This is a genomic window from Amycolatopsis eburnea (assembly GCF_003937945.1).
GTDB classification, from domain to species: domain Bacteria; phylum Actinomycetota; class Actinomycetes; order Mycobacteriales; family Pseudonocardiaceae; genus Amycolatopsis; species Amycolatopsis eburnea.
Genome location: NZ_RSEC01000007.1, coordinates 1 through 96,829, shown reverse-complemented (window position 1 = coordinate 96,829; position 96,829 = coordinate 1). Strand labels below are relative to the sequence as shown.

The following is a 96,829-nucleotide window of genomic DNA, read 5'->3' as shown; positions in this document are numbered from 1 at the left end:
TGGTCGCCAGTGTGCGGGCCGCGGCCCGGCCCAGGCTCAGCGGTGCTTGCTCGGATTCCACCGGGTCGGTGACGGTCACAGCGAAAACCACCCATCATTCGCGTCGGAGCCGAATTCGCGCGGTCAAGCGAACTCGCGAAATCAACATAGCAACGGCGTGCCACCGCACAATGCCACGATCGGGTCACCGGGGTCGATTGACGGCGTCCGCTGCGCCATTCCGGACGCCCGGTGGCGGAGGCTCGGTCACCCGGGGTGCGCGGCCGTCACCCGGTCGGGAAATGCCCTGCTCATAAGGGGAACGTCCGGTTGCCGCGCGGAGCGACGACGACGGTCCGGGACCCGCTAACTGGGCCGAACCGGCGAAATTGACGGCCGGGGTGCGGCCACCCGGATGAATCGAACAATGTACGGTTGTCCGGCCCGAAACACGTGACTAACTTGGGCGATCCCGGTGGTGGAAAACCCCGGTGGGGAAAGGACGTGGATGAACATCTTCGTGGCCGGTGCGCTGTGGGTGGCCGGCGCGGCCGTGGTCGGGGGCCTGATCGCCTACCTGGTCCGCCGGTTCGGCTGGGACGAAGGGCGGCCCGACAACAACGACGCGGCGGGCCAGGTGTTCACCATCGTCGGCGGGCTGCACGCGGTGCTGGTCGCGTTCGTGCTCATCTCGCTGTTCGACTCGGTCGGCTCGGCGAGCCAGGACGCGCAGACCGAGGCCGACAGCCTGGTCGCGGCCACCTGGGCGGCCGACGCGCTGCCCGGCGACACGAAGGACCGGGTGCACCAGCTCGCCGTCGCCTACGCGCGCACGGTCGAGGAGCAGGAGTGGCCGCGGCTGGCCGACGGCGGCGCGATCCCGGCGACCGGCTGGACGCAGCTCGACCAGATGCGCCAGGCGGTCGCGGCCGCCGACGTCGACGGTGACTGGGAAATCGACCGCAAGACCGAGGCCAGCAACCAGCTCTGGTCGGTCTACCAGGCCCGCCAGCAGCGGCTCGCCAACTCCGGCGGTGGCGGCGTCGGCGCGGTCGTCTGGTTCGCGCTCATCCTCGGCAGCCTGATCACCGCGATCCTGCTGCCCAACCTGTTCGGCGGCACCCGGCTGGCCGCGCACGTCATCATCGTGTCCACCCTGGCCGGCACGATCACGTTGCTGCTCTTCGCCATCCACGAACTGCAGAACCCGTTCAGCGGCGGGGCGAAAGTGCCGCCGGAGGCGTTCACGACGGCGCTGGACCGGCTGGCTTGACCGGCGCGCGAGCCCGCTGGGCGGCGATGCTCGGCGTCGCCACGGCGGTCTCGGCGCTGCTGGCGGCGACGGGCTGGCTCGCGCCGTCCCGGCAGCCGGCGGCCCAGGCGCCGGACCGCTGCACGATCCTGCAGGCGGAAAACGAACGCGCCGGCGCCCCGACGACATTGCGGTTGCTGGAACTGCCCGGTGGCGCCACGAAACGCCTGACCCAGGCGGGGTACTGGATCAACGCGATGGGCTACTCCGCCGCGCAGGGCGTCGTCTACGGCGTCGCCGACGGCACCCGCCGCGGCCGGTACGACCACGGCGCGCACGCGGTCCGGATCGACGGCCAGGGCACCGTCACGGACCTGGGCGTGATCGGCCGGGCGGGCGCGACGCGTCCGGTGTGGAGCCTGGTCACCGGCGCCACCGCCGGCGCGATCGCCGGCAACCGCTGGTACGTCCGGCAGGACAGCGATCTGTACACAGTGGACATCAGCCCGGCGACCCAGGACTACCTGCGGGTGGTGCACCGGACGCCGCTGCGGCCGGTGTCGCTGGCCGTCGGCGTCGACGACTTCGCCTACGACCCGGCGGACGGGCTGCTCCACGGCGTCTCGACGACGTCGCGCGGGGACAACTCGGTCGTCACGCTCGACCCGGCCACCGGCAAGGTCGTGCCGGTCCCGGGCCTGCGGTTCCCGCCGGGCGGTGCGTACGGATCGGTCGTGCTCGGTCCCGGCGCGATCTACGCCACGGCGAACCGCGACGGGCAGCGCAGCGTCACCTACCGGCTGCCGCGCGACGGCTCGGGCCCGGCGGTGGAGGTCGCGACCGGGCCGGTGCTGGTGAGCGGCGACGCGGCCGGCTGCCTGGACGAAGCGCCGCCCCCACCGCCCACGACGTCGTCCCCGGAACCACCACCGCCACCGCCGCCGACGTCCACGACACCCGAGCCGCCGCCGACGACGACCCCATCCACTCCGGCGCCGGAACCCCCACCGCCGCCCCAGCCACCACCAGTGGAGCAGCCCGCCGCCCCGACACCGGCTCCGACCCCCGCGCCGGCACCGGTGGTCCGGCCCAGGACGTCGACGACGGCGCCGGAACCGCCCCCGCCGACGACGTCGTCACGGCACGCGCGGCCGACCGGGAAACCGCAGCCCGTGGTCGAGGACACCGCGCGGCGGACCCAGGAGAAACGGCGCTGGGGACTCACCGCGCTGATCCTGGTGCTCGGCGGCGGAGCGGCGGCCGCGCACGGCCGGCGCCACCGTTAACGCCACGGCCTTCTCGAAGACGGGCATTGTCCACTTCGGCCGCTCAGACTCCTCCTCCGGCGCGATCCTCGCGCCGGAGGAGGAGAAACCGGATGAAGCGGGTACGAATCGCCCTGGTGGCCGGGTTCCTGGCGCTGCCGCTGGTGGCGGCGGGACCGGCCGCGGCCCACGACCACGGCCCGCGGGCGAAGGACGACCACTACCGCGTCCGCGCGGGGCAGACCCTGCGCGGCGCGGTGCTCGGCAACGACCGGTCCGCGACGGCGGTGGTGCGGCACACGCCTGCCGCGCACGGCACGGTGTCGATCGGCGCCGACGGGACCTTCCGCTACACCCCGGCGCCCGGCTTCACCGGCCGCGATTCCTTCACCTACACCGTTTCCGACGCGGTGAAGCTCTACCCGACGGCCTTGCCGCCGCTGGCGACGATCGGCGGTGTCGAGATCAAGGGCGGCGCCTACGGTTCGGCGCTGACCCCAGTACCCGGCTCCCGGGACGAGTTCTACGGCCTCACCGACCGCGGCCCCAACGTCGACGCGCCCGGCGGCGGCAAGATCGAGCCGCTGCCCGCGTTCACGCCCGCGATCGGGAAGTTCCGGCTGCGGGGCGGGAAAGCCGTGCTGGAGAAGACGATCCCGCTGCGCGCGGCCGACGGCACGCCGTACAACGGCCAGGTCAGCCCGCTCGCCGACACCGGCGAGACCATTGTGGACCTCGACGGGAACGTCCTGCCGAAGTCGGCGAACGGCTACGACTCCGAAGGCCTGGTCGCGCAGCGCGACGGCACGTTCTGGGTGTCCGACGAGTACGGCCCGTTCCTCACGCACTTCGGCCGCGACGGCCGCGCGCTCGAACGCCTTTCGCCGTACGACGGTTCGCTGCCCGGCGAGCTGAAGTACCGCGTCCCGAACAAGGGCATGGAAGGCCTCGCGCTCACCCCGGACGGCGGCACGCTGGTCGGCGTCATGCAGTCGGCGCTGCAGCAGCCGGACCTGACGAAGAAGCCCGGCAACGTGACCACGCTGCGGATCGTCACCGTCGACCTGCGCACCCGCGCCACGCACGAATACCTCTACCTGCTCGACGACCCGGACACGACGAGCACGGCGGTCAGCGAGATCACCGCGCTGTCGGCGACGCGGTTCCTGGTGGACGAGCGCGACGGCAAGCCGGAGCCGGGCGCGTTCAAGAAGCTGTACGAGATCGACCTGGCCGGCGCCACCGACGTCGGCCCGCGGGCGGCGGGCTACGACGCCGTCAAGGGCGGGGTGCTGGTCGGCGGCAAGAGCATCGACGCCTACGTCGGCAAGGACACCACGGCGCAGGCGACCGCGGACCTGGCCGCCGCGGGCATCAAGCCGGTCTCGAAGAAGCTGTACCTGGACCTCGGCGCCCTGGTGACCGGCCTGGACCCCAGCGGCGGCTTCTTCGGCCACGACAAGGTCGAAGGCGTCGCGACGACGGACGGCGGCCGCACGCTCGTGATCAGCAACGACAACGACTTCGGCGTCGACGGCGTGACCACCGCGGCGCCGCCGTACGCGCTGCACCCGAAGACGCTGCCGGACGGCCGCCAGGACGACGGCGAGTACCTGGCCGTCGACACGACCCGGCTCCCGGCGGCCACGAGCACCGCGACGGTCACCCTCGACGTGCGCTAGTACTTGAACTGGTCGACGTTGTCGGCGGTGATGAGCAGCGGATCACCCAGCAGGACGGTCTTCGACGGGGCGTCGAACCGCACCGCCGGCAACTCGAGGCTCACCTTGTTGACCGGCTGCAGCGGCTTGCCGTCGGCGATCTGCTTGGCAGTCCACGCGGTGAGGTAGCCGAGCGACTCGACGTTCCACAGCACCGACTGCGAGCAGGAACCGTCGAGCAGGAACGGCTTGATCGCCTGCGGCGTCCCGACGCCGACGGTGAACACCTGGCCGATCTTCTCCGCGTCCCGCACGGCCTTCGCGACCCCCGGCGCCGACGTGGTGCACTCGCCGATCAGCCCGGTCAGGCCGGGGTGGCGGGCCATCAGCTCCTTGGCGAGGTTCGCCGCGGTGTCCTGGTCCTCGCCCGCGTAGACGGTCTCGACCAGCTGGGCCTTCGGGTACTGCGTGGCCGCGTAGTCCTTCTGGACGGTGATCCAGGCGTTGAGGTTCGCCGCGGCCGGGCCGCAGGAGACGATCGCGTACTGGCCGGCGCCGCCGGTCTTCTTCATCAGCGCGTCGACGAGCGCGGTGCCGATGCCCTTGGCGGTCGCCTGGTTGACGAACACCTCACGCCGGGTGGCCGGCGCGTCGGTGTCGGAGGTCAGCACGTGGATGCCCTTGGCCCTGGCCTCGCCGATGACCTCGGCCAGCGCGGCGGGGTCGTTGGGCGCCACGGCGATGACGTCGACCTTCTTCGCGATCAGTTCCCGCAGGATGCTCACCTGCGCGGCCGGGTCGACGCTGGCCGGCGCGCTCGTGGACCACGTCATGCCCAGTTGCTTGGCAGCTTCCTGCCCGCCGGTGTCCATCGCCTCGAAGTAGGGGATGCCGCCGATCTTCGGGACGAAGGCGATGCGGGTCGGCGCCGGCGCGGGTGCGCTGTTCAGCTGGTCCGAACAGCCCCCGAGCGCGAGCCCGGCACCCAGCACCAGCGTCGCGACCAGCCGGAAGGTCTTCGTCGGCCCTCGCATCCCACCCATTCCTCGATACTTTCGACGGTCTGCGCACCGTGGAGACCAAGGGCGAACGGTAGGGCCCCGCGTAACGGAGGTCAACGGGATGTGCGCAAAGGGTTACGGAAGTGAGTTCTGCCCCGGGGTGAACGAGGAGAAGATCCCCTGGTCGGCGGTGTCGGCCACGGTGGGTGACGACGACTCGTCACACCGCGCACGCCCGCTGGTCCAAGCGCCCCAATGTGGCGTTCGGTGCGTCCAGCGCACCCAATGTGGCGTTCGGTGCGTCTGACGCAACCAACGCCACATTGGGGTTTTCTCGGTAGCCGCGCTGGTTGCCACGTTGAGGTCCGGTCAGGCACGCGAGCGCAGCCGGCCACCCGGCACGCCCGTGCTCACCCAGCTGCTACCGAGAAAACCTCATTGGGGCGGACGGGTGTGACGCGGAGAACATGCGCCAGGTACCCCCCAGGGGTATAGTTACCGGCATGAACGAACAGTACGGGGCTTCGTGGGCGACGGCGATCCAAGCGACTCTGCACTGCCTCACCGGTTGCGCCATCGGTGAGGTGCTCGGCATGGTGCTGGGCACGGCGTTCGGCCTGCACAACGCGGCGACCGTGGTCCTCTCGATCGTGCTGGCCTTCGTCTTCGGCTACGGCCTGACCATGCGGGGCGTCCTGAAGTCGGGGATGGACCTGCGGGCCGCGTTCAAGGTCGCGCTGGCCGCGGACACCGTGTCGATCGCCGTCATGGAACTGATCGACAACACCGTCGTCGTGGCGATTCCCGGGGCGATGGACGCCGGGCTGGCCAGTCTCCTGTTCTGGCTGGCCTTGGCGCTGTCGCTGGCGGTCGCGTTCGTCGTCACGGTGCCGGTGAACAAGTGGATGATCGGGCGCGGGCTCGGCCACGCCAAGGTGCACGCGCACCACCACCACTGAAACCGCGTCCGGGGAGGTGGCGGCCTCCCCGGACGTCGTCACACGCTCGAAAGGTCGATCGCGCGGTCGACCCCGCGCCGGTCGAGCACCCGCAGGATGCCTTCCAGCAGGTAGTAGTCGGCGTAGGGGAGGGACACCTCGACGCCGTCCTCGGCCGGGCGGTTGCGGGTGCAGCGGGCGACACTCGCTTCGGCGCGCGTGGACTTGGTCGTCAGGCACGTCCGCGACACGGCGGTCAGGATCCGCAGCGCACTGTCCCGGTACTGCGGGCGGTGCGTGAGCTCCGCCAGGTCCAGCAGGCCGCACGCCATGATCACGCCGGCGGATGCGTCCTTGACGTCGTCGGGGGCCTGCGGCGCCAGGTAGTCCCACACCGGCACGTGGTCGGCGGTCAGCCGGGACAGCGCGAAGTCCGCGAGGCGGCGGGCCGTGGCCAGGAACTCCGGGTCGCCGGTGCGGCGGTGGATCGTGGTGAAGCCGTAGACGCCCCACGCCTGCCCGCGCGACCAGCACGACGCCGGGCTGTAGCCCTGCACGGTGTTCGGCCCGACCGGCGCGCCGGTGACCGGGTCGAAGTCGAAGACGTGCGGCGTCGACCCGTCGGGGCGCGGGAAGTGCTGCTGCGCGGTCCTGGCGTGTGCGACGGCGATGTCGAGGTACTTCGGGTCCCCGGTCTGCGCGCTCGCGAACGCCAGCAGGTCCAGGTTCATCATCGTGTCCATGATGACGCGGCCCGCGTTGTTCGGGTCGGTGAGCGCGCCCCAGGCGCGGATGAACTTCCCGGCCGGGTTGTAGCGCTTGATGAGCGACGACGCGGCCTGGATCGCGCCCGCGCGCCACTTCTCCTCGCCGGTGAGCCGCCACGCGGTCACCCAGGAGGGGTAGAAGAGGAATCCGAGGTCGTGCGTTCCGGTGTCGTTCTGGCGCGGCGCGAGTTTTTCCGCGGACGCCAGCGCGAGGGTCTTGAATTGTTCCTCTCCACTGTACAGCCAGGCCAGCCACAACTGACCGGGCCAGAATCCGCCGACCCAGTCGCCGTTCTGCGAATAGGTCCATTTCTCGAACTTCGTGCCGACCGGGAACGCGGTGACGCCGGGGGCCACCGCGCGCAGCTTGGCCACCGCGTAATCGGCCGCCTGGCGGAGCGTCCGGTGCACCGTGGCCTGGTCGGAAACTTCGGGCGTGGCCGCGAAAGCAGGGGTCGAAGTGCTCGCGGCGACCGCGGCGCCGGCCGCCGTCGTCAGCAGGGTTCTCCGGGAAACGCTCACAGGGGACCGCCATTCCGTGTGGGGAAAGTGCCCGGAATTTTCGCACGCACACCCGGGCGTTGTACACCTGGCGGATCGCCATTCAAGGTTGTGAATTGGTGTCCCGGTGAGCGGAATGGCGGGAAAAGGGCGAAGGCCCGGTGGGGGACACCGGGCCTTCGCTGTTATCGCGGGGGTGAGGGCAGTCAACCACGCGATGATCGAGGCTCGCTCGAGCCGCGGTCAGTGCTTCAGCACTTGGGCGCGACCGGGAGGTCGGAGCCGGTCTGCAGGTAGGTGTCCGACACGTAGTGGCCGGGGCCGATGCGGTCCCAGATGTTGCTGGTGCCGAACTTGCCGGTGACGGTGTCGCCCTCGACGTAGCACTCGATGTTCACCTTGGCGTAGTTCGCCGCGAGGCCCTTGATCGCGGCGGAGGTGCTCGCGCTGGCCCGGACGTTCATCGGGTCGCCCGCGGTGCTGACGACGCCGGTCGGGCCCGAGCCGGTCCACAGGTAGGTGACGTTCACGTTGCCGTTGTCGGACATGCCGAGCCCGTCCCAGAAGACGCCGTCGGCGAGGTCGATGCCCGCCGGGTTCGCGACCTTGTAGCCGAGGCCGCTCTTACCGCCGTTGTACCCGTTGTAGTAGGCGGCGTACGCCTCGGGCTGGCCCTGCGGCAGGTCCTTGAACTTGGTCCGGACCGACGCCGGGTTCCAGTAGTCGTCCTGCTCGTTCCACGGGCCGATGTCCCACACCGGCGCGTACTCGCACCTGCTGCCGTCGGTGCGGCAGACGCGCACCGAGTAGGTGCCGGATCCCTTGCTGGACAAGCCCTTCCCGGACGGCAGCGCGACGAAGTGGTCGCGGCTGGTGATGACGTGGCCGTTGGCGGTCGTGCCGCCGATCAGGCCCTCGCGGGTGCCGTAGATCTTGTACGTCAGCCCGGCGGCCTCGGCCAGCGCGTTTACCTGCGGGGCGTTGTCGGCGTTGAGCTTGACGCTCTTCACCGACGGCCGCACGCCATCGGTGGTGCTGTGCAGGCTGATGCGCACCTGCACGGAGCTGACGGCGCTCTTGAGCGTGGTGCCCGCGGGCGTCCACTCGGTCCAGTCGTTCACCCCGGTCCGGCCGCGGACGTCGACGTCGATCGACGTGCCCTTCGGCGTGTCGGCGCTCAGCTCCGCGCTGACGCGGTTGGCGGCCGAGCCGAGCGCGTGCTCGGCGGTGGTGAGACTGCCTTCGCTGCCGGCGAAGACGCGCGCGGTTCTGTGCCACGCGGCGTCGGCCAGGGTCAGCGTTCCCCCGGCCGCGGCGACGTTGACGTCATCGGCGTCCACAGTGGACACATCGGCGGTCCAGCTCGCACCGCCGGCCTTCGTCGCGGCCTGGGCGGGGGCTCCGGCCAGCGCCGTCACCGCCCCCGCGGCCAGAACCGCCGCGGTCACGCGGCCGGCCTTCCTGATCCGGATCATCCCCGGTTCTCCCTTCGCACCTGTTCACTCGAACGTGGCGAAAGACTGGCCGGGCGGCGTACATGATCCGTACAAGCAGGGCCGCGGGCTTGTGCGCCCCAAGGCGGCCTTGGTTGCGTCTGACGCACCGAAGGCCGCCTTGGGTGCGTCAGACGCACCGAAGGCCACATTGGGGCGCTTGGGGCCGGGGCGTCAGGCGGAAACGATGTGCGGCGGCTCAGCGGTAGCCGCCGGAGCCGCCGGGCGGGCCGAGGACAGCTCGCGCCAGATCGCCAGCGCGCGCTCCGAGTAGTCCCGGGACCGCTCCGGCTGGGAAAGCGCCCGGTGCAGCTCCCCGAGCAGCTGCGAAACCTCCGCCTCCGACCGCCGGTCCCCGTTCCTCCGGTGCACCGAAAGCGAGTTCACCAGCAACAGCTGCGCGTGCGCGAAATCGCCGCTGTGCAGGCACAGCTCGCCCAGGTTCTGGTTCGCGTAGCCGATGCAGTGGTCGTCGCCGAGGTCGGTGAAGATCGCGATCGCGCGGTCGACGTGCTCGCGGGCCGCCGCCAGGTTGCCCTGGTGCTGGAACAGCAGGCCCAGGCGCTTGAACGCGTGGGCCTCGCGGTGCCGGTCGCCGATCGACGCCGACAGCTCCAGCGCGTCCGTGAACCAGCGCTTCGCCGCCGCGTAGCAGCCTCGGGACATCCAGACCGCGCCCGCGGCGATGCGCGCCACCGCTTCGCCGTGCGGGTCTTCCGCCTCCGCGAACAGCTTCAGGGCTTCGTGGCAGTGGTCGAGCGCGCGGTCGTCCTCACCCGAGATGCGCAGGATCGTGGCGAGCCCGGTCAGCGCGATGCCGACGCCTTGCGCGTCGCCGACCCGTTCGAACAGCGCCCGGGACTCCTCGAACGCCACCCGCGAACCGGCGTATTCGTCCTGGTAGAGCAGGTACTGCCCGAGGTTGCGCTGGACGATCGCCTCCGCGCGCGGCGAGCCCGTCCGGCGGGCCGAGGCCAGGGCGATGAGGTGCGTGCTGTGCCAGTCGTCCTGGTGGCCGCGCAGGTCGAAGTACGGCGTGAGGGCCGACGCCAGCTGCCACGCGAGGTCGTGGAAGCCGTTCGACGCGGCCAGGGACACCGCCGCGACGCTGGTGTGGCGTTCGGCCGCGAACCACGCCGCCGGGTCGTCGGGCAGGACGTCGGCGGGCACCTCCGGGCGCGGCAGCTCTTCGTCGCGGTACATGCCGAAGAAGTGCAACGGCATCCGGCGCGCGGCTTCCAGCGCCAGCGCCAGGTAGCCGGTGAGGACCCGGTGCAGCGACGCGCGCGTCTTGGCCGCGTCGCTCTGCTCGGCCAGCTCGACGGCGTACACGCGCAGCAGGTCGTGGAGCCGGTAGCGCGGCTGCCCGGCCGAATCGGAGCCGACCAGCTCGACGAGGTGGCCGTCCACCAGCACGTCGAGCACGTCTTCGGCGTCACGGCGGCCCAGCACGGCCGCGACCGCCCAGGGCGGGAACTGGACCGGCCCGAGCAGCCCGAGCCCGCGGAACGCCGTCGCCGCCGACATCGGCAGCAGGTCGTAGGACAGCGTCACGCTCGCCCGGACGGCGAGGTCGCCGACGCGCAGCTCGTCGAGCCGCCGGTGCTCGTCGCGCAGCCGGTCGGCCAGCAGCCGCAACGTCCAGCCCGGCCGGTGCGTGAGCTTCGCTCCGGCCACCCGGATCGCCAGCGGCAGGTGCCCGCACTGGCGCAGGATCGCCGCTGCGCTTTCCGGCTCGGCGGCCACCCGCTCGGCGCCGACGATGCCCTGCAGCAGCCGCGCGGCCTCGGCCTCGGGCAGCAGGTCGACGTCGACCGCCTTCGCCCCGTCCAGCCCGGGCAGCCGGATCCGGCTGGTCACCAGCACCGCGCACGCGCCCGCCCCGGGCAGCAGCGGCCGCACCTGGGCGGCGCTCCCGGCGTCGTCGAGCACGATGCACATCCGCCGCCCGGCCAGCCGCGACCGCAGCAGCGCCGACCGCTCCGCAGGCTCCCGCGGCAGGCCCGCGTCCGGGACGCCGAGCGCGTGCAGCAGCTCGGCGAGCACACCCATCGGCGCGCGCGGAGACGACGACGTGCCGGCCAGGTCGACGTGCAGCTGGCCGTCGGCGAAGTCCTCGCGGACCGCGTGCGCGACCCGGACGGCGACCGCGGACTTCCCGACCCCGGGCGCGCCCGACAGCACGATCACGGCGGGGGCGCCGGACTCGGCCCGTTCGCGCATCAGGGCGGTGACTTCGCCGATCACGTCGTCGCGGCCGGTGAAGTCGGGCAGGTCGAGCGGCAGCTGGCAGACCGGGACGAACTCCGCCGCGCGCACGGCGGGCGCGGTTTCCGGCACCAGCGTCGCGCGCAGCTCGCGCAGCCGCGCGCCCGGTTCGGCGCCGAGCTCTTCGCGCAGGACGCGCTCGGCCGACTCGTACGCCTCGATCGCGTCCGCGGTCCGGCCCGCCGCGCGCAACGCGACGATCAGCTGCGCCCACAGCTCTTCGCGCAGCGGGTGCTCGGTGACCAGCCCCCGCAGCTCGGCGACGGCCTCGCCGCAGCGGCCGAGGCCGATCCGCGCGCGCAGGCGCTGTTCCTGCACCGAAAGCCGGAGCTCGGCGAGCCGGGCGACGGTCGCGCCCCAGCTGTGGTCGTGCGGGAGTCCTTCGAGGACTTCGCCGCGCCACAGCGCGTCGGCGCGGTCCAGAAGCTTGAGAGCGCTCTCGGCACGGTCGCCGTCGAGCTCTTCCTGCGCTTCGCCGGCCAACGCGGCGAAGGCGAGGTGGTCCAGTTCGGCCGGGGACGCGGTCAGCAGGTAGCCGGACGCGCGGCTGCTGATCCGCTCGCCGAGGCCGGGGTCGATTTCGGCGAAGCGCCTTCGCAGCGAGTGGACGTACGTGCGGATGTTCGCCGCCGCCGACCGGGGTGCCGAATCCGGCCACAGCACCTCGACCAGCACGTCGGTGGACACGACGACGTTCGGCTGCAGGGCCAGCGCGGCCAGCAGCAGCCGGGGCTTCGGCCCGCCCAGCGCGACGACCTGCCCGGCGGCGGTGACTTCCAGCGGGCCGAGGACGCGGATGGTCAGCGAGGTGGTCTCAACCTGCCCGATGAGTTCCCCCATGACCGGATGCTATGACCGCTCCGACCTCGGGCGATAGATCCATTCGGAGTGTCTGTGCGCGCGCGTGCGCGCGAGGACCGGCTTTGTACGAGACGTGTACGGGGCGCGGTCACGCTCCCGCCATGAAGCGTTTGAACCTCCGGCGTATGGCCGGACTCGGGGTGATCGTGGCGGCGGTCGGCTCGCTCGCGGTCGGCGGCGCGCTCGAGGCGTCCGCCGCGGCGAGCGGCACCGTGAAGACCGCGGGGGACCCGCTCAACGTCCGCCGGGCGCCGACCGCGAGCGCCACGGCCGTCAAGACCGTCGCGAACGGCGCGACCGTCGCCATCGACTGCCAGGTCAACGGGTCCTCGGTGACCGGCACCTACGGCACCAGCACGCTCTGGGACTACGTGCCCGCGCTCGGCGGGTACATCTCGGACACCTACGTCTACACCGGTTCGGACACGCGGATCGCGCCGGACTGCGGGGTCGGCACGGGCAGCGCCCAGTGCGCCGACGCCTGCGCCGGCGAGGGGCAGTACCGCTCGTCCGACTCGCACTTCCTGGTCTACGACACGAACGCCGACGGCTACTCGGCCGTCGTCGCCTACTGGCTCAAGGGCGGCGCCGGGCCGTTCTACGTCTGGAACTCCGGTGGCGAGGGCACGAAGGTCGACAAGGCCGTCTCCGTCCCGCACGGCGGCTGGGTCTTCTACAAGGTCTGCGTCGCCAACTACACCACCGGGAAGCCGGACCTGAAGTCCTGCTCCGACGGCCTCACCGACTTCGCGGCCTGACCGCGTCCACCCGAGAAGAAAGGGCTTTCCACCATGGGTCAGGTCAACCGGCGCAAGGTGCTCCTCGGCGGGCTCGCCGCGGTCACCGCCACCGCGGCTTCGGCGGCGCTGCCGTCGTGGGCGAACGCCCGCACCACGGTCGCCGCCCCCACCATCCACGACCCCTTCCAGCTCGGCGTCGCCTCCGGCGATCCGCTCCCCGACAGCGTGGTGCTGTGGACGAGACTCGCACCGGCGCCGCTCAACCCGGACGGCTTCGGCGGCATGCCGGACGCCACCTACGCGGTGGACTGGGAGATCGCGAACGACGAGGCGTTCACCTCGATCGTGCAGACCGGCCAGGCGAGCGCGGTCCGCTCGGCGGCGCACAGCGTCCACATCGAACCGACCGGGCTGCAGCCCGCGCGCGAGTACTTCTACCGCTTCAAGACCGGCGGCTACATCTCGCCGGTCGGCCGCACGCGCACCGCCCCCGCCGCCGGTGCCGCGGTCAACCAGCTCAAGTACTGCTTCAGTTCCTGCCAGCACTGGGAGGAGGGCTACTACCACGCGTACAAGGGGATCGTGGCCGACGACCCGGACCTGGTGCTGTTCCTCGGCGACTACATCTACGAGAAGAAGTCGGGCCGCGCCGCCGCGGAACGCAACCCGCGCAGCCTGGCCTTCACCGAGGAAGTGACGACGCTCGCGCAGTACCGCGCCCGCCACGCCCAGCACAAGACCGACGCCGACCTGCAGGCCGCGCACGCGATCGCGCCGTGGATCGTGGTGTTCGACGACCACGAAGTGATGAACAACTGGAACGGAACCACTTCGCCGGCGTCGGCCGCGCGCAAGGCCGCCGGGTTCCAGGCCTTCTACGAGAACACCCCGATCCGCTCGACGGCCAAGCCGAACGGCTCGTCGATCCAGTTGTACCGCCAGTTCCTCTGGGGCAACCTGGCCCGGTTCCACATGCTCGACACGCGCCAGTACCGCAACGCCCAGGTCGCCGACCCCTCCGGCGACGCGGGCCCGTCCTGCACGGACATGCGCAGCACCTCGCGCAGCATCCTCGGCAGCACCGAGGAAGCGTGGCTGCTCAAGCAGTTCGAGTCGCACCCGGCGACGTGGGACTTCCTCGGCCAGCAGGTCTTCTTCGCCACGCGGGACGGCGACGGCAACAAGGCCACCTGCGAAAGCCCCGACTCCTGGCAGGGCTACGAGGCCTCCCGCAACCGGATCCAGCAGGGCTGGGTCGACCGGAAGGTCGCGAACCCGATCGTGCTCACCGGCGACGTCCACCGGCACTGGGCCGCCGACCTGCGGCTGGACTACTTCGACCACAGCGACCCGGTCATCGGCTCGGAGCTGGTCACGACGTCGGTGACGAGCAACAGCGACACCGCGACCGCGCCCAGCTCGACCTGGTACGCGAACAACCCGCACGTCAAGTACTGCAAGGGCGAGCGCGGCTACGTCCGCGTCACGACGACGCCGTCGCAAACGCGAGCGGATTTCATGACCACGTCCGACACCAGCGTGTACGACCCGGCGTCGGTCGTGATCAAGAACGACCGCAGCTACGTAGTGCAAGCGGGCAAGCCCGGCCTCCAGCAGGTGTGAGCACCGGAGCGCTACGCTGCGTGACGTGACCGATGAACCAGGCCTCCGGGAGCGCAAGAAGCTCCGCACGCGGACGGCGATCTCGACGGCGGCGATCCGGCTCTTCCTGGAGCGCGGGTTCGACGCCGTCGGGGTCGCCGAAGTGGCGAGCGCGGCCGAGGTGTCCAAGCGGACGCTCTTCGCCTACTTCCCGACCAAAGAGGACCTGGTGCTGCACCGGTTCGCCGACCACGAGACCGACGCGGCGGACGTCGTCCGCGCGCGCCGGCCCGGCCAGGGCCCGCTCGAAGCGCTGCGGGAGGCGTTCCTGCGTGGGCTGGACGACCGCGAACCGGTGACCGGGTTGTGCGACGAACCCGGCGTGCTCGCGGTCTTCCGGCTGGTCACCGGCACCCCCGCGCTGGTGGCCCGGCTGGCCGGGTTCACCTCCGCGGGGGAGGCGGCGCTGGCCGCCGCGCTCGGCGAGGCGGGTGTCCCGGTCCTCGACGCGGGTCTCGCCGCCGCGCAGATCTCGGCGGTCCGCCGCACCCTGGCCACGGCCAACATGGACGCGGTCGCGGCCGGAGTCCCGGCGCGGCAGCGCTTTCCGGCGGCCGTCGCCGCCGCCGAACGGGCGTTCTCCCTGCTGGCGTCCGGAGTAGGGTTCGCCTGACCGCCGCGCGCGCATGCGGGATTCCCGGTGCGACCGTGAAAAACGCACGGTTTCGCCGGGCTCGGCGAAGGTAGACTTCGAATCCCGAAAGGACTCCGGGGGACCCGCGTCCGACTGGGGGTGGCGCGGGTCCCCCGGGCCCGCCGATCTTGACAGTCCGTTCGCGTCACTCGTAACCTGGGTTTTCCGCCGTCATGCCGAATTTCCCGATTCCATGACAAGGCGGTCTCACGGTGAAAAGATCTTTGCTGATCAGCTTGGCGGTGGCCGGGCTGGTGGTGGCCGGTACCGGGATCTCCACGGCCGCACCCGGCGGCGTGTACGACGTGAAGGACTACGGCGCCAAGGGCAACGGTTCCGCCGACGATTCTTCCGCCGTCACCAAGGCGATCACGGCGGCCAACGCCGTCGGCGGCGGCACCGTCCGGTTCACCTCCGGCACCTACAAGTCGGCGCACACGGTGCACCTCAAGAGCAACGTGACGATCCAGCTCGACGCCGGCGCGACGATCACCGGGTCCGGTGCGGACACCTACGACAAACCGGAAGCCAACCCCTGGGACGCCTACCAGGACTACGGCCACAGCCACTTCCACAACGCGATGTTCACCGGCGACAAGCTGACGAACATCGGCTTCACCGGCGCGGGCACCATCGACGGCGGCGGCAACCTGATCACCGGCAACCCGAAGTCCGGTGAGGCGGACAAGATCCTGTCGCTCACCCGGTGCGACGGGCTGACGTTGTCCGGCATCAAGCTGCGCCGCGGCGGGCACTTCGCGGCGCTGATCAACGGCTGCAAGAACGTCGTCTCCGACCACCTGACCATCGACACGGCGAGCGACCGCGACGGCTGGAACATCATCAGCACCACGAACGTCACCATCACCAACGCCAGCATCGCCGCGAACGACGACGCGCTCGTGTTCAAGAGCGACTACGCGCTCGGCGCGAAACTACCGAACGGGAACGTCACGGTCACCGGCGCGAAACTGTCGGCGGTGTGCTGCAACGCGCTGATGTTCGGGTCCGAGACCTGCGGTGACTTCACCGGCTACCACTTCTCGGACATCGCGATCACCGGCGCGCACAAGTCGGGGATCGGGATCGTTTCGATGGACGGCGCGAAGATCTCCGACGTGCACTACCGGAACATCACGATGTCCGGGACGTATTCGCCGGTCATGATGAAGATCGGCACGCGGAAGCGGTGCGGGAACAACCCCGGCGTCGGGTCGATCAGCGGCATCACGTTCGACAACGTCACCGGTACGCACACCGGCAGCAATTTCAGCCCGACGATCTGGGGCGCGGACAGCGGTCACCGCGTCTCCGACGTCACCTTCACCGGCGTCAAGCTGAACGTGCCGGGCGGCAACGGAACCATGTCGACCGGCGTCCCGAGCAACAACGCGACGGACTACAACCCGAAGAGCATCGGCACCCGCCCGTCCTACGGCTGGTACCTGCACTACGCGGCCGGCATCCGGTTCGTGGACAGCTCGGTGGAGTTCGGCAAGGACGACGGGCGCCCGGCGAGCATCGTCAACAACAGCTCGGACATCACTTTCGACCACTTCACCGCGGAGAGGGGCAGCGAGAGCCCGTACGACCTCGGCTTCCAGTCGGTGGCGGGCTACTGCGTCAAGAACTCGGCGCTGCGCGTGAACGCGACGGGGTCCACTTCGGACTGCTGACGACAGAGGGGCCCCGGCCGGGTGGCCGGGGCCCCTCCTGCGGCGCGCCTCGTGGTCAGTGGTGGAACTGCTCGTTCATGATCAGGAACGCGCCGAGGCCGTGGAAGTCGTTGGTCCGGCGGGCCCGGGCGTAGTAGTAGGACAGGTCCCCGACGTTGGTGCCCTCGCAGATGTCGGTGATGTTCGTGAGGCCGTCGGCGCCGAGGGAGATCTTCTTCAGCACGCCGGCGTAGCCCTTGTCCGCGACCGCCTGGTACTCCGGCGGCAGGTAGCCGCGCTCGACGCCGCGGGCGAGCGTGAAGGCGTACATCGACGACGCCGACGTCTCCAGCCAGTTCTTCGGGTCGCCGCCGCGGTCGACGACCTGGTACCAGCGGCCGGTGGCCGGGTCCTGGTACCGCTGGTAGCCCGCGGCGAGGAACCGCACGACGTCGATCAGCGCGGCCCGCCGCGGGTGGTTCGGCGGCAGCACCTCGAGGATGTCGACGGCGGCCATGCCGAACCAGCCGATCGCGCGCGCCCAGTGGTACTTCGAGTGGTGCCCGGTGCCGCTCGCCCACGATTCGGAGCCGTCTTCGTCGTAGGCGTGGTAGAGCAGGCCCTTCGCGGGTTCGCGCAGGTGGCTGAAGTACACGGAGATGTTCTTCGCCGCTTCTTCGAAGCAATAGGTGCCGTCGTTGAACGCGGCGCCGTAGAGCGCGAGGAACGGCTGGGCCATGTACACGCCGTCGCCCCACAGCTGGCCGACCTTGCTCGTGGCGTGGAACATGCCGCCGTCGGACGTGCGGGGGTAGCCCGGGAACCGCTTGCGCAACTGGTCGGCGGCCGTCTTGTACTTCTTGCGGCCGGTTTCGGCGTGCAGCAGCGGCAGCATCTGGCACGAGCGCATGGCGTCGAGGTTGGTGAAGCTGTTGGAGATCCCGCTGTCGGTGATGAACCGGTCGTACCAGGCGACGATGTAGTCGAGGTACTTCCGCTCGCCGGTGCGCTTGTAGAAGAGGTACTGGCCGTAGAGGTACAGGCCGAGGGTGTAGCCCCAGCCGCCGATCTTGTCCGGGGTGTAGCGGGTCATCGTCGAGTCGATGACCGCCCGCGACCAGTCCGGCGGCGGCGCGGCCCCGCCGATCGGGGGCAGCCGGTCGGCCGCCCGCGCGACGGGGCCCGCCGCGGCGAGGGCGCCGAGCGCGCCGAGGGAGCCGGCCAGGACCGCGCGCCGGGTCGGGCGAAGGGGGTGCTCGGACATGCTTCGTCCCTTTCGTGCACTGGCCCCCGCGACGCGGGTGGTGCGAAAGAGGTGGCCGGGATGCCGATCCGCCGTCCGTCGGCATCCCGGCCGGCTCTTGGGGCGCGGCGTGCTACCCGTTTCGCCGGAGCGGTGGTCGGGGAGCGAAAGCGCTTCCCAGGGAGAACATCTACTCGTCCGGCGGGCCGGCGGTCAAGAGAGATCCGATCTCTCGTGTCATATATCAGATATTTAACCCGGATGGCGGGTGTTCCGGTGTACCGGTGACTGAAACGTGTGCCAGAGGTCGGATCTGCACCTTGACCGTCCCGCACGGCAGGAGTACCACTCCGGGTGGACCAGACCACTGGAGGTCGTCGATGTTCCTGCGTCGTTGTGGTGTCGTGTTCGCTTCGCTGCTGGCGGCCGCCGGGCTCGCCGCCGCGCCCGCGTCGGCCGATCTGCAGAAACCGTCCCAGCAGTGGCTGCGCGACAGCCAGGCGGGCCTGTTCCTGCACTGGGGCATGCGCACCTCGCCCGGTTACACCAGTTGCACCGCCTGGGAGAAGGCGATCACCGACGGCGGGTGGAGTCCCGGCTACTGGGTCACCGAAGCGAAGAAGCTGCACGCGTCGTACCTGGTGCTGGCCTCCTTCCACAGCCGCCTCGGCTACTCGCGGGCCTGGCCGTCGAAGATCCCGGGCAGCTGCAGCACCAAGCGCGACTTCCTCGGCGAGCTGGTCGCCGCGGCGAAGGCGGAAGGGCTCAAGGTCATCCTCTACATGACCAACGACGCCCAGTGGCACGACGAGGGCGGCCACGAGTGGCTCGACTCGGCCGGCTACTCGAAGTACAAGGGCAAGACGGTGAACCTCGACAGCCAGGACGGCTTCGGCCAGTTCAGCTACGACAACTTCTTCGAAGTCATGAAGAACTACCCCGACCTCGGTGGTTTCTGGATCGACAACGACAACGCCTACTGGGAATCCCACGACCTGTACCGGCAGATCTACCAGCAGCGCCCGGACTACCTGCTGAGCAACAACAACGAAGACACTCCGATCATGGACACGATCAGCAACGAGCAGAAGACCGGCATGACCCCGGCGTACGACTACCCGCAGGCCACGTACACGGCGATGCCGCGGCTCACGGAGGCGTGCTTCAAGCTGCCCGACACCGGATCCTGGTGGTACGGCGGCTCGAACCCGCCGGTCACCAAGGCGCTCAACCTCGGCAGGCTGCTGACGAACGCGGGCTCGTCGATCAAGTCCCTGATGGCCGAGACGGCGATGGTGAACGGCAGGTTCCCGGCGAACCAGGAAGCGTTCAACAACTTCGCGGCGGGCTACCTCGACGCGATCCGGGAATCCCTCGACGGCACCGAGGGCGCCGGGTACATGTACGGCGGCATGCAGCCGGGCTTCTGGAACGACGGCGCGCACGGCGTCATCACCATCCGCGGGGCGGCGCAGTACGTGCACGTGCTGACCAAGCCGTCCGGGAGCACGCTGAAGATCCGCGACAACGGCTACCGCGTCTCCCGCGTCACGAACCTCCGCACCGGCGCCGCCGTCTCCTTCGGCCAGGGGAACGGCAGCCTCACGCTGACCGGCCTGGCGGGCTGGGACCCCTACGACACGGTGTTCAAGGTCGAAACGACCGGCCGCACGGGGATCTACGACCCGCGTACCGTGACCCTGAAGGCGAGCACGTCGGCCAGCGGCCACAGTGGACAGTCCGCGAGCGACGGCGACTACCTGACGTACTTCGACAACGGCAAGAAGCTCCCGGTCGACCTCGACTACGACCTCGGGTCGGCGACACCGGTCCAGTACATCGGCGTCAACCAGCGCGAGGACTCGGTGAGCTACGCCCGGTCGGACACCGAGCAGTCGGCGCGGATCAAGGGCTACCAGGTGTTCGTCTCGGCCGACGGCCGGAACTGGGGCAGCGCGGTGAAGTCCGGCACGCTCCCGAGCCACCGCGGCGTCCAGTTCGCGGACCTGCCCGCGGTGACCACGAGGTACGTCCGCCTCCGCATCACGAGCACGTACGCGGCATCGAGCGACACCACGCGCTACAAGCGGCTGCGCATCGACGAAACCTGGCTGGGCTCGGCCTACGCGAGTTAGAGGACCCGTTCCAGGACTTCGGGCCGGGTCGCGCGAGCGATGGCGGCGTCGAGCGTCCGGTGCAGGTCCCCGGAGTCGGGAGTCGCGAAGTAGTGCGGCATGTCGGCCCGGTCGAGCGCCGCCGCGGCCGGCCCGATGCCGAGCAGGTAGGGCGAGTAGAGAATCAAGGAGTGCGGCCCGGGATCGGCGCAGAGCGCGGCCATCCCGGGGAACTCGGCCGCTTGGTGCACCTCGAAACGCTCGGTGTCGGCGGCGTGGCGCTCCTTGAACTTCTTGAACCTCGCCAGCGACTCCTTGATCTTCGGGGCGAGTTGTTCGCCCCGAAGCCTGGAGAAGATCGCCGTCGCCTCGCTGGCCGGGTCGAGGAGGACGCAGCGGTAGGTGCCTCCGCGCCGGAGGAAGTCGAGCACCGCGTCCCGGTAGACCGCCGGACGGTCGGTCGTGATCAGCCGGTTGGAGCAGGAGTTGAGCGTCGTCCCCAGGTCCAGCAGGTGCTCCGACGCGGTGCTGACCAGGTGGGCCTTGTCCTGCTGGCTGGGACGGCGGGGGTAGCCGTACACCCGCACGCCGCCGGGCAGACCGGTCGACCGCAGCCACGTCCGCCGGCCTGCCTCCCCCTCGCCGGCGGTCCGCATGAGGTAGACCTGCTGTTCTTCGAAGACGCCGACCCACTCGAACTCGCCGGTGAAGGGGCCGGCCACCCGGTGCACGGCATCGGAGACCGCCAGCCTGTCGGGCGGGACCGCCTCTTCGAGGTGGGCGGCGAAGTTGATGTGCGGAGAATGGATCGAAGCGAGCCGGTCGGCGGGCAGCCGGATCGGGCCCTTGTGCACGGCCAGCCGGAGTCGCAGTTCGCCGGCGAACTCCGCCGCCTCGAGCTCTTCCCGCAACCGCGGGACGTCCTCGGTGAGGATCGTCCGCCCGGCGATGAGCGTGACGTCCCGCGTCACGCTCTCGTTGTCGTCGTGCAGGATGAAGAAACCGCCGTCGCCGCGCCAGCTCCACAGCTCGGCGCGGGCGCACCCGAGGTCACGCGCCACCTTCTCGATTCTGGCGATCAGTCGCAGCCGCAACAGGTCGAAGGCGTGCGCGGCCCGGTCCCGGGGGTTGCGCTGCACGATGCTGGAGTAACCCGACGCGTCGAGGAACAAGACGTACACGTCGTCGTAGGTCACGTCGGCTTTGAACTGATCCGCGTCCATCCACCCAGCACACCACACCCCGCACGGTCGTGTCTTGCGATCGGCGCGTCAACCGGCCTTCACGGCTCGTCGTCCCCCTGGCCCGGAATGGCGAAGACGGGCGGGATGTAGACGCTCTCCAAGAACTCCAGCACGGTGTGCACGGCCAGCAGGGTCGCGAGGTATTGGTACGAGGAGTCCTTCTCCGCGTCGCCGAAGTCGGCCACTCCCCGCGCGATGATCCAGTCCACGTCCCGGCAGGCGAACGCGAAGCCGTAGGACTCCTGATCGCCGAGTACGATCCGCTGGTTGCTTTCGTGCAGGTTGAGCAGGTGCTCGCCGTCGCGGAGCAGCTTGTCCCCGGAGGCGACGGCGTCGGACAGGACCGACACCCGTGGTTCGAAGTCCGCGGGCAGGTCGGCGGGACGGTGGCGGCCGGGCAGCTCGGCGATGGCCGACGCGAGCCGGTCGTGGAGCTTGGCGCCGGTGGGATCGAAACGCATGAGCTGCAAGTTCATCGGACCGCGGTTGGCGACTTCGGGCCGCGGCTCGAAGCGGTCCGCGGTGAGCCGGCCCGGCTCGTACCACCAGACGGTCTTCGGCAGGTGGACGTCACCTTTCCTGGTGTGACCGGGGAGACCGGCCGCCATGCCGGCGAGGATCCACACGTTCGCCCGGTAGAAGGTGGCGATTTCGTCGACGGCGTGCTGGGCGTGGAGACCGTACGCTTCGCCGATCGCCGTCACCGCGACGGTGAGCTCCGCCGGGGGAACAGCCAGCCCGGCCGCGGTGCAGGCGAGTTTCTCGTGGTAGTACGGGCGGTCGCGACGTATCGCGTCAGGTCCGCCGTCGATGCCCAGCGCGGCCAGCGTCGCCTGGAGCTCGATGGGCTGGACGGTGAGGATGAAGACGTCGACGTCCTGGACTTCCTCGGCTGGCGCGGGATGCCGTCGTGGCGGGGCGCTGCCGGGCATCGGCGGGAGGAAGGACTCGATCACGGCGATGTCCAGTCCCGCGCGTTCGCGGGCCGGGAGCGTGGCCGCGCGGCTCGCGTAGTCGCGCATCATGAGGATGCGCTGGATCCCTTCCGGATCGCGGAGGAGGAAGTGGGCGATCGACGCCATCGACTCCTCGGCGCGCTCTCGCCGCCGGCGCGGCCGCGTCACGACCACACCCGGCGCGGGCTGGGAATCTCGTAGAGCGAATGGATCTGCACGCCGTCGAGCTGGTCCGCCGGTACGAAGTTGAAGATGGGTGTGTAGGCGTGCGGCTGGATCTGGAACGCCTTGAGGACCCGCAGCATCTGCTGGGCTGTCGCGTTGGAAGCGTTGATCTCGTCGAGCAGGACCACACTCGCTTGGTGGTGCGACAGGTGTTCCAGCTGCCGCCCCCACCCGGTGCCGTCCGCGAGGTGCCGGATCTCGGCGATGGTGCGCCCCTCGGCTCCGGTCAACGCGCCCCGGGGAAGCGGGACCGCGACCATCCGGTCGTCCGCCCAGTGCTGCATCCGGCGGATCAGCAGCTGGACGGCCGGTTCCTCCGGACAGACGATCACCACGCCGGGAGGTGCCACGTCCTGCATGACCTTTTCCAGCTTGTAGGCCAGGCAGTCGCCGAACCGGGCGAAGATCGTCGCGAACGGGGGGAAGTGGAGCAGCCGCTGCGCTTCGGGCGGCCCGTACACCTCGGGCTTCCACTCGACGCTCGTGAGGATGTACCACGCGTCGTACGACCGCAGCCCGGCGAAGTCGTTCCGCTGCTTGTCGGTGTGCGGCAGCCTCAGCGCGCATTGGTCGCACTGCTCCCGGCTGACCCGCTCGGCGACGACCGCCTTGACGTGCTGGACCGCGGGGAGGCCGTTGCCCTCCGTGTGGAAGTCCGAGGACTTGAAGGCGGCGATCGAGTACCGGTGCAGCTTGTAGTCCGCGTCGACCGCTTCCTGGACGACCCGCGTGTAGGTGGCTCCCGTGTTGATGAAGTCGAGGAGGAACATGTAGGTCGTCCCCGGAGTCGGCTTGGGGATGTTCGCCGGGTCCTCGGGCCATTTGCTCCAGGGGACGTTGAGCCGGTTGGCCGCGGCGGTGACGGCCCCTTCCATCCAGGCGTCGGTCTTCGCCGGGACGATCAACGCCGTCCGACCGGTCCGCTTGCCCGTCACGTCGACGATCGTGTCGTGGAGGACTTCGGCCAGTTCCGTGACGGCGCGGGAGCCGTCGAAGAAGAAGTGGCTGCAGTACTGTTCGCTGATCTCGAAGTGCCCGATGCGCCGGATCACCTTGTCTTCGAAGTCCTGCCGGGGCGCTCCGTTGATGCCACGGTACTTGGCCTGGAAGCTCTCGGGATCGGGGGAGGACAGGGGCAGGGGGTGGCCGTGCGGCTCCAGCTGCCCGGCCTTGTTCACGACGACTACAGTGCCGGCCTCCGCCGGCATGTCCAGGATCGGCGTCCAGAACGGGCTGAACGTGTTGTGCGGGAAGTTCGGGAGCAGCACGACGCTGAGCTGCTCCGGCCTGGTCGCGAACTTCGCCGCGCACAGCGCGACCCAGTGCAGGAAGTTCTCTCCCATGTCGCCGTAGCGGTTGCCGGAACAGTCGATGATCTTCACTTCGCGATCCGTGTCGGAGGTGGTGAAGCCCAGGATCTCCGTCGACGGCAGGACGGAGTTCCGGATGTCGTCCGCCGGGATGTAGCGCGTGAAGCTCGCCGGGCGGTGGACCGCCACCGGTGTGACCAGTCGTCGCGCCAGCCACTCGTGGAACTTGCGGCGGGACTCCTCGACCGGTTCGGAGGCCAGGGCGCCGACCCGCAGAACCTCGGTCTCCAGCTGCCAGGGACGCCGTGGGCTACCGGGCATGGCGCAGGGGCAGACGCACGGTGAGCAGGTTCCCGTGGAACGGCCGACCGGCGACGTGAGCGAGGCGCGCCCGGTAGCGGCGGGGCCCGCGGCGCCGCTGGCCGGGCGCGCTGGCGAGGTTCAGCTGCTGGTTGCCCGTGCGGATCTCGAGCGAACCGCCGAAGAGGTCGATCGCGCACCGGTACAGAGCGTGGAGGCCGTACTCCTGCGGAAGCTCGCGCGTGCGCGTGATCGAGTGCGACGGCGCCGTGGTCGTCCGGTGGGAGATCCCGGGGAAGACCGAGGCGAGCAGCAGCTCTTCGTCGGTGGCGGCCGCCCCGGGGGTCCACCGGGCCGTGTACTCCGCCGAACGCGGGTGCCAACCCAGGGGCTCGACGGCGAACGCGTCGTCGACCGCCGCCTCCGCGACCCTGATCGGCTGGTTCGCCGACAGGCTGGTGCGGAGCGTCCGCACCATGCTGTCACCGTTGTCCCACAACGAGATCACCAGTTGTTCCGGGGCGCCGGATTCGGTTTCCGTGACCCAGGAACCGACGGTCAGCAGATCGCCGCCCGGGTGCAGCACCGCGTTCGTCAGCAATTCGTAGATCAGCACCCGCGCGACTTCGGCTCCGCGGTGGCTGAGTGCGGTGTCGAGGAAGCTGAGAACGACCGGGCCGCGCCACCGTGACCATTCGGTCGCGACGATCGAGGCGATCTGGGGCTCGGCTTGGAAGGAATAGGTCAAGAATCCGAAGAAACGTTCGTCCCCGAGGCGTTCGTACGCGGTACCGGAGGGCCGGTTCGGCACGGGGCGCAGAAGTCTGACCTGGTCGCGGATCGGCAAGGCGCCGTCCGCCCAGTGGAGTGTGCCGAACTGCGAGCGGGAGACCATGGCGGCGGCCGAAGCGAACGAGCACTCCAGGAGGAAGTCGGTCATCGCCGGGTTCCGGGGCAAGGAGATCAAGGTCTCCTGCCGGGCCGCGCTGCGTTCGTCGAGCACGGAAAGCAGGACCATCAAGCCGGTGATGTCGACGGTGGTGGCGTCGGCGAGGTCGAGATCCAGGGGCGCGTCGTGCCCGGCGGCCGCCAGTCGCGCCAAGGTGGCTGAAACCGAGGCGGTGTCGATCTCCTCGGGTAGCCGGACCCGAAGCCATTCACCGGCGTTGGCTTCGACCGACATCGGCGTACCCCTTCGGTTGCGGCTGGCTCCGGAGTTTCAAATGCTCCCCGGAGCTTAAGTCGTCAACAACCACCCGAATGAGTGACGAGAATCGATTTGGCGGTTTTGGGTGTTAATTGTCCAGAATCTGTCAACTTGATCGCCGTGAATGAATCACGAAGCCAGCAGGTCCACGGCCAGCGCCGCCGTCCAGCTGAACTCGCGGGTGCCGTGGCCGGCGCCGGTCAGCGGGTCGCAGTACTCCGCGAAATCCGTGGTGGCCGCCGTGGTCAGCAGGTCTTCGCGCAGCTGGGTGGCGAGGACGGGTTCGCCGTGGGCGAGGAGGGCGCGGTGGAGGAGCCAGCCGATGTTGGTCCACGACGGGCCGCGCCAGTAGCGGGCCGGGTCGAAGTCCGGGGCGGTCAGGTCGTAGCTCGGGACGCCGTGGACGCGGCCGAGGCCGAAGCGGGGGCCGGTCGCCGTGGCGAGGAGGGCCGGCGCGACCGCCAGGTCCGGGAGGAGCAGCGGGAGCAGGCCCGCGCACGTGTGCTGCGGGGTCAGCGCGCCGGTGCGGACGTCGCGGGCGAAGAAGAAGCCGTTGTCCCACAGGGTTTCCTGCAACGCCTTCGCCACGCGCGCCGCCGATTCGCGGTGGGTGGCGGCGGCCGCCGGGAGGGCGAGCTCGTCCGCGATCGCGGCCAGCGCCAGTTCGGCGTCGGCCAGCAGCGCGTTGAAACCCGGGTCTTCCACGGCGAACTCGCCGAAGTCCCGGTAGCCGCTGTCCCGGTAGTCCGCGGCGAGCCGGACGTACCGGCCGTAGTCCTCGTCGCTCGGCCGGTCGGCGGCCTCGCCGTGCGTCAGGTCGCGACGGATGAACCCGGTCGACGGCGTGACGCGCGCCAGCGGGCCGTCCCACGCCGGGCTGTTGTCCATTCCGGACTCCCACGGGTGCACGATCGCCGCGAGCCCGCGCCCGCCCGCGTCGCGCGCACCCAGCAGGTATTCGTGCCAGGCCCGGAGTTTCGGGTACAGCGTGGCGAGGAATTCGCGGTCGGGCGCGGCTTCGTGCACCGCGAGCACCGCGCGCGCGTGCACCGGCGGCTGGATCAGCCCGGACGTCCGGCCGGCGCGCCAGAAACCGGGGCCGGGGAAGTAGGCCTCGGGCGGGGTGTCCGGGTTGAAGAGGATGTGCGGGACGCGGCCGTCGCGCCACTGCGCGGAGAACAGTGTCAGCAACTCGCGCCGCGCGCGCTCGGGCGCCAGGTGGCGCAGGCCGATCGCGATGAACGCGGAGTCCCAGCTCCACTGGTGGGGGTACAGCCCGCGCGAGGGCACGGTCGACGAGCCGAGCCAGTTGCCCGACAGTACGGCCGCGGCTCGTGTTACATCCATATGTCCAAGTTATCTCCAACTTGTGTATTGTCAATAGACAAAAGAGGGGAGACGCCGGATGCCGACCAGTGCCGGAGAACTGTTCCAGCTGGTCAAGACGGGGGAAGCGACCACGCGGAAGGCCCTGCTGACCCGCAGTGGACTGTCCCGCTCGACCCTCACCGCGCGCCTCGACCGGCTCCAGGCGGCCGGCCTGCTCACCGAAGGCGACCAGGAGGAGTCCACCGGCGGCCGCCCGGCGCGGCACCTGCGCTTCGACGAGCGGCACGCCGTCGTCCTCGCCGCGAGCATCGACACCACGCACGCCGAGGCCGCGGTCACCGACCTGGCCGGACGGCGGCTGGCCCACCGCGGCGGCGAGCTGCGCGTCGCCGACGGCCCGGAACCGGTGCTCGACGCGATCGCGGGCTGGTTCGACGCGATGCTGGCGGAGGTCCGGCTGCCCGTCTGCGGCGTCGGCGTTTCCGTGCCGGGCCCGGTCGAACCCGGCCGCGGCCGCGTGACGCAGCCGCCGATCATGCCGGGCTGGGACGGCTACCCGATCGACGCCCACCTCGGCGCCCGCTTCGCCGCGCCGGTGCTGGTCGAGAACGACGCGAACCTGATGGCGCTGGGCGAACACCGCGCCCGCTACCCGGATTCGGCCTCGCTCGTGGTCGTCAAGGTGTCCACCGGGATCGGCGCCGGCATCGTCATCGGCGGCGAGGTCTACCGCGGCGTCGACGGCGGCGCGGGCGACATCGGCCACGTCCGCCTGCCCGGCCGCCCGGACGCCCGCTGCCTGTGCGGCTCACTCGGCTGCCTGGCGGCCGTGGCCGGCGGCGGCGCGCTCGCCGCGCGGCTGACCGAGCTGGGCCTGCCGACGACGTCGGGCTCGGGCGTCCGCGACCGCCTCGTGGCGGGCGACCCGGAAGCGGTCCGGCTCGCCGAAATCGCCGGCCGCCAGGTGGGGGAGGTCCTCGCGACGCTCGTGTGCGTGGTCAACCCGGGCGTGCTCGTGGTCGCCGGCGACCTCGCCGAACCGCATTTCGTCGCCGGGGTCCGCGAAGAGCTCTACCGCCGGGCCCTCCCGCGGGCGACGCGGAACCTGCGCGTGGAGATCGGCGGCCGCGGCGACGCGCTCGGCGGCGCGGTGGCGCTGGTCGTGGAAACGGTGTTCTCCGTGGCCGAAGTGGACCGCAAGCTCGCCCGTTGACCACGGCCGAAGTGCCGTCACGGCGCGGACTGTCCCGAGTGGACGGACCACCCGACTTTAGTAGGTGGCGCGTCCCCTTCGGACGTGGTCCGCGAAACCGGACTTACCGCGCACAAGAGAGCATTCCTCGCGTTTTCTCTCCGACAAATCGGATTTCCGCACCACGCCCATCGGGACGTGAATTCGCGCCGAGATAACGGTTCCGCAAGCACTTCCCCGCGAGCGGAACACCGATCTAGTCTCACCCGGTGTTCCAGGCCCGTTTTCTGGGGCCGCTTTCGAAGAGGGAGATTTCTGTGCGAAGAAGCTCCACCCTGCTCCTTTCGCTCGCGGTGGTGGGTGGCCTGACCGGCGCCCTGCCGGCGACGGCGTCCGCGCAGGGGCGTCAGGACATTCCGCAGTCGCACCCGTTGTGGGCGAACGCGCAGGCGAAGGTCGCCGACACGGCGCCCGCGTCGAAGCTGAGCTTCCGGGTCTACCTGAACCAGCGCGACAACGCGGGTGCCGAGGCGCTGGCCCAGGCCGTGTCCGATCCGGACAGCGCGACCTACCGCCAGTACCTCAGCCCGGACCAGGTGCGTGACCGCTTCGCCGCCAGTGACGCGACGGTCAACGCCGTCAAGGCGTGGCTGACCGGCAACGGCTTCAGCATCGGCGAGGTGCCGTCGAACCGCGCCTACGTCGAGGCCACCGGCACCGCCGGCCAGACGCAGGACGCGTTCGGCGTCAAGCTGGGCAAGTACAAGGTCAAGGGCCAGACCCTCCGCGCCGCCGACAAGAACCTGTCGGTGCCCGCGAACCTGGCGGACGACGTCCTCGGCGTCGTCGGCGTGGACCAGGCGACCAACCTGTTCAAGCCCGACCACGCCACCGGTGCCGGCACGCCGTCCGACGTCGCCCCCGGCCCCGGTTTCCGCAACGCGCGGCCGTGCAGCGCCTACTACGGCGAGAAGATCGACACCACCGATCCCGCCTACAACGGCCAGCACCTGCCGTACGCCCCCTGCGGCTACACCCCGGCGCAGCTGCGGTCGGCCTACGGCGTCGACAAGGTCGGCGCGGACGGCAAGGGCACCACGATCGCCATCGTGGACGCGTTCGCCTCGCCGACCATCTACGCCGACGCCAGCACGTACGCCCGGAAGAACGACCCGGCGCACCCGCTGAAGCAGAGCCAGTTCAAGCAGCACGTCTTCCCGGCGAACCCGGTCCTCGAGCCGCCGGACCAGTGCGACGCGGCGGGCTGGTACGGCGAGGAGACCCTCGACGTCGAGGCCGCCCACGGTCTCGCGCCGGGCGCCGACATCCTGTACGTCGGCGGCGAGTCCTGCGAGGACAACGCCCTCGACGTGGCGCTGAACTACGTGATCGCCGGCCACAAGGCCGACATCGTGTCGAACTCCTACGGCGACACCGGCGAGGACATCCCGGCCGACGAGGTCAAGGTGTTCAACCAGATCTCGCTGCAGGCGGTGCTCGAGGGCATCGGCGTCTACTTCTCCTCGGGTGACAACGGCGACGAGGTCGCGCGCCTCGGCACGCCGTCGCCGGACTTCTCCGCCTCGGCGCCGTGGATCACCGCGGTCGGTGGCACGTCCATCGCGATCGGCAAGGACGGCAAGCGGATCTTCGAGACCGGCTGGGAGACCAGCAAGTCCTCGCTGACCAACGGCGTCTACGGCCCGGCCAACTACACCAGCGGTTCCGGCGGCGGCACCAGCCGCCTGTTCGAGCAGCCCTTCTACCAGAAGGGCGTCGTGCCGGACGCGCTGTCGACGAAGAACCAGACCGGTCACAAGAAGGGCCGGGTCGTCCCGGACATCTCCGCGATCGGCGACCCGAACACCGGCTTCCTGGTCGGCCAGACGCAGACCTTCCCGGACGGCGCCTACTACGACCAGTACCGGATCGGCGGCACGAGCCTCGCGTCGCCGGTGTTCGCCGGCATCATGGCGGTGGCCGACAGCGTCGACCACTTCCACCACGGCTTCATCAACCCCGTGATCTACAAGCTGACTTCGCGCACCTCGGCGATCAGCGACGTGAAGCACGTGGACGCCGCGGTGGAGCGCGTCGACTACGCGAACTCGGTCGACGCTTCGGGCGGGCTGCTCACCTCGGTGCGCACGCTCGACTACCAGGGCCTGACCATCCACACCACCCCCGGCTACGACGACGTGACGGGTCTCGGCACGCCGAACGGCCTGCTCTTCCTGCTCCTCGTCTAGTCCCAGTCCGTGAAGGCCTCCTTACCGGCTTTTTCGCCCGGTAAGGAGGCCTTCACGGCTTTTCGGCGACCAGGGGGATGACCGCGCTGACGGCCGTGCCGCCGGGGCCGCTGGCGACGTCGAGTTCGCCGCCCAGCGCCTCGACGCGGTCGCGCAGGCCCGCCAGCCCGGTCCCGCCGTCCAGGGACGCGCCGCCGGCGCCGTGGTCGGTCACCGCGACCCGCAGTTCCGCGCCCTCGACCGCGATCCGGACGCCGACGCGGTCGGTCTGCGCGTGCTTCAACGCGTTCGTCAGCGCTTCCGACGTCACGAAGTACGCCGTCGCCTCCACCGCCGCGTCGAGGCGCGGCACCGTGCCGACCGACAGGGCCACGTCCATCGGGCTGCGGTCGGCCAGCGACCGGACCGCCGCGACCAGGCCCGCTTCGGTGAGGATCGCCGGCCGGATGCCGCGGGCCAGCTCCCGCAGCTCGGTGATCGCCGTCTGCAGCTCGTCGACCGAGCCGCTGAGCAGGGCGCGCACCTCCGGCGGCAGATCGTCGCCGTAGCGGCGGCCGGTCATCCGCAGCAGGAGCACGACGCTCACCAGCCGCTGCTGGGCGCCGTCGTGCAGGTCGCGTTCCAGGCGGCGGCGTTCCTCGTCGCCGGCCTCGACCAGCCGCGCCCGCGACGCGCGCACTTCGGCCAGCCGGTGCTCCAGCTCCGCCGTGAGCCGCTGGTTGTCGAGCACCAGCCCGGCCGCGGCGTTGAGCGCGTCGATCGACCGGCTGTCCTTCCAGACCTCGTCGTCCTGCACCAGCGCGGCCAGCCCGGTGCCGTCGCGCTCCAGCAGCAGCCGGATCATCTCGGCGTTGCCGACGCGGGCGCGCAGCACCCCGGCCAGGAACGCCAGCGGCCACAGGCAGAACAGGATCCGGTACGCCTGCAGGAGCGGGTGCGACAGCGGGTGCCCGTCGCCGAGCGCCGTGCCCGCCCCCGACGTGAGCGCGCCCAGCAACGCGATGGTGATCACCGGCGAGAGCAGGCGCCGCTGCGGCAGCCGCCCGGTCAGCCAGCGGTAGAGCAGCACGACGACCACGCCGGCGCTGATCGCGGTGGCGGCGAGCTCGAGCGCGCGGTCGGCGAACGCGCCGCCGTCCGAGCCCGGCCGGATCGCCAGCAGGTCGCGCGGGTCGTCGTCGGCCAGGAGCCCGACCACGCCCGAACCGAGCACCACCAGGTACGCCGCGGTCACCAGCAGCCGCTCCCACCGCGACCGCAGCCTGCCGTGGGGGAACGCGAGCACGAGGTGCGCGATGACCGGGCTGGACGCGGCGCGCAGCGGCACGGCGATCGTGTACAGCACCGGGTTCCGCGCGAACTGGAGGTCTTCGAGGAACAGCGCGACGCCGGCGAACGCGATGAGCACGCCGATCGGGTTGGCCGGGCGCCGGACGTGCGCGACCGCGCCGGCGAGCAGGAAGAGGAAGCCGGTCGCGGTGCTGAGCGCGGTGTCGAGCGCGGAATGACCGCCGTCGGCCGCCTTCAGCGTCAGCGCGGTGACCCCGAGGGCCAGGCCGGCGACGAGCAGGCCGGTCATCACGAGCGTCCGCGGGTGCTGCGCCACGCCCACCCCTCCCGGTGTGCTCCCGGACACGCAAACCGTCATTCGCCCGTTCGGGCTCTCGCGTTACACCGGGCGGCGGCGCTTTAGGGTGAACCCCGGGGCGAACGGGAGGCAGGGAATGAGCGGACGTGGTCTGGACGCCGAGGTCTTCGGCGGGCGGATGCCCACCGGCGGCGGCGACCTGGCGATCGAAACCCACGGTATCGCGCCGGTCCCGGAGGGCAACCGGTTCGGCAGGCCGTGGCGGCTGTTCAGCGTGTGGTTCGCGCCCAACCTGACGATGACGGCGGTGTTCACCGGCACCCTCGCCGCGTCGCTCGGCCTGGGGTTCTGGACCGGGCTGGCCGCGATGCTCGCCGGCACCGTGCTCGGGTCGCTGCCGGTCGCCTACCTCTCCACCTGGGGCCCGCGCACCGGTACCGGCCAGCTGCCGCTGGCCCGGCTGCCGTTCGGCGGCGGCGTCGTCCTGCCCGGCCTGGTGCAGTGGCTCGGTTCGATCGCGTGGGACGCGCTGGTCGGGCTGTTCGGCGGCGAAGCGCTGGCCGAGCTGACCGGGCTGCCGTTCTGGGCGGCGGTGCTGATCGTGCTGGTGCTGCAGTGCGCGCTCGGCGTGTTCGGCTACGCGCTGATCCACCGCGTCCAGGCGGTGATGAGCGTGCTGCTGGTGCTCGCGTTCGCCGCGCTCGCCGTGAAGGTCCTTTCCGGACACCCGATCGCTGCGGCGGACACGGCTTCGGGCGCCGACCTGGCGGGCGGCGTCGTCCTGTTCACGACGATCACGTTGTCGCTGGCGATCTCCTGGGCGCCGTACGCGTCGGACTTCAGCCGCTACCTGCCCGCGTCGACGTCGTCGCGCAGCGTCTTCTGGGCCACCCTCTTCGGCCTCGTCGTGTCGTACGCGATCGGCGAGGGCCTCGGGCTCGCGCTGGGGTCGTCGCTGGGTGACCAGACGGCGTCCGGTGTCGCGAAGCTGCTCGGCGGCGGGTTCCTGGGCGCGCTGGCGCTGGCGGTGATCGCGCTGGCGGCGGTGTCGTCGAACGCGATGAACGACTACAGCGGATCACTGGCCCTGCAGACCGTCGGCGTCCGGCTGCGGCGCCCGGTGTCGGCGGTGGTCGTGACGGTGCTGGCGTTCGCGCTGATCCTCTGGATGCACAGCGGCGACCTGTCCGCGAAGTTCGAGAACGTGCTGCTGTTCGTCAGCTACTGGATCCCGCCGTTCCTCGGCGTGGTCGTCCCGGACTGGCTCGCGCGCACCCGCGGCGGGCGGCGCGTCGACGTCCTGGGTTCGGTGTCCGTGCGGCCGTGGGCGGCGGTGGTGGCGTTCGTGCTCGGCTTCGGCGCGGCGGTGCCGTTCATGAACACGTCCCTCTACACCGGACCGGTCGCGGCGGCGCTGCACGGCGCGGATCTCGCCTACTACGTCGGGTTCGTCGTTTCGCTGGCAGCGTACTTCCCGCTGTGCCGCCGGGTTGACCTCAAGTAATGTAGAGGTTTCACGATGGTGTGGTAGCCCTCGGAGGAGGAACCATGCCAACCGCACTCGTGACCGGCGCGTCCGCCGGTCTGGGCCGCGCCCTCGCGGCGGCCCTGGTGAGTCGCCAGTGGACGGTCGTCGGCGACGGCCGCGACGCGGCCGCGCTTTCGGCCGCTGCCGAGGAGATCGGCTTCACCGCGATTCCCGGCGACGTCGCCGACCCCCGCCACCGCGCGTCACTGGCCGGCGCGTGCCCGTCGCTCGACCTGCTCGTCAACAACGCCAGTTCCCTGGGTGTCAGCCCGCTGCCTTTGTTGGGCAGCTACCCCTTGGCGGAACTGGAGAACGTCTACCGCGTCAACGTTTTCGCCCCGCTGGCGCTGACGCAGCTGCTCCTGCCCGCGCTGACGGCGTCGCGCGGAACGCTCATCGACATCAGCTCGGACGCGGCCGTCGAGCCCTACGAAGGCTGGGGCGGGTACGGCTCGGCGAAGGCCGCGCTCGACCAGCTCACGGCGGTGCTCGGCGCGGAGAACCCGGACCTGGCGGTGTACGCGGTCGATCCGGGCGACCTGCGCACGGCGATGCACCAGCGCGCGTTCCCGGGCGAGGACATCTCGGACCGGCCACTGCCGTCGTCGGTCGTCCCGGGGTTCTTGCGGCTGCTCGACGAGCGCCCGCCGAGCGGCCGCTACCGCGCGGCAGACCTCCTGGTGACCGCATGAACATCCGCTTCGACCTTCCCGCGGAGTTGTCCGCTTCGGCGCCACCGGAGGCCCGAGGTCTGGCACGCGACGAGGTCCGCCTGCTGGTCGCTTCGCCGTCAGGTGTGCACCACACGGTGTTCTCCGCACTGGGCGCGCACTTGCGGCCCGGTGACCTATTGGTGGTCAACACGTCGGGAACATTGCCGGCAGCGGTCGACGCGGTCCGCTCCGGCCGCCCGGTGGTCGTCCACTTCGCGTCACCCCTGGACGACGGCGGCTGGGTCGTGGAGCTGCGCGCCCCCGGCGGCCCGCTGCTCGACGGCCGCCCCGGCGAGGTCCTGGAACTGCCCGGCGGCGCGTCCCTGACGTTGCGCTCCCCGGTGACCGAGCGGCTGTGGCGGGCTTCGGTGGCGGTGGAGGGCCCGGTCCCGGGCTTCCTGGCCACGGCCGGCCGCCCGATCCGCTACGGGTACGTGCCGCGCGCGTGGCCGCTGTCGGACTACCAGACGGTCTTCGCCCGCGAGCCGGGCAGCGCGGAGATGCCCTCGGCGGCCCGCCCGTTCACGACGGAGCTGGTGACGCGCCTGGTGACCGACGGCGTGCTGTTCGCGCCGCTGCTGCTGCACACGGGGGTGTCGTCGCCGGAGGCGGACGAGCCGCCCCAGCCGGAACGCTTCCGCGTCCCGGCCACGACGGCGGCACTGGTCTCGTGGGTCCGCTCCCGCGGCGGCCGCGTGATCGCGGTCGGCACGACGGCGGCCCGCGCCCTGGAATCGGCGTTCGCGGGGGGAGAGGTTCGTGCGGCCGAGGGGTGGACGGACCTGGTGCTCGGCCCGGACCACCCGGCCCGCGTGGTGGACGGCATCGTGACGGGACTGCACGCCCCGGAGGCGTCCCACCTGCTGCTCCTGGAGGCGGTGGCGGGCCGCGACCGCGTCCAGCGCGCTTACGACGCGGCGGTGGAGCGCCGGTACCTGTGGCACGAGTTCGGGGACGTGTCCCTGCTGCTGCGCCGCTGACCCGGTCTCAGGCGCTGGAGGCCTGCCGTCGCGAGCGCAGCAGGCCTGCCACCGCCACCACCGCGATGCCCAGCCCGATCCCGCTCACGATCGACGCCACCAGGCTCGCCGTCGCCGTGGCCAGGCCGAACGCGCCGCCGATGTAGACCGGGATGCAGACCGCGACCGGTCCCCACACGCGCAGTGAGAAGGCGCGGTCCGAAGCCAGCCACAGCACCAGCGCGACGGCCGCGCCCGTCGCGACCGGGATCGCCCAGACGACCAGGCTCGTCACCGCGTCCATGCCGAGTGACCGGAGCCACTCGAAGGACGCCTGGCCCAGCCCGATGAACAGCACGACCAGCGCCACTCGGACGCCGGCGACCCCGTGGCCCCGTCGGTGTGCGGTGCTCGTCATCTCATCCCTCCCGGATCGGTCGTCATCGATACCACGTCCGGGTGACGCGGGCGGTTGCCCGCGTTACGGGATTTCTCCGAAAGGGCCTTTCCTCCCGGATCCCGGGAACTTCGCGCGGGCCCTCGCGTCCGGCCGGTCGACGCCGCATGCTCTTGCGGCACCACGCTCCACCTGGTCGAACGGTCCCCAGTAGGGGCATGCGCCACCGATGTCAAGGAATCTCACAAGATTTCCCGGGATGCGGATGGCTATGCGCCCCAGTGGGTGACCGTGCGAACCTCGCCCCGAACACCGATCCCGAAAGGCGACACCGACGTGCGCACCCACCGCAGAACCCGCTTCCTGGCCTCGGCGCTGGCCGCCCTGACCGTCGTGGGCGTGCTCGCCGGCTGCTCACGCGCGGACAGCGGTACCGCGCCGGCCGCCAACCAGGGCGCCGCCGGGGAGGTCCGGGTCGGGTTCTTCCCGAACGTCACCCACGCGCCCGCGCTGATCGGCGCCAAGAAGGACTTCTTCAAGAACGAACTCGGCTCGACCAAGCTCACCACCCAGACGTTCAACGCGGGCCCCGAAGAGGTCAACGCCCTGCTCGGCGGCTCCCTCGACGTCGCGTTCCTCGGCTCCGGCCCGGCGATCAACGCCTTCACCAAGTCCAAGGGCGCCATCCAGCTGATCTCCGGCGCCGTCTCGGGCGGCGCGCAGCTGGTCGTCAAGCCGGACATCACCAGCGTGGACCAGCTCAAGGGCAAGAACATCGCCACGCCGCAGCTGGCCAACACCCAGGACGTCGCGCTCAAGAAGTTCCTGGCCGAGAAGAAGCTGACCGACCAGGTCAAGATCACCAACCTCGACAACCCGAAGACGCTGGACGCCTTCAAGAAGGGCGAGGTCGACGGCGGCTGGCTGCCGGAGCCGTGGGCGTCCCGGCTGGTCCTCGACGCCGGCGCGAAGGTGCTCGTCGACGAGAAGACGCTGTGGCCCGGCGGCCGGTTCCCGACCACTGTGGTGATCGTGCGCAGCGAGTTCCTGCAGCAGCACCCGGACACCGTCCGCGCGCTCCTCAAGGGCGAGCTGGCCGCGATCGACTGGGCCAAGGCCAACCCGGCGGAGGCGAAGACGGTGGTCAACGGCGCCCTCAAGGAGCTGGCCGGCAGTACCCTGAGCGCGGCGGTCCTGGACCGCGCGTTCTCCGGCATCGAGCTGACCACCGACCCCGTCGCCGCCGAATTCCCGCAGCTCGCGCAGGACTCGGTGACGGCAGGCGTGGTGAAGACGGCGGTGTCGCTCAAGGGCTTCGCCGACTTCGGCCCGCTGAACGAGGTGCTGAAGGCCAAGAACCTGCCCGCCGTCGAAGCTTCCGAACTGACCAAGTGACCATCCGGAGAGGCAGCCACCGATGACCACGACCCTCCCCAGCGGCCGGGCCCGGTTCACCGGCACGACCGCGGTGCGTCTCGACGGCGTGCGCAAGACGTTCGGCCCGGCCGGCCGCGCGGTCGTCGCGCTCGACGGCGTCGACCTGACGGTCGCGCCCGGCGAGTTCGTCTGCCTGCTGGGCGCGTCCGGGTGCGGCAAGAGCACGCTGCTGAACCTCGTCGCGGGCCTGGACGCGCCGTCGGCCGGGGAGATCACGCTGAACACGTCGCGGCCCGCGGTCATGTTCCAGGAAGCCGCGCTGATGCCGTGGCTGACCGCGACCCGCAACGTGGAGCTGCCGCTGCGGCTGGCCGGGTTCGGCCGGGTCGAGCGCCGCGAAAAGGCCGCCGAGCTGCTGGAACTGGTCCGGCTGACCGACGCGGCGAACAAGCGGCCGCACGAGCTGTCCGGCGGCATGCGCCAGCGCGTCGCACTGGCCCGCGCGCTGGCGGCGACCCTGCGCGTCGGCGGCGACCCGGAGCAGTCGCTGCTGCTGATGGACGAGCCGTTCGCCGCGCTCGACGCCATCACCCGCGACTGCCTCCAGAGCGAGCTGCTCCGCGTGTACCGCAGCACCAGCACGTCGGTGCTGTTCGTGACGCACGACGTGCGCGAAGCGGTCCGGCTCGGGCAGCGGGTCGTGCTCCTGTCGTCGCGGCCCGGCCGGGTCGTGCGCGAGTGGACGGACGTCCCGCTGGCCGACGCCGAGGAGCTGACCGAGGAGATCACGGGCCACCTGCGCGAGGTGATCAGCACCCATGCCGCAGCTCGACCGGTCGGAGGTCGAGGACCTCGAAGCCGTCGGCTCCGGCCTCGACGCCCTCGACGCCCCGGTGGGGGAGCGCCGTCCGAGCTTCTGGAAGCGCTTCGCCTGGGGGTTCCTGCCGCCACTGGGCGCGCTGGTGCTGCTGGTCGTCGTCTGGCAGGTCCTCTGGGCCGCGGCCTTCTGGCCGGAGTCCCAGCTGCCGGCGCCGCTGGCGGTGTGGGACGAGTTCTGGAGCAACGTCGTCGACGGCAAGGTCTTCGGCTTCGTCTGGACGTCGGTCCACCGCGCGGCGCTCGGCTTCCTCGCGGGCGTGCTGATCGGCACCCCGCTGGGCCTGGTGGTGGCGAAGGTCCGCGTCGTCCGCGCGGCGATCGGCCCGCTGCTGACGGGCCTGCAGAGCCTCCCGTCGGTGGCCTGGGTCCCGGCGGCGATCCTGTGGTTCGGCATCAACGACGCGGCGATCTACTTCGTCGTCCTGCTGGGCTCGGTCCCGTCCATCGCGAACGGCCTGGTGTCCGGCATCGACCAGATCCCGCCGATCCTGCCGCGGGTCGGCCAGGTGATGGGCGCGAACCGGTTGTCCTCGGCCCGTCACATCCTGCTGCCGGCGGCCCTGCCGGGCTTCCTCGCGGGGCTGAAGCAGGGCTGGGCGTTCTCGTGGCGCTCGCTGATGGCCGCGGAACTGATCGCGCTGTCGCCGCAGCTGGGCGTCGGGCTGGGCGCGTACCTGAACCAGGGCTCGTCGTTCAACAGCATGGAGACGGTGATCGCGGCGATCTTCCTGATCCTGCTGGTCGGGGTGGGGATCGAGCTGGTGGTGTTCCGCCCGCTGGAACGCGCGGTGCTGCGGGCCCGGGGGCTCACCGCGTCGCTCTGAAAGTTTCTTCGCCCGGGTGTCGAAGCCGGCTTCGCGGCCTCGACGTCTCCTTCGCAAGGGTTCCCCGGCGAAGGAGTTGAGGTCTGTGATCGCGATCTTGGTGGCGACGGTGGCGGCGTTCGTGGCGAGTTCGGTCTGGTACACGGCGTTCGGCGGGCTCTGGGCCCGCCTCAGCCCCGCCGCGGCGCCCGCCCGGCCGTCGGCGTGGCGCGCCGGCGCGGAGTTCGGCCGCACGCTGGTCTTGGTGGCGGCGTTCGCGGCCCTGTCGGCGGCGGCCGGCGTCGGCGGGGTGCCGGGTTCCATCGGCCTGGCACTGCTGTTGTGGGCTGCCTTCCCGGTGGTGATCCTGAGCGGTTCGGTGCTGCACGAGCGCGTCCCGGTCCGGCTGGCGGCCCTGCACGCGGGCGACTGGCTGCTGAAGATCGTGGTCGTGGCGGCGATCGTGGGCGCCTGATCCGGAACCGCGGAACGATGCGGGGGCCGCGTTCGTTGTCGGTACCTACGGCGCCGTAAGTTACGGTTCCGTAGGTCACGCCCCGACCCCGGAAGGACCGCGCGCATGGCCGTTCCCGAGAGCACCGCACTCATGTACGAGCTCGAGGGGACGGTCGAGGAAAACCTCAACCGCCACCTCGCCGCCGCCCAGGAATGGATGCCGCACGAGTACGTGCCGTGGAGCGAGGGGCGGAACTTCGCCGACCTCGGCGGCGACGCGTGGGACCCGGAGCAGTCGCGGGTGTCGCCCATCGCGCGGACCGCGCTCGAGGTCAACCTGCTCACCGAGGACAACCTGCCCAGCTACCACCGCGAGATCGAGCGCGCGTTCGGCCGCGACGGCGCCTGGGGCACGTGGGTGCACCGCTGGACGGCCGAGGAGGGACGGCACGGCATCTGCATCCGCGACTACCTGCTCGTCACCCGCGCGGTCGACCCCGTCGAGCTCGAGCGGATGCGGATGGCGACCATGCAGGCCGGGTACGAGACCGAGGACAAGCCGCTGCTGCGGGTCTGCGCGTACGTCTCGTTCCAGGAGCTCGCGACCCGGCTTTCGCACCGCAACACCGGCCGCTACACCCAGGACCCCCTGGCCGAGAAGCTGCTCGCCCGCGTCTCCACCGACGAGAACCTGCACATGGTCTTCTACCGGAACCTGGTGAAGGCCGCGTTCGAGATCTCGCCGGACGCGATGATGCGCGCGATCACCGACGAGGTCCTCGACTTCGCGATGCCCGGCGCGGTCATCCCGAGCTTCGCCCGCAAGGCGGCGCTGATCGCCAAGGCGGGCATCTACGACCTGCGCATCCACCACGACGACGTCGTCATGCCGCTGCTGCGGTACTGGAAGGTGTTCGACCGGGAAGGGTTCGGCGAGGTCGGCGAGACCGCGCGGGAGGAGCTCGCCACGTTCATCAAGGCCCTGGACACGCAGGCCGCACGCTTCGAGGAGCGTCGCGACGCCGCGGCCGCCCGGGCCGCCGCCCGCGGTCTGTAACCCCGAAAGCCGTGAAGGCCACCTTGAGGAACTTCAAGTTCCTCAAGGTGGCCTTCACGAAAAATTCAGCGGCCGGTGCGGCGGGAGCCCGCGCGGGTGCCGGCGGAGAACGCCGCCGCGCCGCCCGAACGGGTGCCCGTCGCCGGGGCGCCGGACCGCCGGGAGCCGCCGGACTCGGCACCCGTACGCCGGGAGCCGCCGGATTCGGTACCTGTACGCCGGGGAGCGGCGCCGGAGCGGCGGGAACCGCCCGCAGCGCCACCGGACGCCGGAGCGCCGGACCGCCGGCCGCCCGAAGCGGGGGCGTCGGATCGCCGGGAGCCGCCCGGGGCGGCGGCGTCCGACCGGCGGGCACCACCCGCGGCGCCGCCACCCGGAGTGGCGACGTCCGACCGGCGGTTACCGCCCGCGGTCGCGCCGCCCGACCGACCCGCGGCCGCGCCGCCCGACCGGCGGGAGCCACCCGATCGGGACTGCTCCTCGCGCCGTGCCCGAGCCTGCTGGCCCCCGCGGTTCTCCTTCGGCGCTCCGCCGCGACGTCCGCGGCCGCCACCCGGCGCCTCGCCGGACGCCGTGACCTTCTTCGGGCGGTTGTCCACCGCGGGCGCCTTCGAGAACGTCCGCTCGCCCGGCGCCAGCTCCGCCAGCAGCGGGTGCCCCGGGCCGAGCTGGGTGGTCGTCGGCTTGATGCCGGCCTTGCGCGTCAGGTCGCGCACGTCGCGGACCTGCGCGTCCGTCATCAGCGTCACCACGGTGCCCGACGCACCGGCGCGTGCCGTGCGGCCCGAGCGGTGCAGGTACGCCTTGTGCTCGACCGGCGGGTCGGCGTGGATGACCAGCCGGACGTCGTCGACGTGGATGCCGCGGGCCGCGATGTCCGTCGCGACCAGGGTCTTCGCCGTGCCCGACGAGAACGCTTCGAGGTTGCGCGTGCGCGCGTTCTGGCCCAGGTTGCCGTGCAGTTCCACGGCCGGCACGCCCGAAGCCACCAGCTTGCGCGTCAGTGCCTTCGCGCGGCTCTTGGTGCGCGTGAACACCAGCGTGCGGCCCGGCGCCGCGGTCAGGTCGACCAGCACCGGCAGCCGGTGGGTCTCCTCCAGGTGCAGGACGTGGTGCTCCATCGTGGTCACCGGCGACTGCGCCGAGTCGACGCTGTGCAGCACCGGGTCGTCCATGAACCGCTTGACCAGCACGTCGACGCCGTTGTCCAGCGTCGCCGAGAACAGCAGCCGCTGGCCGCGCTCGGGGGTGGCGTCCATGATCCGCCGGACCTCGGGCAGGAAGCCCAGGTCGGCCATGTGGTCGGCCTCGTCCAGCACGGTGATCTCGACGGCGTCGAGCTTCACGTGCCCGGAGCGCATGTGGTCGGCGAGCCGGCCGGGGCAGGCGACGACGATGTCGACGCCGTCGCGCAGCTTCGTGATCTGCGGGTTCGCGCTGACGCCGCCGAAGATCGTGGTCGCCTTCAGGCCCAGCGGCCGGGCCAGCGGCAGGATGGACGCCTCGATCTGCGTCGCGAGCTCGCGGGTCGGCGCCAGGATCAGCGCGCGGGGACGGCCGGGCCTGCGCCGCGTCGGGCCCGCGGCGAGGCGGGTCAGCACCGGCAGCACGAAGCCGTACGTCTTGCCGGAGCCGGTGCGCCCGCGGCCGAGGACGTCCCGGCCGGCGAGGGTGTGCGGCAGGGTCGCCGCCTGGATGGGGAAGGGCTCGGTGACGCCCTGGGAGGCCAGCGCGGCCACGAGGGGGGTCGGCAGGCCCAGTTCAGCGAAAGTGCTCATAAGTCGTGCGGGCACGGGTGTGCCCTGGTCTCCGTAACCTGAGAAGGGTTGTCCTGCCCGGCGCAGACCGGTGTGCGGCCGCGGCGCGTGGTAGTCGACAACAGCAGCGGGCCGAGGCAGAACTGAGCGGCCCGCAAGATCAGTGTACCAACCAGCGTGACGTACCCCCAGTGAGATTGCCCGCACTCGCGCGGCCTTGCTAAGTTACCGGTCGGTAATCGAGGAGGACGACCATGCTGCTGAACCCGCGCGAATACGACCCGGCGCACTTCGACGCCGAGACGCGGCGCCTGCTGCGCGCCACCATCGACTGGTTCGAGCAGCGCGGCAAGGCGAAGCTGACCGAGGACTACCACAACCGCGTCTTCTACGCGGACTTCCTCGAGTTCGCGGGCAAGGAAGGCCTGTTCTCGACGTTCCTGACGCCGTCGGCGAACGCCGGCGGCAACCCGGACAAACGCTGGGACACCGCCCGCGTCGCGGCGCTGTCGGAGATCCTCGGGTTCTACGGCCTCAACTACTGGTACCCGTGGCAGGTCACGATCCTCGGCCTCGGCCCGGTGTGGCAGAGCGGCAACGCGAAAGCACGCGAGCGCGCGGCGGCCGCCCTCGACGCCGGCGGCGTCGGCGCGTTCGGACTGTCCGAAAAGGACCACGGCGCCGACATCTACTCCTCCGACATGGTCCTCACCCGAGACGGCGACGGCTACCGCGCCACCGGCTCGAAGTACTACATCGGCAACGGCAACTGCGCGCGCACGGTGTCGGTCTTCGGCCGGATCGACGGCGTCGAAGGCCCGGACCAGTACGTCTTCTTCTACGCCGACTCCGAGCACCCGGACTACCACGTGGTCAAGAACGTGGTGCCGTCGCAGATGTACGTCGCCGAGTTCCGGCTCGAGGACTACCCGGTGCGCGCCGAGGACATCCTGCACGTCGGCGCCGAAGCGTTCAGCGCCGCGCTGAACACGGTCAACATCGGCAAGTTCAACCTCTGCTTCGGCGGCATCGGCATGGCGACGCACTCGCTGTACGAAGCCATCACGCACGCGCACAACCGCGTCCTGTACGGCAAGCCCGTCACGGACTTCCCGCACGTGCGCCGCGAGTTCGTCGAGGCCTACGCGCGGCTGACCGCGATGAAGCTGTTCTCCGACCGCGCCGTCGACTACTTCCGCAGCGCGAACGCGGACGACCGCCGTTACCTGCTGTTCAACCCGATCACCAAGATGAAGGTGACCACTGAGGCGCAGAAGGTGATCGGCCTGGTCGCCGACGTCGTCGCGGCCAAGGGTTTCGAGGCCGACACCTACCTCGCGATGTCCAAGAACGACATCGACGGCCTGCCGAAACTGGAAGGGACAGTGGCCGTCAACTTGGCACTGATCGGCAAGTTCATGCCCAGCTACCTGTTCGCGCCGCAGGAGTACGCGCCGGTGCCGACCCGCACCGACGCCGCGGACGACGAGTTCCTCTTCCGCCAGGGCCCGGCGCGCGGCCTGTCGAAGGTCCGGTTCCACGACTGGAAGACCGCCTACGCCGAAGCCGCGCACATCCCGAACGTCGCGCTGTTCACCGAGCAGGCCGGCTACCTCGTCAAGCTGCTCATCGAGGCGGCGCCGGACGAGGCGCAGCAGGCCGACCTCGACTTCGGGCTCGCGCTGACCGAGCTGTTCACGCTCATCGTGTACGGCCAGCTGGTCCTGGAGCAGGCCCGCATCACCGGTCTCGACGACGAGGTCACCGACCAGATCTTCGCGGTGCTGGTGCAGGACTTCAGCGCCGCCGCGGTCGACCTCAACGGCAAGGCGAGCTCCACCGAGGCCCAGCAGGCGATCGCGCTGGCCGCGCTGCGGAAGCCGGTCGTGGACACCGCGCGGTTCGAGAACGTCTGGGCGCGGGTGCGGGAGCTTTCCGGGGTCTACGCTATGACCCCGTGATGGCACGGAAGTACCGGCTCGGCGTGACGCGCAAGGCCGCGAACGTCGTCGTGACGGCGTTGCTGGCCCGCGGGATCCCGGTCACCGGCGGCACCGGGTTCCTGCTGACCACGCGCGGGCGCCGCAGCGGAAAGGACCGGACCACTCCGGTCAACGTCCTCGAAGCCGGCGGCAAGCGCTGGCTCGTCTCGCCGTACGGCCAGGTCGGCTGGGTGCACAACCTGCGCGCGGACCCGACCGCCGGGCTCCGGCGCGGCCGCGCGCGCGAGACGTGGGAGGTCGAGGAGGCCGACGCGGCGACGGCCGGGCCGGTGCTGCGCGCCTACGTCCGCAAGATCCCGGTGACGGCGCCGTTCTTCGACGCGAAGCTCAGCGACCCGGTGGCGGTTTTCGCCGCGGAAGCCGATCGACACCCGGTGTTCCGCTTGGCAAGATCAAGAGCGTGAACCGAGAGCGGGCGGCGGAGCTGATCTGGGACGCGTGGCAGACCGGGAAGCGCCTCGACGGCCTGCCTGCCGACGCCCGCCCGCGCGACGTCGCCGAAGGCATGGCGGCCCAGGCGGCGCTCGCCGGGCTGGCCGGCCCGGTGTCGGGCTGGAAGATCGCCGCGACCACGGTGTACGCCCGGCAGTACCTGGACGTTCCTGGCCCGCTGCCGGGCGTGGTGTTCGAGCGGTTCCACCACACCGAGGGCGAACCGGTGCCGGCCGACACGATGACCATGGGCGTCGCCGAACCCGAGTTCGCGTTCCGGCTCAAGGCCGACCCGGGCCCGTCGCCGTCGCTGACCGGGGTCCTCGACGCGGTCGACACGATGTTCCTGGCGGTGGAACTGCCGGACAGCCGCTACACCGACCACCAGCACGCGGGCGGCCCGCAGCTGCTGGCGGACGTGGCCTGCGCGGGCCGCTTCGTCGAGGGCCGCGCGGTGCCCGGCTGGCGCGACCTCGACCTCCCGCGCCGTCAGGTGGTCCTCCACGCGGATGGCGAGGAGTTCTCCCGCGGCAGCGGAAGCCTGGTGCTGGGCGACCCGCGCCTGGCCCTGCACTGGCTGGCGATGGAGCTGCCGCGCCACGGCCGTTCGCTGCGCCCGGGCGACATCGTGACGACGGGAACGGCGACACCCCCGTGCCCGATCCACGCGGGCGGCGAAGTGGTGGCGGACTTCGGCGAGCTGGGCAGCGTGGCAGTGCGGTTCGCCGCATGACGATCCGGCCGGGATTCCTGGTGCTGGCCGTGCTCGCCGGGGCGCTCGACGCGGGGTTCTGGTGGTTCGCGCGCGGGCAGCACCAGTCGGTCGCGCGGATCGGGTTCCTCGTCGCCTTCGTGGCGCTGCTGGCCCTGCTCGCGGTGGCCGCGGGCGTGGTGCGGTGGGAGGTGGCGGTACCGCTGGGAGCGGCGTCGACGTCGGGACTGCTGTTCGTCGGCGCGGCGGCGATCTTCAGCGTCGGCTTCGGGTTCCTGCTGCTGGCGGTCGTGGAGGCGGCGCTGGTCCGCCGTCTGGTGCTGGAGGACTCGCCGTCCGGCTGGCGCGGCGGCACCGGGGTGATCAGTTCGGCGGCGGCCGTCGTTCCGGTGGCCCTGTTCGCGATCGGGCTCTTCGCGCTCCGCTGAGCCCCGGCTGAAACGCCGTGAAGGCCACCTTGAGGAACTTGAAGTTCCTCAAGGTGGCCTTCACGAACCAGCGCCTTACTTGCCGAACCCGGCGCGGCGAAGGGCGTCCGCCATCGAGCCGCTGCCGCCGGAGTTGCCGCCGCGGTCGCGGCCGCCTCCGCGCCGGTCGCCCGAGCCGCCGCGGCGCTGGCCGCCACCGCCGCCCTGGCCGCGGTCGCGCTGGCCGCCGCCGCGGTTGCCCGACGGGGCGCCCGGCTCGTCGTCCAGGCGCAGCGTCAGGGAGATGCGCTTGCGCGGCACGTCGACGTCCAGCACCTTCACCTTCACGATGTCACCGGGCTTCACGACCTCGCGGGGGTCCTTCACGAAGTTCTTCGACAGCGCCGAAACGTGGGCCAGGCCGTCCTGGTGCACGCCGACGTCGATGAACGCGCCGAACGCGGCCACGTTCGTCACCACGCCCTCCAGCCGCATGCCCGGCTTGAGGTCGCCGATCTTGTCCACGCCCTCCGCGAACGTCGCCGTCTTGAACGCCGGGCGCGGGTCGCGGCCCGGCTTGTCCAGCTCGGCCAGGATGTCGGTCACCGTCGGGAGACCGAACGTCTCGTCGACGAAGTCACTCGGGCGGAGAGCCGACAACGTCCGCGTGTTGCCGATCAGTGACCTGAGGTCCGTGCCGGTCTTCGACAGGATCCGCCGGACCACCGGGTACGCCTCCGGGTGCACCGACGACGAGTCGAGCGGGTCGTCGCCGTCCGGGATCCGCAGGAAGCCCGCGCACTGCTCGAACGCCTTCGGGCCGAGGCGCGCGACCTCCTTGAGCGCCATCCGCGAGCGGAACGGGCCGTTCGTGTCGCGGTGGGCGACGATGTTCTCCGCCAGTCCCGTCGTGATGCCCGAGACGCGGGTCAGCAGCGGCGCCGAAGCCGTGTTGACGTCCACGCCGACCGCGTTCACGCAGTCCTCGACCACCGCGTCGAGCGAGCGCGACAGCGAGACCTCGGACAGGTCGTGCTGGTACTGCCCGACACCGATCGACTTCGGGTCGATCTTCACCAGCTCGGCCAGGGGGTCCTGCAGCCGCCGCGCGATCGAGACCGCGCCGCGCAGCGAGACGTCCATGTTCGGCAGTTCCTGCGAGGCGAAGGCCGACGCCGAGTACACCGACGCGCCCGCCTCGGACACCACGGCCTTCGTGAGGTTCAGCGAAGGGTGCTTCTTGATCAGCTCCTGGGCCAGCTTGTCCGTCTCGCGCGACGCCGTGCCGTTGCCGATCGAGATCAGGTCGACCTTGTGCCGCGCGCACAGCGCCGCGAGCTCGGCGATCGACTGGTCCCACTTGTTGGCCGGCTGGTGCGGGTAGATGACGTGGGTGTCGACGACCTTCCCGGTCGCGTCCACGACGGCCACCTTGACGCCGGTGCGGAAGCCCGGGTCGAGGCCCATCGTGGCGCGGGTGCCGGCCGGCGCGGCGAGCAGCAGGTCGCGCAGGTTGGACGCGAACACGCGGACGGCGTCGTCCTCGGCCGCCTGGCGCAGCCGCATCCGCAGGTCGATTCCCAGGTGCAGGAGGATCTTGGTGCGCCACGCCCAGCGGACGGTGTCGCCGAGCCACTTGTCGCCCGGGCGACCCTGCTGCGAGATGCCGAACTTCGCGGCGATGCGCTGCTCGTACTCGGTCGGCCCGACCTGCGGTTCGTCCGAGGGCTCGTCGGGCGCCATCGTGAGGTCGAGGACCTCCTCCTTCTCGCCGCGCAGCATCGCGAGGATCCGGTGCGAGGGGAGCTTGGTGTAGGGCTCGGAGAAGTCGAAGTAGTCGGAGAACTTCGCCCCTTCCTCCTCCTTGCCCGCGCGGACCTTCGCGACGAGGTGGCCCTGGCCCCACATCTTCTCGCGCAGGTCACCGATGAGGTCGGCGTCTTCGGCGAAGCGCTCGACGAGGATCGCGCGGGCGCCGTCGAGGGCCGCCTGCGCGTCCGCGACGCCCTTGTCGGCGTCGACGAACACCGCGGCCGCGGCCTGCGGATCGGTCGTCGGGTCGTTCAGCAGGCCGTCGGCCAGCGGCTCGAGACCCGCTTCGCGCGCGATCATGGCCTTCGTGCGGCGCTTCGGCTTGTACGGGAGGTAGATGTCCTCCAGCCGCGACTTCGTGTCCGCGGCGAGGATCGACGCCTCGAGGGCGTCGTCCAGCTTGCCCTGGCTCCGGATCGACTCGAGCACGGCGAGCCGGCGCTCGTCGAGTTCCCGCAGGTAGCGCAGCCGCTCTTCGAGCGTGCGCAGCTGCGCGTCGTCGAGCATGCCGGTGACTTCCTTGCGGTAGCGCGCGATGAAGGGCACGGTCGACCCGCCGTCGAGCAGCTCGACGGCGGCCTTGACCTGTCCTTCGCGCACGCCCAGTTCTTCGGCGATCTTCTGCTCGACCGACACGCTCACTCCAACACGCTCCCGCTTCGCCTGGCTTCGATCGTCACATTCTGCCGTTTCGGCCACCCCGACTTTCGGATGGGGCTCCTTGACAATCAGATTGGTCTAGTCCATTTTGTGGTGACCTGCCTCACCACAGCGGAGGTCTTCCGTGGTCCCCAAGGTTCGCATCGCTCTGCTCTCCTTACTTTCCGTGGTCACGCTGAGTCTCGGCGTGACGTTCGTGCTCGCCGGCAGCGCTTCGGCGGCGAACATCCTGGCCAACCCCGGCTTCGAAGCCGGCACTTCGGGCTGGACCTGCACCACCGCGCCCACCGCGGTGAGCACGCCGGTGCACAGCGGGAGCCGCGCACTGAGCGCGTCGCCGTCGTCGTCGGACAACGCGCAGTGCTCGCAGACGCTCACCGTTTCGGCTAACACCGCGTACAAGCTGTCGGCGTGGGTTCAGGGCAGCTACGTCTACCTGGGCGTTTCCGGTTCCGCGACGACCAGCACGTGGACGCCGGGCACCAGTGGCTACCAGCAGCTGTCGCTGAGCTTCACGACCGGCTCGAGCACGTCGCTGACGGTGTACCTGCACGGCTGGTACGGCCAGCCGACCTACTACGCCGACGACGTCAGCCTCGACGGCCCCGGCACCCCGCCCACCACGACGCCCACGACGCCGACCACCCCCACGACGCCGACGACGCCGCCCACCACGACCACCCCGCCGACGACGACCACGACGCCGCCGACCCAGGGTGACCTGCCGAAGCACGTCCTCACCGGCTACTGGCAGAACTTCTACAACGGCGCCAAGGCGCTGAAGCTGGCGGACGTCCCGACGAAGTACAACATCATCGCCGTGTCCTTCGCGGACGCCACCGGCACGCCCGGCGCGGTGAGCTTCACGCTCGACTCCGGCCTGTCTTCGCAGCTCGGCGGCTACACGGATGCGCAGTTCAAGGCCGATATCAAGACGGTGCAGGCGCGCGGGCAGAAGGTCATCATCTCCGTCGGCGGCCAGAACGGCACGATCAGCGTCGGCGACTCGACCTCGGCGAACAACTTCGCGAACAGCGTCAAGTCGCTGATCGCGAACTACGGCTTCGACGGCGTCGACATCGACCTCGAGAACGGCATCAACGCCACCTACATGGGCCAGGCGCTGCGGAGCATCTACAACGGCGGCGGCAAGGTCATCACGATGGCGCCGCAGACGATCGACATGCAGTCCACGCAGGGTGGCTACTTCCAGCTGGCGCTCGGCATCAAGGACATCCTGACGGTCGTCAACATGCAGTACTACAACTCCGGCACCATGCTCGGCTGCAACGGCAGCGTCTACGCGCAGGGCACGGTCGACTTCCTGACCGCGCTGGCCTGCATCCAGCTGCAGGGCGGCCTGCGTGCCGACCAGGTCGGGCTCGGCCTGCCGGCGTCGTCGCAGGCGGCGGGCGGGGGCTACCAGGCACCGGCCAACACGGTCTCGGCGCTGAACTGCCTGGCCAAGGGCACGTCGTGCGGCTCGTTCAAGCCGTCGGCCACCTACCCGGCGATCCGCGGCGCGATGACGTGGTCGATCAACTGGGACGCGACGAACGGGTACGCGTTCGCCAACACGGTGTCGGCCGGGCTCGCGGGCCTGCCGTAGCCGTTCTCGTCATGAAGGGGCCCTTCCGGACGCGGTCCGGAAGGGCCCCTTCATGACACCCCCAGCCGGGCGCGAGCCGTCCCCCGCGGCACACGCGCCTGCGCCGCTTACACTGCCGGAACAGGTGTGTGCGAACGTTGCGGAAACGTGGAATCCGCAGGTCGGGGAGGGAGTGCGGTGGTCAGGTACCGCGTACTCGGCACCCTCGAAGCCGAGTCCGGCGGCGCGCTCCTCGACGTCGGCCACGCGCGGCGCCGGTACGTGCTCGCGGCCCTGCTGGCCGAGCCGAACCGGCCGGTGCCGCTGGAGCAGCTCGTCACGCGTGTCTGGGGCGCGCACCCGCCGCACCGGGCGGCCGCGACGGTCCGGAGCTACGTCTCCCGGCTGCGCGCCGCGGGGTGCGTGATCGAGCGCACCGCGCACGGCTACCTGCTGCGCGTCGACCTGGACGCGCTGGACCTGCACCGGTTCCGGGAGAAGGTGTCCCTCGCCCGCGCCGCGGCCGGCGACGTCACCGCGGCCGCGCTCTTCGACGACGCCCTGGCGCTGTGGCGGGGAGAACCGTTCGCCGGGCTGGATTCGCCGTGGCTGACCGAGATCCGGGCGGGCCTGGAAGCCGAGCGGCACGCGGCCCGGCTGGACCGCAACGACGTCTCGCTGCGGCTCGGGCGGCACGCGGCGCTGCTGGCGAAGCTGCCCCGCGTCGCCGCGGACCACCCGTTCGACGAGCGGCTCGCCGGCCAGCTGATCCTCGCGTACTACCGCAGCGGACGGCAGGCGGACGCGCTGGCGCACTTCGAGCGAGTCCGGCGGCGGCTGGCCGGCTCGCTCGGCGCCGACCCGGGCCCGGCGCTGCGCGAGCTGCACCGCCGGATCCTCGCCGGCGACCCCGAGCTGGACGCGCCGCCCGCGCGCGCCGGCGCCCGGACCGGGTCGCTGATCGAGCTGGCCGCGATCCGCGCGGTCGCGACGTTGCTGATCGTGGCGCGCGAAGGCGACTTCGAAGCCGCGGCGTGGCGCGTCCGCAGCACGGCCGACGCGCTGGAGAAGGAGATCGGCGAGCTGGAGGCCGAGATCGGCGGCGCGCTGGTGGTGTCCGGCGAAGGCGGCGTCCGGCTGACGGAGCTGGGGGAGCGGCTGCGCACCGGCGCCCGCGCGGGCGTGGCCGAGCTGGCGGCGATCTTCACCGAGACCCGGACGGCCGAGCGCCGCATCGGCGGCCGCCTGCGCGTGGGCTACGTGGCGAGCCTCGGCGGCGACCTGGTGACGCGCGTGACGACGGAGTTCGAACGCCGCCACCCGGCGTGCCGCGTCACCCTGACCCCCACCCGGATCGGCCGGCGCTGGAACGAAACGGACCTGCTCGCCGAGGGCGACCTCGACCTGGTGCTGCACTGGTCCCCGGGCGGCGACACGCGCTCGTTCGCGCAGCCGAACCTGCGCACCGGCCCGGCGCTGCTGACCGTGCCCCGCGGCCTGCTGCTGCGCGACGACCACCCGCTCGCCGCGCGCGAGACGGTCAGCCTGGAGGACCTCGCGGACCACCGCCTGCTCGACCCGGGCAAGGCGCTCCACCCGGTGGCGCGCGACCTGTGGGCCCCGCCGGTCACGCCGTCGGGCCGCCCGATCCCGCGCACCGAGGAGGACGTCCCCCGCCTGATCGGCCGCACCCGCATCGGCGCCGAGGACATGCTTTCCCTGGTGGCGCGCGGCATCGGACTGCACATCTCGGTGGTGTCGCTGCTGGAGCGCTACCCGTTCCCGGGGCTGAAGGTGATCCCGGTGGCAGACATCCCGCCGATGCTCGCGGTCCCGGTGTGGCGCGCGTCGGAGGAGAACGAAGCGATCCGCGCGTACGTCTCGGTGGCCGCGGAACTGACGGCGGGCTAGCCGTTCTTGCGGCGGATCAGCTCTTCGACCGCGCTGGGCAGGGTCGTTTCGAAGTCGATGAGCTTCGCCCAGGACGGCGTCACCGTGATCCGCACCATGCCGTCCGCGTACAGCTCGCGAACCTCGGCTTCCCAGGCGGCGGCCTGCTCCGGCGGCATCCCGGCGGCCTGCCGCAGGAATTCGGCCGGGAGGTCGTCGAGTTCCTCTTGCGTGCTGGTCCCGCGGATGAGCAGGATCTTGGGCGGCTGCGCCTCGGTGTCGATCGTCAGCGCGACGGCGGGGTTCTTCCGCAGCGCTTTGACTTTCGCGGCGTTCTTGGCCGTGCACAGCACGATTTCCGCGCCGTTCCAGGTGAACCCGATCGGAATCGTCCGCGGCGTCCCGTCCCCGGCGACGTAACCGAGGCGCGCGATGTTCCGGGCGAGGAGTTCCTGGCTGGCCGGGCGGTTCAGGACGTCGATGACCTCGTTGGGCTCCACGCGGACGAGCTTAGCGAGAATCGGCGGGCGGATTCTGGAGAATTGCTTGAGGCACCACCGGCAACCGCAGGGCTCCCGGGGCGTCCGACGGGACCACCGGGTTCTTCGGCGCCACCGCCGCCACCCGGCGGTACTCCGCGCCCAGCGCCGGGCGGGGGTCGGCCTCGCCGTTGTTGGGCCAGAACGCCATCGCCCGCTCCGCCTGGGCCGTGATCGTCAGCGACGGGTTCACGCCCAGGTTCGCCGTGATCGCCGAGCCGTCCACCACGTGCAGGCCCGGGTGGCCGTACAGCCGCTGGTACGGGTCGACCACGCCCGTCTCCGGGGAGTCGCCGATCGTGCAGCCGCCGATGAAGTGGCCGGTGATCGGGATGTTCACCAGGTCCGTCCACGCGCCCTGCGGGAGGCCGCCGATCTTCTCCGCCACCCGGCGGGTCACCTCGTGGCCCGCCGGGATCCACTCCGGCGACGGCGCGCCCGCGCCCTGGCGGGTCGTCATCCGGCGGCCGAACAGCCCGCGTTTCGTGTACGTCGTCACGGAATTGTCGAGCGTCTGCATCACCAGCAGCCCGATCATCCGCTCCGACCAGTGCCGCGGGTTGTGGATCCGCAGGAGGTCACGGCGGTGCCGCCACAGCTCCCGCAAGCCCAGCACCCAGCGGCGACGGCCCGGCGAGCCGTCCACCAGCACCGTCGCCATCAGGCCCATCACGTTGCTGCCGCGCCCGTAGCGCACCGGCTCCACGTGCGTCACCTCGTCCGGGTGGATCGACGACGTGATCGCGACGCCGCGCGTGTAGTCCGTGTCCTTCCGCAGCGACCGCGCCGCCAGGACGGCCTCGGAGTTCGTCCGCGCCAGGAGCCCGAGCCTCGGCGAGACGCGCGGCAGGGTTCCGTTGTCGCGCAGGCGGTGCAGCAGCCGTTGCGTCCCGAGCGCGGCCGCGGAGAACACCACCTGCCGCGCGGTGAACGTCCGGCGCGAGCGGCGGCCGGTGCGCACGGTGTCCACCGCGTACCCGCCGTCGACCGGCCGCACCGACACCGCCGTCGTCAGCGGGTGGACCACCGCGCCCGCCTGTTCGGCCAGGTAGAGGTAGTTCTTGACGGTCGTGTTCTTCGCCCCGACCCGGCAGCCGGTCATGCACTCGCCGCACAGCGTGCACGACTGCCGCACCGGGCCGGCGCCGCCGAAGAACGGGTCCACCCCGGACTGTCCGAAGTAGACGCCGACCGGGGTCCGCCGGTAGGTGTGGCCGATGCCCATGTCGCCGGCCACCTCGGCCAGGACCCGGTCCGCGGCCGTCGTCGCCGGGTTTTCGACCACGCCGAGCATCCGCTTCGCCTGGTCGTAGTACGGCGCCAGCTCGGCCTTCCAGTCCGTGATGTGCGCCCACTGCGGGTCTTCGTAGAACTTGTCCGGCGGCTCGTACAGCGTGTTCGCGTACACCAGCGAACCGCCGCCGACGCCGGAGCCGCTCATCACGAAGGTGTTCTTCAGCAGCGTCAGCCGCTGGATGCCGAAACAGCCCAGCGCGGGCGCCCAGAGGTATTTCCGCAGCCGCCACGACGTCTTGGCGAACTCGTCGTCGGCGAACCGGCGGCCGGTTTCCAGCACGCCGACGCGGTAGCCCTTCTCGGTCAGCCGCAACGCCGTCACGCTGCCGCCGAACCCCGAGCCGATCACGAGGACGTCGTAGTCCATCACGCCACCACCCGGTAGTCCGCGGGATCGAGCCGCCGGGTCCGGCGGTCGTACTCGGTGACCAGGCCGGGCCAGTTGGTCGTGACGCGGCCGTCGGCCTGGCGGTACCAGCTCGTGCAGGCGCTCCACACGCTGTGGCCCAGCCGCTTCTGCACCTCGTCGTCGTAACGCCGTTCGACCTCGGGCAGCACGTCCAAATAGGACACACCGGGCCGGGTCAGCCGCTCGACCGCCTGGCGGATGTAGCGGGCCTGGCGCTCGATCATGTAGATGATCGACCCGGCGCCGAGGTTGGTGTTGGGCCCGTAGACGCAGAACAGGTTCGGGAACCCGGGCACGGCCATGCCGAGGTACGCCCGCGCGCCGCCCGACCACTCCTCTTGAAGGGACCGCCCGCCGAGGCCGCGCACGTCCATCCGGCCGAGGAACTCCGTCGCGGCGAACCCCGTGCCGTAGACCAGGACGTCCGCTTCGAGCTCGGTCCCGTCCTCGACCCGCACACCCTTCTCGGTGATCCCGGTGATCCGCCGCGTCTCGACGTCGACGTTCGGCTGGGCCAGCGCGGGCAGGTACTCGTTGGTGAAGAGGATCCGCTTGCAGCCCAGGGGATAGGACGGCGTCAGCTTCGCGCGCAGCTCCCGGTCCTTGATGTGGCGGCGGCGCAGCTGCGCGGTCCGCAGCTCGAACATCTTGGCCAGCACCGGGTGCTTCGTCATCGCGTAGGTCGCGTACTCGGCGAGCAGGAAGATCCGCAGCCGGCCGAGCAGCTGCGTGGGCGGCAGGTGCTCGAACAGCCAGTGCTGCCACCGCCGGTAGACCGGATCGGACTTTGCCATGACGTACGGCGGCGTGCGCTGGAAGACGGTGACGTGCTGGGCGTGCTTGCGCAGCTCGGGCACGAACTGCACGGCGCTGGCCCCGGTCCCGATCACGGCGACGCGCTTGCCGGTCAGCTCGACGCCGTGGTCCCAGCGCGCGGAGTGGAAGGCGTCGCCGGCGAAGTCGTCGCGGCCCGGGATGTCCGGCAGCACCGGCCGCGACAGCTGCCCGACGGCGGGGACGAAGACGTTCGCCTCGTACGTCTCGCCGTCCTTCGTCTCGACGCGCCAGAGGCCGCGCGTTTCGTCGAAGGTGGCCCCGGTGACCTCGGTCCGGTACCGGATGTGCGGCTCGAGGCCATACTTGGCGATGACGCCGCGCAGGTAGGCGAGGATGTCCGGCTGGTGCGAGAACCGCTTCGGCCACCGCGGGTTGGGCTCGAAGGAGAAGGAGTACAGCGGCGACGGGATGTCGCAGGCGGCGCCGGGGTAGGTGTTGTCGCGCCAGACCCCGCCGGCCTCGGCCGCGCTCTCCAGGATCGTGAACGCGGTGAACCCGGCGCGCTTCAGTTCGATCGCCGTCCCGATGCCGCCGAACCCGGTGCCCACGATCAGCACCGACGGCCCCTCCGCCGAACTACTCATGCGGGAAAAGCTACGCACCGAGGGGCTGTGACAACAGGACACGATCGGTCACCCGATCGAGATTTCCGGCCACGATAAGGTCGGCCCGTGCTCCCGCGGTGTGTGCTGGTCGAAGACGACGGTGACCGGCGCATCCCGTGCGCGGTGGCCGAAGGCGTGTTCACCGGCCCCGAGGGGGAGCCGCTCCGGCTGCGAGGCTGTGCCCTGCCGGACGAGGTGCTCGGCCGGCTCCGCGCCGGACGCGAGATCCGCCCGGCGCTGTACGCACTGGCCGCCGTCGACCGCTTCGGGATCGAGACCGAGGTGAGCCTGGTCCGGCTCGACGTCGCCGAGTGGTTCCCGCGCGGTGGCCACCTCGCGGACCTCGTGCTGCGCGAGCCGCTCCACGACCCGCCCGCACCGGCGGCGCGGCCGATCTGGGAGCTGTGGTCGGCCGGACCGCCTGCCGTGAAGAACCTTTGGGCCGGGCACGACCGGGGCGAATGGCTCCGCGCGGCCTTGGCGCACCGCACCGGGGAAGGCCCCGACCGGCCACCGGGTGCCGGCTACCAGGTCGACGGCACGCACGTCACCGACCTCGCGAGCTTCTACTGCGCGCTCGGCGAAGCGGTGAACGGCCCGGGTGGGTACTTCGGCTGGAACCTCGACGCACTCGCCGACTGCCTGAGAGGCGGTTTCGGTGCGACCGCCCCGTTCACCGTCGTGGGTCCCGAGGTGCCGCGAGTCCGCGAAGTGCTCGAAGCCGCCGGCGTCACGCTGCGGGCAGCACCCTGACCTCCTGGGTCTCCGCGCCCGGCTCCGCCCAGCTCATCAGCTGCCCGGCCGCGCTCTCCAGCGCCGCCAGGTCCCGCTTCGGCAGCTTCTCGAACGGCGACAGCTCGACCACCGCCGCTTTCCTCGACGTCTTGATCTCCCAGAACCCGCGCACGAACCCGCCGACCAGCAGCGTTCCCTTCACCAGCCCGTTCTGCGTGATCACCCGCTTGCGGTACTCGTCGGAGATCACCCGCGTCCGGTCCGCGTAGGACAGGATCGTCTGGTCGAACGGCCCCAGCAGCCGCGGCGGGGCCGGTACGTCGGGGTCCGGCATCGACAGCTCCGGCAGGTCGAGCAGCTCGCGCCCGTCCGGGTCGCGGTAGCGCCGCAGGTCCATCGACGCGGCCACTTCGCCGAGCCGGGTGATGCCCGCCCACGCCTGGACGTCCGCCACCGACGCCGGGCCAAACGCGCGCAGGTAGCGCGAGATCAGCGAAGCGGGCGAAGGCGGCGAGAGCGGCGAGCCGACCCAGTCCTCCAGGCACGCGTACGTCGTCTGCCCGGCCTTGCCCCAGATCGCCCGCGGCGGGATCTGCACCAGCGGCAGCCGCGCCCGCGCCAGGTGGGTCAGGGACGCCGGCGGGACGTCCCAGCGCCGGGCCAGCTCCGCGCCCAGCGCCGTGCTCGACAACGGCGAGCGCGAAAGCAGTTCCCGCGCCGCCGCGGCGACCTCGTCGTGGTCCACGCCCGCCAGCGGGCCCGCGTGCTGGGTGTTCGACTTGAGGTCGCGCTCGTAGAGCACCTGGACCACCGGCCGCCACGCCAGCGCGTCCGCCGCCGTCACCAGGTGGACCGTGCCGCGCATCAGCGCGATCCGGACCACCTGCCTGCTCTCCAGCAGGTCCGAAAGATCCGAAGGCCGGAAGCCGTGCAACCGCGGCCACAGCGCGTAGTACGGCGGGAACGGCGCCTGCGCCTGGAGCCCGGCCAGGTGCTCGACCGCTTCCAGTGCGGACAGCTTCGCGCGGCGGAGCAGCAGCTGGCGCTCCAGCGTCGCCCGGTTCAAGGCCCGTCGGCTCAAGGTCTCCACGCCGCTCACCCTAACGATCACCCCGGACAGTTCCGGTCCTCGATTGCACGCCGAAAGCCCGTGATCCATACTTCCGGCCATGGCCGAGCTCGCCGCCCCCGCCGTCGGGGACTGGGACTTCCCGCGCGGCACCGCCAGCATCGAGCTGATGACCCGGTTCGCCGCCGAGCGCGGCCTGCCCGCCGAAAAGCTGCTCGCCGCCACGACGCTGTCACCGGACCTGCTGACCGACGCCGGAGTCCAGGTCGACGCGCGCCAGGAGCTCGCCGTCGTCCGCGCGCTGGTGGAACTGGACGGTTCGGACGCGACGGCGCTCGAACTCGGCAGCCGCTACCGCGTCACCACCTTCGGGATCTTCGGCTTCGCCTGCATCAGCAGCCCGACGCTGCGCGACGCGATGCTGTTCGCGCTGCGCTACTTCGACCTCAGCTTCGCGTTCTGCATCCCCCGCGTCACGCTCGAGAGCGACCGCCTGACGCTGGAGCTCGACGACACGCGCGTCCCCGCCGACGTCGCCCGGTTCCTCGTGCTGCGCGACCTGGCCGCCATCTTCACGGTCATGCGCGACCTGCTGCCGGAGATCGCGCTCGACGACCTGAGCTTCCGGCACCCCGAGGCCGCGGTGGACGCCTACGTGACGACGTTCGGCGTGCGCCCCCGCTTCGACGCCGAAGCGTGCCGCGCGACGCTCGACCCGGCGCTGCTGACGCTTCCGCTGCCGCAGGCCAACGACCAGACCGTCGCCCTGTGCGCGGCGCAGTGCGAGGCGCTCGTCGCGCGGCGGCGGGAGCGCTCGGGCATCTCGCAGCAGGTCCGGGAACGCCTGGTCCGCCTCGGTGGCGTCGACGCCGGGATGGACGAGATCGCCCGCCAGCTCACGCTCAGCACGCGCACGCTGCGCCGCCGGCTGACCGAAGCGGGCACGAGCTACCGGGCGCTGGTCGACGAAGTCCGCCACACGCTGGCCGAGGAACTGCTCGACACCGGCGTGCTGTCGGTCGAGGACGTCGCCTACCGGCTCGGGTACGCCGAGGCGTCGAGCTTCATCTACGCGTTCAAGCGCTGGACCGGGATGACGCCGGCGGCGTTCGCCCGCCGGTTCCGCGCCGCCCGGCAAGCACCGCCGGGTAGGTCAGCTTCAGCAGGTTCAGGATCGAATCGGTGAGGAAGGTGCGCAGGGCCGCGCGATCGAGCGTGCCGCGGATCAGCCATTCGCGCGACGCCGCCCGCAGCATCCCGCCGAACGACCGGATCATCGCGCGCAGCTCTTCGCGGCCTTCGGTGACGCCGCTCATCAGTGCGGCCTCCAGGACGCGGTCGGCGGCGATCTCGTCGGCCTCCAGCATGATCCGCTCGATCTCGGGGTCGCGCCCGGCCGACTCCGGCCCGATGACGGTCAGCCACGCGTCGCGGTTGCGGTCCACGACCTCGATCCAGCGTTCGACGCCGATCGCCAGCCGCTCCTCCATCGTGGTGTCCGGCAACGCTTCGGTGACCGGCGCGGGCACGATCATCAGCTGCCGCACGACTTCCAGGTAGAGCTCGCGCTTCCCGCCGAAGTAGTGGTTGATCAGCGGGCGCGCCACCCCGGCCGCCTCGGCGATGTCCGAAGTGGACACCGACGCGTAGCTGCCCGCCCCGAACAGGTGCCGGGCGGCGGCGAGGATCTCCGCCCGCCGTTCGGCCGGTTCGAGGCGGCGGCGCCGCGGCCGGGTCCCACTGGTCATCCGCTCAGCCTCGCGGGGGATCGGCACCCTGTCAACAAGCAGTTGACCTGGTGTCAAGAGGGGTGGCTCCGGTGGCGGGCAGGGGGTGTTTCAGGCCAACCTTTGTCGTTACGCAACCGGAACAACCCGCTGGTAACTCCCCGGCGTCCGGATGCGACGAGACGGCAGGGACCCGCGACCGGGGGCAGGAGCAGATGACCGAAGAAGACGCGCCGATCCGGCCGGCCGGACGCTGGGTCAGCGTCCGCCTGCAGCATCGCCACGTCAGCTTCGACGACGGCGTCGAGGCCGAAGAGCCGCTGCCGGACGGCGACTGCGCCGACGAGGGCTCGCTGTCCTACTCCGGCATCGTGATCACCGGCTACGACGAGGGCGAGAAGGTGTCCGAGCAGTGGATCCCGCTCGGGGTCGACCCGTCCGAAGCGGACGACGAACGGCTGATCGAGCAGCTGCGCGAGGCCCTGCTCTGGCAGGCGCGCCGTCCGCCGCAGGCGGCGGGGGAGTGACGGCTACGCGCCGCCGTCGCGCAGGGAGCGGATCATGCTCTGCAGGCTCCGGAACGCGGCCGCCTGCTCGGCCTCGGTCATCCCGGCCAGCATCCTGACCTCCACGGCCCGGACCGCCGCGGTCGCCTTCTCCAGGCTCCGCCGTCCGCGGGGCGTGAGCCGGGTGGGCAGGGCCTTCCCGACGGGCGCTTCCGCGGGCCTGGTCACGTAGCCGTCTCGTTCCAGGGCCTGGAGCAGCACGTTCATTGTCTGCCGGGTCACGAACGCACCCCGCGCGAGCTCGGAGTTCGACAGGCCCGGGCGCTGCGCCAGCAGTTCGAGGCAGGAGTAGTGCGTCACGCTCATCCCGAGCGGCCGCAGCACCTCCTCCATCGCCGCGCGCAGCGTGCTCGACGCCTCCTTCAGCAGGTAGCCCAGCGACGTCTTCAGGTCGACCCCGTCTTGACTCATGTCAGTATTCTGACATACAGTTCGGCGTGTCAGAAGACTGACACGGAAAGAAGGAGTCACACCATGCCCGTCACCGGACCCGACTTCGTCTCGCTGCAGGCGCGCGACCTCGACGCTTCCCAGGCGTTCTACGAGAAGTACCTCGGCCTCGTCCGCTCGCCGGCCGGACCGCCGCACGCCGTCGTCTTCGAGACGAAGCCGATCGCCTTCGCACTCCGCGACATCGTTCCCGGCACCGACCTCGACTCGGTCGCGCAGCCGGGCATCGGGGCCGCGATCTGGCTGCACGCCACCGACGTCCAGGCCATCCACGACGCGCTGGTCGCCGACGGGCACCCCATCGTGGCCGCGCCGATCGACGGCCCCTTCGGCCGGACGTTCACCTTCGCCGACCCCGACGGCTACCGGATCACCCTCCACGACCGCGCCTGAGCGGCCGGGCTCAAGACGCGGTGCGCAGGCCTTCGAACGCCACCTTGCACACCGCGTCCGCGACCTCTTCCGCCGCGGAGCCCCGCCGGGGGCGGTACCACTCGATCAGCGAGTTGACCATGCCGAAGACGAGCCGGGCGGTCACGGCGGGATCGACGTCCGGGCGGATGTCGCCCTCCGCCGCCGCCTGCTTCACCAGGTCCGTCACCAGGCGGTCGAACTCGCGCCGCCGGGTCAGCGCCGCCCGCTCCACCTTCGTGTTGCCCCGCACGCGCAGCAGCAGCGTGACGAACGGGAGCCGGTCGGCGAGGACCAGGACGCTGCCGCGGACGAGGTGCTCCAGCCGGTCGATCGCGCGGCCGTCCAGCGCCGTGGCCTCCGCGGCGACGGCGAACAGGCCGTCCAGCGCCCGGTCCACCGACAGCCGCAGCAGCTCCTCCTTGCTGGGCACGTGGTGGTAGATCGCCGATTTCGTGATGCCGAGCTTGCGGGAGAGGTCCTCCATGCTCGTGCCGTCGTAGCCGCGCTCGTTGAACAGCTTGACCGCCACGCGCAGCAGTGATTCGAGGTCGTAGCCCGGGCGCCCGCGGCGGGGTGCGGTCACGGCTTCTCCCGCTGGTCGACGATGCGCCGCATCTTGCCCATCGACCGCTCGAGGGTGTCCGGGTCGACGACGTCCACCGACACGGTGACCCCGACACCGTCCTTGACGCCGCTGACCAGCGAAGCGGCGGCCGCGTCCCGGTCCGCCGGGGAAGCGTCGTGGCGCGCCTCGACCAGCACCGTCAGGTGTTCGAGGCGCCCGCGCGTGGACCGGACCAGCTGGAAGTGCGGGCTCAGCGCCGGCGTCCGCAGCACGATCTCCTCGATCTGCGTCGGGAAGACGTTGACCCCGCGCAGGATGATGAGGTCGTCGGTGCGGCCGGTGACCTTGTCCATCCGCCGGAACGCCGGCCGGGCGGTGCCGGGGCGCAACGCGGTGAGGTCTCGGGTGCGGTAGCGGATGATCGGCAGCGCCTGCTTGGTCAGCGACGTGAACAGCAGCTCACCGGTTTCGCCGCTGCCCAGGACCTCCTCGGAGTACGGGTCGATGACCTCGGGGTAGAAGTGGTCCTCCCAGATGTGCAGGCCGTCCTTCGTCTCGACGCACTCCTGCGCGACGCCCGGCCCCATCACCTCGGACAATCCGTAGATGTCGACGGCGTCGAGCGCGAACCGCTCCTCGATCTCCGCGCGCATCTGCTCGGTCCACGGCTCGGCGCCGAAGATGCCGACCTTGAGCGAACTGGTCTTCGGATCGACGCCCTGGCGCTCGAACTCGTCGAGCAGCGTCAGCATGTACGAGGGCGTGACCATGATGATCTCGGGCTTGAAGTCGGTGATCAGCTGCACCTGCCGCGCGGTCATGCCGCCCGACGCCGGGATCACCGTGCAGCCGAGCTTTTCGGCGCCGTAGTGCGCGCCGAGGCCGCCGGTGAACAGGCCGTAGCCGTAGGCGACGTGCACCTTGTGGCCCGGACGTCCGCCCGCCGCGTGGATCGACCGGGCCATCACCGTCGCCCAGGTGTCGATGTCCTGCTCGGTGTACCCGACGACGGTGGCCTTGCCGGTGGTGCCGCTGGAGGCGTGGATGCGGCGGATCTCGTCCTGCGGCACGGCGAACATCCCGAACGGGTAGTTCTCGCGCAGGTCCTGCTTGGTCGTGAAGGGGAACTTCGCCAGGTCGGCCAGTTCCTTGCAGTCGTCCGGGTGGACGCCGGCCTCGTCGAACTTGCGGGTGTAGGCGGGCACGTTCGCGTACGCGTGCCGGAGCGTCCACTGCAGGCGCTCCAGCTGGAGGGCGGCCAGCTCGTCCGCGCCGATGTCCGTCTCGATCATGGTCAGTCCCGTTTCGCGGAGATGGCGCGGCTGCGGCCGCGGAATTCGGCGACGACCTCGGGCCCGGCGGGGGTTTCCCGGTGCACGGTGACGTCGTAGATGCCGTTGCGGCCGTAGCGGGTGCGCTCGGTGGCCGTGGCGACCAGGTGGTCGCCGAGCCGGCCGGCCGCGACGAACGAGATTTCGGCGCCCGCGGCGACCGTGACCGGGCCGTGGGTGTTGCAGGCGCAGGCGAACGCGGTGTCGGCGAGCAGGAAGACGTACCCGCCGTGCGCGATGTCGTGGCCGTTGACCATTTCGCGGGTGATCGTCATGGTCGCGACGGCCCGGCCTTCGCTCGCTTCGACGAGTTCGATGCCCAGCGCGCGCGACGCCTCGTCGGCGGCGAACATGGTGTGCGCGGCGTTGGTCATGCGCTGTCACTCCAGACTGACCGAATGGACGGTCACCTCGCGGTGCCGCTCAGTAAAGGCAGTGGCCGGGGCCGTGTCAAGCGCCACCCCTTCCGATCTCCGGGGCGAGCGGCTACAGTGGCAATTACTGAACGTCCGGTAGGTAATTCGGCGGGAGAGGTCGGACCTGATGGCATTGCTGCGCAGCTACGTCTCCGGGGAGTGGCACACGGCGGCGGACGAGGGCGTCCCGCTGCACGACGCCGCCACGGGCGAGGAGGTCGCCCGCATCTCGTCGAAGGGCGTCGACTTCGCGGGCGCGCTGGCGTACGGCCGCCGCGTCGGCGGCCCGGCGCTGCGCGAACTGACGTTCCACCAGCGCGCGGCCCTGCTGAAGGCGCTGGCCTCGCACCTGCGCGAACACCGCGAAGAGCTGTACGCGCTCTCCGCGCGCACCGGCGCCACGCTGGGCGACTCGAAGTTCGACATCGACGGCGGCATCGGCGTCCTGTTCAGCTACGGCTCGAAGGGCAAGCGCGAGCTGCCGAACGACACGGTCTACGTCGAGGGCGCCGTCGAGCCGCTTTCGCGCGGGGGCACGTTCGTCGCCCAGCACATCGCGACCCCGCTGCGGGGCGTGGCGGTGCAGATCAACGCGTTCAACTTCCCCGTCTGGGGTCCGCTGGAGAAGTTCGCGCCCGCGTTCCTGGCCGGGGTTCCGAGCCTGGTCAAGCCGGCCAGCTCGACGGCGTACCTGACCGCGCGGCTGGTCGAGCTGATCGTCGAGTCCGGCATCCTGCCGGAGGGCTCGCTGCAGTTCGTCGCCGGCAGCGTCGGCGACCTGCTCGACCACGTCACCGCGCAGGACCTGGTGTCGTTCACCGGCTCGGCGTCGACGGCGCAGAAGCTGCGCGCGCACCCGGCGATCATCCGCAACGCCGTCCGGTTCAACGCCGAGGCCGACTCGCTGAACTGCTCGATCCTCGGCCCGGACGCGGTCAAGGGCACCACCGAGTTCGACCTGTTCGTCAAGCAGCTGACCACGGAGATGACGGTCAAGGCGGGCCAGAAGTGCACCGCGATCCGCCGCGCGTTCGTGCCGGCCGCGCTGCTCGACGACGTCGCCGCGGCGGCTTCGGAGCGGCTCGCGAAGGTGACCGTCGGCAACCCCACCGCCGAAGGTGTCCGGATGGGCGCGCTGGCCAGCCTGGAGCAGCGCGAGGAGGTCCGGCGGTCGCTGAAGGCGCTGCTGGACGCCGGCAGCGTCGTCTTCGGCGACCCGGAGCAGGTCGACGTGGTCGACGCCGACGCCGAGCGCGGCGCGTTCATCTCGCCGGTGCTGCTCAAGGCCGACCCGGAGCGCGCCGAGCCGCACGAGGTCGAGGCGTTCGGCCCGGTCTCGACGCTGCTGCCGTACACGTCCGCCGAGCAGGTCGTCGAGTTCGCCGCGCGTGGCGGCGGCAGCCTGGCCGGGTCCGTGGTCAGCGCGGACAAGGAGTTCGTGCGCGAGGTCGTGCTGGGCGCGGCGCCGTTCCACGGCCGCCTGCTGGTGCTCGACGCCGAGGACGCGAAGGAGTCCACCGGGCACGGTTCGCCGATGCCGCAGCTGGTCCACGGCGGCCCCGGCCGCGCGGGCGGCGGCGAGGAGATGGGCGGCATCCGCGGGGTGCTGCACCACATGCAGCGCACCGCCGTGCAGGGCTCGCCCGCGGTCCTCTCGGCGGTGACCGGCCGCTGGGTGACCGGCGCGCCGCGGACCGAAGACGACGTCCACCCGTTCCGCAAGTCCCTGGCCGAGCTGCGCATCGGCGACTCGGTGACCGCCGGGCCGCGGGTGGTCTCCCAGGAGGACGTCGACCACTTCGCCGAGTTCACCGGCGACACGTTCTACGCCCACACCGACCCCGAGGCCGCCGCCGCGAACCCGCTGTTCGGCGGGATCGTCGCGCACGGCTACCTGGTCGTCTCGTTCGCCGCGGGCCTGTTCGTCTCGCCCGAGCCCGGCCCGGTGCTGGCCAACTACGGCCTCGAGAACCTGCGGTTCCTCACGCCGGTGAAGGTCGGCGACTCGCTGACGGTGACCCTGACCGCCAAGCAGATCACCCCGCGGATCGACCAGGAGTACGGCGAGGTCCGCTGGGACGCCGACGTGACCAACGCCGAGGGCGAGTCCGTGGCCAAGTACGACGTCCTCACCCTCGTGTCGAAGGAGCAGCCGTGACCGCTGTGGCATCGCTCGAAGAGCACTTCGAGGCGACGATCGAACGCGACCAGCGCGTCGAACCGCGCGACTGGGTGCCCGAGGGCTACCGCAAGACGATGATCCGGCAGATCGCGCAGCACGCGCACTCGGAGATCATCGGCATGCAGCCGGAGGGCAACTGGATCACGCGGGCGCCGTCGTTGCGGCGCAAGGCGATCCTGCTGGCCAAGGTGCAGGACGAAGCCGGCCACGGCCTCTACCTGTACTCGGCGGCGGCGACGCTCGGCGCGGACCGCGCGGACCTGACCGACAAGCTCATCACGGGCAAGCAGAAGTACTCGTCGATCTTCAACTACCCGACGCTGACCTTCGCCGACGTCGGCGTGATCGGCTGGCTGGTCGACGGGGCGGCGATCTGCAACCAGGTGCCGCTGTGCCGCTCGTCCTACGGGCCGTACGCGCGGGCGATGATCCGGATCTGCAAGGAGGAGTCCTTCCACCAGCGGCAGGGCTACGAGCTGCTGATGACGATGATGCGCGGGACTTCGCAACAACGTGAGATGGTCCAGGAGGCCGTGAACCGCTGGTGGTGGCCGTCGCTGATGATGTTCGGCCCGCCGGACGCCGACTCGCCGAACACCGCGCAGTCGATGGCGTGGAAGGTCAAGCGCCACACCAACGACGAGCTGCGGCAGCGCTTCGTCGACATGTCGGTGCCGCAGGCCGAGGCCCTGGGCGTGACGTTCCCGGACCCGGACCTCAAGTGGAACGCCGAGCGCGGCCACTACGACTTCGGCGCGGTCGACTGGGACGAGTTCAAGAACGTGCTCAAGGGCAACGGCCCGTGCAACGCCTCGCGGATCGCGCACCGGCGTCGCGCGCACGAAGACGGCGCGTGGGTGCGGGAAGCCGCCGTGGCGCACGCGAAGAAGAAGGGGTCGCGATGAAACACGACTGGCCGTTGTACGAGGTGTTCGTCCGCGGCAAGCGCGGGCTGAACCACGTGCACGTCGGCTCGCTGCACGCGGCCGACGACGAGATGGCGCTGCACCACGCCCGCGACCTCTACACCCGCCGCAACGAAGGCGTGTCGATCTGGGTGGTGAAGGCGGCGGACATCACGGCGTCGTCGCCGGACGAGAAGGACCCGTTCTTCGCGCCCAGCGGCGACAAGGTGTACCGGCACCCGACGTTCTACGACATCCCGGAGGAGGTGCCGCACATATGAGTTTCGACAACGTCTACGAGTCGCTGACCGAAGAGAACGACGCGCGCTGGGCGTTCGGCACCGGCTTCGAGGACCCGCTGTCCGGGGTCGACACCGCGGTCCCGTCCGGTGTGGACGGTGCCGCGCTGGCCGCCTACTGCCTGATGCTGGGCGACGACGCGCTGGTCTTCTCCCACCGGCTGCAGGAGTGGTGCACCAACGCGCCCGAGCTGGAGGACGAGGTCGCGATCGCCAACATCGCCCTCGACCTGCTCGGCCAGGCGCGGCTGCTGCTGGCCCGGGCGGGAAAGGCCGAAGGTTCTTCGCGGACGGAGGACTCGCTCGCCTTCCTGCGCGCGGAGAACGAGTTCCGCAACGTCCGGCTCGCCGAGCTGGGCGGCGGCCACTTCGGGCACCTGATCGCGCGGCTGTTCGTGTTTTCGACGTGGCGGCTGGCGCTGCTGCAGCGGCTGGTGTCGTCGGCGGACCCGGTGCTGGCCGCGATCGCGGACAAGGGCGTCAAGGAACTGACCTACCACCGCGACTACGCGGCGCAGTGGCTGGTCCGCCTCGGCGACGGCACGCCGCTGTCGCACGAGCGGATGCAGGAGGGGCTGGACGCGGTCTGGCCGTACGTCGGGGAGCTGTTCCGCACGCACCCGCTGGAGCTCGTGGACGCGGCCTCGCTGCGGCCCGAGTTCGACGTGGTGCTGGACCAGGCACTGGCCGCGGCGACGCTGGAGCTGCCGACCGCCGGTGAGCTGGCCGGCGTTTCGGGCCGGACGGGCCGCGACGGCGTCCACACCGAGCAGATGGGGTTCCTGCTGGCGGAGCTGCAGAGCGTCGCCCGGGCGATGCCGGACGCGAAATGGTGACCGCGGCGGCCGTCGCGGCCACGGTCACCGACCCCGAGCTGCCGATGCTGACCCTGGCCGACCTGGGCGTGCTGCGCTCGGTGGCCGAGGAGGACGGCCGCGTGGTCGTGGCGATCACGCCGACGTACACCGGCTGCCCGGCGATGGACACCATGCGCGACGACCTGGAGCACGCGCTGGTGTCGGCGGGCTTCGCGGACGTCGAGATCCGCACGCAGCTGTCGCCGGCGTGGACGTCGGACTGGATTTCTCCGGCCGGACGGCAAAAGCTGGCCGCGGCGGGCATCTCGCCCCCGGGTACCGCCCCGCGCCGGTCCGGCCCGATCCCGCTGACGCTGTCGGCGCCGGTCACGCGCGTGTCCTGCCCGTTGTGCGGTTCCGGCGACACGGAAGAGCAGTCCCGCTTCGGCGCGACGGCGTGCAAAGCCCTGTGGCGCTGCCGTTCGTGCGCTGAGCCGTTCGAGCACGTCAAGGAGATCTGAGGTGGCGTTCCATCCCCTGAAGGTCGCGGGCGTCTCGCGGTTGTGCGACGACGCGGTCGCCGTGACGTTCGACGTGCCCCCGTCGCTGGCTTCGGAGTTCGCCTTCAAACCGGGCCAGTCGCTGACGTTGCGGCGTTCGGTCGACGGCCGCGACGAGCGCCGGTCGTACTCGATCTGCGCACCGGCGGGCGCGGCCCCGCGGGTGGGCGTCCGCCTGGTCCCGGACGGCCTGTTCTCGTCCTGGCTGGTCAACGAGGTCCGCCCGGGCGACACGATCGAGGTGGCGACGCCGACCGGCTCGTTCACCCCGGACCTGTCGTCGGGTGGGCACCACGTCCTGATCGCGGCGGGCTCGGGCATCACGCCGGTGCTGTCGATCGTGGCGTCGCTGCTGGACACCCCGGACGCGACGGTGACGGTGCTGTACGGCAACCGCCGCACGGACACGGTGATGTTCGCGGACGAGCTGGCCGACCTGAAGGACCGCGCGCCCGCGCGCCTGGAGCTGATCCACGTGCTCTCCCGCGAGCCGCGCGAGGCGGAGCTGTTCACCGGCCGCCTGGACGTGCCGAAGCTGCGCGCGCTGTTCGCGACGTTGGTGCCGGTGGACTCGGTCGACCACTGGTGGCTGTGCGGCCCGTTCGAGATGGTTTCCGGTGCCCAGGAGCTGCTGACGTCACTGGACGTGCCGCGGTCGCGGATCCACCAGGAGCTGTTCTACGTCGACACCCCACCCGAGCCGGTGACCCACGCCGACCCGGCCGTGGCGGGGGAGTCGTCCGAGGTCCGCGTGGTCCTGGACGGCCGCTCGTCGACGATGACGCTGCCGCGCTCGTCGTCGGTGCTGGACGGCGCCCAGAAGTTCCGGCCCGACCTGCCGTTCGCCTGCAAGGGCGGGGTGTGCGGGACGTGCCGGGCGCGGGTCACGGAGGGCAAGGTGGACCTGCGGCGGAACTTCGCGCTGGAGGAGGCCGAAGTCGAGGCGGGGTTCGTGCTGACGTGCCAGTCGTACCCGGTCTCGGAGGAGCTCACGGTCGACTTCGACGCCTGATCAGCGGCCGCGGCGCCGCCGGCGCCGGGGCTTCGGCTCGGTCACCTCGTCTTCGGGTGGCGTGTCCTCCGGCGCCGGTTCCCGGGTGCTCGGGTCCGTCAGCCCCAGCATCTCCGCCGCCAGCTGCTGGGAGCTGGCGAACATGCCGGACGGGGCCTCGCTCGCGCGGCGTAGGGCGGCCGGGCGCAGGCGGTTGTAGCCCCGGACCGTCACCGGCCGGCGCACGCGCAGCTCGTACGCCTTCTCGTCCGCCAGCTCCGCGGCCAGTTCGCGGTCGACCAGGATCGTGCCCGGGCGGGCCACCGACGTCAGGCGGGCCGCCAGGTTGACCACCGAGCCGTAGACGTCGCCGAAGCGGGAGAGGATGCGGCCGGAGGCCATGCCCGCGCGGACCGCCGGGAGGCTGTCGTCCGCCGACGTGCGTTCGGTCAGGGCGAGGGCGATCTCGGCCGCGTCGACCGCCGAGTCCGCGACGAACAGGACCTCGTCGCCGATCATCTTCACCACGCGGCCGTGGTGCTCGGCGATCACCTCCGTGGCCAGCGTCTCGAACGCGTCGAGGACGCGGCTCAGCTCCTCCTCGTCGATCTGGCGGGTCAGCCGCGTGTAGCCGACCATGTCGACGAAGCCGACGACCTCGGTGCGCGCCTCGACGTTGTCGCCCGCCGCCGCGAACGCCCGGCCGGCGTACGCCGCCAGGTGGCGGCGCCAGACGAAGTTCTGCACCTGCTCCAGCTCCGGCAGCAGCCGGTCGACCAGGCGGGTCACCTGGCGCTCGCTGCGGCCCAGCTCCGGCTGCTCCCGGATCAGCTCCCACAGCATGTCGACCTGCCACTCGGCCAGCCGCGAGAGGTGCTGGCCGAGCGCGCGCGTCACCGACACCTCGATGCTGGGGTCGATCAGCCCCGAGCCGACCAGCTGGTCGGCCGTCCGCATGGCTTCGACGTCCGCGTCGGTGAAGACGACCTCGTCGTCGCGGACCGTCGCGAAGCCCAGCGCGCGCCAGAGCCGGCGTGACCGTTCCTCGGGCACGCCGGCCTTCTCGGCCACTTCGAGCCGGGTGTACTTCCGCCTGCCGCCGAGCAGGACGCGTTCGAGCCGCTGCTGAAGCTCCTCGCTCGGTTCGGTCACGGGGCTCAGGTCGTGTGGACGATGAGCACGTCCACGCCCGACTTGCGCGCCACCTCGGAGGGCACCGAGCCCAGGATCCGGCCGGCGATCGTGTTCAGCCCGCGGTTGCCGACGACCAGCAGGTCGGCCTCGCGCTCCTTGACCACCTTGCGCAGCGAGTCGACCGGGTCGCCCTTCACCGCGATCGTGTCGATCTTCTCGGCACCCGCGCGCGCCGCCCGGTCCCGCGCGGACTGCAGGGTGTCTTCGGCCGGGGCCGAGCCGACGACCTGGTACGCCTCTTCACCGAGGGCGTCCTGGGCCTTCTCGACGTCGGACTGACTGGCCGGGTAGTACGCACACGCGATGACGAGCGTGGCGCCCGCGTCGCCGGCCACCGCCGCCGCGCGGTCCACCGCCGCGAACGAAGACTCCGAGCCGTCCGTGCCCACCACCACGGTCCGATATGCCGCACCCATGCGCAAAACCTCCACGTGATCCCGCGTGAGCAGGGACGATAACCGGTCGGCAGCGACCGCGCAGGCTCGTCCGCGCCCGTGTCGGGTCGAAGGTTACTCGCCAGTCGCTTTCTGCGCTCCGCTTGCCCGCGGAGTCGGCTTCGGCGCGGGCTTGGGGGCCTGCTTCGGCTTCGGGACGTCGGACGCCTTGATCCGGATCGTCTCCTCGACGTCGCTGACCGGCTTCGTCTTGCCGGTGCCGGCCGGCTTCAGGTCCTCGGCCTTGAGGTCGGCCGTGACCTCCGCGGGCACCTTGATCTCGTCGCCGAGGACGGTGTGCGCCTCGGCCAGCACCGCCCGCGCCGCGCGGACCTGCTCGGCCAGCCCGCCGCGGACCTTGCGCAGCGCGTCGACCCGCTCGTTGGCCTGGGTGATCCGCCGGTTCGACTCGTCGGTCGCCGTCGTCACGCGGCGGCGCGCCTCGTCGGCGGCCTCCGCGAGCCGGGCGTTGGCCTCGGTGATCGAGTCCTGGCGGCGCTTGTTCGCCTCCGCGACCGACTCGCGCTGACGGCGGTCGATGTCGGCCTTCGCGGCCTTCTCCTCTTCGAGGACCTTCGCGCGGATGTCGGCTGCATCCTGCGTCGCCTCCTGGACGCGGCGCGCGGCCTCGGCCTTGCTCGCGGCCTCCTGCTCGGCCAGCACCCGCATCGCCTCGGTGCGGCGCGAGGCCATCGCGATCTCGAAGTCCTCTTCGACCTTCGTGCGGCGGTCCTGCGACTCGGTGTCCAGCCGCTTGCGCTCGGCCTCGGCCTCGTCGGTGATCTTCTTGGCCTGCGCGCGGGCGTCCTCGAGGACCTTGCGGTGCTCGGCTTCCATCTCCTTGCGCCGCAGGTCGAGCTCGGTGAGCAGCTGCTCGTAGCGGGCGCGCATGGCGCTCGCGTCCGTCTCGGCCTTGGCCCGGATGTGGCCGGCCTCGGCCTCGGCACGGGCGCGCGTGTCGGCGGACTCGTCCTGCGCCAGGCGCAGCATGCGCTGCAGCCGCTCGGAGAGGCCTTCGACGCTCGTCGGCGGCTGGGCGAGCCGGTCGACCTGCCCGCGCAGGTCCGCGATCTCGCCGCGCGCGATCTCCAGCTGGCGCGCGAGGTCGCCGGCCTGCGCGATGGCGGCGTCCCGGTCCGCGGTGAGCATCTTCAGGTCGGCGTCCAGCCGTTCGAGGTGCTCGTCGACCTGTGCTCGGCTGTACCCGCGCTTCGCCACGTCGAAGCCGGCTCCCAGCGGCACAAGCTCCCGTTCATCGCCAAGGCTCATGGGCCTACCGTAGTCGCAGCCGGGTCACGGAAGGGTGAGCACCCGTGCGGTGCGCCGAACGAGCGGCGTGGTGCGGCGAGAGGATCTTGCCGCACGCAGGCGACCGCCGGCCCGGGGATCGCCTGCGTACGGCCGGTTTCAGGCGCCGCGGAAGGCGTTGATCCCGTCGATGTGCTTCGCGCGCTTCTCTTCGTCCCGGACGCCGAGACCCTCCTGCGGGGCGAGCGCGAGCACGCCGACCTTGCCCTGGTGCGCGTTGCGGTGCACGTCCAGCGCGGCCTGCCCGGTCTCCTCGAGCGAGTAGGTCTTGGACAGCGTCGGGTGGATCAGCCCTTTCGCGATCAGCCGGTTCGCCTCCCAGGACTCGCGGTAGTTCGCGAAGTGGGAGCCGATGATCCGCTTCAGGTTCATCCACAGGTAGCGGTTGTCGTACTGGTGCAGGTACCCCGAGGTCGACGCGCAGGTGACGATCGTGCCGCCCTTGCGCGCGGCGTAGACGGACGCGCCGAAGGTCTCGCGGCCCGGGTGCTCGAACACGATGTCCGGGTCGTCGCCGCCGGTCAGCTCACGGATCTTCGCGCCGAACCGCTGCCACTCCTTCGGGTCCTGCTCGGTGCCGTTCTTCCAGAACTTGTAGTCCTCGGCGCTGCGGTCGATGATCAGCTCGGCGCCCAGCTTGCGGCAGATCGCGGCCTTCTCCGGGCTGGACACGACGCACACCGGGATCGCGCCGCCGTTCAGCGCGTACTGCGTCGCGTAGGAGCCGAGGCCGCCCGAAGCACCCCAGATCAGGACGACGTCGCCCTGCTTCATGTCCGCGCCGTTGCGCGAGACCAGCTGCCGGTAGGCGGTGGAGTTGACCAGCCCGGGGGAGGCGGCTTCCTCCCAGGTCAGGTGGTCCGGCTTCGGCATCAGCTGGTTGGCCTTGACCAGCGCGATCTCGGCGAGCCCGCCGAAGTTCGTCTCGAAGCCCCAGATCCGCTGCTCGGTGTCGAGCATCGTGTCGTTGTGCCCGTCCGGGCCCTCGAGCTCGACGTTCAGGCAGTGCGCGACCACCTCGTCGCCGGGCTTCCAGTTGTGCACGCCGACGCCGGTGCGCAGCACGACACCGGACAGGTCCGAGCCGACCACGTGGTACGGCAGGTCGTGCCGCTTGGCCAGCGGCGAGAGCTTGCCGTACTTCTTGAGGAACTTGAACGTGGGGATCGGCTCGAAGATCGAGGTCCACACGGTGTTGTAGTTGATCGCGCTCGCCATCACCGCGACCAGCGCCTCGCCGGGACCCAGCTCCGGCACGGCGACCTCGTCGACGTGCAGCGACTTGCGCGGGTCCTTGTCCCGGCTCTCGAGGCCTTCGAACATGTCGACCTCGCTCGCGTGCACGGTCACCCCGCGATAGCTCTCGGGGACCGGCAAGGAGCCGAGCGCGGCGGACTCGCCGTTCAGGATGGCCTGCTGGATCTCGCCGAGCTGCGTCATCGAAGTCCTCCGGGGTGGCGTTGGCGGCACAAATTACTCGCCGGTAACTCGCGTCCACAAGGGTACGAGACGGACCGCACGATTACACCTCGAACTGTGACCGGGCTATCTTGACCGGCTGGCCAGTCAAGCGGATCATCGGCGGTGGGTACACCCACCCGACCAGCAGTTTCACCGACGGAGGTGAGCACGAATGAGTGAAGTCTCTACGCGCGCATGGGCCCGGCCGCACGACTGGGCCGAGGTCGTCATCGGGGTGGTCGCCGCTCTTTCACCCCTTTGGCTGAGCACGGACTCGACCGCGATGTGGACGATGGTCGTCCTGGGCGCCTTGATCGCACTCGACGGCTTGGTCTCGCTGGCCATGCCGGGCATGGTCTACGGCGAAGGCATCCAGATCGCGCTCGGCGTGCTGCTGTTCATCGCGCCGTGGGTGATGGGGTACACCGAGTTCAACGGCGCTTCCTGGACGTCCTGGATCGCCGGGGTGCTGACGGTCATCGCCGGCGCGGCAGCGATGCCGGTCGCGAACGCCGCGCACCGCACGGCCGGTCAGCACTGACGCTGTAGGAGGCACGAATGACCGAGGATTCGGCGAAGGAGCGCATCCTCTGCGCCGCCGAGGCGCTCTTCGCCGAGTCCGGCTTCGACGCCACCCCGACCTCTCGCATCGCCGAGCAGGCCGGGGTGCCGAAGGGGCTGGTGCACTACTACTTCCGGCACAAGTCGGACCTGCTCACCGCGCTCGTCGAGCGCCTGCCCGACGAGCGCATCGAGCCGGCCGTGGTCGTCGTCCCCGGCGACCTGGCGGGCAGCCTGCGGCGGCTCGTCCGCGAACTCGACCACCGCTTCAGCCGGTCGTTGGGGCTCTCGCACCTGCTGTGGCGCGAGGCCGACACCCACCACGTCGTCCGCGACGCCCTCCACGAGCGCTTCCAGGTCCTGGTCCGCCAGGTCCGCGCGGTGATTCTGGCGGCCACCGGCGGCGGCCTCCCGTCGGCCGACGTCGAACGCGCGTCCGGCCTGCTGGCCCGCGCGGTCAGCCACCGCCACGCGACGGCCCGCCACTCGGACGACGACCTGCCCGCCGAGTTCGACGGCGAGCTGACCTTCATCGCCGACGCCCTCTCGTCCAAGGCGGCGCCGGCTTGACCGAGGGGCATGGCGCCGCTCGCCCGCGCGTTGTCACGGGCGTGCGGCTCCGCCGCTCAGTGCGCGGCGCCGTCCTTCGCCGGCTCCACCAGTTCCACCAGGACGCCGCCCGCGTCCTTCGGGTGGACGAAGTTCACCCGGCTGTCGGACGTGCCCCGCTTGGCCGCCTCGTACAGCAGGCGCAGCCCCTGCTCGCGCAGGGCCGCCGCCGCCGCGTCCACATCGGACACCCGGTACGCCAGCTGCTGCAGGCCCGGGCCGCTCTTGGCCAGGAACTTGCCGATCGCCGAGTCTTCGCGCAGCGGGGCCAGCAGCTGGATCTGCGTCTCCGTACCCGCCGTCCCGGGCGCGCGCAGCATCGCCTCCCGCACTCCCTGCTCCTCGTTCACCTCCTCGTGCGCGACCTCCAGGCCGAAGTGCGCGCGGTGGAACTCGATGGCCGCGTCCAGGTCCGGGACCGCGATGCCGACGTGGTCGATGGCCGTCACGAACGGCCGCAGGGCGTCATTCATGGAGGCAGGATAGGCGGCCCTCGCCCGGCGCCGAGGCGGAATAGTCGCGTGCCCCGCCTCACACTGGCTCCATCAAGAAGGCCGTCTCCCGGGTATGGTCGGCGAAACTGCCCATGCGCCGACGCTTGGAGGACGCCGTGTCCGGTTCCGTGATCCTGGGTGCCGCCCGTACGCCGATCGGGCGCCTGCTCGGCTCCCTCAAGGACTTCACGGGAGCCCAGCTGGGCGGGTTCGCGATCAAAGCGGCCCTCGAACGCGCCGGGGTCTCCCCGGACGCGGTCCAGTACACGATCATGGGCCAGGTGCTGACCGCCGGCGCCGGCCAGATCCCCGCCCGCCAGGCCGCGGTCGCCGCGGGCATCCCGATGAGCGTGCCCGCGCTGACGATCAACAAGGTCTGCCTGTCGGGCCTCGACGCCATCGCGCTCGCCGACCAGCTGATCCGCGCCGGCGAGTTCGACCTCGTCGTCGCCGGCGGCCAGGAGTCGATGACCCAGGCGCCGCACCTGCTGCCCAAGTCCCGCTCCGGCTTCAAGTACGGCGACACCACGCTCGTCGACCACATGGCCTACGACGGCCTGTTCTGCGCCTTCGACCAGGTCGCCATGGGGGCCTCGACCGAGAAGTACAACTCCCGCTACGGTGTCACCCGCGAGCAGCAGGACGCGTTCTCCGCCCGCTCCCACCAGCGCGCCGCCGAGGCGATCAAGAACGGCTACTTCGCCGACGAGATCGCGCCGGTCGCCATCCCGCAGCGCAAGGGCGACCCGGTCGTCTTCGACACCGACGAGGGCGTCCGCGCCGACACCACCGCCGAGGGCCTCGCCAAGCTGCGCCCGGCCTTCGCCTCCGACGGCACCATCACCGCGGGCTCGGCCTCGCAGATCTCCGACGGCGCCGCCGCGGTCGTCGTGGCCAGCAAGGCGAAGGCCGAGGAGCTCGGCCTCACGCCGCTCGCCGAGATCGGCGCGCACGGCGTCGTCGCCGGCCCGGACGCGAGCCTGCACGAGCAGCCGTCGAACGCCATCCTCGCCGCGCTGGCGAAGGAGAAGCTGACCGCCGACGCGCTCGACCTCGTCGAGATCAACGAGGCCTTCGCCGCCGTCGGGCTCGTCTCGACCGAGAAGCTCGGCCTCGACCCGGAGAAGGTCAACGTCAACGGCGGCGCGATCGCGCTCGGCCACCCGATCGGCGCCTCCGGGGCCCGGCTCGCCGTGCACCTGATCCACGAGCTGCGCCGCCGCGGCGGCGGCCTCGGCGCGGCCGCGCTGTGCGGTGGCGGCGGCCAGGGCGACGCCCTGCTGCTGCGGGTGCCGTCCGCGTAAGTGGCCGGTTCCCTCGACCTCGACGACCTGGTCGGCCGCGCACGGGACGGGCAGCCCCGTGCCGTCGCGCGGCTGCTGTCGCTCGTCGAGGACGCCCACCCCCGGGTCGCCGAGATCGCGCGGGCACTGACCCCGCACACCGGGCGGGCCCGGGTCGTCGGGCTCACCGGCCCGCCCGGCGTCGGCAAGTCGACTTCGACTTCGGCGCTGCTCACCGCGTTGCGCGCGGAGGGCAAGCGGGTCGGGGTGCTCGCGATCGACCCGTCTTCGCCGTTTTCGGGCGGCGCCCTCCTCGGCGACCGCATCCGGATGACCGAGCACGCCACCGACCCGGGCGTGTTCATCCGCTCGATGGCCACGCGCGGGCACCTCGGCGGGCTCTCGTGGGCGACCCCGCAGGCGGTGCGCGTGCTCGACGCCGCGGGCTTCGACGTGGTGCTGATCGAGACCGTCGGGGTCGGGCAGTCCGAAGTGGACGTCGTGAAGCTGGCCGACACCACCGTGGTGCTGCTCGCGCCGGGGATGGGCGACGGCATCCAGGCCGCGAAGGCCGGGGTGCTCGAGATCGCCGACGTCTTCGTCGTGAACAAGGCGGACCGGGAGGGCGCCGACGCCACGGTGCACGACCTGAAGCAGATGATTTCGCTGGCCCGGCGGGAGATCCGGGGTGCGAGCTGGCGGCAGCCGATCGTGCGGACGGTGGCGGCGAAGGGCGAGGGCGTCGACGAAGTTGTGCGGGCGCTGGCTTCGCACCACGAGTGGCTCGTCGCGCACGACGAGCTGAGCCGGCGCCGCGCGGCCCGCGCGCGGGACGAGGTCGAGGCCATCGCGGTGCGGCGGCTGCGGGCGGAGCTGGCCGATCTGCGGGGTGGCGGCAGGCTGGGCGAGGTTGCCGAGCGGGTGGTGGCGCGGGAGCTGGACCCGTTCGCGGCCGCCGAGGAACTGATCGCGGATCTGCGGGGTTGAGGCGCCGGCGCGCGGGAAGCGCTGAGCGCGCACGTGTGGGGACGGCTCGTCGTTGATGTGCTGGGCCCGGGCCCGCGGAACTGACGTGCTGGTGTGCGGGGAAGGCCGTTCGCCGGTTTGCGGGCGTGGCGGCTCGGTGCGGGAGAACTGCTGGGCGCCGGTCTGCGGGGTCGAGGCGCGCGGGGCGCGGACTTGCCGCGCGGTCCAAGCCGCCCGTGTGCAGCAGGCGAGCAGAAACCGTGCCACCGCAACGGTTCTTCGACGGAACTCCATGACTTCCCCTCCTCCGGCGCGACCGGTTCGCCGCGTGATCACCATCGTGCGCCGGGGGTCCGACAATTTCCGGGGTGCCCGCCGCCGGGTTCACCCGATGGGCTGACACGGGCGACTTTCGCCGGTTATTCCTGTCGGTGCCGGGCCCTAGACTGCGGAACGCTCCGGAAGCGGGCGATCACTGGGAGGGCGTGCAGGATGAAGAAGACACTCGTCACCGCGCTGGCGGTGGGTGCGTTGTTCGCGGCGGGCAACGGCGTCGCCACCGCGGCCGACGCGCCGCCGCCGAAGACGACGCACGGGCCGTGCCAGTACACCGAGACGCCGGACGAACCGGCCGCGCGGCCGGTGCCGTTGCCGCCGGATCCGCGGTGGACGCCGAGCCACGGCAAGGTGGATGTCGCGATTCCGACGAGCCAGGGCGCGCTGCCGCTGAAGCTCGACCGCGCGAAGGCGCCGTGCACGGTGCAGAGCTTCCTGCACCTGGCGCGGCACCGGTTCTACGACCACACGGTCTGCCACCGGCTCACCGCCTACCCGACGCTGAAGGTGCTGCAGTGCGGCGACCCGACGGCGACCGGGGAAGGCGGGCCGGGCTACAAGTACAAGGACGAGCTGCCGGTGGACCTGCCGCCGGCGCCGACCGACCCGACCGGGGCCCGGCGGGTGTACGCGCGCGGGTTGCTGGCGATGGCGAACGCGGGGCCGGACACCAACGGGTCGCAGTTCTTCGTCGTGTACGGCGATTCCGCGCTGCGGCCGAACTACACCGTCTTCGGGACGGTCGGGGCCGAAGGGCTGAAGACCCTGGACCGGGTGGCCGCCGGTGGGATCCAGCCGACGGCCGAGGATCCCGCGCCGGTCGACGGGACGCCGGTGCTGCGGACGGAGTTGCTGCGGGTCCGGCCGGATTGCTGGTTCTGATGTTGGCCAGGCGAGGGAGGGGAGTGGCGTAGGGGTAGATGCCGCCCGGCAGCGCGGCTGAGGCTGCTTGGACGGCGGGCGACACGACGCGAGTGGCGCGGGGATCGGCGGGAGCGGTGGCAGGCAGGCCGATCGAGCGGCGAGGGCCAGGCGGCTGGGGCCAGCGGGGGTCGGCTTGCTTGGGCGGCGAGGGCCGGGCTGCTGGCGCGGCGGGGGTCGGCTTGCTTGGGCGGCGAGGGCCGGGCTGCTGGCGCGGCGGGGGTCGGCTTGCTTGGGCGGCGAGGGGGCGAGCTGCTCGCGCGATGAGGGTCGGGCTACTTGAGCGACGGCGGTCGAGCCGCTTGGGCGGCAACGGAACCACGCGTTCAGCTCGTGATCTCGTGCAGCGCTTCGATCAACGTCTGCGTCGCTCCGGCGAAAGCGTGCTTCGCCGGAGCCGCGTAGCCGACGATCAAGCCGCCGGGGCGGTTCGCGTCCATCCAGTAGCCGCCCAGGCCTTCGATGCCGATCGCGCGGCGGCGGCAGGCTGCCAGGGCCTGGGTTTCCGTCGGGCCGTCCGCCGGCAGCATCAGCAGGAGGTGCAGGCCCGCCGCAATACCTTGCGGGCGGACCGAGTCCGGCAGCGCGGCCAGCAGCCGGGTGCGGCGGGAACGGTACTCCGCGCGGCTGCGGCGGACGTGCTGGTCGTACGCGCCCGAGTCGATCAGCTCCGCCAGGGCCAGCTGGTTCAGCAGGGCCGGGCGGGAACCGCTGTCGGCCATGGCCGCGCGGACCGGTTCCACCAAAGACCTCGGCAGCACCAGCCAGGCCAGGCGCAGGGCCGGGGCGAGGGTCTTGCTCGCCGTACCCGCGTACACCACGCGCTCCGGGGCCAGGGCCTGCAGCGCGCCGACCTGCTGGTGGTCGAAGCGGAACTCGCCGTCGTAGTCGTCCTCCAGCACCCACGCGCCCGAGCGGGTCAGGGCGGCTCGGCGGTGCGGGGCCAGGGTGACGCCGGTGGGGTACTGGTGCGCCGCCGTCACGACGACCGCCGGACTGTCCAATGCGGACACTTCGAGGCCGTGCTCGTCGACCGGGACGCCGACCACGCGCGGGCCCTGCGCCGCCGCGATCGCGCGGTACATGCCGAGCGACGGGTTCTCGAACGCCACTTCGCCGATGCCCATCCCGGACAACGCCCGGGACAGCACCGCGATGGCGTGGGAATACCCGTGGCACACGACGATCCGCGCCGGGTCGGCGACCACGCCGCGGGCGCGGGCGAGGTAGGTCGCGAGGGTGTCCCGCAGCTCGGGCGCGCCCAGCTCCGACTCGTAGCCGAACGCCGCCGCCGGGGTGCGGAGCAGGGCGCGGCGGGTTGCGGTGATCCAGGCCTGGCGGGGGAACGCCGTCAGGTCCGGGCGGCCCGGCCGCAGGTCCCAGCGGGGCGCGGGGTCGCGGGGTGCCTGGCGCGGGGCGGACTGGGGGAGCGAGCCCGCCGTCGCGACGCGGGTCGGCGCGCCCTGGGCCGTGCGCAGGTAGCCCTCGGCGGCGAGGTCGGCGTACACGCGGGTGACCGTGCCGCGGGCGATCCCCAGGTCGTGGGCCAGTGCGCGGGTCGAGGGCACCGCCGCGTCCGGTTGCCAGCGGCCCTCGCGGATGGCCGCGCGGATCGCCGCCGCGAGGCCGCTCCGGCCGGTCGACGGCTGCCAGTCGAGGTGGACGTCAAGCCCGGAACTGGACCACGGATCTGCCATGTCACTGGACCATACCCGTGGACCAGTTCGGGCTAGCGTGAACACCATGACCAAGCGAATCGGACTCGGGGGCGCCCCCGAGCTCTACCAGGCGATGGCGAACCTCCAGGCCGAGGTCAACAAGGCCGGGGCCAACGCCGGGCTCGACCCGAAGCTGCTCGAACTGGTGAAGACCCGCGCGTCGCAGATCAACGGCTGCGCGTTCTGCCTCGACATGCACTCCCGCGACGCCCTGGAGCTGGGTGAGTCGCCGCGGCGGCTGTTCGTCCTCGACGGCTGGCGCGAGACCGACCTGTTCACCGAGCAGGAGCAGGCCGCGCTCGCCCTCACCGAGGCGATGACGAAGCTGTCCGCGACCCAGACCGTGCCCGACGACGTCTACGAGCAGGCGGTGCGGGTGTTCACCGAAGACCAGTACCGCGCGGTGGCGTGGGAGATCATCGCGATCAACAGCTGGAACCGGATGACCATCACCAGCCACACGCCGCTGCCGAAGCGGGACTCGTGACCGCCGCGGCGCTCAAGGCGCTGCACGTTCCCGGCAAGCCGCTCGTGCTGCCGAACGCCTGGGACGCCGACACCGCCAAGCTCGTCGAAGCCGCCGGGTTCCCGGCCGTCGCGACCAGCTCGGTCGCCGTCGCGGCGGCGCTCGGGTTCGCCGACGGGGAGGGGGCCCCGGCGGACGAGATGTTCGCCGCCGCCGCGCGGATCGCCAAGGCGGTCGGCGTGCCGGTGACCGTCGACGCCGAGTCGGGCTACGGCCTCTCCGGTGCCGAACTGGCCGGACGGCTGTCCGACGCCGGCGCGGTGGGCTGCAACTTCGAGGACACCGACCACGCCACCGGCGCGGTGCGGCCGGTCGCCGAACAGGCCGCGCGGATCGCAGCCCTCCGGGAAGCGGCGGGCGACGGCCTGGTGATCAACGCCCGCGTCGACTCCTTCCGCGGCGTCGACCCGAAGGAAGCGCTCGCCGACGGCATCGCGCGGGCGAAGGCCTACCTCGAGGCCGGTGCCGACTGCGTCTACCCGATCCACCTGCGTACGCCCGAGCTGATCGCGGAGTTCGTGCAGGGCGTCGGCGGCGCCGTCAACGCGCCCGCGTGGCCGGGCGGTCCCGGTCTCGAAGGCCTCGCCGAACTGGGGGTGGCGAGGATTTCGCTCGGCGGCGGGCTGTGGCAGTACGCCCGCAAGCAGCTCGAAGCGACGCTCGCCGGCGTCGCCGAAGGCAAGCTGCCGTACTGACCCCGGAATGGCCGAAGGCCGCCGCGAGGGTGACTCACGACGGCCTTCGGTGTCTCGGGGGTCAGTGCGCGACGGCCTTCTCGGCACCCGCGCCGGTCAGCGACCGGACCTCCATCTCGGCGTACTTCTTCTCGTCGTGCTCCTTGGACAGGACCGTGCCCAGCCAGCCCAGGAAGAACGCGACCGGGATCGAGACGATGCCCGGGTTGCTCAGCGGGAACCAGGCGAAGTCGGCGTTCTTGAACATCGACGTGCTCTTCCCGGACACCGCCGGCGAGAAGATGATCAGCACGATCGTGACGGCCAGGCCGCCGTAGATCGACCAGAGCGCGCCCTGGGTGTTGAACCGCTTCCAGAACAGCGAGTACAGGATCGTCGGCAGGTTCGCCGACGCCGCCACCGCGAAGGCCAGCGCCACCAGGAAGGCGACGTTCTGCCCGTTGGCCAGGATGCCGCCGCCGATCGCGAGGGCGCCGATCACCAGCGCGGTGATCCGGGCGACCTTGACCTCCGAGTCCGGCGACGTCTTGCCCCGCTTGACGACGTTCGCGTAGACGTCGTGCGCGAAGGACGCCGACGCCGTGATCGTCAGGCCCGCCACCACCGCGAGGATCGTGGCGAACGCGACCGCCGAGATCAGGCCCAGCAGCACCGGCCCGCCCAGCTCCAACGCGAGCAGCGGGGCCGCCGAGTTCACGCCGCCGGGCGCCTTCTTGATCGTGTCCGGCCCGACCAGCGCGCCGGCGCCGTAGCCGAGCACCAGCGTGAACAGGTAGAACACGCCGATCAGCGCGATCGCCCAGACCACCGAGCGACGCGCGTCGCGGGCGGTCGGCACGGTGTAGAAGCGCATCAGGACGTGCGGCAGGCCGGCGGTGCCCAGGACCAGGGCGATGCCGAGGGACAGGAAGTCCAGTTTGGACGTTCCGTTGGTGCCGTACTGCTTGCCCGGGCCGAGCAGCGTCTGGCCGGCCTTGCCCGCCTTGTCGACGGCGGCCTGCAGCAGGCTGGAGAAGTTGAAGCCGTACTTGCCCAGCACCCACAGCGTCATCGCGAGCGCGCCGACGATGAGCAGCGCGGCCTTGATGATCTGCACCCAGGTGGTGCCTTTCATACCGCCGATCAGCACGTAGGCGATCATGATCACGCCGACGACGGCGATGACCAGCGCCTGCGCCCCGGAACCTTCGACGCCCAGCAGCAGCGCGACGAGACCGCCGGCGCCCGCCATCTGCGCCAGCAGGTAGAAGAACGACACGGCCAGCGTCGACGTCGCGGCGGCGGCCCGCACCGGGCGCTGCTTCATGCGGAACGCGAGCACGTCGCCCATCGTGAACTTGCCGGTGTTGCGCAGCAGTTCCGCGACCAGCAGCAGCGCGACGAGCCACGCCACCAGGAAGCCGATGGAGTAGAGGAAGCCGTCGTAGCCGTTGATCGCGATGGCGCCCGCAATGCCGAGGAACGACGCCGCCGACAGGTAGTCACCCGAGATCGCGATGCCGTTCTGCGGGCCGGTGAACGCGCGGCCGGCGGCGTAGTAGTCCGACGCCGTCTTCGAGTTGCGGCTGGCGCGGAACACGATCACCAGCGTGATGATCACGAAGAGGGCGAAGATGCCGATGTTGAGGAGCGGGTTGCTGCCCTCGACGCTCGCGGCAAGTGTCGCGGTCATGCCTGCTCCTTCTCGATGTCCTCGCGGATCTTCTCGGCGACCGGGTCGAGCTTCCGGTTGGCGTAGCGCACGTACAGCCCGGTGATGACGAACGTCGAGACGAACTGCAGCAGGCCGAAGACCAGGCCGACGTTGATGTTGCCGACCAGCTTGGTGCTCATGAAGCCGTGCGCGTAGTCCGCGAGCAGCACGTACAGCAGGTACCAGACGAGGAACAGCGCCGTCATGGGGAAGACGAACCGGCGCAGGCGGCTGCGCAGCTCGCGGAACTCCGTGCTGTCGTGGGCGTGTTCCCACACGGTCTCAGACGTTTCCGGGGGCCCGCCGCCGGTGTCCGTCGTGCTCATCGCTGCTCCTCGCGACGCTGCGGAAAGTGACGTGCGACACCGTAGGGACGTGTGAGTCCCTCGTGAAGATTCAGCGGCTCAACAGCCGGGCCAGACGACGAACGGTTGACGAACGGTCGCGCGGTCCCGACGAACGGGGCTCGTCCAGGTGCAACCGGAGCATCGCCGCCGTCGACCAGGTGGGGGGCCTGCCCCGCAAGGAGACCAACGCCATTACGCCGAACGCCAGCGGTACCGACCAGGGTGCCGGTTGCTGCACCAAGATCGCCACCCAGCCGTGCAGTTCCGGGCCGGCGAGGGCGAACAAGATCGACCCCGAAGACGCGACGAGCCCGGTCAGCACCCCGGCGATGCCGCCCGCCGCGGTCAGCCGCGGCCACCAGATGCCGAGCACGAGCAGCGGGCAGAACGTCGACGCCGCGACGGTGAAGCCCCACGTGACGAGCACCCCGGCGTCGAGCTCGGCCGAGCGCAGCGCGAGCAGCACCATGATCGCGGCGACGCCGAACACGGCGATCCGCAGCCGCCGCAGCCCGCCGGGCACGAGGTCGTGCGCGATGGCGCCGGACATCACCAGCAGCAGGCCGAGCGACGTCGCCAGGAACGCGGCGAACGCGCCCGCGGTGAGCAACGCCGTGAAGAGGCCGCCGGCCCAGCCGCGGTCCACCTGGTACGGCAGCGCGACCACGACGGTGTCCGTGGCGCCGGAGAGGTACAGGCCGGGCACGAGCACCCGGCCGAGGACGCCGTAGACGCCGGGGAAGAGGTAGAAGACGCCCAGCAGGGCCACGGTGATCGCGGCGGTGCGGCGCGCGGCGCGGCCGTCCGGGCTGGTGTGGAAGCGCATGAGCACGTGCGGCAGGCCCATCGTGCCGAGCATGGTCGCGATGAGCACGGCCCAGGTGCCGAGCAGCGGGTGGCCCTCGTCGCCGAGGTCGAGCAGCGGCCGCTGCCAGCCGGCGCCGCCGAGCGGGGCCCCGCCGCGGACGGCCGGGACCGCCGCGCCCGCGCCGAACACGACCTCGTCCTGGCTGTGCGCGGTGAACTCGCCCGGCGGCAGGGTTTCGGGGACGCCGTTGCGCCGCACGGTGGTCGGCTCGCGGATCTCCATGGTGACGTCGACTTCGAAGCGCACCGGTGTTTCGCGGGCGAAGTGGGTGAACTCGACGGGGTTGAGCGCGTCGGTCCGGTTGACCGCGCCCGCCTGGAGGACGAGCCAGATCGCCGGGACGAGGAACAGCAGCAGCTTGAGGACGAACTGGAACGCCTGGACGTACGTCGCCGCCCGCATCCCGCCGAGCGCGAGCGTGACGCTGACCGCGGCGCCGGCCAGGACGACCCCGACCCAGTACGGCGTGCCGCCGACGGCGGTGAGCACCAGCCCGGCGGTGCGGAACTGCGGGACGACGTAGATGGTGCCGATTACGAGGACCACGACGGCGGTGAGGCGGCGCAGCGCGGGGGAGTTGAGGCGGGCTTCGGCGAAGTCGGGGACGGTCAGCGCGCCCGAGCGGCGCATCGGGGCGGCGACGAGGACGAGCATCGCGATGTAGCCGGCGGTGAAGCCGACCGGGTACCAGAGGGCGCCGATGCCGTCCTTGACGACGAGGCCCGCGACGCCGAGGAAACTCGCCGCGCTCAGGTACTCGCCGGAGACGGCGGCCGAGTTGACCAGCGGCGAGATCCGGCGCGACGCGACCAGGAAGTCGGACGTCGTGCGCATCGCGGCGACCCCGCGCACGCCGATGAGGAGCGTCACGAGCACGACGGGGGCGACGGCGAGCGCGATGCCCACTAGCGCGGCCCGCCGGTCTCGAGCGCCCCAATGTGGCCTTGGTTGCGTCTTGCGCACCGAAGGCCGCCTTGGGTGCGTCTGACGCACCGAAGGCCACATTGGGGCGCTGGGGTCATCGGTCGTCCTCGAGGCGTTCGGCGCGGCGGAGCTGCCAGCGGGCGAGCAGTGCCATCGCCGGGTAGGGGAGGACGGCCAGCATCAGCCAGGAGAGGGGGATTCCCAGCAGCCGCACGGTGTCGAGGCCCGGGAAGAGCGCGAAGACGCCGGGGAGGCCGAGCAGCAGCGCGAACATCAGGACCAGCGCGGGGACGCCGCGGCGGCGTTGCGCGGTGTAGAGGGCGGTGGCGCGCTGGGTGTCGGACACGGGGAGGCGGGGCTGGCGCCAGCGGTGCCGGGAACGGCGGCGGGCGTGGGCGAGGCGGGTTTGCGGGCTGGTGACGGCGACCCGGCGGATCTTGCTCATCGCGGGCCCGGGCGGTGTCGGGTGGCTGCGGGCCACGGCTGGCGCTGGGTGCGGAACCGGGCGGTTGGGCGGCTCATCGCGGGCCCGGCCCCAGTTGTCCTCGCTGGGCCGCCTCCAGCAACCGGTCGCGCAGGTCTCGTGCGTGTCGCCGGCTCACCGGTACGTCACCGGCCTCCGTGTGGGCCAGCAGGCCGCCCGCGCTGTCGCTGCGCAGCTCCAGCACCGCTCCCACCGCGAGCAGGAACCCGCGGTGCACCCGGCTGAACCCCGTCCCCTCCCAATACTCCTCGAGCCGCGAAATCGGCATCCGCACCAGGTGCACGCCGCCGCGTGTGTGCAGCCGGACGTAGTCGCCGTGGGCCTCCACGAACAGGACGTCGTCGCGGCGGACGTAGCGGGTTCGGCCGCCGGACTCCACCGGGAGCGCGGCCATCGCGTCCGGTGTCGAGCGCGAAGCCGGCGTCGCCATCCGCAGGACCTTCGCCAGCGCCGCCGAAAGGCGCTCCGCCCGGACCGGCTTCAAGAGGTAGTCCACCGCGCCGATGCCGTAGGCCGTCACCGCGTGGCCGTCGTGGGCCGTGACGAACACGATCACCGGGGGCTCGTTCAGCCGGGCCAGCAGCGATGCCAGTTCGAGGCCGTCGAGGCCCGGCATCGAGATGTCGAGGAACACCGCGTCGAACCTGTCCGCCTGAAGCAGCTTCAACGCCTTCAGCGCGTCGCCCGCCCCGACGACTTCGCCGACTTCGGGGGCTTCGCGCAACAGCGTGCACAGCTCGTCCAGCGCGGGCGGCAGGTCGTCGACGGCGAGTACGCGAAGCGACGTCACGGCAGCACCCCCGGCTGGAACCGCGGCACCCGCACGATCACGCGGGTGCCGGCGCCGACCTCGGTCTCCACCGTCAAGCCGTACCAAGCGCCGTAGACGTCCCGCAGCCGGCGGTCCACATTGGCCAGGCCGAGGCCGGCCGGGTCGTCGTCGCCGGTGCGGCCGGCCAGGATGTCCGCCGCGCGCTTCGGGTCCATGCCGACGCCGTCGTCCTCGACGAAGATCACGCAGTCGTTCCCTTCCGCCTGGCCGTGCACCTGGACCAGCCCGGTGCCCGACCGCGGCTCGATGCCGTGCCGGATCGCGTTCTCCACCAGCGGTTCCAGCACCAGGTACGGCACCGCGACGGCGAGCACCTCCGGCGCCACCCGCACCTGGACGCGCAGCCGTTCGCCGAGCACCGCCCGCTGCAGCGCCAGGTACGTCTCGATCGCGCGGAACTCCTCGGCCACCACCGTGTACTCGCCGTGGCGCGCCAGGCTGTAACGGGTGTAGTCGGCGAAGTCGAGCATGAGGTCGCGGGCGCGGTCGGGGTCCGAGCGCACCAGCGACGCGATGACCGTCAGCGCGTTGTAGACGAAGTGCGGGGACATCTCCGCCCGCAGCGCGCGCAGCTCGGCCTGCGCCGCCTGTTCCGCCGACGCCTCCAGCCGCCCGCGTTCCAGCGCCTGGACGACCAGGTCCGCCGCCTGGGCCGCGACCGCCTCCCGCACGTCGCCGACCACCAGCAGCGCGCCGGCGAGCTCGTCGCGGACGTGCAGCGGGAGCACCAGGACGTCCGGCGCCGAACCGGGTTCCTCGGTGTGCAGGACGCCCTCGAGCACCGTCGCGACGACGGCGTCCGGCCCGGGCCGGCCCGACCAGAGCAGCGAACCGGACAGGTCGGTGAGGCCGAGGCCGGGGAAGCCGAAGAGCCGGCGCAGGCCGTGCGCGGCGCGGCGCGCGCGGGTGCCGGAGAGGCCGTCGCGCAGGTCGCCGGTGATCCGGCGGGCGGCGGCCAGCACCGGCAGCGGGTCGGCGCGGGACGCCGGGCGCAGGTGCACGGTCATCGGGCCTCCCCTCGGCGACGGTGTCCAGGGCCCCAGATCCTACGGCTACCCGGGCTCCTGGCGATCGGCCAGCACCTGGGCGTGGCGGCGGAACCGGCGCCACGTCCGGTAGTCGTCGAGCCCGGTGACCTTGGCGGGTTCCGGCAGCCGCGCCAGCAGGCTCGCGTCGGCCGGGTAGGGCCGGTCGGGCAGCGAGATCCAGCCCGTCGTGCGGGTCTCCTTCACCACCACCGGAACCGGCCGGAACGTCGCCGGGTCGAGGCCTTCGCTGTGCCGCACGACCTCCTCGAAGAACCACGCCGACGTGATCAGCCCCAGCACGCCGGGCGACGCCTTGAGCGCCTCCTTCAGCGGGGCCGCGTCCAGGAGCCGGAACGCGTGGTTGATCGCCGGCGCCGTGACGCCGTGGTCGTCGTAGGCGACTTCACCGGCGTGCAGCGCCATCCGGAGCCGGATCCGGGCGCCGGCGTGGTGGGTCAGGTTGTGCCGGTGCAGCGCCACGGCGAGCGCGTTGGGCAAGAACTCGACGAAGAGCCCTTTCGGGATCTGCGGCGGGGCGAGGACGAAGACGCCGTCGCCGCAGTCCTCGCTCCGGCAGGCCGTCCAGGGGACGCCCGCGTCGTCGAACGCCCGGCCGAGCGCGCGGTACAGGCCGTCGCGCAGCGCCAGGCGGTGTGGTGTGGTCCTGCTCCGGTCGCCGTAGCCCTCGACGTCCACGGCGAAGATCGTCCGGTGCACGGCCGATCGTTCGTAGTTCATCGCACCCTCCCTGCGATCATGCATGTGTAGATGCATGTGCAGATGAGTGTGACGGGGGACACCCGTCCGGGGGAACGGGTCGTGCGGTGAGCGGTTGCCTCGCGGCGGTGACCGGCAGTGACTGATCACCAGCGGTGAACCAGCTGGTCAGAGCCCTGCGAGGCGGTGCGCGCACCACTCGCAGGGCTCTGACGGACGGGTCAGCAGGACTGCTTGTAGAAGTACTGGGCGTTGGCGTCCATGTCCGCCTTGGTGATCGAGTGCAGCTGCGCGGTGAGGTTCCGCGTCACCGGCTTGCCCTCGATCGCCGCCACGGCCTGCTGCACGCCCTGGGTGCCGATCGACGCCGGGTCCTGGGCGATCAGGGCCTGGTACTGGCCGTTCTTCAGGCCTTCGACCTCGGACGGGCTGGCGTCGAAGCCGATCAGGTTCACCGCGCCGACCTTGCCCGCGTTGCGCAGACCGGTCGCCGCGCCTTCGCCGGTGTTGAGGTTGGTCGCGAAGATCCCGATGAGGTCCGGCGTCGAGGACAGGGCCGCCGTCACCTTGGACGCCGCCTGGTCGGGCTCGTTCTGGGTGAACTGGACGCCGACGGACTTGAGGTTCGGGGTGCTCTTCAGCTCGTCCTCGAAGCCCTTCGCGCGCGCCGCGGTCGTCGACGTGCCGGCGATCGTGTCGAGAACCAGCACCGAACCGCTCTTGCCGGCGGCCAGCTTCGCCATCGTCTGGGCCGCGAGCTTGCCGCCCTCGGCGTTGTCGGAGGACACCGACGACACCGCGACGCTGGTGTCCTTCAGCGACGTGTCGACCTCGACGATCTTCGCGCCGCGGTTCTTGACCTGCTGGATCGGCGCGAGCATGGCCGTGTCGTCGGTCGGGGCGATGAGCAGCCCGGCCGGCGGGTTCGAGCCGAGCGCGTTGACGAGCTGGGTCTGCATGGCCGCGTCGAACTTCTGCGGCGCCTGCGTGGTCAGCTCGTAGCCGAGCTTCTTCGCCTCGGCCTGCGCGCCGCACTGCAGCGAGATGTAGAACGGCTCGGCCTGCACGCCCGGGATGAGCGCGAGCTTCTTCGAGCCGGACGGCTGGGCCGAGTCGCCGGACCCGGTCTGCCCGACCGTGCCGGAGCCGCACGCGGTGAGGAGGGCCGCGGCGGAGACCACGGCACCCATGGCGGTGAGGGTCTTGGTCAGCTTCATAAGCACCTCTTTGTACTCAGCGGGAGTTGCGACGGCGGCGCCGCCGCTGGTCGAACCAGACGGCCGCGATGAGCACGGCACCGACCGCGATCATCTGCCAGAAGTCCTGGACGTGGGTGATGTTGAAGCCCTTCTTCAGCACCGCCGGGATGAACACGCCGATGACCGTGCCCAGCACCGAGCCGACGCCGCCGAACAGGCTCGTCCCGCCCATCACGACCGCGGCGATCGCGTTGAGGTTGTCGGTGGTGTGCGCCGAGATCGTGGTCGACGCGTAGTACGCCAGCGAGAGGAACCCGGCGATCCCGGCCAGGAAACCCGTCAGCGTGTACACCTTCAGCAGGTGCGCGGTGACGCCGATGCCCGCCCGGCGCGCGCCCTCGGCGTTGGAGCCGACCGCGTAGGTGTAGCGGCCGAACTTCGTGGTGTGCAGCAGCCAGGCGCCGATCAGGGTGATCACGACGGCGACGATGACCAGGTTCGGCACCACGCCGAACGACGTGCCGTAGCCGAGGGTCTGGTTCAGCGCGACCGGGATGCTGCGCACGTCCGAGCCGTTGTTGAGCAGGTAGGCCGCGCCGAGCGCCGCGCCCATCGTGCCCAGGGTGACGATCAGCGGCGGGATCCCCGCCACGGCGATGAGGAACCCGTTGAGCAGGCCCCACAGCGTGCCGGCGACGACCGCGGCGAGCAGCCCGGCGGTGATCACGCCCCAGCCGGCGTTCGACGCGTTGCCGCCCGACATCGCTTCCATCACCTTGCCGGCGACCATGCCGGCGAAGATGAGCACCGAGCCGACGGACAGGTCGATGCCGGAGGTGATGATCACGAACGTCATCCCGACCGACAGCACCAGCAGCACCGCGGTCTCGATGAGCAGCGTCTGGAACGTGAACAGCGTCGGGAACTCGCCGGGGGCGATCGCGCTGAAGACGATGATCAGCGCCAGCAGCACCAGCGCGATCCAGAACGTGTTGGCGCCGGCCAGCCGCTTGCCCAGGGGCCGCTTGCCGAACCCCGCTTCGGGTGCTTGCTGGATGTCCTTCGCGGGCGCGCTCACGCGGCCTCCTCCTGCACGAGCGCGCCGGTCATCGCGGCGACGAGGTCTTCGAGCTTCGTGTCCGGTCCGCGGAACCGGGCCACGCGCTTGCCCAGCCGCAGCACCTCGACGCGGTCGGCCACCGACAGCACCTCGGGCATGTTGTGGCTGATCAGCACGACGGCGATGCCCTTGTCGCGCACCTTCTTGATGACGTCGAGCACGCGCTCGCGCTGCACGACGCCCAGCGCGGCGGTGGGCTCGTCCATGAACACGACCTTCGACGCCCACACGACCGACCGCGCGACCGCGACGCTCTGGCGCTGCCCGCCCGACAGCGAGCCGATGGGGACGTCGGTGCTCTGCAGCGTCACGCCGAGGCGCTGGAACTCCTCGACGGCCTGCCGCCGCATCTCGGCCTTGTCGAGCATCCCGAGCTTGCCGAGGATGCCCTTGCGGTGGATTTCGCGGCCGAGGAAGAGGTTGGCCGCCGGGTCCAGCTCGGGTGCGACGGCCAGGTCCTGGTAGACGGTCTCGATGCCGAGGCGCCGCGCGGTGGTCGGCGAGTCGAAGTGCGCCTCGGCGCCGTCGAGGAGGATCTTGCCCGCCGTCGGCTGTTCCGCGCCGGAGAGGCACTTGACCAAAGTGGACTTGCCGGCGCCGTTGTCGCCGATCAGCGCGGTCACTTCCCCCGCGCGGGCCTGGAAGGACGCGCCGCGCAGGGCTTCGACGGAGCCGTAGTGCTTGGTGAGGTCGACCGCTTCCAGGAGGATTTCGCTCATCCGTTCCTCTCTTCCGGCGCCGGCGGGCGGCAGCGGATCGCCGTCACCGCGCCGGACAGCTCGGTCTGGCCGGCGTCGAACGGGACGACGTAGGTGTCGCCCTTCGCCAGCGGGTACTCGCCGCCGTGCTCGGTGCGCAGCGTCCCTTCGCCGTCGAGGACGACCAGGACCGCGAACGACGGGTCCGATGACAACGTTGTCGTCTTGTCGGTGCGCAGCTGCTCGGCTCGGAAGAACCGCTCCGAACCGGCGGCCAGCAGGTCGACCGTGGCCGACGCGTCGCCGGCGGTGCGCTTGATGATGGTGTCCAGGCGCTCGGCGTCCCAGCCCGAGGTGTCCAGCGCCTCGATGGCGGTGTCGAAGCCCAGGCCGAGGTGGCCCTTTTCCGGCGAAGCGAGGAAGTCGCGCCACTCGATGGTCAGCGAGAAGTCCGTCGGCTGCTGCAGTTCGACGACGAACACGCCCTCGCCGATCGCGTGCGGCAGGCCCGCCGGGATGTACACGGTGTCGCCCGCGGTCACCGGGATGCTGTTCAACGCGCCCAGCATCGACGGCACGTCCTGCTCGCGCGTCCACTCGGACACGGTCGCCTTCGACAGCGTCTCCTTGAACCCGGGGTAGACGCGCGGGTCGTCGCCGTAGGTGCCGACCACGATCCACGCCTCGGTCTTGCCGAAGTGCGAATCGAAGTGCTGCTTCGCGAAGGCGTCGTCCGGGTGGAAGTGCACGGGCAGCCGCTGGCCCGCGTCGAGCAGCTTGACCAGCAGGCCGGTCGACGTCCCGAGCGCCTCGACGTGCTTGGCGCCGAGCCAGCCGTTCGGGTTCGCGAGAACGGCGTCGCGCAGCCACGCGCCGTCCGGGAGGCGGGTGAGGCCGTTGGTGTCCTGGCCGAACATGGTGCTCACCGACGCGACCCAGTCCTCCGGGCCGAACTTCTTGTCCGGCGACGCGCCGCGCAGCGCCGCGATGGCGTCGCCGCCGCGGTAGAACTGCGGTGGCTGGTTGGCCGGGAGGCGGATCGGTTCGAGGGTCACGGGGCGACCTCACCGGAACCACGGGCGACGAGATGCACGGGCAGGACTACCTTTCTGGGCGGGGACTGGTCTCCTTGGACGCGGGCGAAGAGCAGCTCGGCCGCGGCGTGGCCGAGCGCGCTCACGTCGTGCGCGATCACGGTGACCGGCGGGTCGAGCAGGTCCGCCAGCTCGAAGTCGTCGAAGCCGACCATCGCCGGCCGGTGCTCGGCGTGGGCCAGCGCGCGCAGCAGGTGCACGGCGACCCGGTTGTTGCCCGCGATCACCGCGGTGGCCGCGTCCGGCCCGTGCAGCAGCCGCTTCACGACGTCGCCGATGTACTCCGGCGTCGGCGTGCGCATGGAGACGAGCGACTCGTCGTAGGAGATGCCGTTGCGGACGCAGCCTTCGCGGAACCCGCGCAGGCGCTCGGCCGCGGTGAAGATGTCCGGGCTGTCGCCGAGGAACGCGATCCGCCGGTGACCGTGCTTCGCCAGGTGGGTGACGGCTTCGATGGTGCCGCCGAGGTTGTCGACCAGCACGGTGTCGGCCACGATGTCGCCGGCCGGGCGGTCGATGAACACCACCGGCGTGCCCGCGCGCATCTCCGGCACCAGGTAGCCGTGCTGCAGGCCGGCCGGGACGACGAGGATGCCGTCCACCCGCCGCGCGCAGAACTCGAGCACGAGCTCGCGCTCGCGGTCGGAGTTCTCCTCGGACGAGCCGGTGAGCACCTGGCGCCCGAACGACGTCGCGATGCGCTCGACCGCGCGGTTCAGCTCGGAGTAGAAGGGGTTGCCGACGTCCTCGACGATCAGCCCGATGGTGCCGGTCGTCGACCCGCGGCGCAGGTTGCGCGCGCCCAGGTTGCGCCGGAAGCCCAGCTGCTCGATGGCCGCCATGACCCGCTCGGCGGTGTCCGGGTGCACCGCCGGTTCGTCGTTGACCACGCGCGAGACGGTCTTGATGCTGACGCCCGCCAGCCGGGCCACGTCGCTCATCGTGGCTCGCCTGCTCGCGGTGCGCGTGGCGCCGTCCCGGTCCCGGCCGGGTGGAGACAACGTTGTCATAGTGACCGGGATTGAACGCCACGACCCGGTGGCTTGTCAACGCCTGTCGCGTGGATTGTGCCGATTCGGCTGGATCACGCTGTCCCGAAGTGGACAGGTCTTGACGAGACCTCTTGACGACCTGGTGAGCCGCTGCCCAAGGTGGCCCGGTTCGACGACTGCGCGACAAGGTTGTCAGTTCGGTCGCGCTGACGAGGTGGAGAGGCGATGGCCATGGCGCGAGCGCGCTTCAGAGCCGGTTTAGCTTTCCTGACATTGGCGGTGACGGCAGCGGTGGCTCCCGCTGTCCCCGCCGCGGCGGCCACGACGACCGATTTCGCGAAGTGGGTCAACCCCTTCGTCGGCACCCGCCCCGGCGGCGCCGACCACGGCACCGGGGGCGGTGCCGGCAACACGTTCCCGGGCGCGGTCGCGCCGTTCGGCATGGTCCAGTGGAGCCCGGACACCGTGAAATCCCAGCCGGGCGGGTACTTCTACGACGACAACGCCCTCACCGGGTTCAGCCTCACGCACCTTTCCGGCGCGGGCTGTTCGACCTATGAGGACATCCCGTTCATCCCCTATGTCGGTGAGGTGACGACTTCCCCGGCCACCGACCCGTCCCACTACACGTCGAAGTTCTCGCACACCAACGAACACGCGACCGCCGGCGCCTACGACGTCACCCTCGACAGCGGCGCGAAGGTCGAGCTGAGCGCGACCCAGCGCACCGGCTCCGCGCGGCTGACCTACCCGGCGGGCGCGTCCTCGACGCTGCTGGTCAACACCTCCGGCTCGGTCAACGGCACCGACGACGCGTCCATCAGCATCGGCAAGGACACCATCAGCGGCTGGGCCACGAGCGGCCGCTTCTGCGGGGCCCAGAACAGCTACCGCGTCTACTTCTCGGCCAAGTTCGACACGCCGTTCGCGTCCATCGGCACGTGGAAGAACGGCGCCGTGACGCCGAACAAGGCCGCGGAAACCGGTGGCGCCAGGGCGAAGGTCGCGCAGCCCAACGGCGTGAACGCGTCGATCGCCCGCACCACCACCGCGAAGCAGCAGGACACCACCGTGTCCGGTCCGGGCAGCGGCGGGTACGTCACCTTCGCCAACCTCAACGGCGCGCAGGTGAACGTCCAGGTCGGACTGTCCTTTGTGTCCGTCGACGGCGCGAAGGCCAACCTCAAGGCGGAGAACACCGGCAAGTCGTTCGACACGGTCGCGGCGGGCGCGCGCAAGGCGTGGAACGCGCAGCTCGGCAAGATCGCCGTCACCGGCGGCTCCGACGCGGACCTGACGACGTTCTACACCTCGCTGTACCACTCGCTGATCCAGCCGAACGTCTTCTCCGACGTCAACGGGCAGTACATCGGCTTCGACGGCCGGATCCACACGGCCGACCAGGGCCACGCGATGTACACGAACTTCTCCGGCTGGGACATCTACCGCTCGGAGATCCCGCTGCTGGCGACGATCGCGCCGCACGAGACGTCCGACATCGTCCGGTCGATGATGGCCTACGCCGAGCAGGGCGGCTCGTGGGACCGCTGGACGGTGGCCAACGACTACACCGGCGTCATGAACGGCGACCCGTACCACATCATCGTCTCCAGCGCGTACGCGTTCGGGGCACGGGACTTCGACGCCCAGAAGGCGTTGCTGCTCATGATCAAGGGCGCCACCCAGCCGACGCAGGGCTACACCGAGCGGCCGGGCCTCGAGGACTACCAGAAGCTCGGCTACGTGCCGGGCGCCGGCGCGGACACGCTCGAGTACACCAGCGCCGACTTCTCCATCGCCCAGTTCGCGAAGCGGCTCGGCGACAGCGCGACGTACACGACGTTCATGAAGCGCGCGCAGAACTGGCAGAACCTCTACAACCCGGGAACCGGTCACCTGCAGCCGCGCAACGCGGACGGCTCGTTCGCCGGCACCTACGACCCCGCCAGCTCGCAGGGCTGGGTCGAGGGCAACGGCGCGCAGTACGAGTGGATGGTGCCCTACGACCTCGGCGGCGTCGTGACGGCGTTCGGCGGCAACACCGCGACGCAGTCCCGGTTGGACACCTTCTTCACCCAGCTCAACGCGGGCACGCAGGAGCCGTACGCCTTCATGGGCAACGAGCCGAACTCCAACGCGCCGTACGTGTACTCGTACGCGGGCGCTCCGGCCAAGACCCAGGGAATCGTGCACCGCTCGATGGACGAGCTGTACAACCCGCGTCCCGAAGGCCTGATCGGCAACGACGACCTCGGCCAGATGTCGGCCTGGTACGTGTGGTCGGCGCTCGGCCTCTACCCGGAGATCCCGGGCCGCGCCGAGACGCTGCTCGTCACCCCGCGCTTCGAGCACGCCGTGCTCACCACCGGCGCGGGCAAGAAGATCACCATCAACGCGCCGGGCACCGGCGACTACGTGGGCAGCCTCAAGGTCAACGGCGGCGCGGCGGCGAAGGCGTGGCTGCCGGAGGCGCTGATCTCCAGCGGCGGCACGCTCGACTACACCCGCTCCGCCACGGCGACCTCGTGGGGCAGCGCGGCGGCCGACGCGCCGCCGTCGTTCCGCGAGCAGGAGAAGCCGAGCCTGTCCTTTGTGGACCCGGCTCGCGCGGTGACGCCCGCGGGGTCGACGTCCAAGGCTTCCGTGGGTGTCCAGGACCTCTCCGGAGTCGCCCGGACCTGGACCTACAGCGCGGGCAGCGTCGACGGGATCACGCTGACCCCGGCGACCGGCAGCATCGCGGTGCCTGCCGCGGGCAAGGCCCAGGCGGAGCTGACGGTCAGCGTCCCGGCGGGCCTGGCCGACGGCGCGCGCCGCATCCCGGTGACGTTCTCCGCGCCGGGAGTCGCTTCCTCGCAAGCGGTACTGACGGTGTTGGTGGCCCAGCCGAACAGCTGGCTCGCCACGGTGAACAACGCGGGCATCTCCCCGGACTCGAACTCGGGAGCGGCCAACTTCGACGGCGGCGGCTGGAGCTACTCGGCCGACGCCCTCGCGGCGGCCGGTGCCACCCCGGGCAGCACGGTCACCAGTGACGGCATCAAGTTCACCTGGCCGTCGTTCCCGGTCGGAGACCCGGACAACGTCGTCGCCGGCGGCCAGACCGTGAACGTCACCGGCTCCGGACGGCTCGCGCTGCTCGGCTCGGCGTCCAACGGCAACGCCTCCGGGACGCTGACCATCACCTACACCGACGGCAGCAAGTCCACCGCCACCATCGGGTTCTCCGACTGGACCCTCGGCGGCGGCGGTGCCCAGCCGGCGTTCGGCAACCGGATCGTGCTCTCGACGCCGTACCGCAACGCTTCGGGCGGCGACCCGCAGCAGATCCGCACGATGGTGTTCGGCACCAACCCGATCACCCTCGACGCGGGCAAGACCGTGGCTAGCGTGACGCTGCCGGACAACGTCAGCGGTGGCGCGCTGCACGTGTTCGCCATCGGCATCGGCGCGTAGCCCAGCGAGACGACGGCCCCCTTCCCGCGTGGGGAGGGGGCCGTTCCGCTGCCCGATGGGCCGGCGCATGCGCAGCCGCTGCTGAGAAAACCCCAATGTGGCGTTGGGTGCGTCAGACGCACCGAACGCCACATTGGGTGCGTTGGATGCACCGAACGCCACATTGGGGGCGCACGTGGGGCGGCCCGCGGGATGGCCGGATCCGGCCAGTGTCTTCCCCCGTTCGGCCGCTTGCGGGCGATCGGCTCTGCGTTACCTTGGTCACACCCCAAGGGGAGTGGGGAGGTGGGGGGAAATCGTGCCGATCGCCCAGGAACCACTGGTGTTCCCGGATGTCGAGCAGGCCGTCGCGGACTTCGTGCGCGCGCGGCCGGAGCTGTCCGGCGTGCCGGTGGGAACGGCGGTGCCGCCGGGTTTCGACGGGACGCAGCGCGCCGTGGTGCTCACCCGGCTCGGTGGCGTCTACCTCGACGACGACCGGCTCGACAACGCCGAAGTGCGGCTGGATTCCTACGGACCGGACAAGACCGCCGCGCACGCGGTCGCGCTGGCCGTGCGCGGTGTCCTGCCGCTGCTGACCGCGTCCGGCGGCACCGTGTTCCCCGACGTGACCGAGCTCCAGGGGCCGTGCTTCGTGCTCGACCGGAGGCATTCCGACGCGAACCGGTACGTCATGCGGTACCGGTTCGTCGCGCAAGTCGTATCCAGACCGGCCTGAACCGGGCCGGCGGCGCAGTGGGAGGGCTGCTCATGCCAGGACTGAACGCCAGTGAGATCCGGGTGGCGGGGACCGGGGCCATCTACGTGGCGCCGGCGCACACCGCCGCACCGGCCGACTTCACCAAGCCGTGGGCGGCGCCGTGGGTCGACCTCGGCTACACCAGCTCCGACGGCGTCAAGTTCGTCAAGAAGGACAAGCTGGACCCGGTGGACACGTGGCAGTCGGTGGCCGCGATCCGCTACGTCTTCAGCGACCGCGACTTCTCCGCGAAGTTCTCGCTGCTGCAGATCAACAGCGACACACGGCGGTTGCTAATATAGCAGAGGTGAGGAGAAACCACGCTGTTGAGACCGCCGCGACGGTCGAACGCCTGTGTGCCCAGCTGAAGGACCT

General features: G+C 71.3%; 85 protein-coding genes and 1 pseudogene. 45 read left to right on the top strand and 41 right to left on the bottom strand.

What is annotated here, in order from left to right:
- Positions 1-487: 487 nt before the first annotated feature.
- The 3 genes from EIY87_RS00985 (at position 488) to EIY87_RS00975 (ending at position 4,178) form a co-directional block, all read left to right on the top strand.
- Positions 488-1,252: a bestrophin-like domain gene (locus EIY87_RS00985; RefSeq protein WP_125305722.1), complete on the top strand. Its 765-nt coding sequence runs from the start codon at positions 488-490 to the stop codon at positions 1,250-1,252.
- The gene (locus tag EIY87_RS00980) at positions 1,249-2,517 is read left to right on the top strand and encodes a DUF6923 family protein (RefSeq protein WP_125305721.1); all 1,269 of its coding nucleotides are present in this window, start codon (positions 1,249-1,251) and stop codon (positions 2,515-2,517) included. Before EIY87_RS00985 ends, EIY87_RS00980 begins: the two co-directional genes overlap by 4 nt.
- 92 nt (positions 2,518-2,609) lie before the next feature.
- Positions 2,610-4,178 (top strand): esterase-like activity of phytase family protein, encoded by a 1,569-nt coding sequence (locus tag EIY87_RS00975; protein ID WP_125305720.1) that lies wholly within the window; start codon positions 2,610-2,612, stop codon positions 4,176-4,178.
- On the opposite strand, the gene EIY87_RS00970 is transcribed toward EIY87_RS00975, so the two are convergent.
- Positions 4,175-5,191 (bottom strand): autoinducer 2 ABC transporter substrate-binding protein, encoded by a 1,017-nt coding sequence (locus EIY87_RS00970; protein WP_125305719.1) that lies wholly within the window; start codon positions 5,189-5,191, stop codon positions 4,175-4,177. The two genes, EIY87_RS00975 and EIY87_RS00970, sit on opposite strands and share 4 nt — an antisense overlap.
- A 470-nt stretch (positions 5,192-5,661) precedes the next feature.
- On the opposite strand from EIY87_RS00970, the gene EIY87_RS00965 reads away from it, so the two are divergent.
- Positions 5,662-6,117, top strand: coding sequence for a DUF4396 domain-containing protein (locus tag EIY87_RS00965; protein ID WP_125305718.1), 456 nt, complete (start codon positions 5,662-5,664; stop codon positions 6,115-6,117).
- Between the two features lie 38 nt (positions 6,118-6,155).
- On the opposite strand, the gene EIY87_RS00960 is transcribed toward EIY87_RS00965, so the two are convergent.
- The 3 genes from EIY87_RS00960 to EIY87_RS00950 all read right to left on the bottom strand — a co-directional run bounded on the left by EIY87_RS00960 (position 6,156) and on the right by EIY87_RS00950 (position 11,965).
- A complete protein-coding gene (locus EIY87_RS00960; RefSeq protein ID WP_125305717.1) occupies positions 6,156-7,385 on the bottom strand; it encodes a glycoside hydrolase family protein in 1,230 nt (409 codons plus the stop codon).
- 230 nt (positions 7,386-7,615) lie between these two features.
- A complete protein-coding gene (locus tag EIY87_RS00955) occupies positions 7,616-8,839 on the bottom strand; it encodes a hypothetical protein (protein ID WP_125305716.1) in 1,224 nt (407 codons plus the stop codon).
- 192 nt (positions 8,840-9,031) lie between these two features.
- The gene (locus EIY87_RS00950) at positions 9,032-11,965 is read right to left on the bottom strand and encodes an AfsR/SARP family transcriptional regulator (protein ID WP_125305715.1); all 2,934 of its coding nucleotides are present in this window, start codon (positions 11,963-11,965) and stop codon (positions 9,032-9,034) included.
- 122 nt (positions 11,966-12,087) lie between these two features.
- Here EIY87_RS00950 and EIY87_RS00945 point away from each other — a divergent pair, with 122 nt between their 5' ends.
- The 4 genes from EIY87_RS00945 to EIY87_RS00930 all read left to right on the top strand — a co-directional run bounded on the left by EIY87_RS00945 (position 12,088) and on the right by EIY87_RS00930 (position 16,698).
- On the top strand, positions 12,088-12,744 hold the full coding sequence (locus EIY87_RS00945) for a hypothetical protein (RefSeq protein WP_191983896.1): 657 nt from the start codon (positions 12,088-12,090) through the stop codon (positions 12,742-12,744).
- A 33-nt stretch (positions 12,745-12,777) separates the two neighbouring features.
- Complete coding sequence (locus tag EIY87_RS00940) at positions 12,778-14,349, top strand: alkaline phosphatase D family protein (protein ID WP_125305714.1); 1,572 nt, start codon at positions 12,778-12,780, stop codon at positions 14,347-14,349.
- Positions 14,350-14,374: 25 nt separating this feature from the next.
- Positions 14,375-15,001 carry a TetR/AcrR family transcriptional regulator gene (locus EIY87_RS00935; protein WP_125305713.1) on the top strand — a complete coding sequence of 209 codons (627 nt, stop codon included), beginning with the start codon at positions 14,375-14,377 and terminating at the stop codon, positions 14,999-15,001.
- Between the two features lie 245 nt (positions 15,002-15,246).
- Entirely contained in the window at positions 15,247-16,698 is a 1,452-nt protein-coding gene (locus EIY87_RS00930; protein ID WP_225439626.1) for a glycoside hydrolase family 28 protein, read from the top strand.
- 55 nt (positions 16,699-16,753) lie between these two features.
- On the opposite strand, the gene EIY87_RS00925 is transcribed toward EIY87_RS00930, so the two are convergent.
- Positions 16,754-17,941, bottom strand: coding sequence for a glycoside hydrolase family 88/105 protein (locus EIY87_RS00925; protein ID WP_125305711.1), 1,188 nt, complete (start codon positions 17,939-17,941; stop codon positions 16,754-16,756).
- Between the two features lie 359 nt (positions 17,942-18,300).
- Between EIY87_RS00925 and EIY87_RS00920 the strand changes: the two genes are divergently transcribed.
- Entirely contained in the window at positions 18,301-20,055 is a 1,755-nt protein-coding gene (locus EIY87_RS00920; protein ID WP_125305710.1) for an alpha-L-fucosidase, read from the top strand.
- On the opposite strand, the gene EIY87_RS00915 is transcribed toward EIY87_RS00920, so the two are convergent.
- From EIY87_RS00915 to EIY87_RS00895, 5 genes are all read right to left on the bottom strand, one after another.
- Positions 20,052-21,257: an adenylate/guanylate cyclase domain-containing protein gene (locus EIY87_RS00915; RefSeq protein ID WP_125305709.1), complete on the bottom strand. Its 1,206-nt coding sequence runs from the start codon at positions 21,255-21,257 to the stop codon at positions 20,052-20,054. The two genes, EIY87_RS00920 and EIY87_RS00915, sit on opposite strands and share 4 nt — an antisense overlap.
- Before the next feature lie 59 nt (positions 21,258-21,316).
- Positions 21,317-22,402 carry a hypothetical protein gene (locus EIY87_RS00910; RefSeq protein ID WP_125305708.1) on the bottom strand — a complete coding sequence of 362 codons (1,086 nt, stop codon included), beginning with the start codon at positions 22,400-22,402 and terminating at the stop codon, positions 21,317-21,319.
- A complete protein-coding gene (locus tag EIY87_RS00905) occupies positions 22,399-24,090 on the bottom strand; it encodes a hypothetical protein (RefSeq protein WP_125305707.1) in 1,692 nt (563 codons plus the stop codon). The genes EIY87_RS00910 and EIY87_RS00905 overlap by 4 nt, the downstream gene beginning before the upstream one ends.
- Complete coding sequence (locus EIY87_RS00900) at positions 24,080-25,252, bottom strand: hypothetical protein (protein ID WP_125305706.1); 1,173 nt, start codon at positions 25,250-25,252, stop codon at positions 24,080-24,082. Before EIY87_RS00900 ends, EIY87_RS00905 begins: the two co-directional genes overlap by 11 nt.
- Positions 25,253-25,405: 153 nt before the next feature.
- Positions 25,406-26,623, bottom strand: coding sequence for an MGH1-like glycoside hydrolase domain-containing protein (locus EIY87_RS00895; RefSeq protein WP_125305705.1), 1,218 nt, complete (start codon positions 26,621-26,623; stop codon positions 25,406-25,408).
- 58 nt (positions 26,624-26,681) lie between these two features.
- Between EIY87_RS00895 and EIY87_RS00890 the strand changes: the two genes are divergently transcribed.
- The gene (locus EIY87_RS00890) at positions 26,682-27,818 is read left to right on the top strand and encodes an ROK family protein (protein ID WP_125305704.1); all 1,137 of its coding nucleotides are present in this window, start codon (positions 26,682-26,684) and stop codon (positions 27,816-27,818) included.
- A 296-nt stretch (positions 27,819-28,114) separates the two neighbouring features.
- Positions 28,115-30,046 carry a S53 family peptidase gene (locus EIY87_RS00885; protein ID WP_125305703.1) on the top strand — a complete coding sequence of 644 codons (1,932 nt, stop codon included), beginning with the start codon at positions 28,115-28,117 and terminating at the stop codon, positions 30,044-30,046.
- Between the two features lie 52 nt (positions 30,047-30,098).
- Here the strand turns inward: EIY87_RS00885 and EIY87_RS00880 are convergent, their stop codons facing one another.
- Positions 30,099-31,625 carry a sensor histidine kinase gene (locus EIY87_RS00880; RefSeq protein WP_191983898.1) on the bottom strand — a complete coding sequence of 509 codons (1,527 nt, stop codon included), beginning with the start codon at positions 31,623-31,625 and terminating at the stop codon, positions 30,099-30,101.
- Between the two features lie 145 nt (positions 31,626-31,770).
- On the opposite strand from EIY87_RS00880, the gene EIY87_RS00875 reads away from it, so the two are divergent.
- Genes EIY87_RS00875 through EIY87_RS00865 form a run of 3 tightly spaced genes read left to right on the top strand, consistent with a single transcriptional unit; the run spans position 31,771 to position 34,855 of the window.
- A complete protein-coding gene (locus EIY87_RS00875; RefSeq protein WP_125305701.1) occupies positions 31,771-33,138 on the top strand; it encodes a purine-cytosine permease family protein in 1,368 nt (455 codons plus the stop codon).
- Positions 33,139-33,182: 44 nt separating this feature from the next.
- Positions 33,183-33,854 (top strand): SDR family NAD(P)-dependent oxidoreductase, encoded by a 672-nt coding sequence (locus EIY87_RS00870; RefSeq protein ID WP_191983895.1) that lies wholly within the window; start codon positions 33,183-33,185, stop codon positions 33,852-33,854.
- Entirely contained in the window at positions 33,851-34,855 is a 1,005-nt protein-coding gene (locus EIY87_RS00865) for an S-adenosylmethionine:tRNA ribosyltransferase-isomerase (RefSeq protein WP_125305699.1), read from the top strand. Before EIY87_RS00870 ends, EIY87_RS00865 begins: the two co-directional genes overlap by 4 nt.
- A 7-nt stretch (positions 34,856-34,862) precedes the next feature.
- On the opposite strand, the gene EIY87_RS00860 is transcribed toward EIY87_RS00865, so the two are convergent.
- Positions 34,863-35,252 carry a hypothetical protein gene (locus tag EIY87_RS00860; protein WP_125305698.1) on the bottom strand — a complete coding sequence of 130 codons (390 nt, stop codon included), beginning with the start codon at positions 35,250-35,252 and terminating at the stop codon, positions 34,863-34,865.
- Positions 35,253-35,567: 315 nt separating this feature from the next.
- Here EIY87_RS00860 and EIY87_RS00855 point away from each other — a divergent pair, with 315 nt between their 5' ends.
- The 5 genes and pseudogenes from EIY87_RS00855 (at position 35,568) to EIY87_RS00835 (ending at position 39,803) form a co-directional block, all read left to right on the top strand.
- Positions 35,568-36,626, top strand: coding sequence for an ABC transporter substrate-binding protein (locus EIY87_RS00855; protein ID WP_125305697.1), 1,059 nt, complete (start codon positions 35,568-35,570; stop codon positions 36,624-36,626).
- A gap of 22 nt (positions 36,627-36,648) precedes the next feature.
- Positions 36,649-37,437: pseudogene (locus EIY87_RS00850) on the top strand (ABC transporter ATP-binding protein); the annotation flags it as partial.
- Positions 37,427-38,311 (top strand): ABC transporter permease, encoded by an 885-nt coding sequence (locus tag EIY87_RS00845; protein WP_125305696.1) that lies wholly within the window; start codon positions 37,427-37,429, stop codon positions 38,309-38,311. The pseudogene EIY87_RS00850 and the gene EIY87_RS00845, both read left to right, overlap by 11 nt.
- A gap of 85 nt (positions 38,312-38,396) precedes the next feature.
- The gene (locus EIY87_RS00840) at positions 38,397-38,765 is read left to right on the top strand and encodes a DUF1761 domain-containing protein (protein ID WP_125305695.1); all 369 of its coding nucleotides are present in this window, start codon (positions 38,397-38,399) and stop codon (positions 38,763-38,765) included.
- A 105-nt stretch (positions 38,766-38,870) separates the two neighbouring features.
- Positions 38,871-39,803, top strand: coding sequence for an acyl-ACP desaturase (locus EIY87_RS00835; protein WP_125305694.1), 933 nt, complete (start codon positions 38,871-38,873; stop codon positions 39,801-39,803).
- A gap of 65 nt (positions 39,804-39,868) precedes the next feature.
- On the opposite strand, the gene EIY87_RS00830 is transcribed toward EIY87_RS00835, so the two are convergent.
- Positions 39,869-41,581, bottom strand: coding sequence for a DEAD/DEAH box helicase (locus EIY87_RS00830; RefSeq protein WP_125305693.1), 1,713 nt, complete (start codon positions 41,579-41,581; stop codon positions 39,869-39,871).
- A 233-nt stretch (positions 41,582-41,814) separates the two neighbouring features.
- Here EIY87_RS00830 and EIY87_RS00825 point away from each other — a divergent pair, with 233 nt between their 5' ends.
- The 4 genes from EIY87_RS00825 to EIY87_RS00810 are packed head-to-tail and all read left to right on the top strand — an operon-like array spanning position 41,815 to position 45,135.
- Positions 41,815-43,521 carry an acyl-CoA dehydrogenase gene (locus tag EIY87_RS00825; protein WP_125305692.1) on the top strand — a complete coding sequence of 569 codons (1,707 nt, stop codon included), beginning with the start codon at positions 41,815-41,817 and terminating at the stop codon, positions 43,519-43,521.
- On the top strand, positions 43,521-43,967 hold the full coding sequence (locus EIY87_RS00820) for a nitroreductase family deazaflavin-dependent oxidoreductase (protein WP_191983894.1): 447 nt from the start codon (positions 43,521-43,523) through the stop codon (positions 43,965-43,967). The genes EIY87_RS00825 and EIY87_RS00820 overlap by 1 nt, the downstream gene beginning before the upstream one ends.
- A complete protein-coding gene (locus EIY87_RS00815) occupies positions 43,964-44,728 on the top strand; it encodes a 2-keto-4-pentenoate hydratase (RefSeq protein WP_125305690.1) in 765 nt (254 codons plus the stop codon). The genes EIY87_RS00820 and EIY87_RS00815 overlap by 4 nt, the downstream gene beginning before the upstream one ends.
- A complete protein-coding gene (locus EIY87_RS00810; RefSeq protein WP_125305689.1) occupies positions 44,725-45,135 on the top strand; it encodes a hypothetical protein in 411 nt (136 codons plus the stop codon). Before EIY87_RS00815 ends, EIY87_RS00810 begins: the two co-directional genes overlap by 4 nt.
- 75 nt (positions 45,136-45,210) lie before the next feature.
- Here EIY87_RS00810 and EIY87_RS00805 read toward each other — a convergent pair whose 3' ends face one another.
- Positions 45,211-47,568 (bottom strand): Tex family protein, encoded by a 2,358-nt coding sequence (locus EIY87_RS00805; protein WP_125305688.1) that lies wholly within the window; start codon positions 47,566-47,568, stop codon positions 45,211-45,213.
- A 142-nt stretch (positions 47,569-47,710) separates the two neighbouring features.
- On the opposite strand from EIY87_RS00805, the gene EIY87_RS00800 reads away from it, so the two are divergent.
- Together EIY87_RS00800 and EIY87_RS00795 are read left to right on the top strand one after the other, a co-directional pair.
- Positions 47,711-49,195 (top strand): chitinase, encoded by a 1,485-nt coding sequence (locus EIY87_RS00800; RefSeq protein WP_125305687.1) that lies wholly within the window; start codon positions 47,711-47,713, stop codon positions 49,193-49,195.
- Between the two features lie 177 nt (positions 49,196-49,372).
- Complete coding sequence (locus EIY87_RS00795) at positions 49,373-51,085, top strand: BTAD domain-containing putative transcriptional regulator (protein WP_158641272.1); 1,713 nt, start codon at positions 49,373-49,375, stop codon at positions 51,083-51,085.
- Here EIY87_RS00795 and EIY87_RS00790 read toward each other — a convergent pair.
- Genes EIY87_RS00790 through EIY87_RS00780 form a run of 3 tightly spaced genes read right to left on the bottom strand, consistent with a single transcriptional unit; the run spans position 51,082 to position 54,729 of the window.
- A complete protein-coding gene (locus EIY87_RS00790) occupies positions 51,082-51,564 on the bottom strand; it encodes a pyridoxamine 5'-phosphate oxidase family protein (protein ID WP_125305685.1) in 483 nt (160 codons plus the stop codon). The genes EIY87_RS00795 and EIY87_RS00790 overlap by 4 nt on opposite strands.
- A 10-nt stretch (positions 51,565-51,574) precedes the next feature.
- Positions 51,575-53,266, bottom strand: coding sequence for a GMC oxidoreductase (locus EIY87_RS00785; RefSeq protein WP_125305684.1), 1,692 nt, complete (start codon positions 53,264-53,266; stop codon positions 51,575-51,577).
- Positions 53,266-54,729 (bottom strand): flavin-containing monooxygenase, encoded by a 1,464-nt coding sequence (locus EIY87_RS00780; protein ID WP_125305683.1) that lies wholly within the window; start codon positions 54,727-54,729, stop codon positions 53,266-53,268. The genes EIY87_RS00785 and EIY87_RS00780 overlap by 1 nt, the downstream gene beginning before the upstream one ends.
- Before the next feature lie 87 nt (positions 54,730-54,816).
- Here EIY87_RS00780 and EIY87_RS00775 point away from each other — a divergent pair, with 87 nt between their 5' ends.
- Positions 54,817-55,503: a barstar family protein gene (locus tag EIY87_RS00775; protein ID WP_125305682.1), complete on the top strand. Its 687-nt coding sequence runs from the start codon at positions 54,817-54,819 to the stop codon at positions 55,501-55,503.
- On the opposite strand, the gene EIY87_RS00770 is transcribed toward EIY87_RS00775, so the two are convergent.
- Positions 55,481-56,575 carry a winged helix DNA-binding domain-containing protein gene (locus EIY87_RS00770; RefSeq protein WP_125305681.1) on the bottom strand — a complete coding sequence of 365 codons (1,095 nt, stop codon included), beginning with the start codon at positions 56,573-56,575 and terminating at the stop codon, positions 55,481-55,483. The genes EIY87_RS00775 and EIY87_RS00770 overlap by 23 nt on opposite strands.
- 79 nt (positions 56,576-56,654) lie before the next feature.
- On the opposite strand from EIY87_RS00770, the gene EIY87_RS00765 reads away from it, so the two are divergent.
- Positions 56,655-57,740 (top strand): AraC family transcriptional regulator, encoded by a 1,086-nt coding sequence (locus tag EIY87_RS00765; RefSeq protein ID WP_125305680.1) that lies wholly within the window; start codon positions 56,655-56,657, stop codon positions 57,738-57,740.
- Here EIY87_RS00765 and EIY87_RS00760 read toward each other — a convergent pair.
- A complete protein-coding gene (locus EIY87_RS00760; protein ID WP_125305679.1) occupies positions 57,631-58,302 on the bottom strand; it encodes a TetR/AcrR family transcriptional regulator in 672 nt (223 codons plus the stop codon). The two genes, EIY87_RS00765 and EIY87_RS00760, sit on opposite strands and share 110 nt — an antisense overlap.
- Before the next feature lie 194 nt (positions 58,303-58,496).
- On the opposite strand from EIY87_RS00760, the gene EIY87_RS00755 reads away from it, so the two are divergent.
- Positions 58,497-58,808: a hypothetical protein gene (locus EIY87_RS00755; protein WP_125305678.1), complete on the top strand. Its 312-nt coding sequence runs from the start codon at positions 58,497-58,499 to the stop codon at positions 58,806-58,808.
- 3 nt (positions 58,809-58,811) lie between these two features.
- On the opposite strand, the gene EIY87_RS00750 is transcribed toward EIY87_RS00755, so the two are convergent.
- Positions 58,812-59,258: a MarR family winged helix-turn-helix transcriptional regulator gene (locus tag EIY87_RS00750; RefSeq protein WP_125305677.1), complete on the bottom strand. Its 447-nt coding sequence runs from the start codon at positions 59,256-59,258 to the stop codon at positions 58,812-58,814.
- Positions 59,259-59,321: 63 nt separating this feature from the next.
- Between EIY87_RS00750 and EIY87_RS00745 the strand changes: the two genes are divergently transcribed.
- Complete coding sequence (locus EIY87_RS00745) at positions 59,322-59,690, top strand: VOC family protein (RefSeq protein WP_125305676.1); 369 nt, start codon at positions 59,322-59,324, stop codon at positions 59,688-59,690.
- Positions 59,691-59,700: 10 nt separating this feature from the next.
- On the opposite strand, the gene EIY87_RS00740 is transcribed toward EIY87_RS00745, so the two are convergent.
- Genes EIY87_RS00740 through paaI form a run of 3 tightly spaced genes read right to left on the bottom strand, consistent with a single transcriptional unit; the run spans position 59,701 to position 61,981 of the window.
- Positions 59,701-60,294, bottom strand: coding sequence for a TetR/AcrR family transcriptional regulator (locus EIY87_RS00740; RefSeq protein ID WP_125305675.1), 594 nt, complete (start codon positions 60,292-60,294; stop codon positions 59,701-59,703).
- Positions 60,291-61,568 (bottom strand): phenylacetate--CoA ligase PaaK, encoded by a 1,278-nt coding sequence (gene paaK, locus EIY87_RS00735; RefSeq protein ID WP_125305674.1) that lies wholly within the window; start codon positions 61,566-61,568, stop codon positions 60,291-60,293. The genes EIY87_RS00740 and paaK overlap by 4 nt, the downstream gene beginning before the upstream one ends.
- A gap of 2 nt (positions 61,569-61,570) precedes the next feature.
- Complete coding sequence (gene paaI / locus EIY87_RS00730; protein ID WP_125305673.1) at positions 61,571-61,981, bottom strand: hydroxyphenylacetyl-CoA thioesterase PaaI; 411 nt, start codon at positions 61,979-61,981, stop codon at positions 61,571-61,573.
- 169 nt (positions 61,982-62,150) lie between these two features.
- On the opposite strand from paaI, the gene paaZ reads away from it, so the two are divergent.
- From paaZ to paaE, 6 genes are read left to right on the top strand one after another with little or no spacing between them, the layout of a single operon-like run.
- A complete protein-coding gene (gene paaZ, locus EIY87_RS00725) occupies positions 62,151-64,181 on the top strand; it encodes a phenylacetic acid degradation bifunctional protein PaaZ (protein ID WP_125305672.1) in 2,031 nt (676 codons plus the stop codon).
- On the top strand, positions 64,178-65,110 hold the full coding sequence (gene paaA, locus EIY87_RS00720) for a 1,2-phenylacetyl-CoA epoxidase subunit PaaA (protein WP_125305671.1): 933 nt from the start codon (positions 64,178-64,180) through the stop codon (positions 65,108-65,110). Before paaZ ends, paaA begins: the two co-directional genes overlap by 4 nt.
- Positions 65,107-65,391 (top strand): 1,2-phenylacetyl-CoA epoxidase subunit PaaB, encoded by a 285-nt coding sequence (gene paaB / locus EIY87_RS00715; protein ID WP_125305670.1) that lies wholly within the window; start codon positions 65,107-65,109, stop codon positions 65,389-65,391. Before paaA ends, paaB begins: the two co-directional genes overlap by 4 nt.
- Positions 65,388-66,245, top strand: a complete 858-nt coding sequence (gene paaC, locus EIY87_RS00710) for a 1,2-phenylacetyl-CoA epoxidase subunit PaaC (RefSeq protein ID WP_125305669.1) — start codon at positions 65,388-65,390, stop codon at positions 66,243-66,245. Before paaB ends, paaC begins: the two co-directional genes overlap by 4 nt.
- The gene (paaD, locus tag EIY87_RS00705; protein ID WP_125305668.1) at positions 66,239-66,727 is read left to right on the top strand and encodes a 1,2-phenylacetyl-CoA epoxidase subunit PaaD; all 489 of its coding nucleotides are present in this window, start codon (positions 66,239-66,241) and stop codon (positions 66,725-66,727) included. Before paaC ends, paaD begins: the two co-directional genes overlap by 7 nt.
- 1 nt (position 66,728) lies before the next feature.
- Positions 66,729-67,778, top strand: a complete 1,050-nt coding sequence (gene paaE, locus EIY87_RS00700) for a 1,2-phenylacetyl-CoA epoxidase subunit PaaE (RefSeq protein WP_125305667.1) — start codon at positions 66,729-66,731, stop codon at positions 67,776-67,778.
- Here paaE and EIY87_RS00695 read toward each other — a convergent pair whose 3' ends face one another.
- From EIY87_RS00695 to ccrA, 4 genes are all read right to left on the bottom strand, one after another.
- Positions 67,779-68,909 carry an adenylate/guanylate cyclase domain-containing protein gene (locus EIY87_RS00695; RefSeq protein ID WP_125305666.1) on the bottom strand — a complete coding sequence of 377 codons (1,131 nt, stop codon included), beginning with the start codon at positions 68,907-68,909 and terminating at the stop codon, positions 67,779-67,781.
- A gap of 5 nt (positions 68,910-68,914) precedes the next feature.
- Positions 68,915-69,367, bottom strand: coding sequence for a universal stress protein (locus EIY87_RS00690; RefSeq protein ID WP_125305665.1), 453 nt, complete (start codon positions 69,365-69,367; stop codon positions 68,915-68,917).
- A gap of 93 nt (positions 69,368-69,460) precedes the next feature.
- Positions 69,461-70,627: a coiled-coil domain-containing protein gene (locus EIY87_RS00685; RefSeq protein WP_125305727.1), complete on the bottom strand. Its 1,167-nt coding sequence runs from the start codon at positions 70,625-70,627 to the stop codon at positions 69,461-69,463.
- A gap of 165 nt (positions 70,628-70,792) precedes the next feature.
- Positions 70,793-72,133, bottom strand: a complete 1,341-nt coding sequence (gene ccrA / locus EIY87_RS00680) for a crotonyl-CoA carboxylase/reductase (protein ID WP_125305664.1) — start codon at positions 72,131-72,133, stop codon at positions 70,793-70,795.
- A 193-nt stretch (positions 72,134-72,326) separates the two neighbouring features.
- Between ccrA and EIY87_RS00675 the strand changes: the two genes are divergently transcribed.
- A complete protein-coding gene (locus EIY87_RS00675) occupies positions 72,327-72,695 on the top strand; it encodes an SPW repeat domain-containing protein (protein ID WP_158641271.1) in 369 nt (122 codons plus the stop codon).
- A gap of 17 nt (positions 72,696-72,712) precedes the next feature.
- Entirely contained in the window at positions 72,713-73,285 is a 573-nt protein-coding gene (locus EIY87_RS00670) for a TetR/AcrR family transcriptional regulator (protein ID WP_125305663.1), read from the top strand.
- 56 nt (positions 73,286-73,341) lie between these two features.
- Here EIY87_RS00670 and mce read toward each other — a convergent pair whose 3' ends face one another.
- On the bottom strand, positions 73,342-73,797 hold the full coding sequence (gene mce / locus EIY87_RS00665) for a methylmalonyl-CoA epimerase (protein ID WP_125305662.1): 456 nt from the start codon (positions 73,795-73,797) through the stop codon (positions 73,342-73,344).
- 137 nt (positions 73,798-73,934) lie between these two features.
- Between mce and EIY87_RS00660 the strand changes: the two genes are divergently transcribed.
- From EIY87_RS00660 to EIY87_RS00650, 3 genes are all read left to right on the top strand, one after another.
- A complete protein-coding gene (locus EIY87_RS00660) occupies positions 73,935-75,122 on the top strand; it encodes an acetyl-CoA C-acetyltransferase (RefSeq protein ID WP_125305726.1) in 1,188 nt (395 codons plus the stop codon).
- Positions 75,123-76,088: a methylmalonyl Co-A mutase-associated GTPase MeaB gene (meaB, locus tag EIY87_RS00655; RefSeq protein WP_125305661.1), complete on the top strand. Its 966-nt coding sequence runs from the start codon at positions 75,123-75,125 to the stop codon at positions 76,086-76,088. It begins immediately after the preceding gene.
- Between the two features lie 471 nt (positions 76,089-76,559).
- Complete coding sequence (locus EIY87_RS00650) at positions 76,560-77,285, top strand: peptidylprolyl isomerase (RefSeq protein WP_125305660.1); 726 nt, start codon at positions 76,560-76,562, stop codon at positions 77,283-77,285.
- Between the two features lie 365 nt (positions 77,286-77,650).
- On the opposite strand, the gene pdxR is transcribed toward EIY87_RS00650, so the two are convergent.
- Positions 77,651-79,021 carry a MocR-like pyridoxine biosynthesis transcription factor PdxR gene (gene pdxR / locus EIY87_RS00645; RefSeq protein WP_125305659.1) on the bottom strand — a complete coding sequence of 457 codons (1,371 nt, stop codon included), beginning with the start codon at positions 79,019-79,021 and terminating at the stop codon, positions 77,651-77,653.
- A gap of 46 nt (positions 79,022-79,067) precedes the next feature.
- Between pdxR and EIY87_RS00640 the strand changes: the two genes are divergently transcribed.
- Both EIY87_RS00640 and EIY87_RS00635 read left to right on the top strand, forming a co-directional pair.
- Positions 79,068-79,529 carry a carboxymuconolactone decarboxylase family protein gene (locus EIY87_RS00640; RefSeq protein WP_191983892.1) on the top strand — a complete coding sequence of 154 codons (462 nt, stop codon included), beginning with the start codon at positions 79,068-79,070 and terminating at the stop codon, positions 79,527-79,529.
- Positions 79,526-80,263, top strand: a complete 738-nt coding sequence (locus tag EIY87_RS00635; RefSeq protein WP_125305657.1) for an isocitrate lyase/PEP mutase family protein — start codon at positions 79,526-79,528, stop codon at positions 80,261-80,263. Before EIY87_RS00640 ends, EIY87_RS00635 begins: the two co-directional genes overlap by 4 nt.
- A 61-nt stretch (positions 80,264-80,324) precedes the next feature.
- Here the strand turns inward: EIY87_RS00635 and EIY87_RS00630 are convergent, their stop codons facing one another.
- From EIY87_RS00630 to EIY87_RS00575, 12 genes are all read right to left on the bottom strand, one after another.
- The gene (locus EIY87_RS00630; protein ID WP_125305656.1) at positions 80,325-81,935 is read right to left on the bottom strand and encodes a solute symporter family protein; all 1,611 of its coding nucleotides are present in this window, start codon (positions 81,933-81,935) and stop codon (positions 80,325-80,327) included.
- A complete protein-coding gene (locus tag EIY87_RS00625; RefSeq protein WP_125305655.1) occupies positions 81,932-82,282 on the bottom strand; it encodes a DUF485 domain-containing protein in 351 nt (116 codons plus the stop codon). Before EIY87_RS00625 ends, EIY87_RS00630 begins: the two co-directional genes overlap by 4 nt.
- Before the next feature lie 70 nt (positions 82,283-82,352).
- Positions 82,353-84,077, bottom strand: a complete 1,725-nt coding sequence (locus EIY87_RS00620; protein ID WP_125305654.1) for a sodium/solute symporter — start codon at positions 84,075-84,077, stop codon at positions 82,353-82,355.
- A 112-nt stretch (positions 84,078-84,189) separates the two neighbouring features.
- On the bottom strand, positions 84,190-84,540 hold the full coding sequence (locus EIY87_RS00615) for a hypothetical protein (protein ID WP_125305653.1): 351 nt from the start codon (positions 84,538-84,540) through the stop codon (positions 84,190-84,192).
- Positions 84,541-84,613: 73 nt separating this feature from the next.
- Positions 84,614-85,369, bottom strand: a complete 756-nt coding sequence (locus EIY87_RS00610; RefSeq protein ID WP_125305652.1) for a LytR/AlgR family response regulator transcription factor — start codon at positions 85,367-85,369, stop codon at positions 84,614-84,616.
- Complete coding sequence (locus EIY87_RS00605) at positions 85,366-86,418, bottom strand: sensor histidine kinase (protein WP_191983891.1); 1,053 nt, start codon at positions 86,416-86,418, stop codon at positions 85,366-85,368. Before EIY87_RS00605 ends, EIY87_RS00610 begins: the two co-directional genes overlap by 4 nt.
- A gap of 45 nt (positions 86,419-86,463) precedes the next feature.
- Entirely contained in the window at positions 86,464-87,177 is a 714-nt protein-coding gene (locus EIY87_RS00600; protein ID WP_125305651.1) for a hypothetical protein, read from the bottom strand.
- A gap of 200 nt (positions 87,178-87,377) precedes the next feature.
- A complete protein-coding gene (locus EIY87_RS00595; protein WP_125305650.1) occupies positions 87,378-88,373 on the bottom strand; it encodes an ABC transporter substrate-binding protein in 996 nt (331 codons plus the stop codon).
- A 16-nt stretch (positions 88,374-88,389) separates the two neighbouring features.
- On the bottom strand, positions 88,390-89,433 hold the full coding sequence (locus EIY87_RS00590) for an ABC transporter permease (RefSeq protein ID WP_125305649.1): 1,044 nt from the start codon (positions 89,431-89,433) through the stop codon (positions 88,390-88,392).
- Positions 89,430-90,194 carry an ATP-binding cassette domain-containing protein gene (locus EIY87_RS00585; RefSeq protein ID WP_125305648.1) on the bottom strand — a complete coding sequence of 255 codons (765 nt, stop codon included), beginning with the start codon at positions 90,192-90,194 and terminating at the stop codon, positions 89,430-89,432. Before EIY87_RS00585 ends, EIY87_RS00590 begins: the two co-directional genes overlap by 4 nt.
- Positions 90,191-91,228 (bottom strand): class I mannose-6-phosphate isomerase, encoded by a 1,038-nt coding sequence (locus tag EIY87_RS00580; RefSeq protein WP_125305647.1) that lies wholly within the window; start codon positions 91,226-91,228, stop codon positions 90,191-90,193. The genes EIY87_RS00585 and EIY87_RS00580 overlap by 4 nt, the downstream gene beginning before the upstream one ends.
- Positions 91,225-92,208, bottom strand: a complete 984-nt coding sequence (locus EIY87_RS00575; RefSeq protein WP_125305646.1) for a LacI family DNA-binding transcriptional regulator — start codon at positions 92,206-92,208, stop codon at positions 91,225-91,227. Before EIY87_RS00575 ends, EIY87_RS00580 begins: the two co-directional genes overlap by 4 nt.
- A gap of 282 nt (positions 92,209-92,490) precedes the next feature.
- Here EIY87_RS00575 and EIY87_RS00570 point away from each other — a divergent pair, with 282 nt between their 5' ends.
- The 3 genes from EIY87_RS00570 (at position 92,491) to EIY87_RS00560 (ending at position 96,756) form a co-directional block, all read left to right on the top strand.
- Positions 92,491-95,715 carry a GH92 family glycosyl hydrolase gene (locus EIY87_RS00570; protein WP_125305724.1) on the top strand — a complete coding sequence of 1,075 codons (3,225 nt, stop codon included), beginning with the start codon at positions 92,491-92,493 and terminating at the stop codon, positions 95,713-95,715.
- A 298-nt stretch (positions 95,716-96,013) separates the two neighbouring features.
- Entirely contained in the window at positions 96,014-96,433 is a 420-nt protein-coding gene (locus EIY87_RS00565) for a hypothetical protein (protein ID WP_225439624.1), read from the top strand.
- Between the two features lie 32 nt (positions 96,434-96,465).
- Positions 96,466-96,756, top strand: a complete 291-nt coding sequence (locus EIY87_RS00560) for a phage tail tube protein (RefSeq protein ID WP_125305645.1) — start codon at positions 96,466-96,468, stop codon at positions 96,754-96,756.
- The last annotated feature ends 73 nt before the right edge of the window (positions 96,757-96,829 follow it).

Bases quoted from the DNA above. Each gene is read 5' to 3' on its own strand.
- EIY87_RS00940 (WP_125305714.1), top strand. From the start codon at position 12,778: ATGGGTCAGGTCAACCGGCGCAAGGTGCTCCTCGGCGGGCTCGCCGCG.
- EIY87_RS00585 (WP_125305648.1), bottom strand. From the start codon at position 90,194: ATGAGCGAAATCCTCCTGGAAGCGGTCGACCTCACCAAGCACTACGGC.
- EIY87_RS00915 (WP_125305709.1), bottom strand. From the start codon at position 21,257: ATGGACGCGGATCAGTTCAAAGCCGACGTGACCTACGACGACGTGTAC.
- EIY87_RS00870 (WP_191983895.1), top strand. From the start codon at position 33,183: ATGCCAACCGCACTCGTGACCGGCGCGTCCGCCGGTCTGGGCCGCGCC.
- EIY87_RS00845 (WP_125305696.1), top strand. From the start codon at position 37,427: ATGCCGCAGCTCGACCGGTCGGAGGTCGAGGACCTCGAAGCCGTCGGC.
- EIY87_RS00830 (WP_125305693.1), bottom strand. From the start codon at position 41,581: ATGAGCACTTTCGCTGAACTGGGCCTGCCGACCCCCCTCGTGGCCGCG.
- EIY87_RS00780 (WP_125305683.1), bottom strand. From the start codon at position 54,729: ATGAGTAGTTCGGCGGAGGGGCCGTCGGTGCTGATCGTGGGCACCGGG.
- EIY87_RS00825 (WP_125305692.1), top strand. From the start codon at position 41,815: ATGCTGCTGAACCCGCGCGAATACGACCCGGCGCACTTCGACGCCGAG.
- EIY87_RS00905 (WP_125305707.1), bottom strand. From the start codon at position 24,090: ATGCCCGGTAGCCCACGGCGTCCCTGGCAGCTGGAGACCGAGGTTCTG.
- EIY87_RS00925 (WP_125305711.1), bottom strand. From the start codon at position 17,941: ATGTCCGAGCACCCCCTTCGCCCGACCCGGCGCGCGGTCCTGGCCGGC.
- paaD (WP_125305668.1), top strand. From the start codon at position 66,239: ATGGTGACCGCGGCGGCCGTCGCGGCCACGGTCACCGACCCCGAGCTG.
- pdxR (WP_125305659.1), bottom strand. From the start codon at position 79,021: ATGGCAGATCCGTGGTCCAGTTCCGGGCTTGACGTCCACCTCGACTGG.
- EIY87_RS00650 (WP_125305660.1), top strand. From the start codon at position 76,560: ATGAAGAAGACACTCGTCACCGCGCTGGCGGTGGGTGCGTTGTTCGCG.
- EIY87_RS00765 (WP_125305680.1), top strand. From the start codon at position 56,655: ATGGCCGAGCTCGCCGCCCCCGCCGTCGGGGACTGGGACTTCCCGCGC.
- EIY87_RS00595 (WP_125305650.1), bottom strand. From the start codon at position 88,373: ATGAAGCTGACCAAGACCCTCACCGCCATGGGTGCCGTGGTCTCCGCC.
- EIY87_RS00750 (WP_125305677.1), bottom strand. From the start codon at position 59,258: ATGAGTCAAGACGGGGTCGACCTGAAGACGTCGCTGGGCTACCTGCTG.
- EIY87_RS00745 (WP_125305676.1), top strand. From the start codon at position 59,322: ATGCCCGTCACCGGACCCGACTTCGTCTCGCTGCAGGCGCGCGACCTC.
- EIY87_RS00890 (WP_125305704.1), top strand. From the start codon at position 26,682: ATGCCGACCAGTGCCGGAGAACTGTTCCAGCTGGTCAAGACGGGGGAA.
- EIY87_RS00920 (WP_125305710.1), top strand. From the start codon at position 18,301: ATGTTCCTGCGTCGTTGTGGTGTCGTGTTCGCTTCGCTGCTGGCGGCC.
- EIY87_RS00895 (WP_125305705.1), bottom strand. From the start codon at position 26,623: ATGGATGTAACACGAGCCGCGGCCGTACTGTCGGGCAACTGGCTCGGC.
- EIY87_RS00950 (WP_125305715.1), bottom strand. From the start codon at position 11,965: ATGGGGGAACTCATCGGGCAGGTTGAGACCACCTCGCTGACCATCCGC.
- EIY87_RS00860 (WP_125305698.1), bottom strand. From the start codon at position 35,252: ATGACGAGCACCGCACACCGACGGGGCCACGGGGTCGCCGGCGTCCGA.
- EIY87_RS00605 (WP_191983891.1), bottom strand. From the start codon at position 86,418: ATGACCGTGCACCTGCGCCCGGCGTCCCGCGCCGACCCGCTGCCGGTG.
- EIY87_RS00875 (WP_125305701.1), top strand. From the start codon at position 31,771: ATGAGCGGACGTGGTCTGGACGCCGAGGTCTTCGGCGGGCGGATGCCC.
- EIY87_RS00820 (WP_191983894.1), top strand. From the start codon at position 43,521: ATGGCACGGAAGTACCGGCTCGGCGTGACGCGCAAGGCCGCGAACGTC.
- EIY87_RS00615 (WP_125305653.1), bottom strand. From the start codon at position 84,540: ATGAGCAAGATCCGCCGGGTCGCCGTCACCAGCCCGCAAACCCGCCTC.
- EIY87_RS00560 (WP_125305645.1), top strand. From the start codon at position 96,466: ATGCCAGGACTGAACGCCAGTGAGATCCGGGTGGCGGGGACCGGGGCC.
- paaZ (WP_125305672.1), top strand. From the start codon at position 62,151: ATGGCATTGCTGCGCAGCTACGTCTCCGGGGAGTGGCACACGGCGGCG.
- EIY87_RS00675 (WP_158641271.1), top strand. From the start codon at position 72,327: ATGAGTGAAGTCTCTACGCGCGCATGGGCCCGGCCGCACGACTGGGCC.
- EIY87_RS00630 (WP_125305656.1), bottom strand. From the start codon at position 81,935: ATGACCGCGACACTTGCCGCGAGCGTCGAGGGCAGCAACCCGCTCCTC.
- paaC (WP_125305669.1), top strand. From the start codon at position 65,388: ATGAGTTTCGACAACGTCTACGAGTCGCTGACCGAAGAGAACGACGCG.
- EIY87_RS00970 (WP_125305719.1), bottom strand. From the start codon at position 5,191: ATGCGAGGGCCGACGAAGACCTTCCGGCTGGTCGCGACGCTGGTGCTG.
- EIY87_RS00975 (WP_125305720.1), top strand. From the start codon at position 2,610: ATGAAGCGGGTACGAATCGCCCTGGTGGCCGGGTTCCTGGCGCTGCCG.
- EIY87_RS00625 (WP_125305655.1), bottom strand. From the start codon at position 82,282: ATGAGCACGACGGACACCGGCGGCGGGCCCCCGGAAACGTCTGAGACC.
- EIY87_RS00880 (WP_191983898.1), bottom strand. From the start codon at position 31,625: ATGACCGGCCTGCTCGTCGCCGGCCTGGCCCTCGGGGTCACCGCGCTG.
- paaI (WP_125305673.1), bottom strand. From the start codon at position 61,981: ATGACCAACGCCGCGCACACCATGTTCGCCGCCGACGAGGCGTCGCGC.
- EIY87_RS00985 (WP_125305722.1), top strand. From the start codon at position 488: ATGAACATCTTCGTGGCCGGTGCGCTGTGGGTGGCCGGCGCGGCCGTG.
- EIY87_RS00760 (WP_125305679.1), bottom strand. From the start codon at position 58,302: ATGACCAGTGGGACCCGGCCGCGGCGCCGCCGCCTCGAACCGGCCGAA.
- EIY87_RS00865 (WP_125305699.1), top strand. From the start codon at position 33,851: ATGAACATCCGCTTCGACCTTCCCGCGGAGTTGTCCGCTTCGGCGCCA.
- EIY87_RS00900 (WP_125305706.1), bottom strand. From the start codon at position 25,252: ATGTCGGTCGAAGCCAACGCCGGTGAATGGCTTCGGGTCCGGCTACCC.
- EIY87_RS00600 (WP_125305651.1), bottom strand. From the start codon at position 87,177: ATGAACTACGAACGATCGGCCGTGCACCGGACGATCTTCGCCGTGGAC.
- paaK (WP_125305674.1), bottom strand. From the start codon at position 61,568: ATGATCGAGACGGACATCGGCGCGGACGAGCTGGCCGCCCTCCAGCTG.
- EIY87_RS00945 (WP_191983896.1), top strand. From the start codon at position 12,088: ATGAAGCGTTTGAACCTCCGGCGTATGGCCGGACTCGGGGTGATCGTG.
- EIY87_RS00965 (WP_125305718.1), top strand. From the start codon at position 5,662: ATGAACGAACAGTACGGGGCTTCGTGGGCGACGGCGATCCAAGCGACT.
- ccrA (WP_125305664.1), bottom strand. From the start codon at position 72,133: ATGACGCAGCTCGGCGAGATCCAGCAGGCCATCCTGAACGGCGAGTCC.
- EIY87_RS00955 (WP_125305716.1), bottom strand. From the start codon at position 8,839: ATGATCCGGATCAGGAAGGCCGGCCGCGTGACCGCGGCGGTTCTGGCC.
- EIY87_RS00755 (WP_125305678.1), top strand. From the start codon at position 58,497: ATGACCGAAGAAGACGCGCCGATCCGGCCGGCCGGACGCTGGGTCAGC.
- EIY87_RS00810 (WP_125305689.1), top strand. From the start codon at position 44,725: ATGACGATCCGGCCGGGATTCCTGGTGCTGGCCGTGCTCGCCGGGGCG.
- EIY87_RS00835 (WP_125305694.1), top strand. From the start codon at position 38,871: ATGGCCGTTCCCGAGAGCACCGCACTCATGTACGAGCTCGAGGGGACG.
- paaB (WP_125305670.1), top strand. From the start codon at position 65,107: ATGAAACACGACTGGCCGTTGTACGAGGTGTTCGTCCGCGGCAAGCGC.
- EIY87_RS00640 (WP_191983892.1), top strand. From the start codon at position 79,068: ATGACCAAGCGAATCGGACTCGGGGGCGCCCCCGAGCTCTACCAGGCG.
- EIY87_RS00570 (WP_125305724.1), top strand. From the start codon at position 92,491: ATGGCGCGAGCGCGCTTCAGAGCCGGTTTAGCTTTCCTGACATTGGCG.
- EIY87_RS00575 (WP_125305646.1), bottom strand. From the start codon at position 92,208: ATGAGCGACGTGGCCCGGCTGGCGGGCGTCAGCATCAAGACCGTCTCG.
- EIY87_RS00785 (WP_125305684.1), bottom strand. From the start codon at position 53,266: ATGGACTACGACGTCCTCGTGATCGGCTCGGGGTTCGGCGGCAGCGTG.
- EIY87_RS00670 (WP_125305663.1), top strand. From the start codon at position 72,713: ATGACCGAGGATTCGGCGAAGGAGCGCATCCTCTGCGCCGCCGAGGCG.
- mce (WP_125305662.1), bottom strand. From the start codon at position 73,797: ATGAATGACGCCCTGCGGCCGTTCGTGACGGCCATCGACCACGTCGGC.
- EIY87_RS00690 (WP_125305665.1), bottom strand. From the start codon at position 69,367: ATGGGTGCGGCATATCGGACCGTGGTGGTGGGCACGGACGGCTCGGAG.